93 protein-coding genes and 1 tRNA gene (2 of these 94 cut by a window edge) are annotated in these 115,343 nt (G+C 41.9%); 42 read left to right on the top strand and 52 right to left on the bottom strand.

Going from position 1 to position 115,343, the window contains the following annotated elements; translation table 11 throughout:
- From PP181_RS11190 to PP181_RS11150, 9 genes are all read right to left on the bottom strand, one after another.
- Nucleotides 1-1,116: the 5' portion of a YifB family Mg chelatase-like AAA ATPase gene (locus PP181_RS11190; RefSeq protein WP_272637164.1), read on the bottom strand. 420 nt of this gene lie to the left of the window's left edge; the window shows 1,116 of its 1,536 coding nt (coding positions 1-1,116); it begins with the start codon at nucleotides 1,114-1,116; the stop codon falls past the left edge of the window.
- A gap of 48 nt (nucleotides 1,117-1,164) precedes the next feature.
- Entirely contained in the window at nucleotides 1,165-2,952 is a 1,788-nt protein-coding gene (locus PP181_RS11185) for a hypothetical protein (protein ID WP_272637163.1), read from the bottom strand.
- A gap of 11 nt (nucleotides 2,953-2,963) precedes the next feature.
- Nucleotides 2,964-4,280: a DUF4249 domain-containing protein gene (locus tag PP181_RS11180; RefSeq protein WP_272637162.1), complete on the bottom strand. Its 1,317-nt coding sequence runs from the start codon at nucleotides 4,278-4,280 to the stop codon at nucleotides 2,964-2,966.
- Between the two features lie 3 nt (nucleotides 4,281-4,283).
- Nucleotides 4,284-7,085: a TonB-dependent receptor gene (locus PP181_RS11175; protein ID WP_272637161.1), complete on the bottom strand. Its 2,802-nt coding sequence runs from the start codon at nucleotides 7,083-7,085 to the stop codon at nucleotides 4,284-4,286.
- Nucleotides 7,086-7,317: 232 nt separating this feature from the next.
- Entirely contained in the window at nucleotides 7,318-9,711 is a 2,394-nt protein-coding gene (locus PP181_RS11170) for a penicillin acylase family protein (protein WP_272637160.1), read from the bottom strand.
- Nucleotides 9,712-9,780: 69 nt separating this feature from the next.
- Complete coding sequence (locus PP181_RS11165; RefSeq protein WP_272637159.1) at nucleotides 9,781-11,766, bottom strand: protein-disulfide reductase DsbD family protein; 1,986 nt, start codon at nucleotides 11,764-11,766, stop codon at nucleotides 9,781-9,783.
- Complete coding sequence (gene tilS / locus PP181_RS11160) at nucleotides 11,763-13,067, bottom strand: tRNA lysidine(34) synthetase TilS (RefSeq protein WP_272637158.1); 1,305 nt, start codon at nucleotides 13,065-13,067, stop codon at nucleotides 11,763-11,765. Before tilS ends, PP181_RS11165 begins: the two co-directional genes overlap by 4 nt.
- A 36-nt stretch (nucleotides 13,068-13,103) precedes the next feature.
- Nucleotides 13,104-14,402, bottom strand: coding sequence for an anthranilate synthase component I family protein (locus PP181_RS11155; RefSeq protein ID WP_272637157.1), 1,299 nt, complete (start codon nucleotides 14,400-14,402; stop codon nucleotides 13,104-13,106).
- Between the two features lie 4 nt (nucleotides 14,403-14,406).
- On the bottom strand, nucleotides 14,407-14,943 hold the full coding sequence (locus PP181_RS11150) for an NADPH-dependent FMN reductase (RefSeq protein WP_272637156.1): 537 nt from the start codon (nucleotides 14,941-14,943) through the stop codon (nucleotides 14,407-14,409).
- Between the two features lie 128 nt (nucleotides 14,944-15,071).
- Between PP181_RS11150 and PP181_RS11145 the strand changes: the two genes are divergently transcribed.
- Nucleotides 15,072-16,256, top strand: coding sequence for a heparan-alpha-glucosaminide N-acetyltransferase domain-containing protein (locus PP181_RS11145; RefSeq protein WP_272637155.1), 1,185 nt, complete (start codon nucleotides 15,072-15,074; stop codon nucleotides 16,254-16,256).
- Nucleotides 16,257-16,434: 178 nt separating this feature from the next.
- Here the strand turns inward: PP181_RS11145 and lpdA are convergent, their stop codons facing one another.
- Both lpdA and PP181_RS11135 read right to left on the bottom strand, forming a co-directional pair.
- Entirely contained in the window at nucleotides 16,435-17,841 is a 1,407-nt protein-coding gene (gene lpdA, locus PP181_RS11140; RefSeq protein WP_272637154.1) for a dihydrolipoyl dehydrogenase, read from the bottom strand.
- Nucleotides 17,842-17,973: 132 nt separating this feature from the next.
- Nucleotides 17,974-18,432, bottom strand: a complete 459-nt coding sequence (locus tag PP181_RS11135) for an Lrp/AsnC family transcriptional regulator (RefSeq protein ID WP_272637153.1) — start codon at nucleotides 18,430-18,432, stop codon at nucleotides 17,974-17,976.
- Nucleotides 18,433-18,585: 153 nt separating this feature from the next.
- Between PP181_RS11135 and PP181_RS11130 the strand changes: the two genes are divergently transcribed.
- The 8 genes from PP181_RS11130 to ribB all read left to right on the top strand — a co-directional run bounded on the left by PP181_RS11130 (nucleotide 18,586) and on the right by ribB (nucleotide 28,100).
- Nucleotides 18,586-19,809, top strand: a complete 1,224-nt coding sequence (locus tag PP181_RS11130; protein WP_272637213.1) for an aminotransferase class I/II-fold pyridoxal phosphate-dependent enzyme — start codon at nucleotides 18,586-18,588, stop codon at nucleotides 19,807-19,809.
- 69 nt (nucleotides 19,810-19,878) lie between these two features.
- Nucleotides 19,879-21,369 (top strand): Na+/H+ antiporter NhaC, encoded by a 1,491-nt coding sequence (gene nhaC, locus PP181_RS11125; RefSeq protein ID WP_272637152.1) that lies wholly within the window; start codon nucleotides 19,879-19,881, stop codon nucleotides 21,367-21,369.
- A 96-nt stretch (nucleotides 21,370-21,465) separates the two neighbouring features.
- Nucleotides 21,466-21,972, top strand: coding sequence for a thiol peroxidase (gene tpx / locus PP181_RS11120; RefSeq protein ID WP_272637151.1), 507 nt, complete (start codon nucleotides 21,466-21,468; stop codon nucleotides 21,970-21,972).
- Nucleotides 21,973-21,982: 10 nt separating this feature from the next.
- On the top strand, nucleotides 21,983-22,348 hold the full coding sequence (locus PP181_RS11115) for a diacylglycerol kinase family protein (RefSeq protein WP_138258409.1): 366 nt from the start codon (nucleotides 21,983-21,985) through the stop codon (nucleotides 22,346-22,348).
- A gap of 61 nt (nucleotides 22,349-22,409) precedes the next feature.
- On the top strand, nucleotides 22,410-24,782 hold the full coding sequence (locus PP181_RS11110; RefSeq protein ID WP_272637150.1) for an FtsK/SpoIIIE family DNA translocase: 2,373 nt from the start codon (nucleotides 22,410-22,412) through the stop codon (nucleotides 24,780-24,782).
- 27 nt (nucleotides 24,783-24,809) lie between these two features.
- Nucleotides 24,810-25,454: a LolA family protein gene (locus PP181_RS11105; RefSeq protein ID WP_272637149.1), complete on the top strand. Its 645-nt coding sequence runs from the start codon at nucleotides 24,810-24,812 to the stop codon at nucleotides 25,452-25,454.
- A 74-nt stretch (nucleotides 25,455-25,528) separates the two neighbouring features.
- Complete coding sequence (locus PP181_RS11100; protein WP_419776380.1) at nucleotides 25,529-26,968, top strand: LptF/LptG family permease; 1,440 nt, start codon at nucleotides 25,529-25,531, stop codon at nucleotides 26,966-26,968.
- Nucleotides 26,958-28,100, top strand: a complete 1,143-nt coding sequence (ribB, locus tag PP181_RS11095; RefSeq protein ID WP_272637148.1) for a 3,4-dihydroxy-2-butanone-4-phosphate synthase — start codon at nucleotides 26,958-26,960, stop codon at nucleotides 28,098-28,100. Before PP181_RS11100 ends, ribB begins: the two co-directional genes overlap by 11 nt.
- A 310-nt stretch (nucleotides 28,101-28,410) precedes the next feature.
- Here ribB and PP181_RS11090 read toward each other — a convergent pair whose 3' ends face one another.
- Both PP181_RS11090 and PP181_RS11085 read right to left on the bottom strand, forming a co-directional pair.
- Nucleotides 28,411-29,607, bottom strand: coding sequence for a DegT/DnrJ/EryC1/StrS family aminotransferase (locus PP181_RS11090; RefSeq protein ID WP_272637147.1), 1,197 nt, complete (start codon nucleotides 29,605-29,607; stop codon nucleotides 28,411-28,413).
- Between the two features lie 26 nt (nucleotides 29,608-29,633).
- Nucleotides 29,634-29,984: a pyruvate kinase gene (locus PP181_RS11085; RefSeq protein WP_272637146.1), complete on the bottom strand. Its 351-nt coding sequence runs from the start codon at nucleotides 29,982-29,984 to the stop codon at nucleotides 29,634-29,636.
- A gap of 172 nt (nucleotides 29,985-30,156) precedes the next feature.
- Here PP181_RS11085 and PP181_RS11080 point away from each other — a divergent pair, with 172 nt between their 5' ends.
- The 7 genes from PP181_RS11080 to PP181_RS11050 all read left to right on the top strand — a co-directional run bounded on the left by PP181_RS11080 (nucleotide 30,157) and on the right by PP181_RS11050 (nucleotide 39,141).
- A complete protein-coding gene (locus PP181_RS11080) occupies nucleotides 30,157-30,555 on the top strand; it encodes a hypothetical protein (protein ID WP_272637145.1) in 399 nt (132 codons plus the stop codon).
- Between the two features lie 71 nt (nucleotides 30,556-30,626).
- Complete coding sequence (locus PP181_RS11075) at nucleotides 30,627-34,964, top strand: CusA/CzcA family heavy metal efflux RND transporter (RefSeq protein WP_272637144.1); 4,338 nt, start codon at nucleotides 30,627-30,629, stop codon at nucleotides 34,962-34,964.
- A gap of 10 nt (nucleotides 34,965-34,974) precedes the next feature.
- Nucleotides 34,975-36,111: an efflux RND transporter periplasmic adaptor subunit gene (locus PP181_RS11070; protein WP_272637143.1), complete on the top strand. Its 1,137-nt coding sequence runs from the start codon at nucleotides 34,975-34,977 to the stop codon at nucleotides 36,109-36,111.
- 63 nt (nucleotides 36,112-36,174) lie between these two features.
- On the top strand, nucleotides 36,175-36,618 hold the full coding sequence (locus PP181_RS11065) for a thioredoxin family protein (protein ID WP_272637142.1): 444 nt from the start codon (nucleotides 36,175-36,177) through the stop codon (nucleotides 36,616-36,618).
- 1 nt (nucleotide 36,619) lies between these two features.
- Nucleotides 36,620-37,600, top strand: a complete 981-nt coding sequence (locus tag PP181_RS11060) for an FAD:protein FMN transferase (RefSeq protein WP_154919841.1) — start codon at nucleotides 36,620-36,622, stop codon at nucleotides 37,598-37,600.
- Nucleotides 37,597-37,809 (top strand): DUF4266 domain-containing protein, encoded by a 213-nt coding sequence (locus tag PP181_RS11055; RefSeq protein WP_272637141.1) that lies wholly within the window; start codon nucleotides 37,597-37,599, stop codon nucleotides 37,807-37,809. Before PP181_RS11060 ends, PP181_RS11055 begins: the two co-directional genes overlap by 4 nt.
- Nucleotides 37,810-37,830: 21 nt before the next feature.
- Nucleotides 37,831-39,141, top strand: coding sequence for a DUF3570 domain-containing protein (locus PP181_RS11050; protein WP_272637140.1), 1,311 nt, complete (start codon nucleotides 37,831-37,833; stop codon nucleotides 39,139-39,141).
- Between the two features lie 18 nt (nucleotides 39,142-39,159).
- Here the strand turns inward: PP181_RS11050 and PP181_RS11045 are convergent, their stop codons facing one another.
- The 8 genes from PP181_RS11045 to PP181_RS11010 all read right to left on the bottom strand — a co-directional run bounded on the left by PP181_RS11045 (nucleotide 39,160) and on the right by PP181_RS11010 (nucleotide 52,327).
- On the bottom strand, nucleotides 39,160-40,470 hold the full coding sequence (locus PP181_RS11045) for a TolC family protein (RefSeq protein WP_272637139.1): 1,311 nt from the start codon (nucleotides 40,468-40,470) through the stop codon (nucleotides 39,160-39,162).
- Between the two features lies 1 nt (nucleotide 40,471).
- Nucleotides 40,472-43,552: an efflux RND transporter permease subunit gene (locus tag PP181_RS11040; RefSeq protein ID WP_272637138.1), complete on the bottom strand. Its 3,081-nt coding sequence runs from the start codon at nucleotides 43,550-43,552 to the stop codon at nucleotides 40,472-40,474.
- Nucleotides 43,552-44,631, bottom strand: a complete 1,080-nt coding sequence (locus tag PP181_RS11035) for an efflux RND transporter periplasmic adaptor subunit (protein ID WP_272637137.1) — start codon at nucleotides 44,629-44,631, stop codon at nucleotides 43,552-43,554. Before PP181_RS11035 ends, PP181_RS11040 begins: the two co-directional genes overlap by 1 nt.
- Nucleotides 44,632-45,354: 723 nt before the next feature.
- Nucleotides 45,355-45,513, bottom strand: a complete 159-nt coding sequence (locus PP181_RS11030) for a RidA family protein (protein ID WP_272637136.1) — start codon at nucleotides 45,511-45,513, stop codon at nucleotides 45,355-45,357.
- 318 nt (nucleotides 45,514-45,831) lie between these two features.
- Nucleotides 45,832-46,326: a RidA family protein gene (locus tag PP181_RS11025; protein WP_272637135.1), complete on the bottom strand. Its 495-nt coding sequence runs from the start codon at nucleotides 46,324-46,326 to the stop codon at nucleotides 45,832-45,834.
- 118 nt (nucleotides 46,327-46,444) lie between these two features.
- Complete coding sequence (locus PP181_RS11020; RefSeq protein ID WP_272637134.1) at nucleotides 46,445-49,375, bottom strand: DEAD/DEAH box helicase family protein; 2,931 nt, start codon at nucleotides 49,373-49,375, stop codon at nucleotides 46,445-46,447.
- Between the two features lie 7 nt (nucleotides 49,376-49,382).
- Nucleotides 49,383-52,130: a site-specific DNA-methyltransferase gene (locus PP181_RS11015; protein WP_272637133.1), complete on the bottom strand. Its 2,748-nt coding sequence runs from the start codon at nucleotides 52,128-52,130 to the stop codon at nucleotides 49,383-49,385.
- 59 nt (nucleotides 52,131-52,189) lie between these two features.
- Nucleotides 52,190-52,327, bottom strand: coding sequence for a helix-turn-helix domain-containing protein (locus PP181_RS11010; protein ID WP_272637132.1), 138 nt, complete (start codon nucleotides 52,325-52,327; stop codon nucleotides 52,190-52,192).
- A 173-nt stretch (nucleotides 52,328-52,500) separates the two neighbouring features.
- On the opposite strand from PP181_RS11010, the gene PP181_RS11005 reads away from it, so the two are divergent.
- Together PP181_RS11005 and PP181_RS11000 are read left to right on the top strand one after the other, a co-directional pair.
- A tRNA-Ser gene (locus tag PP181_RS11005) sits at nucleotides 52,501-52,585 on the top strand.
- 251 nt (nucleotides 52,586-52,836) lie between these two features.
- Entirely contained in the window at nucleotides 52,837-54,066 is a 1,230-nt protein-coding gene (locus tag PP181_RS11000) for a site-specific integrase (protein ID WP_272637131.1), read from the top strand.
- 272 nt (nucleotides 54,067-54,338) lie between these two features.
- Here PP181_RS11000 and PP181_RS10995 read toward each other — a convergent pair whose 3' ends face one another.
- The 14 genes from PP181_RS10995 to PP181_RS10930 all read right to left on the bottom strand — a co-directional run bounded on the left by PP181_RS10995 (nucleotide 54,339) and on the right by PP181_RS10930 (nucleotide 69,288).
- On the bottom strand, nucleotides 54,339-54,911 hold the full coding sequence (locus PP181_RS10995) for a hypothetical protein (protein ID WP_272637130.1): 573 nt from the start codon (nucleotides 54,909-54,911) through the stop codon (nucleotides 54,339-54,341).
- 262 nt (nucleotides 54,912-55,173) lie between these two features.
- Complete coding sequence (locus PP181_RS10990; protein ID WP_419776381.1) at nucleotides 55,174-56,013, bottom strand: HAEPLYID family protein; 840 nt, start codon at nucleotides 56,011-56,013, stop codon at nucleotides 55,174-55,176.
- A 185-nt stretch (nucleotides 56,014-56,198) separates the two neighbouring features.
- Nucleotides 56,199-56,702 carry a hypothetical protein gene (locus tag PP181_RS10985; RefSeq protein ID WP_272637129.1) on the bottom strand — a complete coding sequence of 168 codons (504 nt, stop codon included), beginning with the start codon at nucleotides 56,700-56,702 and terminating at the stop codon, nucleotides 56,199-56,201.
- Between the two features lie 83 nt (nucleotides 56,703-56,785).
- Nucleotides 56,786-58,171, bottom strand: coding sequence for a sensor histidine kinase (locus tag PP181_RS10980; RefSeq protein ID WP_272637128.1), 1,386 nt, complete (start codon nucleotides 58,169-58,171; stop codon nucleotides 56,786-56,788).
- A 14-nt stretch (nucleotides 58,172-58,185) separates the two neighbouring features.
- Nucleotides 58,186-58,869 (bottom strand): response regulator transcription factor, encoded by a 684-nt coding sequence (locus PP181_RS10975; protein ID WP_272637127.1) that lies wholly within the window; start codon nucleotides 58,867-58,869, stop codon nucleotides 58,186-58,188.
- Between the two features lie 269 nt (nucleotides 58,870-59,138).
- Entirely contained in the window at nucleotides 59,139-59,594 is a 456-nt protein-coding gene (locus PP181_RS10970) for a DUF6730 family protein (RefSeq protein WP_272637126.1), read from the bottom strand.
- Between the two features lie 10 nt (nucleotides 59,595-59,604).
- Nucleotides 59,605-60,465: a relaxase/mobilization nuclease domain-containing protein gene (locus PP181_RS10965; protein ID WP_272637125.1), complete on the bottom strand. Its 861-nt coding sequence runs from the start codon at nucleotides 60,463-60,465 to the stop codon at nucleotides 59,605-59,607.
- Nucleotides 60,466-60,470: 5 nt separating this feature from the next.
- Complete coding sequence (gene mbpA / locus PP181_RS10960) at nucleotides 60,471-60,767, bottom strand: mobilization protein MbpA (protein WP_272637124.1); 297 nt, start codon at nucleotides 60,765-60,767, stop codon at nucleotides 60,471-60,473.
- Between the two features lie 45 nt (nucleotides 60,768-60,812).
- Nucleotides 60,813-61,715, bottom strand: coding sequence for a toprim domain-containing protein (locus PP181_RS10955; RefSeq protein ID WP_272637123.1), 903 nt, complete (start codon nucleotides 61,713-61,715; stop codon nucleotides 60,813-60,815).
- Nucleotides 61,716-61,920: 205 nt separating this feature from the next.
- A complete protein-coding gene (locus PP181_RS10950; protein ID WP_272637122.1) occupies nucleotides 61,921-63,126 on the bottom strand; it encodes a primase-helicase family protein in 1,206 nt (401 codons plus the stop codon).
- 71 nt (nucleotides 63,127-63,197) lie between these two features.
- On the bottom strand, nucleotides 63,198-63,467 hold the full coding sequence (locus PP181_RS10945; RefSeq protein ID WP_272637121.1) for a helix-turn-helix domain-containing protein: 270 nt from the start codon (nucleotides 63,465-63,467) through the stop codon (nucleotides 63,198-63,200).
- Nucleotides 63,468-64,013: 546 nt separating this feature from the next.
- A complete protein-coding gene (locus tag PP181_RS10940) occupies nucleotides 64,014-66,281 on the bottom strand; it encodes a T9SS type A sorting domain-containing protein (protein WP_272637120.1) in 2,268 nt (755 codons plus the stop codon).
- 139 nt (nucleotides 66,282-66,420) lie between these two features.
- Nucleotides 66,421-66,861, bottom strand: a complete 441-nt coding sequence (locus PP181_RS10935) for a hypothetical protein (RefSeq protein ID WP_272637119.1) — start codon at nucleotides 66,859-66,861, stop codon at nucleotides 66,421-66,423.
- A 1,440-nt stretch (nucleotides 66,862-68,301) separates the two neighbouring features.
- Nucleotides 68,302-69,288 carry an Ig-like domain-containing protein gene (locus PP181_RS10930; RefSeq protein ID WP_272637118.1) on the bottom strand — a complete coding sequence of 329 codons (987 nt, stop codon included), beginning with the start codon at nucleotides 69,286-69,288 and terminating at the stop codon, nucleotides 68,302-68,304.
- Nucleotides 69,289-69,713: 425 nt separating this feature from the next.
- Here PP181_RS10930 and PP181_RS10925 point away from each other — a divergent pair, with 425 nt between their 5' ends.
- From PP181_RS10925 to PP181_RS10905, 5 genes are all read left to right on the top strand, one after another.
- Nucleotides 69,714-70,721, top strand: coding sequence for a glycosyltransferase family 2 protein (locus PP181_RS10925; protein WP_272637117.1), 1,008 nt, complete (start codon nucleotides 69,714-69,716; stop codon nucleotides 70,719-70,721).
- A 90-nt stretch (nucleotides 70,722-70,811) separates the two neighbouring features.
- Entirely contained in the window at nucleotides 70,812-72,731 is a 1,920-nt protein-coding gene (locus PP181_RS10920; protein WP_272637116.1) for a BatA domain-containing protein, read from the top strand.
- A 7-nt stretch (nucleotides 72,732-72,738) separates the two neighbouring features.
- The gene (locus tag PP181_RS10915; protein ID WP_272637115.1) at nucleotides 72,739-73,998 is read left to right on the top strand and encodes a dihydroorotase; all 1,260 of its coding nucleotides are present in this window, start codon (nucleotides 72,739-72,741) and stop codon (nucleotides 73,996-73,998) included.
- A gap of 1 nt (nucleotide 73,999) precedes the next feature.
- Nucleotides 74,000-74,326 (top strand): hypothetical protein, encoded by a 327-nt coding sequence (locus tag PP181_RS10910; RefSeq protein WP_138258385.1) that lies wholly within the window; start codon nucleotides 74,000-74,002, stop codon nucleotides 74,324-74,326.
- Nucleotides 74,327-74,329: 3 nt separating this feature from the next.
- On the top strand, nucleotides 74,330-74,989 hold the full coding sequence (locus PP181_RS10905) for an alpha/beta hydrolase (RefSeq protein ID WP_272637114.1): 660 nt from the start codon (nucleotides 74,330-74,332) through the stop codon (nucleotides 74,987-74,989).
- Here the strand turns inward: PP181_RS10905 and PP181_RS10900 are convergent.
- The gene (locus tag PP181_RS10900) at nucleotides 74,986-75,480 is read right to left on the bottom strand and encodes a hydrolase (protein WP_154919872.1); all 495 of its coding nucleotides are present in this window, start codon (nucleotides 75,478-75,480) and stop codon (nucleotides 74,986-74,988) included. The two genes, PP181_RS10905 and PP181_RS10900, sit on opposite strands and share 4 nt — an antisense overlap.
- A 3-nt stretch (nucleotides 75,481-75,483) precedes the next feature.
- Nucleotides 75,484-76,260, bottom strand: a complete 777-nt coding sequence (locus PP181_RS10895) for an MBL fold metallo-hydrolase (RefSeq protein ID WP_272637113.1) — start codon at nucleotides 76,258-76,260, stop codon at nucleotides 75,484-75,486.
- A 165-nt stretch (nucleotides 76,261-76,425) separates the two neighbouring features.
- Here PP181_RS10895 and PP181_RS10890 point away from each other — a divergent pair, with 165 nt between their 5' ends.
- Entirely contained in the window at nucleotides 76,426-77,904 is a 1,479-nt protein-coding gene (locus PP181_RS10890; protein WP_138258381.1) for a TonB-dependent receptor, read from the top strand.
- A 20-nt stretch (nucleotides 77,905-77,924) separates the two neighbouring features.
- Here the strand turns inward: PP181_RS10890 and bcp are convergent, their stop codons facing one another.
- Nucleotides 77,925-78,377, bottom strand: a complete 453-nt coding sequence (gene bcp, locus PP181_RS10885) for a thioredoxin-dependent thiol peroxidase (protein WP_272637112.1) — start codon at nucleotides 78,375-78,377, stop codon at nucleotides 77,925-77,927.
- A 52-nt stretch (nucleotides 78,378-78,429) separates the two neighbouring features.
- Here bcp and PP181_RS10880 point away from each other — a divergent pair, with 52 nt between their 5' ends.
- On the top strand, nucleotides 78,430-79,092 hold the full coding sequence (locus PP181_RS10880) for an endonuclease III domain-containing protein (RefSeq protein WP_272637111.1): 663 nt from the start codon (nucleotides 78,430-78,432) through the stop codon (nucleotides 79,090-79,092).
- Nucleotides 79,093-79,319: 227 nt separating this feature from the next.
- Here PP181_RS10880 and PP181_RS10875 read toward each other — a convergent pair whose 3' ends face one another.
- The 3 genes from PP181_RS10875 to PP181_RS10865 form a co-directional block, all read right to left on the bottom strand.
- On the bottom strand, nucleotides 79,320-79,901 hold the full coding sequence (locus tag PP181_RS10875) for an RNA polymerase sigma factor (RefSeq protein ID WP_154920308.1): 582 nt from the start codon (nucleotides 79,899-79,901) through the stop codon (nucleotides 79,320-79,322).
- Between the two features lie 327 nt (nucleotides 79,902-80,228).
- On the bottom strand, nucleotides 80,229-80,372 hold the full coding sequence (locus PP181_RS10870) for a hypothetical protein (protein ID WP_162850214.1): 144 nt from the start codon (nucleotides 80,370-80,372) through the stop codon (nucleotides 80,229-80,231).
- A gap of 73 nt (nucleotides 80,373-80,445) precedes the next feature.
- Nucleotides 80,446-81,027 (bottom strand): RNA polymerase sigma factor, encoded by a 582-nt coding sequence (locus tag PP181_RS10865; protein ID WP_154919880.1) that lies wholly within the window; start codon nucleotides 81,025-81,027, stop codon nucleotides 80,446-80,448.
- A 243-nt stretch (nucleotides 81,028-81,270) separates the two neighbouring features.
- Between PP181_RS10865 and uvrA the strand changes: the two genes are divergently transcribed.
- The 3 genes from uvrA to PP181_RS10850 all read left to right on the top strand — a co-directional run bounded on the left by uvrA (nucleotide 81,271) and on the right by PP181_RS10850 (nucleotide 86,638).
- Entirely contained in the window at nucleotides 81,271-84,048 is a 2,778-nt protein-coding gene (uvrA, locus tag PP181_RS10860; protein WP_272637110.1) for an excinuclease ABC subunit UvrA, read from the top strand.
- A gap of 149 nt (nucleotides 84,049-84,197) precedes the next feature.
- Nucleotides 84,198-85,397: a hypothetical protein gene (locus PP181_RS10855; RefSeq protein ID WP_272637109.1), complete on the top strand. Its 1,200-nt coding sequence runs from the start codon at nucleotides 84,198-84,200 to the stop codon at nucleotides 85,395-85,397.
- Between the two features lie 146 nt (nucleotides 85,398-85,543).
- The gene (locus PP181_RS10850; protein WP_330072479.1) at nucleotides 85,544-86,638 is read left to right on the top strand and encodes an AI-2E family transporter; all 1,095 of its coding nucleotides are present in this window, start codon (nucleotides 85,544-85,546) and stop codon (nucleotides 86,636-86,638) included.
- Nucleotide 86,639: 1 nt separating this feature from the next.
- Here PP181_RS10850 and PP181_RS10845 read toward each other — a convergent pair whose 3' ends face one another.
- From PP181_RS10845 to PP181_RS10830, 4 genes are read right to left on the bottom strand one after another with little or no spacing between them, the layout of a single operon-like run.
- A complete protein-coding gene (locus PP181_RS10845; RefSeq protein ID WP_272637108.1) occupies nucleotides 86,640-88,097 on the bottom strand; it encodes an oligosaccharide flippase family protein in 1,458 nt (485 codons plus the stop codon).
- Between the two features lies 1 nt (nucleotide 88,098).
- Nucleotides 88,099-89,370, bottom strand: a complete 1,272-nt coding sequence (locus PP181_RS10840; RefSeq protein ID WP_272637107.1) for a glycosyltransferase family 4 protein — start codon at nucleotides 89,368-89,370, stop codon at nucleotides 88,099-88,101.
- Nucleotides 89,367-91,805 (bottom strand): YfhO family protein, encoded by a 2,439-nt coding sequence (locus PP181_RS10835; protein ID WP_272637106.1) that lies wholly within the window; start codon nucleotides 91,803-91,805, stop codon nucleotides 89,367-89,369. The genes PP181_RS10840 and PP181_RS10835 overlap by 4 nt, the downstream gene beginning before the upstream one ends.
- Before the next feature lie 28 nt (nucleotides 91,806-91,833).
- Nucleotides 91,834-92,097, bottom strand: a complete 264-nt coding sequence (locus PP181_RS10830) for a DUF4834 family protein (protein ID WP_272637105.1) — start codon at nucleotides 92,095-92,097, stop codon at nucleotides 91,834-91,836.
- Between the two features lie 86 nt (nucleotides 92,098-92,183).
- Between PP181_RS10830 and PP181_RS10825 the strand changes: the two genes are divergently transcribed.
- Complete coding sequence (locus PP181_RS10825) at nucleotides 92,184-93,269, top strand: transporter (RefSeq protein ID WP_272637104.1); 1,086 nt, start codon at nucleotides 92,184-92,186, stop codon at nucleotides 93,267-93,269.
- Between the two features lie 87 nt (nucleotides 93,270-93,356).
- A complete protein-coding gene (locus tag PP181_RS10820) occupies nucleotides 93,357-94,475 on the top strand; it encodes a GTP cyclohydrolase (protein ID WP_272637103.1) in 1,119 nt (372 codons plus the stop codon).
- A gap of 55 nt (nucleotides 94,476-94,530) precedes the next feature.
- Here the strand turns inward: PP181_RS10820 and PP181_RS10815 are convergent, their stop codons facing one another.
- The 3 genes from PP181_RS10815 to PP181_RS10805 form a co-directional block, all read right to left on the bottom strand.
- Complete coding sequence (locus PP181_RS10815) at nucleotides 94,531-95,790, bottom strand: aminotransferase class I/II-fold pyridoxal phosphate-dependent enzyme (protein ID WP_138258368.1); 1,260 nt, start codon at nucleotides 95,788-95,790, stop codon at nucleotides 94,531-94,533.
- Between the two features lie 213 nt (nucleotides 95,791-96,003).
- Nucleotides 96,004-97,044 (bottom strand): PLP-dependent cysteine synthase family protein, encoded by a 1,041-nt coding sequence (locus PP181_RS10810; protein WP_138258367.1) that lies wholly within the window; start codon nucleotides 97,042-97,044, stop codon nucleotides 96,004-96,006.
- Nucleotides 97,045-97,116: 72 nt separating this feature from the next.
- The gene (locus PP181_RS10805; RefSeq protein WP_272637102.1) at nucleotides 97,117-99,177 is read right to left on the bottom strand and encodes a S9 family peptidase; all 2,061 of its coding nucleotides are present in this window, start codon (nucleotides 99,175-99,177) and stop codon (nucleotides 97,117-97,119) included.
- Between the two features lie 145 nt (nucleotides 99,178-99,322).
- Between PP181_RS10805 and PP181_RS10800 the strand changes: the two genes are divergently transcribed.
- Both PP181_RS10800 and PP181_RS10795 read left to right on the top strand, forming a co-directional pair.
- Nucleotides 99,323-99,649 carry a YbaB/EbfC family nucleoid-associated protein gene (locus PP181_RS10800; protein WP_154919900.1) on the top strand — a complete coding sequence of 109 codons (327 nt, stop codon included), beginning with the start codon at nucleotides 99,323-99,325 and terminating at the stop codon, nucleotides 99,647-99,649.
- Nucleotides 99,650-99,797: 148 nt separating this feature from the next.
- Nucleotides 99,798-100,100, top strand: a complete 303-nt coding sequence (locus tag PP181_RS10795) for a YegP family protein (protein WP_272637101.1) — start codon at nucleotides 99,798-99,800, stop codon at nucleotides 100,098-100,100.
- Between the two features lie 20 nt (nucleotides 100,101-100,120).
- On the opposite strand, the gene PP181_RS10790 is transcribed toward PP181_RS10795, so the two are convergent.
- Together PP181_RS10790 and PP181_RS10785 are read right to left on the bottom strand one after the other, a co-directional pair.
- Nucleotides 100,121-101,143 carry a threonine aldolase family protein gene (locus tag PP181_RS10790; protein WP_154919905.1) on the bottom strand — a complete coding sequence of 341 codons (1,023 nt, stop codon included), beginning with the start codon at nucleotides 101,141-101,143 and terminating at the stop codon, nucleotides 100,121-100,123.
- A gap of 19 nt (nucleotides 101,144-101,162) precedes the next feature.
- The gene (locus tag PP181_RS10785; RefSeq protein WP_272637100.1) at nucleotides 101,163-103,562 is read right to left on the bottom strand and encodes a zinc-dependent metalloprotease; all 2,400 of its coding nucleotides are present in this window, start codon (nucleotides 103,560-103,562) and stop codon (nucleotides 101,163-101,165) included.
- Nucleotides 103,563-103,849: 287 nt separating this feature from the next.
- On the opposite strand from PP181_RS10785, the gene PP181_RS10780 reads away from it, so the two are divergent.
- From PP181_RS10780 to PP181_RS10750, 7 genes are all read left to right on the top strand, one after another.
- Nucleotides 103,850-105,313 carry a circularly permuted type 2 ATP-grasp protein gene (locus tag PP181_RS10780; RefSeq protein ID WP_154919911.1) on the top strand — a complete coding sequence of 488 codons (1,464 nt, stop codon included), beginning with the start codon at nucleotides 103,850-103,852 and terminating at the stop codon, nucleotides 105,311-105,313.
- Between the two features lie 7 nt (nucleotides 105,314-105,320).
- Nucleotides 105,321-106,268 (top strand): alpha-E domain-containing protein, encoded by a 948-nt coding sequence (locus PP181_RS10775; RefSeq protein WP_138258360.1) that lies wholly within the window; start codon nucleotides 105,321-105,323, stop codon nucleotides 106,266-106,268.
- A 31-nt stretch (nucleotides 106,269-106,299) separates the two neighbouring features.
- Nucleotides 106,300-107,166, top strand: coding sequence for a transglutaminase-like domain-containing protein (locus PP181_RS10770; RefSeq protein ID WP_272637099.1), 867 nt, complete (start codon nucleotides 106,300-106,302; stop codon nucleotides 107,164-107,166).
- Between the two features lie 65 nt (nucleotides 107,167-107,231).
- Nucleotides 107,232-108,330, top strand: a protein-coding gene (gene prfB, locus PP181_RS10765) for a peptide chain release factor 2 (RefSeq protein WP_272637209.1) whose coding sequence is annotated in 2 segments (ribosomal slippage) — nucleotides 107,232-107,294 and nucleotides 107,296-108,330 — 1,098 coding nt in all. Because the reading frame shifts where the segments join, the coding sequence is not laid out codon by codon here.
- A gap of 18 nt (nucleotides 108,331-108,348) precedes the next feature.
- Nucleotides 108,349-108,693 carry an arsenate reductase (glutaredoxin) gene (gene arsC, locus PP181_RS10760; RefSeq protein ID WP_272637098.1) on the top strand — a complete coding sequence of 115 codons (345 nt, stop codon included), beginning with the start codon at nucleotides 108,349-108,351 and terminating at the stop codon, nucleotides 108,691-108,693.
- An 82-nt stretch (nucleotides 108,694-108,775) separates the two neighbouring features.
- Nucleotides 108,776-109,288 (top strand): hypothetical protein, encoded by a 513-nt coding sequence (locus PP181_RS10755; protein ID WP_272637097.1) that lies wholly within the window; start codon nucleotides 108,776-108,778, stop codon nucleotides 109,286-109,288.
- A gap of 4 nt (nucleotides 109,289-109,292) precedes the next feature.
- Entirely contained in the window at nucleotides 109,293-111,779 is a 2,487-nt protein-coding gene (locus tag PP181_RS10750; protein ID WP_272637096.1) for a TonB-dependent receptor domain-containing protein, read from the top strand.
- A 61-nt stretch (nucleotides 111,780-111,840) separates the two neighbouring features.
- Here the strand turns inward: PP181_RS10750 and PP181_RS10745 are convergent, their stop codons facing one another.
- Entirely contained in the window at nucleotides 111,841-112,014 is a 174-nt protein-coding gene (locus PP181_RS10745; RefSeq protein ID WP_162850213.1) for a hypothetical protein, read from the bottom strand.
- A gap of 137 nt (nucleotides 112,015-112,151) precedes the next feature.
- Here PP181_RS10745 and fumC point away from each other — a divergent pair, with 137 nt between their 5' ends.
- Nucleotides 112,152-113,549 (top strand): class II fumarate hydratase, encoded by a 1,398-nt coding sequence (gene fumC, locus PP181_RS10740; RefSeq protein ID WP_154919924.1) that lies wholly within the window; start codon nucleotides 112,152-112,154, stop codon nucleotides 113,547-113,549.
- 74 nt (nucleotides 113,550-113,623) lie between these two features.
- On the opposite strand, the gene PP181_RS10735 is transcribed toward fumC, so the two are convergent.
- Nucleotides 113,624-114,511 carry a hypothetical protein gene (locus tag PP181_RS10735; protein WP_138258354.1) on the bottom strand — a complete coding sequence of 296 codons (888 nt, stop codon included), beginning with the start codon at nucleotides 114,509-114,511 and terminating at the stop codon, nucleotides 113,624-113,626.
- Nucleotides 114,512-114,680: 169 nt separating this feature from the next.
- Between PP181_RS10735 and PP181_RS10730 the strand changes: the two genes are divergently transcribed.
- Together PP181_RS10730 and PP181_RS10725 are read left to right on the top strand one after the other, a co-directional pair.
- Entirely contained in the window at nucleotides 114,681-115,139 is a 459-nt protein-coding gene (locus PP181_RS10730; protein WP_154919926.1) for a GNAT family N-acetyltransferase, read from the top strand.
- Between the two features lie 13 nt (nucleotides 115,140-115,152).
- Nucleotides 115,153-115,343 carry the beginning of an MBL fold metallo-hydrolase gene (locus tag PP181_RS10725; protein WP_154919929.1) on the top strand. The gene runs 628 nt beyond the window's last position, so 191 of the gene's 819 nt are visible here — the first part of the coding sequence; its start codon is at nucleotides 115,153-115,155; its stop codon lies off the right edge, out of view.

The raw sequence follows: 115,343 nt of genomic DNA, 5'->3' as shown, positions 1-115,343 counted from the left end.
GCGTTGCATTTCTGCAGGGGAAGAAGTAACGGGTGTATCGGGGTCATTGAAATACCCACCCGGACTCGGGTTCATACTGGCTACCAGCATAAAACTACTGGGATAGGTCACCGTGAATTTCGCCCTTGAAATGGTAACTTCGCGATCCTCCAACGGCTGACGCATCACCTCTAACACTCCGCGTTTGAATTCCGGCAGTTCGTCCAAAAACAATACGCCATTATGTGAGAGTGAAATCTCTCCGGGTTGAGGATAGGCCCCACCCCCTACCAAAGCGACATCTGAAATCGTATGATGTGGACTCCTGAACGGTCGTTGACTCATAAGACCCATATTCTTGATTTTGCCCACTACACTATGAATCTTGGTCGTTTCCAAGGCTTCGTGCAGGGTCATGGGCGGCAAAATGGAGGGCAAACGTTTGGCGAGCATGGTCTTTCCCGCACCCGGTGGTCCAATTAAGATAATATTATGCCCACCGGCAGCGGCGATTTCCATACAGCGCTTGATACTTTCCTGACCCTTGACATCGGAAAAATCGAATTCCGGAAAATCCAGACTCTTGTAAAACTCCTCCCGCGTATCGATGATGGTCTGCTCCAAAGGCGTGCCCTGATCAAAAAAGTCGATGACCTGTTTGATGTTCTCAACGCCAAAAACTTTTAGATTTCCCACAATAGCGGCCTCCTTGGCATTTTCGGCAGGAAGGATAAATCCCTCAAAACCCTCTTCCTGAGCTTTTATGGCTATGGGCAAGGCTCCTTTAATGGGCTGCAAACTGCCATCCAAGGAAAGCTCTCCCATAATGATATATTTCTCAATGGCTTCGGATTGTATTTGACCCGATGCGGCCAAAATCCCCAAGGCCAACGTAAGGTCATAGGCCGAGCCTTCTTTACGCAAGTCGGCCGGTGCCATATTGATTGTAATCTTCTTTCCAGGGATTTTGTATCCGTTGTTCTGTAGGGCGGCAGCAATCCGGTAGTTGCTTTCCTTTATGGCATTATCGGGCAAACCTACTAGATGGTAGCCTATCCCTTTATCGATATTTACCTCAACGGTAATCGTAGTGGCCTCCACACCAAAAACGGCACTGCCATAAACTTTGGTTAGCATTTAGTTTTCGTTTGGGCTAAAAATAAAAGATTTTGCCGAATATATCCCTTATTGGCTGGTTTTCATAACAGTTACCTCTTTGACTACCGTTATTGGTTTGCCATAGGTAGTAAATCCATTCAATATTACTTCAAAAATACCCTCGACATCCGACGTAAAAAACTCAAAATTATAGATGCTAGCCTCCACTTTTACATGTGGTTCCCATAAAAGCAGTCCTCTATAATCCGGAATTCGCGAGAAATCGGTGGCCTCATTATCATAATCCTGTTTGAAATAATTTTTCTTGGCAACGGGAAGTTTCAGAGGAATCGCCACGGAATTTTCATAGGAATGCTCCTCAAGATAATCCCCTTCAAAAGTTTCTATGGACATCATGCCCTGATATTGCTTTCCTCCCAACAGGAACTGATCACGAACAAGGCTTATCTTTTCGATTTTACGGGCATCAAAACCTTTGATCATTTCATGATTCGGTATAAAAACACCGTCAATAAGTACTATGGCAGGAAAACTATTTAACTCTTCGTTATAGGTTTCAAAATCCTGAGATATCTTGATATAATCGGAATCTTTGCCTCCCGATCTGTACCCGGCAAACTTGACGATTTCGACCAACGTTTCCCCAAAGGTTGGGAATCTGGTGAACTCATCCAAAAATACCACTTCCGGGAGTCCACCATCAAAAGGGTCGATGGGGTCACTCGCTATAATGGAATCCGGTTTTACGGTAAAGAACTGGTTCTCCAATTGATTTAATACACTTCTCTCCTTGATATACGGCGCATAGGAATCTGACAACGTAAACTTGGAAAAAGTAATATTTGAAAGATCCAAATTGGCTACCTCACCCTTTTTTATGGAATACATCCTATTTTCCTCCTCAATTTGTGCCAAGGCCTGGGTATTCTTGTATTCCTTATTCAAATATGTATAAAAATTACCTTGTGCATCCGTTTGGGCAAATTTCAAAATAAACTCTTTTCCGGGAATAGAAATAATTACGGGAATATCCTTAACCGGCAGTTTTGTTTCATTATCCTGAACGGAACCAAAAAAAAGCTCTCCCCGTTGTTCTGGCAAAAAAATGGAATCACCTACTCGCTGTTTAATTTGTTTATCTGCATTGAAGAAATCCTTGGCAAATAGGGTGGCGTTTAAATAATGTTTAACGGGTATCTCCTCCTTCTTTTTGACTTTTAAGGTATAAATTCCAAAACCAGAAGGGCCTTTGTAGTTGTTTACCGATAAACGAACTTTTTCCCTGGTACCATAGATTTCCTTTTCTAGCCGGACCGACACTGTAGCGGAATCCATTTGTCCAGATGGAAAATTTTCAGTTCTTAAATTGGCTGTACTAGTTTCCTCGCTTGAACCAGTCATAATAGCGGACTGATCGGTCAAGTAAGGGTTGATAATGATGATATCATCCGTATATATCTGATCAAAACCACCATTTCGCATCCATTGTGTATAAGCCAGTAACTTGTACCTGCCAGACGGTATATCGGTCCTCACAAAAAAATCACCTTGAGCAAGTCCTTTATCCAAATTTAGTTTGTGTTCGAATATCTTTTCTTTTTCCTCATTAACCAATACTACATAACCTACCCGACTGATGTTCGATGGATTGTTGTTTTGGGCATTGAAGCAATAAAAGGCATAAAACAAATACTCCCCTGAGAATACCAAGGGGCCAGTATGGTCCACATAAGCCTTTTCTTGAGGAAGCTGTTGCAGACTTAAAAGCTCACTACCGTCCTTAATAACGTACTGCCCCGAGACGCCAAAGCAGCAGCAAACCAAAATCAATGTTAAAAAGGGTATTTTTCGCATCTTTGTTTTTTTTAGTCGACCCAAAAATCAGGTTTTACATTGCTTCCCAAAACCGTACAATCACCACAGATCCTAGGAACATAAATGTATTCACTGGGACATGGACCTATATCTTCCGTATTAGGACCTGCATAACTGATAAGCCCCAAATTAACTTGTTCTATAATCGATTGTGGACATGGGTTGGGGCCCTGCATTCCCGTAAAACAATAGGAAACATGGGATTCATTGGTGGATTGCTCCAAACAATTAAAAACATAGGGAGGCAGATCCCTGTCCGGGAAAAAGTCCATATAATCAAAAAAGATTCTTTCCTTGGATACGGAAACCACATCGAAAAAACCGATGACCCTATCCCTGTCTCCATTGGCCGAAGTGATGTTCCCCTCGATAAAACCGGGCTGTACCTGGGAAAAAACATTTCCGGACTGACTGAAGTTCCTCAGTTTCTCATAAAACCCGAAGGACTCGCTACCCGTGACCATCTGGGTCACCTCGATACTGTATCGGTGCGAGATCATAAAATCGTCCTGATCTAGGAACCGGATCATGTACCTGTTAAAACCGGTACTATTCACTGTATTGTTTTCAGCAAGTATGATACTATTGGAAACCTGGTTCCCATAGCAGACCTGCTGTTCTGTCTCACGCGGCACTATTTCAAGTTCATAGGTGGGTACGGGCAGTGCGCAGGGGTCATAATTGGAAAGTTTAAAATCGCTTTCGTCCCAAAAAGGAGCAACGATTTTATAGGTCTCATTATAACTGAACCGTAGATTGTTGACAGATCCCGAACCCTGGCCGTTGTCAATAAAAATCCCGATTCCCTCCTCACCATCATCGTTGGTCATCCGCTCCGCATATAACTGGTCGACGTCCAAGAAACCTTCAATGACCATAGGTTCAGAGGTATACGTTTTCCCATCGGCAGTCAAAATTTTCAAGGTATAGCTCTGGCCCTCTACTGCTGCAAAAGGTTCTACAGATTCATATATGCCCGGACTTATTTCATCGAAATTGTATGCGGTGCCTATAGCGTTCTCTACCGATACGCGGGCGTTCCGCTCATATTTCACTAAATCCCTATCAATATCCCTCTCTGGGGTAAAAGGATTAAAAGTAGAATCTATCTGGGTATCCAATATGGTGTCCATCCTACTTAGGTTAACCCGATGATTCTTAAACTCATTCGTAATCGTCGCTTCGACCACCAAAATGTCCAGTACCCCTGCATTGTTTTCAAGGCCCAGGTCCACTTCTTCCGTGCAGCATACCGCCAAAAGGCCTATAAAAAAACAATAAAGATAGATTCGTTTGCTCTTAATCATTGGTTAAAACTTAAAATTATAGGTAATAGATGGTATGGGGATAGCAAATATGGAACTTTGTAAGGCCTTTACCTCACCATTTTCCGTCACAAAGAATACCGAATAGGGATTGTTCCTTCCCAAGACATTATATACCGATATGGTTACAAAACTATGGGCGAGTTTGTTTTTCTTGTGGTTCCCTTCGATATTCAACCCTAAATCCAACCTATAAAAGTCAGGAATACGGAATTCGTTTCTGTCACTAAAGGCCACAAAATCGGCATTGTTAAAACGAAAGGTGCCAATGGGATAAGTAACCGGCCGTCCTGTTTGGTATACAAAGTTGGCCGATAGGCTATACCTTCTGGTGATACGATAATTGGTGATAACACTTACATCATGAGGCCTATCAAAATTGGACGGGAAAAATTCGCCGTTATTGATACGTTCCTCGCTGAATTCACTATCAAAACGATACAGGGATCTGGAATAGGTATAACTAAGCCACCCATTGAGATCACCCCGATTCTTCTTTGCCAAAAATTCCACTCCGTACGCTTTGCCTTCCCCTTGCAGTACTTCGGTCTCCACGTTCTCGTTCAGAAACAGGTCGGCCCCCGTCTTAAAGTCCAGCACATTGTCCATTCCCTTGTAATATCCCTCCAAGCTCAATTCATATTCATTTTCCTTAAAGTTCTTGTAGAGTCCCAATGAGGCTTGATACCCTGTTTGGGGAGCAATATTCAAATCAGAAAGCTTCCAAGTATCTATGGGGGACACAGTGGTATTGTTAGAAAGCGTATGTAGGAACTGATACGAATTATTAAAGCTGGCCTTTATGGAAAAATCAGGTGTAAAAAGATACCTTGCCGAAACCCGGGCCTCAGGTCCACCGTAGGTTTTTATTATTTTCGCCCCATCATAGGTTAGGGTCTCCTGTACGGTGGATTCATTTTTAGGGAGTCCTTCTTGATAGCGCTGCTGGGTTCCCGGACCCAAAGCGGCAAAAAAGGCATACCTCACCCCTAAATCCAATAAAAACTTTTCACTTAATTTGAATTCATCCCCCAAAAACAGCGCCCCTTCCAAAGCTTGTTCCTTATCAATTCTTATTGTGCTAATATTTGATTCATTCCCGTCCGGGCGAATACTTCCAGGGTTGACCGAATAATATTTGGCAGAAATTCCATAATCCAGCGTATTCCTTTCATTCAGTATGGTCCTAAACTTATATTTGAACTCGGTTTCATTAATACTATAATCCAAGTTGAAATCGGTATTCGCCTGTCCGTCAAAATCAATCCCAAAACCATAATTACTATTGCCCAGCACTATGGCCGTTGTGGTCCTCTCGCCCATTTTTCTGTCCCATCTCAAAGAAAACAACCTGTTATCATAATTGTAAAGTGAGTCCGAAGTAATACTAAAGGCGTCCCGACTATAATATGCCGTTGCCTTTACCTCGTTATTGTCATTGATTTTATGGTGATATTTTACGATTCCATCAAAAAAACTGGCATTGCTATTATTCAAGGAAGGCTCGTCCAGAGAGCGCAAAATCCAATCTGCATAGGCACCACGCCCTCCAACCACAAGGGAGGATTTTTCCTTGACTATGGGAATTTCAAGGGCCAAATTTCCGGTAACGGGACCTATGGAACCTTCTCCTGCCAGCTTCTCGACATTGCCGTTTTTGGTCCGAATGTCAAAAACCGAGGATAATCGACCACCATATTCTACGGGCATTGCACCTTTGTAAATGTTGACTCCTTTTGTAGTGAATGGATTCAATGCTTGAAAAATTCCGAAAAAATGTTGTGGATTGTAGATGACCGCATCGTCCAAAAGTACCAGGTTTTGGTCCGTTTTACCGCCGCGGACGTTTAACCCCGTTGCTCCCTCTCCCGCGGAAGAAATCCCAGGGAGCGCCTTTGCCACCTGTAAAATATCGCGTTCCCCTAATACCAAGGGAATATTTTTGGAAGCCTCGGAATCTATTTGCTCACTTCCGGTATCGGCATCTTCAACGTTCCTTGCCGCGTCTGCCTGCACTACTACTTCATCCAATTGTTGTACTCCCTCCTCCAGAAACAAATCCAAATTACCATCATTGTACATAATGACTTCACGTTCCGTAGAAGCTATACCCATGGCCCTAACGACCAAAACATTATATCCTGAGGACAATTGGATTGAAAAATTACCATCCCCATCCGTTATGACAAAACCATCTCCATTCTTAACACGGATGGTCAAATCAGGAACAGCTTCACCACTTACAGCGTTTATAGCTTTTCCAGATAAAGTGTACTCCGGCCGCAGGTTATTGGGGTCCGACTTTCCTATCCGCACAACGGGATATCTTTTGGCGGTTGGCCGTACCTCTTCATTATAGAAAGTGGGAGGCGGAATATTCGACCTTTGCCCAACTGAACTGTCCGCTTCTTCTTTTGTTCGATCCTTAAAAAATCTATCGGGCAATTCATCATAAATAATGGCATTTTTGATGATGAATATCCGTTTTTCATCTTCCTTAATAAAGTAATTATAACTACTGGAAGTTAAGACCTCGTTTAGAACCTCATCCAATTCCCTTGAAGTAACATTGAGGGTTACCGTTTCTTGATCCATTCCTTCTTCCAAAAAATAAAACTTATAATCCGTCTTGGATTCCAAATCCAAAAAGACATCCTTGAGCGATGTGTTTGTATAATTTCCAGAAACCAAAGATGTTTCCTGCCCTAAGGCACAAAAACAAAATCCCATTAAAAGAAAGGAAAAATAAAGCGAGGATGGCAATCTATAGTACGGAAGTAAGGTCATTTGATGGGATTGGTTTTCTTAAAAATAAGGGAAATTTATTTGTAATACCGCCAACACCTGAAGTTCCGAACGGAAAATCACATAATAGTAATTTAATACCCTCAAAAATTTACTTTTAAGAGTTGGACAACACCCAAATCCAAAATTTCGTATTTTTAAAAATGTAAATCGCTATACATCTCTTAAAGCTAGTTAGGCGTCCTAAAAACTTTATGCCGAATAACTTCACACATTAATTTGGAGAGAAAATTAGTACCGACTTTTTAGTAGATCGAATCTCCTCCTCATTCATCATCATTTTTCTAAATTCCCCATTGACATACATCTCCGCTTGGTCCTTATAGTGTTCACTAAATGGATTGCCGGACTGACCTGTTGGCAGGATACTGATGCTATTTTCAACATCGGAGAAATCGACGATCCGTCTTGTGGAAGGGCCGGAACTAACTTTGTACAATCCTGTGCTATTATAAGGAAAGGCCAAATTATTGATAACCTCACGTGTTCCTTCAATAGGAAAGGGTCCCACATTGAAAAATGACCGTAATGCATCTACCTGACCAATGGGATGGCCATGTTCCAAGGTATGCACCTTGTTCCATGTCCATTGGGCAATATCGGGCCCAAAGTCGGATTCTAAAGAGCCAATGGCCTCCACTAATGATTTTTTGATTATTTCACTTCTTTGTTCCAAGATTTCAGGAGTTGAAACATCGTCCCACCAAACGGACGTATCACTCTTGATGATAGGCGCTATGGTTCGCTTCAAAACGTGCGTAGCTAACAATTGTTCAAATTGTTCCGCGCCCAATTCATCCTCAAAAATATTTTCCAGAACCTGATATACCCAACGTGTGTATATCGTTCCGCCTTCGTTGTCCAGGGAGTATATTCCATCCCAGGCTTTTAGCGCATCCAAAACCTTGGTTTCCTTGTCAGATACCTCCTTAATGTTTATGGCACCCATCAGGTCTTGCGCAATTTCCAAATGTACCGGCGAGTTTACATCCAAAATCATACTGGAAACATCGTTACTGTCCCAATCGCTTTTAGGGTCCAACAATTGAACGATACGCTTGGCCCTATTTTCGGGCAAATAATAGCCGGGATATAACATCCCTGAAATGGAATCTGGCTGATTGTTTGCGGAGTACACATAATTCCTTGGCGGGTTCACCGCTTGCGGATTTTTTTCAAAATCCAAGAATTCCCTTGTATCGCTAGGTTTATTGCTCGCGTCAAAAACCAGTTTTGTATTTACATTATCCGGAACCTGCCAAAGTTTTGCGGTGGCGAACCAGCCAATATTGCCTTCTGCATCGCCATACATGATATTGAGTCCGGGCGCATGGATTTTTGGCAAGGCCGATGTAAACTCGCCAAGATTCGTGGCATGGCTAATTTCGTAAAAGGCATCCACCACTGTATTTTCTTCTTGGGTGTATACCCAATACATGGAAATGGGGCGTTCGCCTTGGATTTGATCGGCAATCCCATTTAGGATGGGTCCGTGTACCGATTTCTTAAAAGTGAATTTGATATCCGACGAATCCTTCACCTTGATCGTTTTTGTTACCGATTCATACTCCGCCCAAGTACCGTTTAGGCGATACTGATCGGCATTTTCGGGATTGTTTTCCTCAAAGTAAAAATCCACATCGTCGTTTTCGAACATGGTCATCCCATAGGCGATATCCCGATTGTGCCCCAAGACCGGAAACGGAATGCCCGCAATATGGTAGCCGTATTTTGAATAGGTAGGTGTTTCCAGATGGGCTTCGTACCAAACCGATGGTTGTGCAAAGCCAATATGCGGATCATTCGCAAAAATAACCTTCCCGTTTTTGGTCCTTGCAGGCGCCAAGACCCAACTGTTACTGCCCTCGAACAGCGGTAGGTTTACTTTTCCAAGTGCTTCGGTTACTAAAGCTGTTACGGAATTTCCAACGGAATCCACTGGGTTGTTTTTATAGTTCTTGATCCATACTGTGCTGGTATCGGAATGTATTGCCAAATCCTTTAAATATTCGGGGCCTAGTTTGTCCTTTATATTGCTCAGCAGTGGATCGGTTTTATGCCCCATGGCAAAACTGAAGGCCATATACCCCATGATATTGTACACATCGGTAATCGTAAACTCGGTCTGATCGATGCCTGTCAGATAAAACTCTATAGGGGTTGGGCCTTCGGCAATGAACTGATTGAGTCCGTCCAAATAGGCTTGCATTATGGTAGCTGCATCACCGTTCATATCCAATTTGGAAACGGCCTTTTCCGATGCCTCATCGATTCCCAAAGAAAGAAAGAACTTATCCGTACCTATCAAATCCTTGCCAAAAACTTGGGAGAGCCCACCGCTTCCAATCCTGCGAAGCAGCTCCATTTGCCATAGTCGGTCCTGCGCATGCACATAGCCCAAAGCCCTAAAGGCATCCTCTTCGGTCTCCCCATAGATATGAGGCACACCATATTCGTCAAAATAAACCTGTACCTCGTTATGTAGTTTTGGAAGTTTTTTTTCTCCAGAATAATCAGGTTTGTGCAATTGTACAAATACGTAACCTGAAATAACAATCAGGAGGATGAGGGTCAACAACACGTACCCTACTTTTTTGAATATCTTCATGGATGTTCCTAAAATTACACCCGTAATTTAAGGTTAAATTTTTGAAGCCAAAAGACGGTATCCTATTTCTTACGGATTGCTGGAAAATCCCTTTCCTTCATAATTTCGTAGCCCTTCCTGCAACCAGGTTCTGTAGGTATCCGCATCGGTGTTCTGGATGGCCGTATTCAACACCTCCAAGTCCGGCGAGAGCAGCACATAGTAAGGTTGCGATACCGCATTGAAGTTCACATCCTGAAAAGTACCCCACTTTTGGGCAATGTTACCGATGCGCTTGGTTCGGCCCGAGTCATATTGAAACGTAAACTGCTCGGCCTCCGGAAGTTCCTTTCTATCGTCTACATATAGTGAAATAAGAACGTAATCATTTTTCAAAATCTGATAGACATCCGGTTCGCTCCAAACATTTTCTTCCATTTTCCGACAATTGACACAGGCCCATCCGGTAAAATCCAACAAAATAGGTTTTTCCTGTTCCTTGGCGTAGGCCAATCCCGTTTCAAAGTCCTTAAAGCAGTCAATGCCCAGGGGACAATCGGATTCCTGCTCAAAAACACTGTAAAATTCCGGTGGAGGGAAACCGCTTAACAATTTCAGATTTGAAATCCCCGTAAACCCTAAAATCAAGTACAAACTAAATGCGGCACTCACCACACCAACGGCCTTTCTGCCTATGGAAAGTTTTCCTTTGGGACCGTCATGCGGAAATCTAAAAACACCAAAGAGGTATAAGGTTGTCAATATTCCTATGAGAATCCAAATTCCGATAAAAACTTCTCTTTTTAGGATTCCCCAATGTCCTACCAAATCAGCATTGGAAAGGAATTTTAGGGCCAAGGCAATCTCCAAAAATCCCAAAACCACTTTTACCGTGGTCATCCATCCGCCAGATTTTGGCAAGGAGTTTAGCCAAGCTGGAAACAAAGCAAAGAGCGCAAACGGAAAGGCCAACGCCACGCCAAAACCGGTCATCCCGGCAGATAAATTGGTGGCCACATCACCTTCGGCCAAGGTCGTACCTCCCAAGAGTCCGCCCAAAATGGGTCCCGTACAGGAAAACGAAACAATGGCCAAGGTTACCGCCATAAAAAAGATGCCCAAAGCCCCTCCAATCTTTGAGGATGCCGCATCCATTTTATTGGCCCAGGAACTAGGTAGGGTCAATTCATAGTAGCCGAAAAAAGAAAAGGCAAAGAGGATGAAAATGGCAAAAAACGCCAAGTTCAGCCAAACGTTGGTTGCTATGGTATTCAATATTTGCGAATCGACCGAATCAAATAAATGAAACGGAAGACTCAACAGGAAATAGATCAATACGATGAAAAAGCCATAGAGCAAGGCATTGGCTATCCCTTTTGATTTTTTCTCCGAATGTTTGGTGAAAAAGGAAACCGTTAAGGGAATCATGGGAAATACGCACGGGGTCAAAAGGGCGATAAGCCCTCCCAAAAATCCGAGGGCAAAAATTACCCATAAATTGGAACCCGAACCAATATTCTCCTGACCCTGACTCAACAAGGCCTTGTTCTTTAAATCCAATTTTAGGTTAGCCGTCAACATCTTGCTTTTTTCATCCAGTGCAAGGGTTTCCGTCACGGCCTTGGAACCGTCCAAGGAAAACACAAAATCAATATCGGCAGGGATACAGACTTCCTTACAGACCTGATAAAATAGGTTGACCTTTACTAGTTTGATTTCCTGATTCAACAGTTTTATCCGCTGGGTAAAGATGGCCTCTTCCTTAAAAAAGGTTTCCTCTACCTCAAAAATATCGCTGAATTCCTTCACGGTGGCACTCTCCTTTGTATCGCCCACCAAAGCGTAGTCCTTATCTACTTCAAAGAATTTGAATTCACTGGGCAAGGCACCTCCTTCGTCCGTGAACTGGGAATACACATGCCATCCCTCGTGAATGTCGCCTTTGATAATCAGCTCAAATTCCGTATCCGAAATCTTATTGACCTCATGGCTCCAAATGACCGGATTTTCATCGCTCTGGGAACGGCCCACAAATGATGATAGTAGAATGAAAATTCCGAAAATTAGTTGCTTCATAATAATGCTATGCTTAGTATCTCTTTTGTTGTTTCCGTTACTTTAAATCGGTCATCCACCCGCCTACCTATTACCCAAACGATTGCATCACCTGAGCAAAGCAACCATTGTTCCTGTTTGGAAAAAAGGTCCAATTTTTCATCCTTAAAGTACTTGGACAATTTCTTTTTGCCCTTCATCCCCAAGGGATAAAAATAGTCGCCTTTCTCCCATTTCCTTACGGTCAACGGATATTTTAACGTGTTTTTATCCAAATAAATTATACGGGCAGTAGTATCCTTTTTTTCCGATACCTCTTTACCTTCCAAGCCAATGGGGTAATCGATTCTAAAGTCGCCCTCTTCAATTTCAAAAACTTCCTTTTCCTGTGCCGTTTTTTTGGCCAAAATCAAGTGATCCCGATTCTTCAGCAATACATATTCAGCAGAATAGACGGATTTACCGCTCATGGCGTCCAAAAGTTCCACTATGTTCTGCCATTCCGTAAAACCAAATTCCTTGAACAGTCCAAATAAATAACCCTTGAGTGGCCGGAGTTTTTTTAATTCCGATACGGAAATCTTCAAATACTGGTTTTCCCTTTGGAAAAGCCGTTCCCTAACCCTCTCCAGTTCATTTTCCGAAATTTCCTGGGTTTCCTTGAGAAAGCCCAAGGTACGTTCAAAATTTTCCATAAAGGCAGGATGCAGTTCCTTTAATTTCGGGACAATTTCCAGTCGGATTTTATTGCGCAGATACTTGGTATCGGCATTGCTTTCGTCCTCCCGCCATTGTAGACCCCTTTCTTTGGCATAGGCCAAAATCGTATCCCGGGTATATTTCAAAAGCGGTCGCCTAATTTGGCCAGTTGCTTCGGGAATGCCGGTCAAACCGTCGATTCCGGTTCCGCGGGACAAATTTATGAGAAAGGTTTCCAGATTGTCATCGGCATGATGCGCCGTAACCAAATAATCGATTCCAGGTTCTTCCATCAATCCCTTGAACCACTGGTACCGCAGCTCCCTGGCCGCCATTTGCACCGACACCCTATGACTATGTACATAACCCATCGTATCAAAATGGGTCACAAGTACCGGTCTTCCCAATCGATTGCCCAATTCCTTTACAAATTTCTCGTCGCCATTGCTAGCCGCTCCGCGCAACCTAAAATTACAATGTGCCAAAATGAAATCCATCTCGCTTTCCTTACATAGGTAAGACAGCAAAACACTATCCAACCCCCCACTGCATGCCAATAAAAATTTATTTTTTGTCAGTTCCGGGAAGTTATCCAAGATGTGCGATTGAAAATCCTTGAGCATGGCACAAAGTTAACCAATTAAGAAATTCACATAATCTTAAACCTCTTCCAAAACCTGTCGCATCGCCTTGGCCTTCAACAGACATTCCAAATACTCCTTTTCCGGGTTGGACATTGCCGTAATGGCGCTCCCAACGGCATAGGAAAGATACTTTTTGGAACTGTTGTATAGGATGCTGCGTATGACCACGTTGAAGTCAAAATCGCCCTTCGGCGTAAAATATCCTACCGCCCCACTGTATACGCCCCTTTTGAACGATTCCAAGGCCTCGATAATCTGCATGGCCGACACTTTGGGGGCCCCGGTCATACTGCCCATTGGGAAACAGTTTTTTATAATATCCACAGGGTTTTCATCTTTTTTCACCTCACAGCATACCGTTGAAATCATTTGATGTACCTGGGCAAAGGAATACACTTTGCAGAGTTCCTCCACCTGTACGCTTCCCTTTAGGGCAGTTTTGGACAAGTCGTTACGCACCAAATCCACAATCATCACATTTTCTGAACGCTCCTTTTGGTCCTTTTCCAAATGTCGTTTCAGTTCTGCATCCTTTTTTGGGTCTAGTGAACGGGCCGCCGTTCCTTTTATGGGCTGTGAAACTATTTTTGTACCGACTTTCCTTAAAAATCGTTCCGGACTGGCACATAGCAAATAGTTGCCGAAGAGCTTCATGAAGGTCGCGAAGGGCGGTCTTGAAATGGCGTTCAAGCGTTCATAGACGGGCAAAGGAGTCATATCAAAGCCTTCACAATAAAATTCCTGACAAAAATTTACCTCATAAATATCGCCTTGATGGATGTGGTCCAATATTAGGGAAACCTTATTGAAATATTCATCCTTGAAAATCCGCATTTTTATGGAGGGCTGCCCATGTTGAAAGCCGATGTTTTCTTCGAAATCATTTTGCGAAATCGACTCAAAGTCGGACTGCATCTCATCGGCGACCATATCCAAGTACAGAAATTCAACCTGGGAACCCTGGATTTGAATAATTTTCTTTGGCTGAAAGAAATAGAGCTCCGGAAATTCCAGTCCGTCAAAATTTTGGGAATCGAGGGCTTCAACATCGTTCTTTAAATCGTAGGAGAGATAGCCAAAAATCCAGTCGTTCACTTGCGACTGATAGGCCTTTAAATCCTCAAAGGCGTTGTGGTAATCCGTAGAAATTGCCGTGAGGCCATCCACGGCAAGCAGCGCTTCAAAAGAGGTATAGGAGTTTTGATGACCGTTGGAGTCCAACCATACAATTTCATCGAAACGCTGCGCCCAACGAAGCACCGAGCGTTTGAAAGCACCGATGTCATCAACGGTATGCAGGAGTCGTTGCCGCAACAGCCTAGTCTATTACCTTTAGAAAATCCTTCAACAAATTTTGGTGCGCCTGGGCCAAGTCGGCATCCACAATACCCTTATAGGCATCAAAATTCTCCTTGAACTGGGGCAGGGAAAAGGTGCCCACAATATGGGCCCCAAACCTTTTCAAGAGGGCGGAACTTACTTCCAAAGCTCCGATACCTCCACGCTTTCCGGGCGAGGTAGCCATTAAAAGCACCTTCTTATCCCGAATAAAATCACGGTCCAACCGGGATAACCAATCCAACAAATTTTTGAAATAAGCAGAAGGGTAGCTATTATGTTCATTTACCGAAATAATCACACCCTTGGAAAACTGGATATCCCGCTTGAATTCATTGAGGGCATTTGAATATCCGTGTTCCTTCTCATAGTCCATACTATACATGGGAAACGGACAATTGCTCATGTTCATGAGTCGGACTTCCTCAGTTCCTATCAAGGAGCACGTATATTTTACGAGTTCAAAATTTATGGAAGCCGAAGAATTACTTCCGGCAAAGGCGAGGATAAAGGACATAAGCGGTCAATTTTTAAAAGGACTAAATTAGCCAAAAGCCACTTAGTTAACAGTATTTTATCTAATTTCGCGCTAGAAAACATCCAACCACCCTGTAAATTAAGTATATAGGGTAGTTAAAATTTGGAATGGACAAACGTACTACAAGACTATTCTTTATCGATGCCATACGGGCATGGGCCATCCTAATGATGCTACAAGGGCATTTTATTGATGGACTCCTCGACCCGCTTTATAGGGATTCCTCAAATACCGTTTTCAACGTTTGGAAATATTTTAGAGGGATTACGGCGCCTGTTTTCTTTACCGTATCCGGTTTTATATTTACCTATCTATTGATCAGGGTTCCGGAACGTGGTTGGCAGAACCCCAGGGTAAAAAAAGGTATCAAGAGAGGCTTACAGTTACTATTTATTGGTTATCTCTTACGCCTAAATCTTTGGGGACTCTTTAAAGGGGAAATTTACAGCTCCTTCTATCTGGTGGATGTATTGCACTGCATCGGGTTTTCAATCTTAGGAATCATTACGTATTACGTGTTGACAGCCAAATCCAAATATTGGCTGTTTTCCTTCCTTCTTTTGTCCACTACACTGCTGCTGTTCATTTTTGAACCGATATACAAAACACTGGAATATAATGGTTTACCCACTTGGATAGCGAACTACCTGACCAAAACCAACGGTTCCGTTTTTACCATAATACCTTGGTTTGGCTACACTACCATGGGTGCGTTCCTTTCGCTTGTCTTTACAAGATTTAAGGAACACCAAAATTTATATACGGTTGCCATACCAACATTTGCACTGATAGGGTTTACACTGATGTGGTATTCTTCGGACTTCTTTGCACTTTTAAATGAAATTACCGGATTACAAATTTTTGCCGATGTCGTATCCAATAACTATCTGTTCATTAGGCTGGGAGACGTATTCGTTGTATTCTCCATTTTTATGCTGTTTAGAAAGTTCCTGACCAACAAAACCGGACTGCGGTTGGGTCAGAGTACCCTTTCCATTTATGTAATCCACTTCATTATCCTATACGGAAGTTTTACGGGACTTGGTCTCTACCGATTTTTCCATCATTCTTTGAATCCTTGGATGGCCATCATTGGTGCCATCACCTTTATGGTCGTCTGTTCGTATCTGGCACTTGGCTATGAGAATAAAAAGGTCTGGATCAAGGAGCAGCTACATCAGATTGTCCTACTTATTAAAGTGCAGGCGGAGCGATTACTAATTATAGGGTTTAATCTACTTAGAACCCTGCTTTTTAGATTGGTTCAGTTTTTAGGGCTACAGAGGAGTTAGGAGTTAGGAGTTAGGAGTTAGGAAAAATAAACATCCTATTTAAAAGTACATAAGGTTTTTTTGGTAACAATTAATTAATTTTTGGCGAATCCATTTGAAACCAAACCTTTTGTCGGTATCAATGAAAACTGCCGTTTCAAGTATTTTGAAACGGCAGTTTTTTAAACCATACTTCGGATTAAATATGCAACGCACGGTCCTCCGTGGCGGCAAGCGCGGCCTCTTTTACCGCTTCCGCATAGGTTGGATGCGCATGGCTCATTCTGGAAATGTCCTCGGCGGACGCCCTAAATTCCATGGCAGTAACGGCCTCCGTAATCAAATCGGCACAACGGGCCCCAATCATGTGGACACCCAACACTTCATCGGTTTTCTTATCGGCCAATATCTTTACGAATCCGTCAATGTCCATACTTGCTCGCGCACGGCCTAAAGCCCTCATAGGAAATTGACCCACTTTATAGTCCACTCCAGCCTCCTTTAGTTCCTCTTCCGTTTTACCAACGGCGGCGACTTCTGGCCAAGTGTACACTACGCCCGGAATCAGGTTATAATCGATATGCGGCTTCTGACCTGCCAACTGTTCGGCTACCAAAGTACCCTCTTCTTCTGCTTTGTGGGCAAGCATCGCTCCTTTGACCACGTCGCCGATGGCATAAATATTGTCCACATTGGTTTTAAGATGTCCATCGACCTCTACTCGGCCCCTATCATCCATTTTCACACCGGCCGCTTCAAGATTGAGTCCTTCGGTGTAGGGTTTCCTTCCTACGGATACCAAACAATAATCCCCTTCAAAAACGACTTCAGTGCCTTTTTTGTCATCGGCTTTTACCGTTACCTTCTTACCCTTTCGCTCGACCGATTTTACCTTGTGCGACAACGCGAACTTGATTTTTTGCTTCTTCAGTACTTTCATCAATTCCTTTGAAAGCGCCCCATCCATGCCGGGTATGATTCGGTCCATATATTCCACCACGGTAACCTCTGCACCCAAACGGCTATACACCTGGCCCAATTCCAGACCTATCACCCCGCCTCCAATAACAATCATATGTTTTGGAATTTCGGTAAGTTTTAAGGCTTCGGTAGAGGTAATGATGCGTTCCTTATCGATGTTTATGAATGGTAACGAAGCAGGTTTGGAACCTGTGGCGATGATGATGTTCTTGGCCTCGATGGTCTCCGTTTTTCCATCATTCTTCTTGATATTGACATGGGTGGCATCCTTGAAACTTCCCACCCCCTCGTAGACATCGATTTTATTTTTGTCCATCAAAAACTGGATGCCTTTAGTAGTTTGATCTACGACCCCCTGCTTTCTGGCGATCATCTGCTTCAGGTTTACCTTTACCTCCCCTGGAATCTCGATACCATGCTCCTCAAAATGGTTGATGGCATCCGCATAATGGTGCGATGAATCCAAAAGGGCTTTGGATGGAATGCATCCCACATTCAAGCAGGTTCCCCCCAAAGTGGGATATTTTTCAATAATTGCGGTTTTCATTCCTAATTGGGCACATCTAATGGCACTCACATATCCTCCAGGACCCGAGCCGATAATGGCTACATCGTATTGATTCATAAATTTTAATTTTTACACGCTATTCGAGATTTAGTGCATTCCGACACTAATGTCGATATTCAGTTAAAGTTCAAAAAACCCATAGTATTCAACTATGCATTTAGTGTGGTAAAATTACTGCTTTTTTGAATTTTACAGCGGTATAACGGTAGAATGCTTCACTTCTTTTATGGTAAAGGAACTTTGGGTGCTGCCAATATGCGGTATGGCCGTTAACTTGGAAACCATAAAATTCCGGTAATCCTCCATATCCCTTACATGGATTTTTAGGATATAATCAAAATCACCGCTTAGGTGATGACATTCCACTACTTCATTGAGCTTGCCTATTTCACGTTCAAAATGACGGATATTGTCCCGCGTATGCTGTACCAACTTCACATGGCAAAAGGCCGTAAAACCTTTATCCACGGTAAACCTGTCGATCAGCGCCACATAGGATGTAATGACCTTGGCGCGTTCTAACCTCTTGATTCTTTCGTACACCGCAGTGGTAGAAAGTCCAAGGGTATCCGCATACTCCTTTGTCGTCTTTTTACAATCGGTCTGCAATAGGCCCAATAATTTTTCATCGATTTCATCAAACTTCATAACCGAATTTTATTCTAAAAATTAACATTCCAAAGCTTCCTCTTAAATTAATTTTCCAAGAATCGGAATATTATAGATTATTTTTCTACAAATATACATTTTGATTGACAATTCATCTAAATAAATATATTTTTGATGACAAATGTTACAATTATGGGCCATAAAGAAGCAAACGATTTACAGGATCTACAGTATTTTGGTGAGTTTGGTGGGGTGAATCCTTCCATTTCAGATTCATCGACCTACACGTTTCTATCCGCCAAAACAATGTTCGATACCTTTGAAGGGAACACGGAAGGATGTTATCTCTACAGTAGGCACTCCTCCCCTTCCAACCTCTATTTAGGGGAAGCCTTGGCGGCTTTGGAGGGAACGGAAACGGCCAACGTTACCGCGAGCGGAATGGGAGCGATTACCGCCGTCATCCTGCAATTATGCGATGCCGGAGACCATATCATTAGCAGCAGAACTATTTATGGAGGTACATATGCCTTTATGAAGAACTTCTTAAAAAAGTTCAATATTGAAATAACATTCTTGGATATTACCAATTTGGATGCGGTTTCGAGCTCCATAAAGACGAGGACCAAAATGATTTATTGCGAGAGTGTGAGCAACCCCTTGTTGGAGGTCGCGGATATTTCCGCATTGGCAAAAATTGCGAAGGAAAACGGAATTCCGTTGGTAGTGGACAATACGTTCTCCCCCCTATCCATCACTCCGGCCAAATTGGGTGCCGACATCGTAATCCATAGCCTTACCAAGTTCATCAATGGCACCAGCGATTGTGTGGCTGGAGCGGTCTGCGGCACCAAGGAATTTTGTTTAAGCCTCAAGGACGTAAACAATGGTGCGGGAATGCTTTTGGGAAGTACGTTGGATAGCCTACGGGGCGCTTCAATACTCAAAAACATGCGAACCTTGCATATCAGAATAAAAAAGCACAGCGAAAATGCGCAGTTCTTGGCCGAAAAATTTGAACGAGATGGTCTACGGGTCGTCTATCCCGGACTGTCCTCACACCCCGGCCATTTGATCATGGAAGATCAAATGAATCCACAGTATGGATATGGCGGACTCCTAACGATCGACGTGGGTTCCCTGGAAAATGCAAATTCCCTGATGGAGATGATGCAGGAACGGAAATTGGGCTACCTGGCGGTAAGCCTGGGCTTTTACAAAACGCTTTTTAGTGCCCCAGGTACTTCCACTTCCTCCGAAATTCCCTTGGATGAACAAAAAGCCATGGGTTTGGGTGATGGACTTATCCGCTTTTCCATTGGTTTGGACAGTGATATCCACCGAACCTACGATTTGATGAAGCAATGCATGGTAGACCTAAACATACTTGAAGCCGATACGATGAAGCTAGAGTAAAAGAATATCGGGTTGCACATCTTTCCTTTAAATCGTAATATTACGGGATAACCAAACGGAAAATTGTTGATGGCGGATCAGAAAACCAACAAACATAGAGAGAACGAGCATATTGTTGATAATAAGGAACTGAGCATTTTAGAAGCAACAATACCCGTAGTTGCGCTGGTTATTATGCTGGCATACAATGTATATGTGTTTGGGGATGACGCGTTAAGTGGTTCAAATCAATTTATCCTTCTCTTAGGCGGGGCTGTAGCAGCTATCGTAGGTATCTATAAGAAAGTTCCCTACAAACAGATGTTGGCCGAGGTCGCCGAAAACATCAAATCCACTTCCGGTGCCTTGCTAATATTATTGATGGTGGGAGCATTGGCCGGAACATGGCTCGTTAGCGGTATTATTCCGGCCATGATTTATTACGGACTCCAAATTTTAAATCCCACTATTTTTTTAGCAGCCTGTGTCATCATTTGTGCCGTTATTTCGATAGCTACGGGTAGTAGTTGGACCACGGCCGCGACTGTGGGCATCGCATTGATTGGAATTGGCGAGACCCTGGGAATTTCATTGGGTATGACGGCAGGAGCTATCCTTTCAGGTGCTTATTTTGGTGATAAATTGTCCCCACTTAGTGACACTACGAATCTTGCGCCAGCTATGGCCGGTGGTGAGTTGTTCACCCACATAAAGTATATGTTATGGACCACCGTGCCTACCATAACAGTTACGCTTATCGTGTTTATAATTATTGGTTTCAACCTTGAAACCAGTGGTGAGGCGGATGTTGATGCCATTCTTTCTTCCATAGATGCTTCATTCAATATAAACGGATGGCTTTTTATAGTACCGATAGTCGTTGTGGCATTGATCGTGAAGAAAACCCCGCCTTTGGCCGCTCTCCTCATAGGAACTTTATTAGGAGCGCTTTTCGCCCTTATATTTCAGCCCGAAGTTGTGGCAGGTATTACAGGTGCCAAGGAATTGAATTTTCAATCTGGATACGAGGGTATTTTAAAAGCAATTACGGTAAGTACCGATGTTCCAACGGACAATGCGTCTTTGAGTGACCTATTCTCTGCCAAGGGAATGGCAGGCATGTTGGGAACCATTTGGCTTATTGTTTGTGCCATGGTTTTTGGGGGAATTATGGATGGAATTGGGGCACTCTCAAGAATTACAAAAGCTTTGTTAGGTTTGGCCAAGTCAACCTTTGGGCTGTTTTTTAGCACAGGAATCAGCTGTATCGTTTTAAATGGTACGGCCTCCGATCAATATCTGGCCATAGTTGTTCCGGGCAAAATGTTCTCCCAAGCTTTCAAGGATAGAGGTTTGGCCCCCGAAAACCTAAGTAGAACCTTAGAGGATACTGGTACGGTAACTTCCGTGTTAATTCCGTACAATACATGTGGAGCGTACCATAGCGGCGTCTTGGGCGTAGGCGTGGCCGAGTATTTTGTATATGCCATTTTTAATTGGCTCAGCCCTATTATGACCTTCATCTTTGCGGCCTTTAATATTAAAATCAAAAAGTTGGTCCAAACAGTAAGCAGCAACTAAAATTTAAAAGTAAAAATTTATCCTTTTTTTAAAGGATTTAGCTTTTAGGTATGGGCTTATATTTTTAATTTCACGTTCCAAATAAAATGAAACACTATGGCAACCGTAACACTCAAAGGAGGTGAAATCCATACCTTGGGAACCCTTCCTTCAACTGGCAGCAAAGCCCCTGATTTTCAACTCACAAAGAACGACCTTTCTTCCGTTAAGCTTTCGGATTACCAAGGTTCCAAATTGGTTCTGAACATTTTTCCAAGTGTGGATACGGGAACTTGTGCCCAGTCCGTCAGACAGTTCAACGAGGAGGCTGCGGAACTTGATAACACCATAGTTTTATGCATTTCCAAAGATTTACCATTTGCTCAGGCACGTTTTTGCGGAGCGGAAGGTATTGAGAACGTTGAAATGCTTTCCGATTTTAGGGACGGTAATTTTGGCAAAGCCTATAATCTGGAATTCACGGACGGTCCCTTGGCCTCACTTCATTCCAGGGCAGTGGTCGTATTGGACGAAAATGGAACGGTTTTGTATACGGAGCAAGTTCCGGAAATTGTGGACGAACCCAACTATAAAGCTGCACTTGAAGCTTTGATGGATTCCTAAATACGGCAAAATGCCCAAAGAATCCTTTCTGGTAAATAGAATAAAAAGCGTTGGCTTCGCCCTTCGCGGTGCCCTTTTGTTGATACGAACGGAGGCCAGTATAAAGATTCAGATTTTTATAACGCTGGTCATGACCGCGGCCGGATTCTATTTTGAAATATCCAATACGGAATGGATCTTACAAATTTTTGCCATCGCCCTGGTCTTGGGAATTGAGGGAATGAACACGGCCGTTGAAAAGATTTCGGATTACGTACAACCGGAGTTCGATACCAAAATAGGTCTTATTAAGGACATATCGGCAGGAGCGGTCATGTTGGTGTCCATAGCTGCAAGCATTGTTGGCTGCATCATTTATTTTCCCAAAATTTTTTAAAAATAATAGCTAAAAGGCTTCGGGGGTAAATTTGTACTTTTGCCACCAGAATACGTTTTACATGGCAAAAAAGGCATCCAAATCCAAGCCAAAGGCAACAGCTACCAAAAAGAGGAATCCTTTTAAGATATCCAAACAGAACAAGATTATTTTGGGTAGCCTTCTGATTCTTTTTAGTATAGCGCTTTTCTTTTCATTTGTATCGTTCTACTTTTCTTGGGAGCATGACCAAAGTTTATTGTCGGAATTCAAGAACAGAAACGAGGAAGCCAAGAACCTGCTCAACAAATTTGGGGCAAGCATCAGTCATTTCTTTGTATACAAGGGTTTTGGAATTGCCACTTTAATACTTCCTGTCTTATTATGTCTAACGGGAATCTATATGTTTCTGGGGTTGGATAAAAAAGGTTTGGCAAAAAAGTGGATTTGGGGACTTTTGTTTCTCATTTGGTTTTCCATAGCATTCGGTTTCTTTGCCGTTGAAAGTCCGTTGTTGGGAGGTCTCGTAGGATATGAAATGAACGACTTCCTTCAGGATTACACAGGCAAAATTGGCGTATTGCTATTGCTGATATTTGGTCTGATATTCATTTTGGTCCGACTTTTCAACGTTACACCGGAAGGTGTTGCGGAATATTTTAAATCAAAAAGAAAGGAACTCTCTGCCGACTTTAAGTCTGCCAGACCTGCCGAGGATAATGATATTGAGGATGATATACCTCTAGGCATTGATGACGAGGAGCAAGTTTTGGTAGACACCTATACCCATAAGGAAGAAATACCGCACCTGAACAAGGAAGAAGACGACTTTAAGGTTACAGTTCCCAAAGAGGATGAGGAAGAACTGGCCATGGAAGTGGAGCAAATTGTGGAAGAACCGGAGGAGATTGACGTACTGGCCAGTAAATTGGTGGATGATTTTGGTGAGTTCGACCCCACCTTGGAACTGGGCAATTACAAATTCCCTACCATCGATTTATTGGATGCCCATGGGGTTTCCGGCGGAATTACCATCAATCAGGAAGAGCTCGAGGAGAACAAGGACAAAATTGTTGAAACCCTCAAAAATTATAAAATCGGTATTGCGCAGATCAAAGCGACCATTGGACCTACGGTAACCCTTTATGAAATTGTTCCGGACGCCGGTATCCGTATTTCAAAAATCAAAAACCTGGAGGACGATATTGCCTTGTCCTTGGCCGCCTTGGGCATTAGGATCATCGCCCCAATTCCGGGCAAGGGAACCATTGGTATAGAAGTGCCCAATAAAAACGCAACGGTCGTTTCCATGCGCTCCGTAATTGCTTCGAGCAAATTCCAAAAAGCGGAAATGGAACTTCCGATCGCCTTCGGAAAAACCATCAGCAACGAAACTTTTGTAGTGGACCTGGCAAAAATGCCACACTTGTTGATGGCGGGTGCTACGGGTCAGGGTAAATCGGTGGGGCTTAACGCCGTTTTGACCTCGCTTCTGTACAAAAAACATCCGGCCGAAGTCAAGTTCATTTTGGTAGACCCCAAGAAAGTGGAGCTTACCTTATACAATAAAATCGAACGGCACTTCTTGGCGAAACTGCCTGACTCCGAAGAAGCCATCATCACGGACAATACCAAGGTAATCAACACCTTGAACTCCCTGTGTATTGAAATGGACAACCGTTACGAACTTTTGAAATTGGCCATGGTACGGAACCTTAAGGAATACAATACCAAGTTCAAGGCCCGAAAGTTGAACCCGAACGACGGTCATAAATATTTGCCCTATATCGTTTTGGTCATCGACGAGTTTGCGGACCTGATCATGACGGCCGGAAAGGAAGTGGAAACGCCCATAGCAAGGTTGGCGCAATTGGCTAGGGCGATAGGCATCCATCTCATCGTTGCCACCCAAAGACCGTCGGTGAACGTAATCACGGGTATCATCAAAGCGAACTTCCCCGCCAGGATAGCTTTTAGGGTTACTTCCAAAATAGATTCAAGAACGATTTTGGACGCCCAGGGCGCGGACCAATTGATCGGCCGTGGGGACATGCTGTATACACAAGGTAACGATGTTACCCGTATTCAATGTGCCTTTGTGGACACCCCTGAAGTGGCCAAAATCACCGAATATATAGGTTCCCAAAGAGCCTATCCGGAAGCCCATGAGTTGCCGGAATATGTGGGTGAAGATTCTGGCACGAGTGTTGATTATGATATTGAGGATAGGGATAAAATGTTCAGGGAAGCGGCAGAGGTTATTGTCATTGCCCAGCAAGGTTCCGCATCGCTCATACAACGAAAGTTGAAGCTTGGCTATAACCGTGCGGGTAGGATCATCGATCAATTGGAAGCTGCAGGCATTGTCGGGCCTTTTGAAGGGAGCAAGGCAAGGCAAGTGCTCATTCCCGATATGGCATCCCTACAACAATTATTGGATAACGAAAGCCTATAAATGGCACAAAACTTAAAACTACATAACATGCAAAAAATAATATTGGTATTCGCGTTTGTTCTTTCCGCTTCTTTGTTGAGCGCACAAACCCCTGAAAAGGCCAAGGCACTGCTGGACGAAGTATACAACAAGGTAAAAAGCTATGATAATATTTTTGTGGACTTTAAGTTCGACTTAAAGAATGCCGAGGCAGGTATAAACCAGGAAACACGTGGCGATGTCACCTTGGCAGGCGACAAATATGTATTCAACTACCTGGGCTCAAAACAGCTCTACGATGGAAAAAAGGTCTATACCATTGTTCCTGAAAACGAGGAGGTGACCATTGAAGACCAATCCAACGAAGAGGATGCCATGACACCGTCAAAAATGTTGACTTTCTACAAGCAAGGCCATAACTATGAGTGGGACATCCTACAAAATGTTCAGGGAAGAAAGATACAGTATGTGAAATTGACCCCCATAGACTCCAATACGGAAATAAAATCCCGCTTATTGGGAATCGATATGGGCACGAAACATATCTATAGGCTCATAGAAACGGGAAAGAACGGTACCAAGACCACGATTACTGTTAATTCTTTTAAAACAAATCAGCCATTATCGGCGACCTTGTTTAATTTTGACGAAGCCAAATACAAGGATGACGGCTATTACATCTTAAGAAATTAACACCATTGAGAATACTAGACCGTTATATATTATCCAGGTTTACCTTTAATTTTGTCAGTTCGTTTGTAATATTGATGTTCATCTTCATATTCCAGACGATTTGGCTTTTTATAGATGATTTGGCCGGTAAGGGCTTGGATATCATTATTATAGGTAAATTTCTTTTCTATTTGATGCCGGATCTCACGGAGAAAGTACTACCCCTCACGGTGCTGCTCTCCTCCATTCTGACCTTTGGTGCCTTTGCCGAGAATTATGAGTTCGCGGCCATGAAAGCATCGGGTATCTCCTTACAAAGGGCCATGTTAAGCTTGATTGTATTTGTAACGATACTAGGAGGCGTCACTTTCTTTTTCGCTAATTCCGTCATTCCATTATCACAGCGTAAAATCTACAATCTTAGAAAAAACATTGCCAAGGTTAAACCTGCGGCTGTAGTTGCCGAAGGTGTTTTTAGTGACTTCGAGGGCATGAACATCAAGGTGGACGAAAAATATGGCGACAATGATCGATATCTTAGAAATGTCATCATCCACCAGAAAAATGACAGAAGCCAAAACAATGTGGTCATAAAATCGAAACAAGGGGAACTGGTCAGTAGCGAGGATTCAGATATAGTGCAGTTAATACTTACGGACGGACATTATTACGACGATATAGATTCCAAAAAAAACAAACTTAAGTATCCGCATGCCAAAGCCGATTTCGACACCTACATCATGAACATAGAAATTCCTGAGCTAAATAATGCAGATCTAGAGGAAGAGCGGGATATCAGTACGGACAAGATGAAGAATATTTCAAGGTTGCGAAAAGATATTGATTCCTTGAAGGATGATAACTATAGGATCGTAAGGGCATTCTCCAAAAGCATCGGGAACAGGATGGGGATGTTCCAACCCTTAGACCCAAGTGATACGGCAAAAATAAAGTCGTCCCTACAGAAAACCCAGGACTCCATCAGGCAAATAAAACTGGCTAAACTTAAGAACAATCCGGCACGACAGGATTCCATAAAAGAGGACATCTTCCACATTTTTCCATTTTACCTTCAAATGCAGGTAGTGAATTCGGCAAAAAACGCCACCACCAATGTCCTTAATTCTGTCAAAGGAAAAAAGGAGGAAATGCAAAAACGGTATAAAATATACAACATGCATATACTTTCCATGCATAACAAATATGCATTGGCATTCTCCTGTATTATCCTGTTTTTTGTGGGCGCTCCCTTGGGTGCCATCATTCGGAAAGGCGGACTGGGCCTGCCCATGGTAATTGCAATTGTGCTATTTTTGGTCTATTATTTTATTGGTGTGTTTGCCGGTAATTATGCAAAGGAAGGAAACATCCACCCCATGTTGGGCGCCTGGCTTTCCACCCTCATCATGTTGCCATTGAGTATTATCCTTACCAAAAGGGCCACCGAGGATAAAGGTTTAATGAGCTTTGGTGTAATATCGGATTTTTTCAAGAACCTATTTAAGAAGCAAAAAAATGGAGGTCATGACGTCTAATCTTGCGGATAAAATTCAATTGAATACCATTGAGGAAGCCATAGAGGATATCCGCAATGGCAAGGTAATCATTGTTGTGGACGATGAAAACCGTGAGAACGAAGGAGATTTTCTGGCGGCTGCGGAATTGGCAACCCCAGAAACCATCAATTTTATGGCCACCCATGGAAGAGGGCTCATTTGTGCCCCTTTAACCGAAGGAAGATGTGAATATCTGGGCCTGCACCGTATGGTCAATAACAATACAGATCCATTGGAGACCGCATTTACCGTTTCCATTGACCTACGAGGACAAGGTGTGACCACTGGTATCTCCGCGTCCGATAGGGCCAAGACCGTTTGCGCCCTAACGGATGATACCATAAAGCCACACGATTTTGCAAGACCCGGACATATTTTTCCCCTAGTGGCTAAGGAAGGCGGCGTGCTTAGGAGAACAGGACACACGGAGGCCGCGATAGATTTTGCCCGACTCGCCGGATTGAAACCCGCCGGTGTCATCGTTGAAATCATGAACGAGGACGGCAGTATGGCCAGACTCCCCCAATTGATGGAAGTAGCCAAAAGGTTCGATTTAAAAATCGTATCCATAGAGGATTTGGTGGCGTACCGAATGGAACATGATAGCCTGATCCATAAAGAACTCGATTTTCCCATTACCACAAGGTTTGGGGAGTATCGATTGCGGGCCTACAAACAAACCACCAATAACCACATTCACCTAGCATTGACCAAAGGCTCCTGGGGCCTCGGGGACAAGGTGCTCACACGGATCAACTCCACGTTGGTGAACAATGACATTTTGGGAACGCTAACCAACAATGCGGATTCCCAATTGGAGAACATGTTCAAGGCCATCAATCAGGAAGGCAAGGGAGCTATTGTTTTTATCAATCAGGATTTGGAATCCATGAACCTTCTAGGGAGGCTTTCCGAGTTAAAAGAGCTTCAAAAACAAGGGATTCACAAGGCTCCCAAAATAGAAATGGATGCCAAGGATTTTGGCATAGGGGCACAAATTCTGCACGATCTGGACATATCCAAATTGCGGTTGCTCACCAACAGCCAACAGACCAAGAGAGTGGGTATTGTGGGCTACGGATTGGAAATCATGGAATATGTTTCGTACTGATTAAAATTTAGACATAAGACCGCTTCGCTTTTAGATACGAGAGATAAGACGTATTTTTCAATACTATAATAATCGGTATGTTGATGTTTGCGAGATGATTAAAAATCAAATATCGTTGTTAAAATAGCCAAGAACATTTTCTTACTTACTTCACCTTTCTAATCAGCAATAGATTTAACTACATTTCATAGTTTACTTCGGACACTAAAGGATTTAAATCATTTTGACACGTTGTGCATTTTAACAATTTTACACAAGAAGTCAGTTAGAGCCATTGGTCAAGGTGACAGATTCAAAATGAACAACGGGTTCACTTTAGTATATTTTTTAAGATTTGAGCCATATCGTTCGCGCGCTTTTTGACTTCGGCCTCAGTCCAACTCAGTTTTATGAGACAGGAGATTGTTCTGCCGATCCAATGGTCGGATTCGGAGAAATCTGATTTGGAATAATCCGGAAGGTTGTTTTTGACTTCATCCGGCAGTTTTCCCAAGGAAGTCAGGTTCGTTAGGTGTTCCCATTTTCGATAATAATGCCAGTTATTGTCATACCAATAAAAACAGGCATCCACGCCCCCATCACCCAGTGCGGTATGTGCTTTTTTGGCCAGGTCCTCCGTCGGAAGGAAAAAATTTAAAAAGGAATAATTCTGAACCCCACCGGATGGAATCCTTCTAAAACCAATTCCTTCAATCCCCTTTAATGCGTCGTACAAAACCCTGTAATGTTTCTCCTGAATTTCCAAGAATTCATCTAGGCGTTGGATTTGCGCGCACCCCACGGCGGCATTTAGTTCGGAAATTCTATAATTATACCCTAAAAAAGGATGGGATTCCGCTCCCCGGTTGTTCCCCACATGGTCGTGACCGTGATCGGAATAATGGTCGGCATTTCTATGATATTCGGCATTATTGGTGATCAAGGCCCCTCCTTCCCCGCAGGTTATCGTTTTTACATAATCAAAGGAAAAACAGCCCAAATCCCCATAGCTTCCCAAAGGTTTGCCCTCATAACTGCCCCCAATGGCCTGACAGGCATCTTCTAAAAGAATAAGATTATGCTTTTCACAAAGGGCCTTTAATGGCTTTAAATCGGCCATGGAACCGCACATATGCACCGGCATGATTACCTTCGTTTTGGGTGTGATGGCTTTTTCTACTGCGGATGGTTTCAGGGTTAGCGTATCGTCCACATCTACCAAAACAGGGACGGCGCCTAAAGCTAAAACCGACTCAAAACTGGCCACAAAGGTAAAGGTGGGCAGGATCACCTCGTCCCCCGCTCCCACGCCCGCACTGGCCAAGGCCACCGTCAAGGCCGCCGTGCCACTGCTCACTACCTGCGCATGCGCAACCTGCATTCTCGCACATAAGGCCGCTTCCAGTTCCTTGGCCTTCCAATGTCCCTTGCGGGGGCCATCAAATCCGTAGCGCATCAAGACGCCCGTATCCAGGACCTCGTTGACGCTTTGCTTTTCCTTTTCCCCAAATAATTCGAAACCTGGCATATGCTTATTTTAAAATGAGAAGATACTTATTTTTGCTTGGATGTAAAATGCCGATAGATTTCCAGCTTTTCCTCTTGGGTAAACTCCTTTGCAGAAAACCAATCATGGGCGGCAATTTTTTCGTTCTCAATTTGCGCCTTTCGGATAGCCTCCAAAGAAACCAGGTGCCAATGTGCACCCTTTTTTCTGGAAACGGAATAGCCAATATCCTCCGTAATGTAGGAAGTCTTGGGCTGGTTCACTAATCGAACGCCATTCTTCAACACTGCCAAGGTCTTGGTCAGGGAAACTACCTCAGAGAAGGAATACCTAACAAAGTCCGTAAAACCATTTTGCCGTGTATTATAAACCTTATCGCCTACTTTTAACTTTTCCATTCGTTTAAAAGTTTGCAAAAATAAAAGTTGATCGCTTTTCCACCGAACGGTTATAAACGGAACTTATCAACAGAAAGCCCCATTTACATCGCTCAGGCTTTTGAATTTAGACTGATTCCATTTAAGGGGTTGATGTTCATATTCTTACAGCCTTTCATTAACTTTACAATCTGTGAACAAATTAGCTTCCATATTACTTTCGGCCATAATCCTATTACAAACGATTGGCCTTCATACAGACGATTTGGTGCAAATCGATGAATTCATCGAACATGCCAAATTTCACAGCGAACAGTATGGCGATAACGTACTGGTCTTTATATCCAAACACTACGGGGAATTGAAAGCTGAACACGAACAAGAGCACCAAGAGGAAAAGGAGGACCATGAACAGCTCCCCTTTCAGCATCATTCCCATTTGAGTTCCATCATTGTCTATACCCAAAATCCCGTGAATGCGGAATTGGAAACCCCAATCATCACGGAGTATAAGGACTCCAATTTTTATTATCAGGCACCCTCTTCATCATCGCATACAAAAGGACTGCTACAGCCACCACGGCATTCATAAAGTAATCAGTTTACACTTTAATTCCGAATGGTACTATTCGGACAATTTTAATGTTGATTATTTTATGACACATGCTTTCACAAATTATTAATTTCAGTATCAAGAACAAGTTCATTGTTCTGCTATTTACCTGTTTTATTATAGGTTTTGGGATGTACTCCCTCACTAAAATACCCATTGGTGCGGTTCCCGATGTAACGAATAACCAAGTACAGGTAATCACTACATCAAGAAACCTTTCCACACAGGATATAGAACAGTTCATCACCTATCCGGTAGAGTTGGAAATGGCAAATTTACCGGGTGTGAAGGAAATCCGGTCGGTTTCCAAATTTGGACTTTCCGTGGTCACCATCGTTTTTGAGGACGAAATGGGTACCTATTTACCCCGACAGTTGATCGCCGAAAAAATAAAATCGGCCTCCGAAAAAATCCCATCCAACTTTGGCACACCCGAAATGGGACCCATCACCACGGGCTTAGGAGAAATCTACCAATATATCCTGGACGTAAAACCGGAATATAAAGATCAATATACGGCCGAGGACCTAAGGACCATCCAGGATTGGATCGTAAAAAGACAGCTCTCCGGAATTCCCGGTGTGGTAGAGGTCAACACCTGGGGTGGCTTTTTAAAGCAGTATGAAGTTGCCATAAACACCGAAAAACTCAATGCGATGGACATCACCGCCCAAGAGGTATTCCAAGCGGTGGAGACCAACAATAGTGTTGCAGGTGGCGGGTATATAGAAAAAGTAAACCAAGCCTTTTTCATCAGAGGGGAAGGTTTAGTGAACTCCCTTGAGGATATCGAAAATATCGTTGTAAAAAATGAGGGTGGCGTTCCTGTATATATAAAGGACGTGGCCAAAGTGGGTTTTGGAAACGCAACCCGATTTGGCGCCATTACGGGCAACGGTGAAGGTGAAAAGGTACTGGGCCAAGTGATGATGCTAAAAGACGCGAATTCCAAAAAGGTAATCGAGGCCGTGAAGGAACGGGTGGCCAATATCGCAAAATCCTTACCGGAGGGTGTGTATATCAATGCCTTTTTGGACCGCAGCGAGCTTATTGCCAAAACGACTTTTACCGTGACTGAAAATCTCATCCTGGGCTGTATGATCGTTATTTTTGTGGTGGTTCTGTTGCTAGGAAATTTTAGGTCGGGATTGGTAGTGGCATCGGTTATCCCGCTCTGTTTGTTGTTCGCGCTTTCGCTGATGTACATTTTTGGCGTGGACGCCAATTTGATGAGTTTGGGTGCCATCGATTTTGGAATTATCATAGATGGTGCCGTCATCATTGTGGAATTCATCGCGTTCAATGTCACCAAAAAAAGAGCGGAGCTTTCCAGTATGACAAGGTCAGAGCAACAAGCGCTCAGGGACAGCATCACCTACACAGGGGCCAACAAAATGATGAATTCCGCCATTTTTGGCCAGTTGATCATCCTGATCGTTTTTATCCCCATACTTTCATTGAGCGGTGTGGAAGGCAAAATGTTCAAGCCCATGGCCCTCACCTTCAGTTTCGCGTTGATAGGCGCCATGATCTTCTGTTTCACCTACGTCCCCGTAGTATCCTCCTTGTTCTTAAAACCCTCCAAAGCAACCGATAAAAATATCTCCGTTCGGTTGATGCATTGGTTAACCAAAAAATACGACCCCATTATCGATTGGGCCTTACGCAGTAAAAAAATAGTTTTAGGCTTTGCCGCGGTGCTTTTGGCGATTGCCATTTCCTTGTATATGTCCATGGGAGGGGAATTCGTCCCCACCTTGGATGAAGGGGATTTTGTTATCCAACCCGTGTTAAAGACCGGTACCTCACTCAGTAATACGGTAGAAATCACCACGGAAATTGAAAGCATCCTTTTGGAACAATTCCCGGAAGTGAAGCAGGTGGTCACCAGAATTGGTGCTGCGGAAGTACCTACCGATCCCATGTCCATGGAGGAGAGCGACGTCATTATCGTGTTGAATCCGAAGGACGAATGGACATCGGCGGAATCCAAGGATGAGCTCGCCGATAAGTTCAAGGAAGCCCTGTCCGTCATTCCGGGTATGGAGGTGGAATTTACCCAACCTATTGAAATGCGTTTTAATGAACTGATAACGGGGGTTCGTGCCGATATTGCCATTAAAATATTCGGTGAAAACCTGGACATCCTTGCCAAAAAAGGAAAGGAAATTGGCGACCTGATACAAAACGTACCCGGTGCCGCCGATATTTCCGTGGAAAAAATTGCGGGCCTACCCGAAATGAACGTGAACTACAATCGGTCCAAGATTGCCCGATACGGTCTCAACATCCAAGAGCTGAACGACATGATTTCCATGGGCTTTGCCGGAAAAACGGCCGGGAGCGTTTTTGAAGGGGAAAAGAAGTTCGATTTGGTCATTCGATTGGACAGTGAAAAGCGCCGTGACATCGACAACCTCAAAAATCTCTATGTGGACCTTCCCGCTGGAGGTAAGATTCCGTTGAGCGAACTGGCGGAAATCAGCTACCAAAAAGGTGCGGCCAAGATTTCCAGGGACGATACGCGCCGGCGCATCGTTGTGGGTATCAACGTACGTAATAGGGACTTGCAGTCCGTAGTGGACGATGTTAGAAAGCTTATCGATGATAACATCAACCTTCCAGTGGGTTATTCGATAACCTACGGAGGTCAATTCGAAAACCTGCAAAGTGCGAAATCAAGATTGATGATCGCCGTACCCATTGCCTTGATACTTATTTTCATACTGCTGTACTTCGCCTTTAAATCGGTCAAGGAAGCCTTAATGATCTATTCCGCCATCCCACTGGCGGCCGTGGGCGGTGTGCTATTGTTATGGATACGCGGATTGCCCTTTAGTATTTCGGCCGGGGTAGGTTTTATCGCCCTCTTTGGTATTGCGGTACTGAACGGTATCGTACTGATAGAACATTTTAAGGAATTGAAGGCCTCGGGGAAATTTGATAGCCTGAACGATTTGATCAAGGAAGGGGCCAAGGACAGGCTCAGGGCGGTGCTCTTGACCGCATCGGCAGCCGCTTTGGGCTTTTTACCCATGGCCATTTCTACCAATGCAGGGGCCGAAGTACAGCGCCCCTTGGCTACCGTAGTTATTGGCGGTCTGATAACGGCCACTATATTGACCCTAGTAGTATTGCCTGTTTTGTATTCCTATCTAAGCAGTCATATAGAGAAAAAAAGTATGGGCCTTTCAAAACAGACCAATCTTGTTATAGGTCTTATGGTCCTTTTTGGGTCATTCCAAGCGAAAGCCCAACAACCGACCAAGAATTTGGAGGCACTGATACCCATGGCGATTGAAAACAATGCGGGTCTAAAGGCATATCAATTGGGTATGGAAGCATCGGATGCTTTTGTGAACAGCGCCTTCGATTTTGATAAAACGGATGTGTATTACGCCTATGACGAAAACAATTTGGCCCTGAACAATTTGCCCATAAGGGTTTTTGGGGTGGCACAGACGTTCGACTTTCCAACGGTCTATTTTTCACGAAGAAGGGTGAACAAGGAGCTGTACAATCTGGCCAAAAGCAATTTTGACATCCAATCCAAAAATTTGGAAAGAGCGGTCGTAGCCGGATATTATGAATATCAGGTTGCCCGTGAAATGGCCGATGTCTTTAAAATTTTGGACAGTCTCTACGGTAATTTTTCCAAAATGGCCACTAGACGTTTTGAACTGGGTGAAACTAATTATTTGGAGAAGATAACGGCCACCTCAAAACAGCGGCAAATACAATTGAAATATACCGAAGCGCAGCAAAACGTGGAAATTGCCCATAAGAATTTGATGATGGTCATTCAGGCAAAGGACAGTCTTTCCATTGCCAATGAGACCCTACTAAAGGTTCCTTTAAAGGACGTTGTGTTGAACGCAAGTCCGGAAATCGCCTATTATCAGCATCAAATCGGGTTAAGAAAGGCCGAGAAGAACCTGGAAAGCCAACAGTTATTACCCAATATTGGCGTGGAGTACTTTCAAGGTACCAATGATGGGATTTCCGGGAATTTGCACGGCTATCAACTGGGCCTAAAGATTCCGTTGTTTTTTGGGGGTAAGGCCTCCAAGATAGAATCGGCAAAAATAGCGGAGCAGAGTGCAGAGGCGGCATATAGAAATTATGAAATAGAACTTGGCACCAAATTGGCTACGCTACAAAATCAGCTTCAAGTACTTTCAAATTCCTTGGACTATTATGAAACCGAGGGCGGCCAACTGTCCGATGAAATTTTAAAAATGGCAAATAGCAGTTTCCAAAATGGCGAAATCGATTTTTATCAGTACATACAGAGTTTGGAAAGCGCCTACGACGTTAAACTGGAATACCTAACCAAGTTAAAAGAATACAATGCGACCGTTGTTGCCATCAATTACCTAACCTTATAATTAATACACCATGAAATCATATATATATTACTTTCTAACACTGGTACTTTTAGCGGGCGTTACAGGATGTGGCGAAAAAAGCAGTACCAACGAAACTTCGGTAGAAACTGAAATATCCTCTTTTATAGAGGTAACCCAGGCACAATATGACCAACTGGGCATGGAAATGGGAAGCATAATAGAAAAATCATTTCCGGTTAGGGTAAGCGTAAACGGAATGATAGACGTACCGCCAGAAAATAGGGCGATGGTAAACGCCACCATGGGCGGCTATATTAAAACCACGCCATTTTTAATCGGGGACAAGGTAAGCAAAGGGCAAACCTTGGTGACCTTGGAGAATCCTGAATTTGTGAGCCTTCAACAGCAATATCTGGAAGTGAACGAACAACTTTCGTTTTTGAAGGCCGAGTATGAACGGCATACCATCATGTCCGAAGAAAACATCACCTCACAAAAGAATTTTTTGAAATCGGAGAGCGATTATAAATCGGCTTTGGCACGGCATAGTGGCTTACAAAAGCAATTGCAGATGCTGAACATTTCACCGGAACAGGTCAAAAACGGTACAATCGTTTCCACGGTGTCGATTAAAGCGCCCATTTCCGGCAGTATTACCAAAGTCAACGTAACTAAGGGAAGCTATGTTTCGCCAGCCACGGCCATTATGGAAATCATCAATAATGACCATGTTCATTTGGAACTATCGGTATTTGAGAAGGACATCATGAAGGTAAAGAAAGGACAAAAAATTACCTTTAGGATTCCAGAAGCATCGGGAGACACCTTCCATGCCAAAGTCTATCTGGTGGGCACCTCCATTGATGCGAATAGGACCATAAAGGTACATGGGCATTTGGAGGACGAAGGCAAGGAAAAGTTCCTAACGGGCATGTTCGTGGAAGCAAACATCATAACGGACGATATCCAGGAAAAAGCCTTGCCCAGTAATGCCATCGTAACCATAGATAACATTCCCAACGTTTTGATTTTTGAAAAAAAGGAAGGGGACGTATATTATTTTTCGCAAAAAGAAGTTTCTGTAGATGAAGAACTGGATGGTTTCTCCGTGATTAAAGAAGCCAACAGTTTTGCACCCAACACCCAATTTTTGACAAAAGGCACGTATAACCTGATTGGGGAATAAGGTAACCTATTCTAACCGAAAGCTTTTGGTACAGGAATTGACAAAGGGTAACATAAAAAAGATATGAACTTAAAAATAAAACTGCTTACCATTTTATTCGTTGCAGGACTGACAAGCCTTTTTGGCCAGGAATGGCAAACCGATTTCAACACGGCGCAACAAATCGCCCAAGAGAAACACAGACCGATTATCTTGGTGTTCCAGGGTTCGGATTGGTGCGCGCCCTGTATTAAACTGGACCGCGAGGTCTGGAGTACGGATGAATTCCAAAAATACGCCAAGGACCATTACGTAATGCTCCAAGCGGACTTTCCCCGAAAAAAACAGAACGCCTTACCCGAAGATCGGGCCAGGGCCAATGCCCAGCTTGCAGAACAGTATAATAAGAACGGCATCTTTCCTTTTGTGGTCGTCATGGACGCACAAGGAAAGGTAAAAGGTGAGACCAGTTATAAAAAAATGAACCCAAAGGATTATATACAACTTTTGGATTCCTTTACGGAATAATTTGAAAAAGATACTCTTTATTTGCGTCCTACTGACCTCGTGGTTGGCCCTATCGCAGCAAAACTTTCAGCGGACCCTGAAAATGATGGGCAGCCGATTCGACATTACCGTAGTTGCCACCGACTCCGTTACTGCCAGTGGATATATTGATTTGGCCGTCGCTGAAATCAGCCGGATCGAAAAATTGATTTCCTCTTGGGACCCCAATTCCCAAACCTCGGAAATTAATAGGAATGCGGGCATCAGGCCCGTTACCGTAGATGCTGAACTTTTTGAACTCATTCAAAGGGCTATTGGGTTATCCAAATTGACGGACGGCGCTTTTGACATCAGCTATGCCTCCATGGACCGAATCTGGAAATTCGATGGCAGCATGAAAGTCATGCCCAGCGAAGCAGATATTGCGGCGTCCGTATCGAAAGTCGGGTTTCAAAACATTGTATTGGATCCAGACGAAAGTACCGTTTTCCTAAAATTGGAGGGGATGAAAATTGGGTTCGGGGCCATAGGCAAAGGCTATGCGGCGGACAAGGCCAAGCAATTGTTAATGGATCAGGGAGTGGAAGCTGGCATCATAAACGCATCCGGCGATATGAACACGTGGGGAAAACAGGCCAACGACGAAAATTGGAAGGTGGCGATTACCAACCCTATGGACAAAAACAAGGTTTTTGCCCTGCTACCGATAATCGATGGTGCCGTGGTCACCTCTGGGGACTATGAACGCTACGTAAACTTTAACGGAAAACGCTATGCCCACATCATTGACCCGCGAACGGGCTATCCGGCCACGGGAATCATCAGTGTGACCGTTTTTGCCCCTAAAGCGGAACTGGCGGATGCGCTTGCGACATCGGTCTTTGTCATGGGAACGGAAATTGGATTGGACAGGATCAATCAGTTGCCCAAGGTGGAATGCATCATCATAGATGACAAGGGAAACATTTCAAAATCGGACCATATCAAAATAGACAAATTATGATAAAAAAATTGCTGATGCTAGGACTCATGGGCGTTTGCCTATGTAGCTGCGTCGTAGTCAAGGAATACGAAAAAGTAAATATCAACGATCCGGATATGATTCTGGCCGATCAACCTTGTGACCGAAATGTGACCACCATGCACTCTTACAGGGAAGCGGCGGCAGGAGCCAACGGTGGAAAAACAGGTGGCGGTTGCGGCTGTAACTAAGGAATCCTAGAACTGTTCACTATGACCCATTTAAAAAATTTAGTACTTGTCTTTTTGTTGGGCATTGGGTGCTGGGCATCCGCCCAGGATACGGGCAATGTCCAAACCTATAAAAAAAGGGTATTGGAAACCACGGAGGTCGATTTCCTTTCCAGCTACTATGCCCAAACGGGTGACAATGCCGCCGTTAGTGGTGGGATAGGCACCGAAGAACTTACAGACGCCACGGGTACTTTTGTGGTATCCATTCCCTTGAACGACGACGATGTGCTCACCATAGATGCGGGGGTATCCGCCTATACGTCGGCATCCTCCAGTAACATCGACCCCTTTGATGGCGTACGCCGGGCGGATCCTTTCGTGGCCAGTTCCGGGGCTTCCAGCGGGGACGTTTGGGTGAATTTGACGGGATCTTACTCCCACAGTTCGGATGACCGCAACAACATCGTTTCCGGGAAACTTTCGGTTTCATCGGAGTATGATTATTTCTCGATCGGTTTCGGCGGAAGTTATTCCAGGCTCTTCAACGAAAAAAATACGGAACTGAGCCTCAATGCCACCGTTTATCTGGATTCTTGGAACACCATTTACCCTTTTGAATTAAGGCCCTTTGGGAACAATGGCATTGGGTTTTTTAGACCGACGGAAATTACCGGCAATGTAAACTATAGCCCAAATTTTACCGAATTCGAGAAAACGAACCGGAATTCCTATACCTTTGGATTGGGCTTTTCACAGATATTGCATAAAAACCTTCAGGGCTCGCTCGCCCTGGATCTTGTACAACAACAAGGACTGCTTTCCACCCCTTTTCAGCGCGTCTATTTTAGCGATGTGGCGGATTCCTTTATCGAGGGTTTTCAATTGGCGGATGACGTGGAGCGCCTACCCGATAGCCGATTCAAGATTGCCATGGGCGGAAGGCTGAATTGGTTCCTGAACCAATCGATTACCGTACGTACCTTCTACCGCTATTATTTGGACGATTGGGGCATCAATTCCCATACGGCCAGTGTGGAGGTACCCGTTAAAATTTCGGATACATTCACGCTGTACCCCTCCTATCGCTATTACCAACAAACCGCGGCGGACTACTTTGGGGGCTACGAAACACATCTATCCACGCAGGAGTTCTATACATCCGATTTTGATTTGTCTCAATACGTAGCCAACCAATTTGGTTTTGGGGTTTCCTATACGGATATTTTTACCCAACTGCATATTTGGGAATTCGGCTTTAAGGGCTTTGACCTGAAATTTTACAAATACGACCGCGATACCACCTTTGGCTCCTACATCGTTACCGGAGGTTTTACCTTTGTGATGGACTGATGTGCGGTACGTAGTTTTCTAGATCGTTAAATTTCCCGCCAGTTGCTTGAGGATGATTTCGGAGAGTTTTGCCTGGAATTTGGCATTGCTGAATCGTACCTTGGCATTGATATAATTTAGTTGGGCCGTCCTGAACTCAATGGGAGGGATAATCCCGATGCGGTACTTTTCTACCGTAATATCCAAATTCTCCTTGGCAATGGCCTCATTGTTCCCCTCAAGATCGATCAAGCTCATGTTGGTCAGGTAGGTCTGATAGGTAGTTCCCAGGGTAGTCAATAAGTCCTGCTTTTGCTGGGCGATGGCCACTTCCGAGTTTTCTATCTGCAATTTCCCTATTTTCTCGTCCCTGTTTTGGGTAAAGCCGTCAAATAGATTTAAGGTGGCTCCAAAGCCATAGCTGAAACCCTTGGAATTGGAAGATACGATAAAGCCCAAACTTGATTCCGACTCGCTAATGATATAACCCGTGGAAGCGGTTATGGTGGGCAACCTGGCGGCCTTTATCTGTTTCAATTCCAGTTCAGAAATCCGCTTGCTTATCTGCGAGGCTATCAATTGCGGGTTTTCGCTCAAGACCTTGGTCTGTAGTTCCGGTAACAGCAGGGATTCGTCCACAAAAATTTCCGGGGCCACGGTAAAATCGGTTTCCAGGTCCCGCGCCAATTGTCGGTTTAGTTGGATTTTGGTATTCACGTACAATTCCTTTTGACGCTGCATCAGGGTTTCGTCCGTATTCAAATCTACCTGGGCGTTCAATACTTCCAATTTAGAGGCCTTCCCAATAGTAAACCTGTTTTGGGCCAATTCCACCCGTTGTTTTGAAATCAAAATGGTACTGTCCAACGCGGAAAGTTGCTGTTGTTGCTGCACCAAATCGTAATAGGTAATCATTACCTCACCTACGGTTGTCAATATGACCTGTTTCAGTTCCGCATCCCCCAAGTTCCTATTTTCCTTCAATTGCTCATAATTGGCGAACATTCGAAGGCCATCAAAAAGTGTCCAATCCAAGGCTACCCCGTAATTCAAGCTGTTGTTTACGGCGTTGTCCAGTTCCTGCACGGTACCGTCCAAACGTACTTGCGATAGGTTGATGGTCCTATTATTGTCCGTTATACTGGCTTGCACGGCCGGAAGCATTCCGGCATACCCCGGACTCACCCCGTACTCATCGATCTTTAGGTCGTTTTTGGCCGTTCGTATCTGAAAGTTGTTTTCCAGGGCCAACTTCACGGTCTCATCGATGGTTAGCACTTCATCCTGTGCGGCGATACTAAAAATGTTCAGTAAAATAAAAATTGAACGTAAAGGGATTCGGTATGGCATTTTAATAGGTTTCTAATACTTTGAACTCGGGCCGTTCCACTCGGTCCTTGGACCATAAATAATATAGGGCCGGAATTACGAACAACGTGAGTACCAATGAAAATAGGGTTCCTCCAATGATGACCACTCCCATGCCTATCCTACTTGTGGAGGCCGCACCCAGCGACAAGGCAATGGGCAAGGCGCCCAAGGCGATGGTCAAACTTGTCATCAGGATAGGACGCAAACGGGATTCCGAGGCCTTAAAAATGGCCTCACCTTTGGACATGCCCTGTTCCCTGAGCTGGTTGGCGAATTCTACGATCAAGATTCCGTTTTTGGTCACCAGACCGATCAACATGATGGTCCCGATCTGGCTGAATATGTTCCAAGACTGACCGAACAACCATAAGGAAAACATGGCCCCGGCAACGGCCATGGGCACCGTCAATATGATGATAAAGGGATCGATGAAGCTTTCAAACTGCGCTGCCAAAATTAGGAAGATCAATAGCAGGGCCAATCCAAAGGCAAAAAGTGTATTGGAACTACTTTCCACAAAATCCCTGGATTCCCCTCCCAGATCGGTAGTGAAGGTTTCGTCCAATACTTTATCCTTGATCGCTTCCATGGCCTCGATACCATCGTTGATGGTCTTACCCGGAGCCAAATTTGCGGAAACGGTGGCGGACATGTATCGGTTGTTATGGAATAATTGAGGCGGACTGCTATGCTCCACCGTTTGTACCAAATTGTCCAGCTGAATCAACAAACCGGCATCGTTCCGTACGAAAATGGAGGTCAGATCCACGGGTGCGTCCCTGTCCTTTTTATCGAACTGACCAATGACCTGGTACTGCTTTCCGTTCATTAAAAAATACCCAAAACGCTGTCCGCTGAGGGAAAGCTGTAAGGTCTGTGCCACGTCCCGCACGGAAACCCCCAAGCTTTCCGCTTTTTCACGATCGATGTTCACAAAGATTTCCGGTTTGTCGAACTTTAGGTTTACATCCACAAAGGAGAAGGTTTCATCCTGTTCCGCCAGGGCCATAAACTCTGGAATTTTTTCCTCCAATTTTTCAAAATTCTGTGCCTGGATGATGAATTGGATGGGCGGTCCTCCCCTTCTATTCACAGAAATGGTGGGCCTTTCGGATACATTGGACTTACCGCCCACATAGGCCTTGGCCCATCTTCCCAAATCATTGGCTATTTCATGTTGGGAACGCTCCCGTTCACTGGGATCCACAAGCGCCACGTTGGCCCTTCCGCTGTTGACCGAGGACGATCCAAAACCAGGCGATGTCAATATCAAGCTCACCTTCTTTTCGGGGATGGAGTCATTGATCAATTCGGTGATGTCCGTCATCAATCGGTCCATATATTCATACGAGGAACCTTCCGGGGCGGTAACGTTCAGGCGTACAAAGCTTCGGTCATCATAGGGAGCTGTTTCCTTGGGCAAAAGGGTATAAAAAAGTGCTATAAGTCCCAAACATCCAATGAGAATGGGGAAACTGAGCCACTTCCGCTTCATGAAACCCCGAAGGCTATCGGCATAGGAATCGTTCATTTTTACAAAATACTTCTCCGTAAAATGATAGAATTTGGATTGTTTCTGCTTCCCTGGTTTGATCAAATAGGCATTCAACATCGGTGTCAAGGAAAGGGAAACAAAGGCGGAAATCAAAACGGCCGCACCCAATACCACCCCGAATTCCCGGAACAATCTGCCTACGAAGCCTTCCAAAAAAATCACCGGCAGGAAAACCGCCGCTAGGGTAATGGAAATGGAAATAACGGCGAAGAAGATCTCTTTGGAGCCTTTTATGGCCGCTTCAATAGGGCTCATCCCCTCCTCTACTTTTTTATAGATATTTTCCGTGACCACAATACCATCGTCCACCACCAGACCGGTAGCCAATACGATGGCCAATAGCGTTAGCACGTTTATGGAAAACCCAAACATCCACATGATGAAAAACGTGGCAATGAGGGAAACGGGAATATCGATCAGGGGGCGTAGGGCCATGGACCAGTTTCTAAAGAACAGATAGATGACCAGGATGACCAGGACGATAGAAATCAGCAAAGTTTCTCCAACTTCGGTTACGGCCTTTTTAACAAAAACCGTGTCGTCAATCACTACGTTGAGCTTAAATCCCTCCGGTAATTCCTTTTTAAGCTTTTCGTATTCCTCATAGAAGGCTTCGGCGATTTCCAGATAGTTGGTGCCGGGTTGGGGAACGATGGCCGTGGCCACCATGGGCTGACCGGAATCGCTCATTTTGGTCTCCATGTTCTCAGCTTCCAAGGTGGCACGACCGATATCGCTCAACCGTACCAATTTTTCACCTTCGGCCCTGATAATGATATTGTTGAACTGCTCTTCCGTCTGCAGGTTTCCAATGGTCTTTACGGCGAGTTCCGTATTCTCGCCTGTTAGTTTACCGGATGGGAGTTCCACGTTCTGTGCCAAGAGGGCACTGCGCACATCGGCCACCGTAAGTCCGTAGGAAGCCAATTTTATCGGGTCGATCCAAAGGCGCATGGCATACCTGCGCTGGCCCCAGATCTGTACGCTGCTCACCCCGGGAATTGTCTCTATCCTTGGCGTGATGACGTTTTCGGCATAATCGGACAATTCCAAAATGTTCTTATTGTCGCTCTGCACGGTCATGGAAAGGATTCGCTCCGCGTCCGCATCGGATTTGGAAACCACCGGAGGCGCATCCAAGTCTTCCGGCAAATTACGTATGGCCTGCGAAACCTTATCGCGTACATCATTGGCGGCCTCCTCCAAATTTTTGTCCAAGTTGAACTCAATATTGATGGAGCTGGAACCCTGCACACTGGAAGAGGTAATATTGCGAATGCCATCGATGGAGTTTATCGCCTTTTCAAGGGGTTCCGTGATCTGTGACTCGATGATATCCGCATTGGCACCTGAATAACTTGTGCGTACGGACACCTGCGCAGGGTCTATGGACGGAAATTCCCGGATACCCAAATACGTGTATCCAATGACCCCGAATAAGACCAAGGTAATGTTCATTACGATGGTAAGTACCGGCCGTTTTATACTAAGTGTGGACAGGTTCATTACTCGGCCGGATTTTGGTTGGGTTCCTCTATCTCAACGTTGACCGAAGCCCCGTTCTTTAAGGCCATGACCCCGTAGGTCAATACGGTATCGCCAACGTTCAGTCCAGTAAGCACACGTACTTCGGAGCCTGTACGGGAACCGATTTCCACATCGATTTCCTTGGCCTTTCCGTTCTCCGATACAAAAATTTTCTTCCCGTTCTGTACGGGTATCAGGGCTTCCGACGGAACCAAAAGCGCGTCATCGACGGTCTGTAGGGGCAGCACCACATTGGCGTAGGCTCCCGGGTACAACGTGCCGTCCAAATTATCCGCAACGGCCCGCATGCGCAGGGTCCTAGTGGCAATCTCCACCTCCGGTTCTATGGCGTAAATGGTGGCCGAATAGTCCCTGGAAGCATCCGAAGTCTTAAAGGTAAGGTTGGAACCTTTTCGTATCTGGGAGGCATATTTTTCCGGAATGGAAAAGGTAATCTTCAACTGGTTCGTATTTACAAGCTTGGCGACCGTTGTGGCGGGAGTGACATAGGTCCCTACCGATATGGAGCGCAATCCAATGGTGCCCGAAAAAGGTGCCCGAACGACCGTTTTGGACAACTGGGCGGAAATAAGGGAGGCCTCCGCGCTGGCCGACTGGAAATCGGCACTGGCGATGTCATATTCTTCCTGACTGATCGCTTGCTTGTCCAGCAACAACTGGGCCCTACGTTCATTTTCGGCGGCCAATTTTTGGGCCGTTTTGGCTTTGGAAAGTTGGGCCTGAAGCTCCACATCGTCCACTTTAAAAAGTACCTGGCCCTCTGAAACCTTGCTGCCTTCCTGGAAGTTGATGCTCTTTACGATACCGGAAACCTCGCTCCGTATCTCAATTTGCTCATTCGCCTCCAAAGTACCGGAAAGCGAAATATTGTCATCGAATTTTCTGGGCTTTAGCACCACCCCCTTTACGGTCGTCTTGGTAGTTTCATTGGCCGGTTTGCCCGATTTCCCGATAGCCGCATTGGCATTGATACGGTATACGATCATGCCTCCCAAACCCACGGCGAGCAGCACGTAAATGATATATTTGAACTTCATGTTAAAAAGGTGGTCGTTTGATTTTGTTGGTAACTCAAATCTAATTGTAATACGCTTTTGATGGAAAAACTTATGTTTTATTTAACACCTGTTATCAAGTACGATCGAGGAATAGTTAACTAAATATGCTCGAATTTGGGGATTTACTAAAAATAAAAGAGTGCTAGCGAATTGGTACAGGTTGTGTTAGCGGGAAAAAGGACGGATAGCAAATCTTAGCAGTCTGAATTACTTTTCAACGCGAAAGCTTTAATGCGGTAATAGAGCACGAGCATGATGCTCGCGCCAGCGAGGGTCATTTCGACAGAGTCCTTAGCCTGTCGCCCAAGACAGGCAAGGCGACGAGAAATCTATTTTGAAATTGGATTTCCCGCATGCATGCTATATGGTTACCAATGACATAAATCTTAACATAATAATTGCCGGATATTTAGATTGCATCAATACTCATGGCTTTCCCTTCATTTTTTTCTTGATAAAAAAACGAAGCAATAAAATCAAGTTGAAAATAGGCAATTGCTGCGCACCATTCACTATCGGGTTTACATGCGTTGTGCTAGCGTACCGCACTTCCAACCCTTCTTTCATTATTGCTGATTTTCAACGGACAATACCAACTCTAATTTATAAGCATAGTACCACCATTGAAATCTACACACTCCGTTCAAAAAAATGTCATTCACATTTCAAAGAAAATTTTTTCCAATGGTTCAAAATGACTTTTTATTTTTTTTGCACGACCGCTATCGCATCAATCTCCACCTTCCATTCCGGCAGGCCCAAGGCTTGTACCCCCACCAAGGTGCTGGCGGGCTTGTCCTTGTCCCCTAAAAGTTGTTTGCGAAGGGTTCTAAACGTTTTGATTATTGTCCTTTTTTGCATCGCCCAAAAAAGAACGAAAAAACGCTAGGCTGATTTTCCGCTTCTTGAAATTTACGGATTTTCCACGGCCGCAGCATCCAGACCGCTTGTACGTTGTCCAGTGCTCTTTGGATGCCTTCCTAGCACTATAGTGAAAACTCCTTAATTTCTATCGAAACGCAAAATAGGCCAGTTGCTATGCGCTAAAGTTAATTGTGCTGTTTTCTTCTCCGAAGAATAGAGGGGCAAAAGGGCTCCTCCCCTTAACCAAGGGGAGGTGGATTGTGCACCGCACAAGACGGAGGGGATTTTAACCCCACCCTAGTCAAAGAGGGTAGATTACTCTCTTCCTTCCACGACCGCTATCGCCTCAATCTCCACCTTCCATTCCGGCATACCCAAGGCCTCTACCCCAACCAAGGTGCTGGCGGGCATATCCTTATCGCCTAAAAGCTGTTTGCGAAGGGTTCTAAAGCTATCGAGATAGGCGGGTTGGTAATCCACGATATAGGTGTTGTATTTGACCACATCCTTAAAGCTGGCGCCAGAATGTTCCAAGGTTTTTAGGAGCCCCTCCAAGGCCTCCTTAAACTGGCTTTCAAAATTGGGACCCGTACCCACTTGCCCTGAGATATGGATGGTTTTTATACCGTTCGCTTCTACCACCACCGCTTGGGAATACCCCGGACCCGGGTCGATATAGGTTTTGGTGCCTTGGGTTTTGGCCCCGATAGTTACAGGGGTATGCGGTTGGGATTTGTCCGTTTCAACTGTTTTGGGTTGGCAGGAGAACAAAAGCACCACGAGGGCAATAAAAGGGAGTGTATATTTCATTTGGATTCGTTTTTAGTTCGTTCTTTGGAATCATTTCCGCTTGTTTTAGTACAATATTAGCGGTCAAGATTTTTGTGAAAATATCTAAATATGATTCAAGCGGTAGTGAGGGTTGGCATTATTCAAATATTTTTTTAAAGTCCTTTGTGAAATAGCCTTTTACAGATTCGTTCACACCAATCGGTTCATTGTAAAAGAACAAGTCAATCATTACTTCCTTGTCGTCATATTTTACTGAATGTCCGTTAAATATATTCTCATATCCTTTCGCTTTGTCTTCGGCATTTCCTGTTCCAACTCGGTTTCCTTTCGGGTCAATGAACTTGATAATTAAGTTGTCCGAACCTTTCTCTTTTAGCCAAAATACAAAGTCAGGGAAGAATTTTCTGTACTCCTGTGTAGTACTGTCATAGTAAGGAATTGAAACATCATCTGTGGTTTCATCTAATTTAGAAAAATACCACCATTCATACTTTTCAAGCTTGTCACGATTTTCATTCAGTTTTCTTAGAAATTCTACTTCAGACTCTACCCAAATAATATGCTTGAAAAGTTGTCTATGTGTTTCAGAAGTCAACAAAATAGGATTGTAATAATGTTCAGCTAAAAAATCTGTATTGATTTCAAGCTTTAGTCCGTTGTAGGTATAATCTTTAGGTTGACCTTGACTCGTAAACAATCCTAATTGCTCCTGAAAAGTCGTTAAATCAATTTCTTTGTTTTGGTAAGCAACACCCGCTTCTTCAACAGAATTGTATAGTGGTTTTTTCTTGTTGATGGATTCAATTATTATTTGCTCCAACTTTTCAAGTTCTTTATCAGGCAGATTAGCAATTTCAATCTTTTCAAAGTGGTTTATTTCCGTTAATACTGGTTGGAAAGCCTTTAATTTCTTCGGTTTTTGGTGGAAGTGGTGGTTGAGCAAAAGCAAATTGTCCATAGGTTTTCTTCCTGAGTGCTCTACTTCAAATTTGAAGTTTTCTTCATCACGTATTTTGTCAAGGGCAGAAATTAATGTCTTCGAAACATTCGTAGGTGATTGCATCAAAACGAGTTTATCATTGATGCCCGACTCGGCACCTACAAAACCAATTAACTCATCATATTCTGTTTGATTTATTGAATAAGCAGGAATCTCTGCTACGACTTCTTCGTACTTTGGAATGATAAGTTCTTTTGGAATTTTTATTTTTTCAATGTGTTTGACAATCTTCCAATCGTCAGCATCTTTTTCCCGACTTAGATTTTCAGTAATGTTTTTTATTACTTCCTTTTTGGTGGCAAACAGAAACAGACTTTCAACGGATAAACACTTTTGTAAAACTTTTTCTTTTGCTTTGACTTCAATATACTTTTCAAGCTGTGCGGTTTCTTCTGGATTGACAATATAAGATAGACGTTTTCTGATTCCTGGTATTGGTTGAATCCTAACGCCACGACCGATTGCTTGTAAAACAAATTTTTGTGCTCCTTCGTCAACACCAATGTTTATGAAGTTCACCACATTCGGACGGTTACTATCCCAACCTTCAGTGAAAATTCTTGAACCCAATAAAATATTGATACTGCTTTCCTGATTATTAATTGTTCGGAAGTAAGACTTTGTTAAAGGTGTTTCTGTATATTCATAGTTTTCTAATATGTTCTCACTCCATTTTGTAGCATCTGAAGCTACTAACAAACAAAAGTGTTGCCCTGCATCTGCTGTTTTTAAGCGGAACGCTACTTCTCGACTATTATTGGCAATTCTTGTGTATTCTATTTTACCAAAAGCTGAAGCATTGAATACTTGTTTAAGAATATCTTCTTTGGTAATGTCTTGAATGATTTGAACAAATGAAGAAGGAATCTCTGCAGTATTGAATTGATACTCTTTGTGAAGCAGTAAGTCACTAACTAAAACTTCTTTTGCTTTGTCCAAATCGTATTTGCCTGATGCTACGATTGCCAATTGCTTGAAGAATAGTTTTAATTCAGCATCAATAGTATTTACTTCATTGGCAATTGTTATGAGCAAAGGATTGTGAAACAACTCAGGATGTTTGGTTTTGATAAACTCCGCTTCTTTCTTAATTGCGGTTAAAACCAAAAGCGATTTTACTACCATTTGAGTTTTGTCAGCTTCTGAAAACTCGTCTTGTTTTTTCTTATTCCAATTTTTGTATTCCTGACCGCTTACCGTAATGTGCTTGCCATATCCTGTTTCAATAAATTTTTTCAGGTTGAAATTGTAGGCAGTGGTTACAATATCAATTGTGTCTGTAAAGGTGGCTGAAAAACTAAACATAAAACCCTTGCTTGCAAGAATTGAATAATACGCTTGCCTGATACTATCTTCTTTATCTCCCTTGTGAGCTTCATCTAATAGCACATACCACTCACCATTGTTATAATAGGTTTTATAGTCCAACTGATTTTCTTTGTTATTGTCAGTAATTAAATCACTTTTACTGTAAAAGACGGTAATAGCATCCGAATCATAAAGTGAGGTTTGTAAATGTTTTTGCTTCTCAAACTCTCGTAAATCTTTTAGATTGATTTTAACCGAACTGTTTTTGTTGAAAATCTCAATGTGCGATTTTATCTGACTGAGAATTTCTGGTTTTGGGGCGAGTATTAAAATGTCATTTTTTGGAATAAAATCATTTGTTGCTAACTGATGTAGAAACTCAATGAGCTTTATCAACACCAATGTTTTCCCTGAACCTGTTGCCATCCATAATGAGGCACGGTTTAGAAATTCAGTGTATGGAATTTCATTGTCTTCAACTGAAAAATACTGCCCTAATAAACCAAAATGTGTGCTTTCATTTGAATAGCTTATTTGTTTTTTCCAATCATCATTGGTTTGCGATTGATAGTGATTAGTTAGATGTTCTTTTTGCTCATAGAAGTAATAAAGCGTATTTAAAGCATTTTTTAATGCAGCTTGCTGATATTCATGCAATTTCCAATCAATGCCAAAAGTCTCCTTGTCTAAGTTTTTATAAAACTCTGGCAGCGTTGACGGGTTATCCTTAACTAACTTTTCTAATACGATTTTGGCCATTGTTCATTTATTTACTGTTCCACCAAATCAATGGCTTAATCCAAGGATATTTCTCAAAAGTCATATCTGCATACACCACTTCACTACCATCATCAAACACTACTTTTTCTTCAAATAGCTGTTTGATGTGCTTACCTGAGATATTGGAAAGCGTTTCTGGAAAGTCAACATCTGAATAGAGCTTTTCAAACACTACTTTGGCATTTTTCTTTTCGTAGTCAATTTCAATGGCTTCTAACAGTTTCTGGTCTTGTAAAAAACTGTATTGCTCTACTTGGTTTTCATCTTTACCTTGCCATTGATATTGAGCTTTAGAAAGTACTTCTTCGTATTGTTCGAGTTCGTAGTATTTGAAGAAACCACCTTCAAAGGAATAATCAATGTCACTTTTATCGCCCACCAAGGTTCTTTTTAGTCTTGGTATTATAATTTCATAAAAATGACTACCTATTTCAGTACCAATCCATTTTCTTCCAAGTTTCTGTGCTACTGATGCTGTTGTTCCCGAACCTAGAAAAATATCCATGACAACTTCATCTTTTTCCGAAGACGCAGTAATAATTCGTTCTAAAAGCTTTTCAGGTTTTTGGGTATTAAAGTTCCCATTACCACCTTTCATTCTTCCTGCATCTTGCCAAATGTCTTGAACTACCTGCCCTGCTTCTTGTCTTTCGTCCAAAAATAGAACTCTGCATCTTTGCTGTCCTTTTGGATACTTTGGTAGAAAGAGCTTTCCATCTTTCAGCATTTGCTCCATTTCGGATTCAGTTCCCATCCACTGTATACCCGATTTTAGTTTTGCACCACGCCATTCAAATCGTCTTTCTGGATTATTCCCTTTCTGTGTCGCTCTTTCAAGTTTTAGTTGTCTTGCACCATCTGGTAAAGGGAGCTTTAAGGGCTTAACGGATTTGTCTTTCAGCATCATCCATGAGTATTCCTTTATGGCTGCGTCTGAGAGACCTGTAGTTATTTCTGACCAATAATATTTGGCATTAGGTTTTCTGTAATAGTAAATATTGTCATGGATATTCCCATATTTATCCTTCGCATCATTATGGGGATCAGCCCTTTGCCAAATGATTTCGTTTTTGTAATTATTTTCTCCAAGAACTCTATTTAATAAAACACGCCCAAGAAAATTGGCATTATAATCTAGATGTAGATAAAAGCTACTTTTATCATTAAGGACTTCATCTAGAAGTACTATACGGTTTTCCATTAAGGTGAGCCAAGTAGAATCCTGATACTTATCCTTGTAGTCAAAATCTTCTCCTGTATTAAAAGGTGGGTCGATGTAAACAAGAGATATATCATTCTGGAATTTTGAAAGAACACTATTCAGTCCTTGCCAATTATCCCCTTTGATTAGCGTACCGTTCAACGAATCATGTAGATTTTCAAAAACAGTTAGAATTTGAAATTTGAGTTCAGGAAAGAATTTCGTGTCAATTGGTAAGAATTGATATTTGGTGTTAAGTTTTCCCTTTTGGATAATCTGATTTTCAAAATCTTTTTCATTGGCAAATGCAAATTCGCTCCATTCTTTTTTTGTTGTTTCTCCTTTATCGTCTTGCCATTCCTTATTAAGGCTTTGCCATTCTTCAACTTGCTTCTCCCAACCTGGGCTTTTCATCAACTTCTCTATTAGGTCGGTATGTTCACTTAATCTATCAAGGGTTAAAACATAGTTGCAATTGCGTACAAACTTTGGTTTTTCCCAAATGGCTTTTAGCTCGTCTTCGAAACGAGCAATGTATTCTATAACCTTGTGCGTAATTTTTTTGATGTTTTGCATCCGTTTCACGGTTGCAGCATCAAAATCGGTGTCTAAATCATTGAACAGCCAATTGTAAACGTAAATGTCAAACTGCTCTTTTAAAAACCCTTCAGCATCCTTGTGTATAAAGTAGTCAATTTCATTTTGTCGTTTGTAAATGCTAAAGATTTTCTTCAAATCTTCTTCATACAAAATGATACCGTTTTTGTGCAAATACTGTAGCATTAACGATAAATCGCTTATGCTGTATTCCACTTTAACCGATTCTAATGCATCATCTAAGTTTTCAATGAATAAGCACTTTCGTTGGTCACCTTTTTTGTCAAAGATTGTTCGGTCTATATTTGTGTTCTCAAAAACAATATTGGCGTGTAGTGCTGTTCCATATTCTTCTAAGCACTTGTCAATGATGTCGTTGTTTTTATCTAGTTCTAAATAGGTTTTAAGTCGGTCGTATTTGTTGTTCTCTTTATATCGGATTTTAAAAACCACTTCACCTTTTGTGGCTTTTACCATGAAGAACTGGATGGATTTTTTCTCGTTACCCTTAGCGTGTTTTATTTCAGAAGCGTCAAATTTTATGTTGATACCGTTTACTTCAGTTTGCAAGTCTTCATAGTTGGCTTCAGACTTTACGTAATAGAGCTTTTGAGTTTTCCAAAATAGAGCAACATCATCACGGTCTGAATAAACCTTTTCGTAAAGGTTTTTGTGGATTTGAGAGTTTGCAAAAAACACTGTTCCCGTTTCGTTAAGATAACAGTCAAAGAAATTGTAGAGCTTTTCAAATAATTCTTCTCGGTATTTGGCTTCAATCTGCTTGTCAATTTCTGCTTTGATGTAGGGTTCAATCTCAGCAAAATACTGTGCTTTCAAATCCATCAGGTTTACATATCCGGATTTGCCTTTTATCGGATGCCCTATGAAAGTGTCTTTCAAGGCAGAAAAAAATCGTTGTTCGTAAATGTTACTCATTTAATGTCTTTTTGCTCTATTAATAAATCTTTGACTTCAACGTCAAGTATTTTGGCTATTTAATAAAGTACTTCAAGCCTTGGTTGCTTTCGGTTTTGAACATAACCATTCACCATGTTATAACTCTTACCGAGTTGTTCAGCAAACCATTTTTGTTTAATCCCTTCCTCTTCAACTACTTCTTTTATTCGGTTCAACAATCCCCAAAACTTAAAAATCTAAAATACAATCATATCTCAACATATAAGATATAAAACCAAAATCATTCCCATTTTTATAGGTAGATACACTAGGGGATTTCAACTTTCAGGAATTAAACCTCGAAAGTTTGTAAAAGATGAAAAAAGCGTTTTATATTTGCAGCCGCTAAGGAGGAATGGCAGAGTGGTCGAATGCGGCAGTCTTGAAAACTGTTGAGGGTCACACCTCCGGGGGTTCGAATCCCTCTTCCTCCGCTGAGAGACATCATCTCAAAACAAGAAACCCTGTAAATTATTGATTTACAGGGTTTTTATTTTTTTTGATATCAAATGATATCATTTATTTTCATCCTAATAGGTGCCCAATTCGGTGTCACCTACAATCTCACCATAAAGGGACACCTAATATTATTTAATATATTGTTATTCAGGTATTTACAGGGATTATATTTTAATTTTTTTTTACTAATTTCAAGGAAAATAATGTTAAAATAGGTGTCCCTTTTATGTTATCTCTCTTATTCTACATCAAAAAGCACAAAACCGACAAAGTTGGCCGGGCAATGATATACATCAGAATCACAGTAAATGGAAAGCGTTCGGAATTCAGCACAGGTCGCAAAATTTATCCCAACACTTGGGATGCCACCAATGGAAAGGTATTGGGGTTCTCTCAAGAAGTGCGTCAATTGAATTCGCAATTAATGAAAATACGCACCGATCTATTTCGACATGCGGACAAATTGAAAGACAAGGGCCAACCATTGACCGCTGTTTCCCTCAAGAACTCTTACCTAGGTGTTGATAAACCCTCAAAAATGTTATTGGAAATCTTTCAAGAGCACAATGACAGGGTTGAAAAATTAGTTGGAAAAGATTTTGCTCCTGGTACGGCAGAACGTTACAAAACCGCAAAAAGCCATTTGGCCGAATACTTACAGAACGAGCTTCGAAGGAAAGATATTCCCGTAGTAGATGTGGATCATTCCTTTATTTCAGGTTTCGAATATTATCTAAAGACAAAAAGAAAGTGCAGCCATAACACGGCAATCAAATATGTTGTGAACTTTAAAAAGATCATTAGGATCGCTTATGCCAATGGTTGGATCAAAACAGACCCCTTTGCCAATTGGAAAGCCCGATTAAAAACTGTAGAACGGGAATTCCTTACCGATGAAGAGCTTCAACGACTAATGGATCATCCTTTTACAAATGAGAGGTTGGAGCATGTAAGGGATTGTTTTGTTTTCTGTTGCTTTACCGGATTGGCCTATGCAGATGTAAAAAAACTGACACATGACGATTTTGTGATAGGGATAGACGGAGATCTTTGGATAAATACCAAACGTACCAAGACAAAAACCAAAAGTAACATTCCTGTTCTTCCCACTGCATTGATGATTCTTGAAAAATATGAACATAGTCCCTTACTTGTAGATAAAAAGGTGCTACCAGTATTGACCAACCAAAAAATGAATGCCTATTTAAAGGAAATAGCGGACCTTAGCGGTATCAACAAACACCTGACTACTCATTTGGCCAGACACACTTTTGCAACAACGGTAACTCTTTCTAATGGTGTATCCATTGAATCAGTAAGTAAAATGTTGGGGCATAAATCACTTCGAACCACACAACATTACGCGAAAATATTGAACCGAAAAGTCAGTGAGGATATGCAACTGTTAAAAAAGAAGTTGAGTTTCCAAGAAAAAGTCAAGTCAAAGAATGCTTAATCCCATTGTATTAAACTATTATCCATAACTTGTTCTGTGAATTCAACTTAAATTTATGGCAATTGGGCAACACTCAGTTTATCCAAAAATTTGAAAGGTTGCTATTCATTTTTACCTTAAGTTTAGTGCCATATACATATACTTTGGTAGTAAGTCCGATCATAGAATGAAAGCATTTGGATATGAATTCTTATCTAAATTTGTAACCTAGAAATAAAACACAGAAAAATGCATTAGTATTTCCACCTTGGCAAATAACCCCTTAGCTGCACTTATTCTTCGTTTGGTTTCCATATTATGATCAATTGAATTATTGAGCCAAGTATCAGCACAAATACCAACTCAACGTTCAAAAGTAGCTTACCCGCCCCGGAGTAATGTGAGGACGGAACAAGTGATGTTGATTCATCATAAACGGTCTCCACCAACCCCTCTATCTTTACCAAAATCTGGTCCAACAGGGTTTTTAATTCACTTTTATTCAAAAGAATTTCATCATTCCTCAAAGCAGAAGCTTCCAATTTTGATAAAGTGTTGTAATGACCCCTTATTTCGTTGATTTCCCTAGATGCCAAATGAGATAATTTAATCGCTTCAATATTCAACAGCAACTTCTCTATTTCTCCATTGGTGTATGTACTTGAAGAAGTGCGTGAAGAATCAAGAGAGCGTTTTTTTAAGCTAAAATTGCGGTAAAGTTCATTCAGGTTGTATTGCGCCAGATACTTTTGTTCACTATCATACAGGATTTTTGAAAAATACCCGTGGTCGAGCCGATTTGTAAATAGCACCAAGACAAACACATAAAGTATCGAAATAATTAGCTTTAAATTAAATTTGCTCATTTTTCGCATGGCTTCATGTTCTTTAAATTGGTTTATGTTTTCATATAAAGACACTTATCGTTTCCTTGATTCCCTCTATCATTAGCAAATTCTCGGACTAATTTCAATATATCCGTCATCTGGAGAATCGCAATACACAAAATTCAGTGTTTACATATGGAAGTTTTATTGATTATAGTTTTGAAACAATTGATTTCCACTTTAAAATTCACACCATTCACAAACCCCAAAAGAGAAGATGAGCCGAGCTCCGGTACATTAATCATTTTCTATGTCCTGGCTCATAAATGAGCCTCAAAAATGTGCTGAATCTTTCATTATCTCTGCTGATTGGCACGCCTGCAACTATCCCTATCAAAAGATTGTCCATGATCCCAAGCCTCATTTGTGGTCTAATTGTCATATCAAAATAATCTGTTCCAACATTTTTGTTCAATTCAATGCCAATGAAATTTCTTGTTCCACTAATCATATAGTGAAAATTGGAATTGATCTGCCAATTTGTTTCGACCAAACCATTTGAGAAATGGTGAAGGAATTGTGGGCCTGTATATAGTAATGAATGGAAGTTTGAGCCCCAGCGCTTAGCTACAATGTAAAAGGGGTTGTAAACGTTGCCTGTGAAGAGCTGTTCTGTTCCATAATTTACAAACTCGGTCATCTCCAATTCATGAATATATCCAATTGCCATACTCGTATTGAATTTTTCAGATACGAAAAAAGAATACTGTCCCGCGATTTTCAGGCTATTGAGTTTACTGGACGGGGCATTTCCATTCATCCCTGAAGGATAAATGGAAAACGGCAGTTCCACTTCCAGGCCCAATCTGTCCATAGGTGCCCACTCATATTCAACCAGGGCTTCGTATTCGTCGTACATATTTCTATCGGTGATTCCAAATCCAACGTTCCATTCCTTCTCACCCTTTCTAGCTCCCAAATCTCGGATTAAGTCAATATAAAGTGGCTCTGCATGCAATATTTTTGCGGGTTTCTTCCTCTCTATTTCATTAATGTAAATGCTATCCTGTTCTTTTTTTTCTGGTTCCTGTGCTTTCACACCTATATTTGTTATCATTAATAGAACAATCGTAAATCTCATATTTCTTTATTTATGGTAACTAAATCGATAATGTTGTCATTGGTCTCAACAATTGAAAAGTCTATCAATGGGGAGTAAAAATCTTCTTCCCCACAAGAAGAAGCATAATTGGCGCCAAATTTTGCTTTTCACTGACATAGGTTAGTTTTTCAACCAACAAAATGGACTCGATTTTGGAATTACAATCAAGAACGAAAGACCTTTTGAATTAGACTGAAAAGTCCGGGTTTTAGTCCCTGGTAATCTTCCGAATGTTTTACATTCTCAATTTGGACCCTATTTATGATTGGAACTTTTTTGACTATCAAATTCGTAGGGTCAAACGTATCATCGTGCGAAAAATCCAAGAAACCATTTTGTGGAAGTACCGCGGTTTGAATTTGATGATGAACTCTAAAATTTTCGAACGCTAACGAATTTACACCTGTGAATAATTCCACATAAATTGAGCTGATGTTCTTAAAATACTTCCTAACCAGTTCGTCCTTCGTATGCGCAAATTGCTCATCTTCATGTTTTTTGATGATTTTTGCTGGAGAGAACCAATAAAGATCAGAGTTCCAAACCGGTAACCGATACGGATAGACCAATATAACGTCTATTATATCGTCCGGATACATTTTGAAGGCTTCCTCAGCTATTTTTAATGACTGGGCACTAAGGTCGGTTGGAATCAGTATTCGTGTCATACTACTTTTTTTGATTATGACCACAAGAATAGATTGAGAACATTAAAGCGATTTAAAAAAGAGATTAAAATCAGATTAAAATCTCAACGGGCTATTTCGTAACCCATAAAAATGTTGGGCAATTCAACACTGACGGTAGTACCTTTTCCCAACTTGGAATCTATGCTCAGAACCCCTCCATGGAGTCGAACTATTTTATCGGAAAGCGAAAGACCGAAACCAAAACCCTTAAAAGTCCTTGCATTGGAGCCCCTGTAGAAAGGTTCAAATACGCTGTTAAGATCTTTTTCCGGTATTCCAATACCCTGATCTTCTATTTTGACCGTTATGACTCTTTCTTCTACGTGGACACTGATATCAACCTGATTACCGCTCGAATACTTAAGTGCATTGTCAACAATGTTCATCAACGCAATAACGATAAGACTCTGGTTACCTTTGAGGATAAGATCATCCGCGTTTTTGGGCAGGTCTTGGAAACAATAGTTTAAGCGTCTGGAATTCACATTATCAAGATTGGATTTTAAATCGATTAAAATCTCATCAATCCTGATCATATCAATTTTGAGACCTTTTGAGTCTTGGTCCGTGTAGGCCAACCTCAAGAGGGAATTAAGGAGACTGTTGAGTCGGTTTGCCTCCGTTTCTATCGCTTCCAAGGCCGAAATATATCCCTCATTGTTTCTTGAATTGGCAAGGGCTGTCTCTGCCTGCCCTATGATAGCTGTCAATGGGTTTTTAAGCTCATGTGATGCATTTTGAACAAAATTGTTCTTCATTTCAAAAGAAGTTTCCAGTCTATCCAACATATTGTTGAAAGTCTGTGTCAAATCGGACAACTCTCCTTTTCCACGAACACGTTCCAGTCTTAAATTTAAGTTTTCCGCCCTTATCGTGTTTACTTTCCTTATAATTTTAGAAATGGGGCTTAGAGCCTGCTGTGCAAAATATTGGCCCAAAATGGAAATAAAGACCATACTTATCAAAAACGCTACGACAAGAATATTTCTTAAGTTTTCGAGTTTCCCCAAGCCATACAGGTCCTTAGCGGACAACAAAACCAAAAAATCTCCTTGATTGTCATTATAAAGTAAACCTGTAAAGTAAAAGTCCCCCTTCTTCGTTTCTGCATACTTCTCCTCAAAGACTTTTCGCAAAAACTGACTTGGAAAATTGGCTTTAAGCTCTTTTGGAGGAATACCGCTTTCGGTATTTACAGGATAGATGACTTCTTTTTCTCCAGGAAGTGTCTGCAAATGCCTAAGTCTGATTGCTTCGTAGATTTCAATCGTGACCTCATCTTTTTCAAGGTATACTTGGGCGGCGATGGTGGCTCTTTGGCTAAGCCTTAAGTAGAACTCGTTCTCTGTATATTCCTTGGCAAAGAAGTAAATAGATAGAAATATCAGGATTTGCAATAATCCTGTAAGCAGGATAAAAATTATGGTTATTCTTGTTTTAAGTGGCATTAGCGTTTCCGATGTTATTCCCTGATGACATAACCCATACCTATGACGGTATGGATTAACTTATTATCAAAATCCTTATCGATTTTGTTCCGTAAATAGTTGATATATACATCAACAACATTGGTTGCCATATTAAAATTGATGTCCCAGACATTTTCCAAGATGTCAATACGGCTCGATACTATATTCTTGTTCTTCATCAAGAACTCAAGAAGACGAAACTCTGTGGTGGTAAGTTTGATTTCAGAACCAGCCCTCTTAACTAACTTAGCATTTGAGTCCAATTCCAAATCTTGGATAATTAATTTATGGCCAATTTTCATACCCACTTTATTCCTTCTAGTCAATGCCCGAATACGTGCCAATAATTCTGTAAACTTAAAAGGCTTGACCAGATAGTCATCCGCACCGGAATCCAACCCTTGCACAATGTTTTCGGTTGTACCCAAGGCTGTTAACATAAGGATAGGTGGTGCACTCTCACCCCTTTTTTTTATCTCTCTCGCTATTTCCCTTCCATCCATTCCTGGAAGGATAATATCAAGTATCACAAGATCAACTGTATTTTGGTTCAAAAGTTCAAATGCCGTATGCCCGTCATACGCCAATAAGGTTCCGTAACCGGCATCTTGAAGCCCTTGCTTGATAAAGATTGCAACATTGTGCTCATCCTCTATCACTAAAATATTTTTTGGCATACCTTATGCTGAGTTATCCCTGAAAATCAGATAATATAAAAACCAATTTTTAGGGCTGACAGTAAATTTGGGGTATTTATTTCACTTAATTGATTCGTTAAAATTAGAGAATTTGGATTGATTAAGGATTTCTTTAGCTGAAAATATCTTAACCCTATCATTATTTAGCTTGTCCCAAGTCTTACCATGAACTTCGCACATGGATCCTGTCCTATTTTTGCAGCGTTCGGGAAGATAAGCGCATAGCAAAAATAGGATAGGGCGCTGTCCTACTTTTTGCCTTTTCCCTCCAGCCATTTTTGATAGAGTTCCTTTGCCTCTGGGCTTTCTTTAAAGAATGTCCCATAGTGTTCAATGGCATCATCGTGACCTTTTATATATGCTGCCTCTTCTTTCTTGGCTATCCTTGACACCTGATAGATTGAAAATCCAAGGACCAACAGGACCATAATTAACAATCCCCAAGTTAGTTTTATTGCCCAACTGGGCAAGAGAACGGACCGTTCTACTTTATGAAGAATCCTTTCCATCAGTCTTTGTTGTTCCTCAATGTTGTTTTTTTGGTTGTTGCCATACTCCTTTAGAAGCGCATTTAACTCGCTGGTATCTGGCCTTAATGGAAGGTTTTTCAAATTTTCATGTGCCTTTTCCAATCGGCCGATACTCTTTTCAAATCCGTTGATCTCCTCAGTCAACAGTTCCGCTATTTCATCCAGTTTTGCCATTTCGTTGTGTTTATATTCCTATTCCTGTGTCCCTGACCACCTTGATGGCCAATTTGATGGTTTTCTTTATGATGGTCTGGGTCAGACTTGTCGGGACATTCACTGTCCTGCCCAAAAGCTGCATGCTCCTGTCCTTGGCAATCCGCTGTGCCATGTTCCTTTCAAAGTTCATTTGACGGGCGATCCTGCCCATGGACATCGAACGGTGCACTTCGCTTCCCTTGAGGTTGTTTCCCTTATATTCGAATCTAAACCCCTGCAGTTGGTTTTGCTTGTTGATGCTGGGAATGACCTTTACATTGTTCCGCTCCATCGACTTGATGTACTGATCAAAATCCCTTGGACGTTCCTTGGCCATGACCTTTTCATGGATTTTTTGTATTTCAGAGCGGACATGTTGCATCCGGTACAGTTTTTCCTGCTGTACCTCCTTCACCGTGGTCAGGTCCATTTGTTTGGCCACCCGCTCGGCCACTTGTTGGCTCCGCTTTCCGATGAAGCTGTCGTTATAGGCCTTGCCCTGAAAGTTTATCCTGTTGGCATACAAGTGGACGTGCACATGTTCCTTGTCCCTGTGGACAAAGGCAACCGCTTGGTGCTGCTTGAGGTTCATTTCCTTGATAAACCGCTCGGTCATTTCCTTGAGCTGTTCCCTTTCGAGTTTCCTGCCGTCCTCGATGCTGGGACTGAGCACAAAGCTCAGCGTGTTCTTCCGGCACAGTTCGTTCTGTTCTTGGATGACCTTGAACTCCTCGGTGATCTCCCTTGGGGTCTCCCCGGCCAGATATTGGCTGTGGACTATCTCCGATCCTTTCTCCTGGTTCATCCCATAGCTCATTGAGGCCGCAGTGTGCGATATGGATTTTCCCATGCCTATCATTTCTTGAAATTTAAAAGGTGTTGTCGTATCTCTTCGGCCAGCTGCGCCGTTTCCTCGGCCAACCTGGGGTTCCGCTTGCGGAACATGTTCGTGATCAATTTGAAGTTCCGTTGGTATTTGACCAAAAGTTTATAGGCCTCTATCTGTTCGTCCGTCATCCGTTCCACGATACGGTCATCAAAAGCTGCCCGTCTGCAGTACTCACTGACGGAAAGACCGCTCTTTCGGGCCTTGACCTTCAGCAGTTTCTTCTCGTAGACCGAGCACCGGAACTGGACAAACTCTTTCTTCATTTTTACTAAATCTTTTGCGACCTTCGGGAGCAAAGGCAAGATTTGTCATGACAATGACACATCTTGAATTCGTTGCCAAACTTCATCCTTCGCGCTTTTTACCTTCCATTCGTTTATATCCTTGAATCCTTCATAGAGGAAGGAAATATCCCTACTGTTCGGGCACTTTTCAATTAAAAGTTCCGTCATCCCATGTCCCGTTTTGTCCCTATCAAGAAACAGCCCTACGTTTTCATAATCCTCTATTTCAGAAATCATCCGCTTTACAAAGGCCGTAGTGTTCAATACCAAAAGGTCATGGGTATTAAGAAGCTCTGGTCTAAGTTCCAAAAGGGTGAGCATATCGAACATACCTTCCGTAATCGCCAATTTTTTAGAATCGTTCTTGATCAATGAAACATCCTTTGGCGATGTGGAGCCTTTCCAATAGCTGTTCCGTAGTTCCCAGCCTCCCGACCTGTTCTGTAGTCCGATGCCAAAGTATGTCCGTTCTCCTATCTTATAATGGACCTCCTTGCAAAGTTTTCTTGCGGTCTTGGTCGAGATCTTTCTGGAGCTCAGATAGTTTTGCAGGGCCAAGTGTTCGATTTCCTTTACCTCGATGATTTCAATAGGATTGGCCCTATGTTCCTTCTTGGTTGGATTCGGCCGCCGGTGAAAAGAAAAATGGCCCATGTTCCCGGACAGTCGTTCCATTGCCTCTTTTACGGAACAGTTCTCCATTTTCATGACCAGGTCTATGGTACTGCCCCCCTCGAAGGTCCCGAAATCTATCCAATAGTTTTTCTTCAATGATACCTTGAAAGAGGCTTGGGTCTCTGTCCGGAACGGGCTTAGGAACCAAGCTTCCTTTTCCGTTTTCCGGACTGGAAAGTGCCCCAACTTGGCCAGCGTGGAAACGATGTCAATGTTGCGGGCTTTTTCGCAGTCCATTCTTTTTTCTCTCATGGTTCAGTTTTTAATCGATTTTTGATGATTTGATGACAAACCTCTGGGAGACCCTATAAATACTGGTGGTTTCCCCGTCATCATTTTGTCATCGTTTCATCGTTTTTGTTTTTTTCTTCATTGTCCCTGTCATCATTTTTTATTTTGATGACAGAATGATGACAAAGTGATGACAGCCTGAACCCTTATGAACACTGGGCTTATATCAATCTGTCATCAAATCATCAAAATTTTGGACCAAAAAATTCTTTTTTATGGTAAAGTACCTTCCCTTGGCGTCCTCGGTGTTTATCTCGCCGTTGTTCCAAATGGTGATTTTTTGGTACTTGTTTGAATTGGACTGGTTGTCCAGTTTCCAATCCTTTTTCAGCAACCGCCTCAATTGGGTCAGGTCGGTCTTGACCCGTGTGCGGTTGAGTATGTGCAGGGCATCGATGGGACAAAGGTCCACCGAGTCCATCTCGAACTTTTCCATGGCGCTCAGCAATAGACTGGCCAGTTCCTTCTCCACCCTATTTCGGTTATTGTTCACCAGCTTCTTAAGGGCAGGAGTATAAACCTGTTTAGCTGTGAACCACATTCGGGTTCTTTGTTTTGTGCTGTATTCCCTTTTTGAAAGGAAATGCAAAAAAGCGGGCACTTCCTGGGCTAACTGGTCCAAGAAATCGGTATCTTCTTTTTTAAGGGATGGGATTTTCCTCACCCAGAACCGGGTCTCATGGGCATCGATTTTGATAAAACTGTCCTCGTTGTTACTACACAGAATAAATTTTCCAAAGAATTCCACTTCACGTTTGTCCTTGCCCTTGGCCTCCAGCTTGTTCCGGTTGGTGGTGCTTAAGTACTTGATGCGCTCGGTGAGTTCCTCTTTATTGAACAGTACCTCGTCCACGCATATCAGCAACTTGTTGGCCCAGTCCGCATTGAACTGGCTTGCAAAACTGTCATTGGTCAGGTATGTCAGGTTGTTGCCAAAGATTTCCTTGAGCCATTTAAGAAAAGTGCTTTTCCCTGTGTTCCTTTCGGTGGACACCAGACAGAGGATGGGCAGTACCTGCACTGGTCTTTGGTACAGAAGCTTCAAATAGTCCAGCCCAAGCTCCAGTTGGTTACCGAAGATATGCCCCAAAAAGGCCCGTGTTCTTTTGATGCTTCCCTCTTTGGGTTCATGTGCCAAAGGGGAATAGGTATTGTAAAAACCATGGTGCTCCTTTTTAAAATCCACATGGCACGGAATGCAGGCGAAACCGTCATATTTGGGAACCCTACCCAGATAGTCCTTGCCATGGTCCTGTTTTATGATATGCTCGTTCCACGGGACCAGCTGCTCGTTGAAATGTCCGGAAATGGTCGGAATACTGACCAACTTGTAAAAAGTGGTCCCGACCCTTATGTATGGTACTGTTTCCATATTGGTGCTTTTTGAAATATTGTGATTCTAGCCACTTTTGGTGAATCATCAGATTTTAATGATGAATCCGACTAGGGCATCGTGTCCCCAATCGTTTTGCTTTCCGGCAATGGCTTACGTTCGTTTTGGAGCAGCCAACGCACCAAATTTTTCCTTTCGAAGAAAATCAGTTTCCCATTGGGCTTGGAGTGCGGGATATGCCCCGCAGCGGTAAGCTTGTACAGATAGCTTCTTGATATACCGGTGTAGTCACAGGCCTCATCAAAGGTCAGCACTTCCTTATTGGCTATCAAAAGCCGTTCCAAACGGTCGAGCCGTTCAAGTATCAAAAAATTGTCCATTTTGTTTCTTTTATAGATTAAAAATGAACAAAAGCGCTTTTGTTTTCTTTTGAAGAATTCTTTGGATAAAGATAAAAAGAAGGCGGAACGAAAGTATGATGGAATAGATAGTTTTATTCACAAATATTTGATATACAGTTTTTTACATCAAATCAGTTCAGATTAAATAGCATTGATGAACCCTTAGATTTTATTTGGTTTTATTTGATGCCAAATGGAATTGTTCTTAATATGGGCAAATAGGTGGTTTAATAGTAGAAAACGGAGTTATCAACAATTAAAACTAGCAGAGTTTGAAAACTGGTGCTGTAGGAGAGGCGAATTTTTGTGTTCGTTTATTTCAAGTTTAATATCTCTAGCATAAAGCCAAACATTCTTTGGGAAAAACCACTCTAAAAATCGTTCGTTTTACGGAACACATTGCCCAATTACAAAACCAAAATGTCAGATTTATTTTAATTATGACCTAGGACTTTCTCAAGAATATCGAAGCAGAGTCCACCAGTTCAGTTTTATATAGTGAAAATAAATCCAGAATTTTGAAAATTATTTCTCGACGGCAACAATTTTTGTCATATTTCCATCTTGCGATGTAACTTTCAAGCTGTAGATACCAGTTTGATAAGTTGATAAATCTATTTGATTTAAACTTTTATTTTGAGAATTGAACAGTAATCTCCCACTTACGTCAAATAGTGATATTTCATAGACCTTTTTTCTAAATTCAGGATCCATTAATAACGATAATTGATTTTTTGTTGGGTTAGGATAAACCAAAAACTTTTCTTCTTCTAATTTCTTATCAAGATTGGTATTATTTATACCACCTATACTCGCCAACAATGGAATGCCTCCACCACCTCCTGAGCCTACTACTGTAACATTCTTTGTTTTAGCTCCACTGGTACCACAGGGATTAACACCAAAGAATTGTACAAGTCCATCATTTGGACCAACTTGACATCGCATAGAGCTAAAAGTTCCACCTGAAACTATATTCCATTTTGCTGGATCTGTCACAACCGGAAGACCTTCTGTGTATGGGAACGGAAGCCACCAATCAAATGATTTGGCACCTGGAACAACACCATGATAAGTGTAACGTACCAATGCACCATAATTTACCGTAGATGGACCGGAAATGTTACTAATAGGGGTTTCAGGTTTGCCAACATATATTTCTCTAATCCTGACAATAGCATTGTTGGATGCATTCCTTGCAGTGATTACAGCATATCCCTTTACAAACGCATTTTTCGCTTTCAAGGTTATTGTAGAACCAGATGTTCCAACAGAAGTCAAAAGGGAAGTGGGGTATTGCCAGTTGATTGAAGAAGGAGGGTTCGTTAGAGTATAGACCTCATTTGGGGAAGCACACGCACAGTCGTCCCCTACTATATCACTAAAAATGTCCTGACCATTAAGATATGTTTCTCCAGTATTGAAGGGATCTAACCAATCCCTTAACCTACGCGTTGGAGATGACCCATTCCATGATACATCAAATCTCCCATATTCTCCTGGGTCTAATTCTGGTACTTGGCAATCCAAAAAACCACCACCATGTAATTGACCAATTATACGGCCGTTGTTCATAAAAAGGGGAGAGCCAGAAGAACCTCCTTCGGTCACGGAATGTCCATTTAATGTTTGTAGCCAATTTACTCGCCAATGCGTATTCGCACCGAAAACTGAACCTGGTCCAGGCACAACATTATGTGTGGATATTTTTTTAACATCTCCAGCAGGATGATGGATTCCTACTCCTCCTTGCATTGGAGTTGTCGTTCGATCCCAGCCATTAAAAAACACATTGTATCCTGCATCTTTTGGAGATTCTGTTAATAGAAACAGAGCGAAATCGGAATCGGCCCGATTGGCCTTCAAACTTGCCCCAGTTGTTGAATATATAGTCGGCTCTGGCCCTCCATTATTACATCCGGCCCTTTCATAATTCCAATAGAACATGTACTGAGAGGCATTTGTATTACCTTGAGCATCCAGATTATCCTCTGTCAAACAATGATCTGCGGATAAAAAGAAGGGTTTGGCGTCACGACTTGTATTGTTAACAAGAGAACCTGAGCACCATCTTGTACCGCCATTTATTAACAATAAAGCTACCCCTCTTTTCTCATCTTGCCATCCGTTTCCTTCTGAGCAATTGATATCAACTTGACATGAGCCTGATTGTCCATATCCTCCAGATTCGGGATCATCTTCTGACTGGTATTTTAAAAGGTCAATGTATTTATACCCATGTATGACGCCGCTAATATTAATGATCGGTTGTTGTTCGACGCTTTCCGGATGATAATATTCCAATATTATTTCATCACCATAAACTAATCCAGTAGCAAATTGCCCTGGTTTTTCATATGAACCCTTATTATTTCTTTCTGTAAATGCACCAATAATGTGGGTTCTCTTTTTGTTATAAATATGTAGCATTCCGCCCCGTGGAATATGGAACTGACTATAAAGGAGGTTTATTGATTTGGCGTTGGGACTTTTAATACTTAAAAGCCATAACTTGTCCCCATTAGGCAAATCCATCCAAACACCAGAATTTACAGTATTAAATTCTGTTTCCCTTCGTAAGCCGAACCTTGGGGGCTTACCATTTCGTCTATCTTCTTCGTCTTCTAAAAGAGCCGTGGAAATACTTTTCGTAGGCGAAACAAATTTAGTTCTTTGTGTAATGGCCGATTCTTGAATATCGTAATAGGCTGAATAAGGTTCAATATCAGTTTGGATTTGGCCGATTACTAGTAATGGAATTAGAATGACTGAAAGTAGTATAGTTTTTTTCATTACATATTTTAAGGAGATTCATATACCAGATTAATAGCCTGTATTTGCCATATGTGCTAATCAATATCTATCGGCAACATCCTTTATAGGAAACTATTTTTAACAAGATGAAATAGTCAAAAACTCCTGCCATACATATTCATTTCACAGCTTTAAAGCGCATTAAATTTGACTCATCATATTCTATATTCAATATGTTGTTTTCTATGTTATATTCCATAAAAAACAATTCTTGGTCTGAATCGTAAGTGGATGCTATTGTTTGAAAAAAGAGTATTCCCCATTCGCTTTCTGCAATTTCAGTTCCATTTAATGAAAGAAGAGATAGTGTACTTAACTCGGTTGTATAATCTCCAAAAAAAGTATTTCTACCTGTTGTACCTTGAAAGTCATCTTCTTGAAAAGTGATTCTAATCGAATCCGATCCACTTGGGGAGGTTCTCATTTCCCCTGTACTTTGATTGTAATAGGCCATAAGTTCCCATGAACCCAAAAGAGTCTCATTTATAACTTCGTCATTCTCACTGCATCCAAAGCTCAGTAAGCTTAAAAAAACAACGTAAAAATACTTTTCAAACATTTTTCCATTTTTATTTAAATGTAATGTTTTTATTACAATAAATTTGTTAATTATGATACTTTTGTTTAAAGTTTATACTGTAAAATGCAATACTGCGAAAACTATTGGTAAAACAGAGATAGATTTTTTTCTCTTGAAAATAATGATTAAGAAGTATAAATTTCGTTTGAATAAATAGAAATTAAATTGGTATCAACAATCGGCCATTTTTGGAGTTGCTTTTACCCAAACATGAAGCTATCTTTAGGAGTGTCCTATTCTTAGTCTTTTTTAATATTCTCCTTAACAAACCTTTTAAGGGAACTAAATTTCCAAAATATTGAATGAAAGTTGAGGTATCTAAGTATGTGATATTTTTACAAAAAGTACTCTACAACTAGTGAGGAACTATTAAACCCTAGCAATTTAAATCAAATAATACAGAGCTTAATTTAAAACCTCTTTTGCTTGCAAATTGCGTGCAAATGAAAAAAGCTCCAAAAGTTAAAAACTCTTGAAGCCTTACTGTTAGCTTGGAGAATACCGGATTCGAACCGGCGACCTCTTGCCTGCCATGCAAATTAGATTTCTTAGATAGAAATGTCACTAAATAACCGATTGATAGGTCTTAATATCATAGTTAAATTGGTCGTCTATTTAAAATCTTGACTTCTTTATATGGCATAGACCAATTTAAAAATTCTGTTGTTTTAAGGCTATTTAATATATTTTACATCTAATTGTACCCATTTGGTAATCAAAAAGCGCAAAACTGTTAAAATATTGTTAAAAAGGTGTCCCTTTCGGTGTCAGTATAAATTACCCACCCTTTACAACCCCTAAAAACAGTGGTTTTTTCAATTTAAAGAAGACCCTCTTCCTCCGCAAAAGAAACCCGCAACGAGAGTTGCGGGTTTTGTACTTTAAGAAGTGTCAAAAGCGTGCTTTCGTAAGCGGATTAAAATACAAAACCAACAAACGTAGTTTGTGGAGGGTTTTATGCTTGCCCGGGATTACCCATTTGGAATGCACGAAGTGAATCCCTTATTACCAAAAGTCCAATTTCATTAACGATTGAAAATACAAAACCAACAAACGCAGTTTGTGGAGGGTTTTACGCTTGGCAGGGATTACCATTTGGGATGCACGAAGTGAATCCCTTATTACCAAAAGTCCAATTTCATAAACGATTGAACATACAAAACCAACAAACGCAATTTGTGGAGGGTTTTTGTGTGTACGTAGTCGTGCCTATTCCGGGAAATACCATAAACTGGAAGCCTTACCACCTGCTTCAATTCAAATAAATAATCCAATAGTAGAAATATTCAAAAAATCCGATGGCATCCATTTCTTCTACAACTTTTGCCACCCAGTCCACAATGCGTAATGTATTAAATTCCTTAGGTCATAGGTGCCATTTGGACAGAATAAGGGAAGGTCAAAAACAACAAAGGCTCGTCAATTGCGCTTTACCCTATACGTAATTCTTCTATTCGTCACGATATTGGCGACAACATTTAAATATACCGTTGAGGTATCGCACAGGTAGCTATTGTCCACAAATTCCATACTGCACAATGAGGGCCTTGAAGATCCACTACCATCCATGAACCTACCCAAAATAATGTTTGTAGCCAACCCCGTATTTAGGGGAGAAAAGGCGGGTGCCAATGCAAAAACGCTGGTTGCACCATTTGCCGTATAGGTAACGTTTCCGGAGAGTTCGTCATAATGTATGGTATATGGCACATTACCGGAAACAAAACTTCCTAAATTCACAGTAAAGGAATCCGGCAAACCGGTTGATCCATTGATGACGTCTACCCGTAGCCCCATATTATTGCCCGAAATGTGGTATACCCTAAAATTTCCGGCAGTTATTATATCTGCAGTACTCTCTTGATCTTCGTATTCAAAGGAAACCGTAAAACTGGTAAAATCAAAAATACCTCCCGTGTTAGGTATATTGATGTCAAAACCTGCAGAACCACCGGCACCTGATGGAAAATAGGTTCCGCAGCCCGTCTGACCTGCGGCAGGATTTACGGAAGTTGCATTTGGTCCAATGGTAGCCAGGGCCAAATTGGGATCGTCAAAATCAAATCTGGATACTACCTCCGTTGGAGTACCCTCATCACATACCCTATAGGTAAAACTATCAGTACCAACGAACCCTGTATTGGGAGTGTACAAAAAACTACCATCAGTATCCAAGGTAAGGCTTCCTGAACTTGGTCCGCTAACAGGAGCTGTCCTAGATCGAAGGTTGGTGCCAAAATTGGCATCCGTGTCATTCGCCAAAACACCCTGCAGGTCATCTATCGCCAATGGGATTTGGTAACCCACATTGTAAAAATCGTCATTGCCAACTGGCGGTAGATTCTGTGCAACCGCCAATATGGAGGACAATAACAGTAAAACAACCAAAAAACTGCGAACACTCATTTTTTCTAATAATAAACCAATTTTAAGAATAATGAAGACAAGGGCAATTTTATGTTGTGAATGTCCAAAATGATGAGGTAAACCCCTCTAAAGGCGAAAGCCTATGGAAAGACCTTTGACCAAAAGTAGGTATTACGTTAATAGTTAAAATCAATAATCGTTCTTTGACCTTCAAGAATGAGAGCCAACGATTATATTATTTGGTCATTGAAAGGGACCTCAAACTTCTATTTTTTATGCTATTTTCCAGGATATGTTTTAGTTGGATTTTTCAAAATCAGATCCTTTATTCATGCCCCAAAATAGGGAAAAGGAGGACCGTAAGGCATTGTAGATGGCAACAATGGCTCCGGTCTACAAAGCCATAGAAGTTACCGTCCCATTAAATGCTGCTTATAAAGTGCTTATTTTAGTACTTTTCCGGAATGAAGGCAAACTTGGTAAGCATCCTTATTCCCTTTAAAAACACGGCGCCCTATCTCCGGGAATGCCTGGATTCCATTTTGGCCCAATCCTACCCATCTTGGGAAGTCATCGCCGTGAACGACCACTCAACGGATGAAAGTCTCCAAATCGTACAGGAAAATGCCAAACAGGATGCACGCATCAAGGTTTTTGAAAATTCCGGTGCCGGTGTGATCCATGCCTTGCAGACGGCTTATGCCAAAAGCAGCGGAACCTTCATCACCCGGATGGATTCCGACGATATCATGACCCCAGACCGACTACAGATTATGACAAATTCGTTGCTGGAACATGGCCCGGGACATGTTGCCGTGGGGCAGGTAACATATTTCTCGCACCGAGGCATCAGCGATGGCTACGACCGCTATGAAAAATGGCTCAACCGACTCACGGCAAAGGGCAGCAATTTTAGCGAAATCTATAAGGAATGTGTCATTCCCTCCCCCTGCTGGATGGTGCATAGAACCGATTTTGATGCCTGTGACGGTTTTAACCCACACAGATATCCGGAGGATTATGACCTTACCTTTCGGTTCTATGAAGCCGGACTCAACATCATTCCCTGCGATAAAACCTTGCTGTATTGGAGGGACTATGACCACCGCACTTCCCGAACAAGCGAACACTACGCCCAGAACTACTTTTTGGACATCAAGCTCCATTATTTTTTAAAGTTGGATTATGACCCCAAGCGGACACTCGTTGTCTGGGGCGCGGGTTTTAAGGGGAAAAAGATTGCCAAATCCCTGATCGAACAGCATATCGAATTCACATGGATCTGTGACAACCCAAAGAAAATCGGGAAGAAAATTTATGGCAAGACCCTACTTCCGTTTCAAGAACTGGATAAAATCGGTGCTTCACAAAGCATCGTGACCGTAGCCAATGAAATGGCCCAAGAGGAAATAAGAGGGTATTTTAAGAAACTGGGTTTGAAGCACATGACGGACTATTTCTTTTTCTGCTGATTTTTCGGTTACGTTAATCACCGGAAGAATAAAAAAACCACGGCTACTCCTACGAACAAAATCCCTATCTTTGACCAATCACGTTAAGGAATGCAGTTTAAATATCCAGAACTTCTTTGGGCCCTTTTGCTTCTAGCCATTCCAATCATTATTCATCTTTTTCAGCTCCGCAGATTCAAAAAAACGCCGTTTACCAATGTAAAACTGCTCAAAAAGGTGGTTTCTGAATCCAGAAGGAGCAGTGTACTCAAAAAGTGGCTCATCCTCTTGGCCCGACTGGGAATCTTTGCCAGTTTGATCCTTGCGTTCGCCCAGCCCTTCAGTGCCAATGAAAATGCACTAAAACCCCAGCAAACGGTCATCTACCTGGACAATTCCTTTAGCATGGAGGCGAAATTGGACAACGGTACCCTCCTACAGAACATGGTGCAGGAAATCATACAGAACGTTCCAAAAAACAGCTCGTTTTCCCTGTTGACCAATGATCGGGTGTTCGAGGACGTGGAAATTGCGGACATACAAAATGAGCTCATCGACCTGGCACCCAGCACCAATCAACTGTCCTTGGACCAGGTGCTGTTGCGCAGCGCTACCCTCTTCCAAAACGACCCGGACATTATTAAAAGGACCGTTTTTATTTCCGATTTTCAAGAACGCTTGGGACCTCTACCCGATACGGAGGAAAACCCCGACATCTATTTTATAAAACAGGTGCCCCAGGATTTGGTGAACGTGTCCATTGATTCGGTCTATATTTCGGAATCGGACAATGCTGTGGTGGAATTGACCGCTGTGTTATCCTCCAATGAAACCCTGGAAAGCCACCCAGTCTCCCTTTATAATGGGGACAATCTAATTGCGAAAACAGCTGCGCCCTTTGCGAACGGCCGAAATGCATCGGTCACTTTTTCAGTACCCGCCAATGCGCCCATCGCCGGTAGGATCGTTATTTCGGACACCGGACTTTCATACGACAACGAATTTTATTTCAATTTGGACAGTCCGAAGAAAATCAGGGTGCTGGCCATTTCGGAAAACGACCCCGAATTCCTCAGAAGAATTTACGGCCCGGATGAATTTGATTTCACAACTACGCCCTTGGGCCAAGTGAATTACAGTGCCATTGAAGACTATAATTTATTGGTATTGAATGAATTGGAGCAGATACCTGCCGGATTGCAAAGTACGTTACGTACCTTTGTTGCGAACGGGGGCAGCTTTGTGGTGATTCCCGCACAGAGCATTGATATAGCCTCCTATAACGGTCTTTCCGCATCCTATCTCAATACGAGCTACGGCCCGCTGCTACCCCAGAAGGCCTCCATTTCCGGTATTGCGTTCGAGCATCCCATTTATAAAAATGTGTTCAACAAACGCGTGACGAATTTTCAATATCCGGAGGTAGAAAGTTTCTACAGTTTTAGTTCCGAAGGTCCTAAAGTCCTTACGTTCCAGAACGGGAACGCATTTTTGATAGGGAACGAAAACGCCTTTTTCTTTGCATCGGCCTTGAACCAGGAAAATTCGAATTTTAAGAATTCGCCCCTCATAGTTCCCACTTTTTATAACATCGCCCGCAATAGTCTAAAATTGCCCCAACTGTACCAGACCCTGGGGACCCAAGCGACCCTGGAAATACCCGTCTCCCTTTCCAAGGACCGTATTTTGAAGGTTGCAAAGGACGATTATGAGTTTATTCCCCAACAAATTTCCCTGCCCAAAAAAGTGCAATTGACCTTTGATGAAAACCCCAAAACGGACGGAATCTTTCAAATTAGCAACGGTAATGAGGCCCTTGGCCAAATAAGTTTCAACTACGACCGCAAGGAAAGTGAGCTCAGATATTTGGATATCGATACCATTGAAAATGACCGGGTCTTTGACTCCATTATCAGTTTTTTTGAGGATGTCCAAAAATCCAACAGCGTCAACGAATTTTGGAAATGGTTTGCTATTTTAGCACTGGTTTTTGTACTAACGGAATCCGCACTTCAGAGGTTCTTAAAATAAGGCTTAGATGAACATACTTCTAAAATCGGTAAAGATTGTAAATGGGGCGACCAAGGAAATTCACCTGAAGAAGAGAGATATTTTAATCAAGAACGGCCTCATAGAAAAGATTGCCACCGCTATCGATGCACCGGCAAAAACCAAAATCTTAGATATTCCTAATCTACATGTTTCCTTGGGATGGATGGATACCGGGATTAGCTTTGGCGAACCGGGCTATGAGGAAAGGGAAACCATTAAAAATGGGCTACATACGGCCGCCAAGAGCGGATTTACGGACATCGTTCTAAATCCCAACAGTTTTCCGCTGCCGGATAGTAGTTCTGATATCGTCTTTCTAAAAAACGCGGGCAAGGGGCATTTGACCAAGCTGCACCCCTTGGGAAACCTCACCGTTGGTGGCAAAGGGGAAGCCTTGGCAGAACTATACGATATGAAGAACGCAGGAGCCGTAGGCTTTTATGATTTCAAGCATGCCGTTGCCAACCCAAACCTTTTGAAAATAGCCTTGCAGTATGCACAAAATTTTGACGGTATGGTGATGAGCTTTCCGCTGGACATCCATATTGCCGGAAAGGGCATCGTTAACGAAGGGATCATAAGTACCAAACTGGGATTAAAGGGTATACCTGCCATGGCCGAAGAACTTCAGGTTTCCAGGGACCTGTTCATCCTGGAATATACCGGAGGTAAATTGCACATCCCTACCATAAGCACCGCAGATTCCGTAAAATTGGTGGCAGCGGCCAAGAAAAAAGGGCTGCAGGTTACCTGTAGCGTGGCCGTTCACAACCTGTTCCATACGGACGACACGTTGGAAGAATTTGATGCGAATTACAAGATCTTGCCGCCGTTACGAACTTCCAAGGACTCCAAGGAACTCCTAAAAGCGGTCAAAAATGGCACCATCGATTTTGTGACCTGTGACCATACCCCCTTGAACATAGAACTAAAAAAGGTAGAATTTGACAATGCCGATTACGGTACGATAGGACTTGAAAGTAGTTTTGGGGCCTTGAACCAACTCTTTTCAATCGAGGAAACCATTGACATCCTAACCCGGGGCAGGGAAGCTTTCGGAATCGAAAATCCGGAACTAAAAGAAGGTGCCAAAGCCAACCTGACGCTTTTTGACCCAACGAAGGAATATACCTTTACTGAATCCAATATTGAAAGCAGTTCAAAGAACAGTCTTTTTCTGGGCCATACCCTGAAGGGAAAAGTGCTGGGAACCATTGCCAACAACCAAGTCCAATTAAACGAGTAGTATGGCAGCAAATGCAGTAGCCGGAAAAAACACGGCCATCATTTCCTATTTGACCCTCATTGGGGCCCTTATCGCCATTACCATGAACGTGGAGCCCAAACATGAATTTGCCAGGTTCCATATACGGCAGGCTTTTGGGATACACCTGTTGTTCCATGCCTTTGCGCTTTTTTCCAGTGTTTGGTACAATCAGTACGGCCTTTACGGACTTTATATTTGTTATCTGGCCCTTTGGTTTTATGGGTTTTTGGGTGCCCTGAACAACAAAAAGCAACTTGTCCCCATCATTGGAACCTATTTTCAAAAATGGTTCACCTTTATTCAATAGCACATGACGACGGCCCCCTTATCCTTGGAACACATCATAAAACCTTCCTCCATAAAGCAGGGAAAATCCCCCGTACTGTTTATGTTGCACGGTTACGGCAGCAATGAAGAAGACCTTTATTCCTTTGCGGACGAATTGCCCAACGAGTATTGCATCATTTCAGTGAGGGCACCCTATACCCTGCAACCTTTTGGCTATGCTTGGTACGCCATTCATTTTGACAACGAACAGGGAAAATGGAGCGACGATGCGCAGGCGATTGAATCCAGGGACAAAATCTGCACGTTTATCGACGAGGCCTGTACTGCCTATCATTTGGATGAAGGAGATGTAACCCTTTTGGGATTTAGTCAAGGTACCATCCTAAGCTATGCCGTTGCCCTCTCCTACCCCGAAAAAATCAAAAGAGTGGTCGCCCTAAGCGGCTATATCAACGAGCGGATTCTAAAAGAAGGATACACCAAAAATAATTTCGATTCCTTAAAAATCTATGCCTCTCACGGACAGGTGGACCAAGTGATCCCGATTGAATGGGCGCAAAAGGCTCCGCTACTTCTAAAAAAATTGGGTGTTTCCCATGTATTTGAGGAGTTTCCTGTGGGACACGGGGTGGCACCGCAAAATTTCTATGCCTTTAAAAAGTGGCTGGAAGCAAACCGCTAGTTGCTTCGGGTGTATAATAAATGGTCTATCAAGGTAAAATCGACACCCAGATCGTCCTTTAGCTCGTAGCGAATCAAGATTTCGCCCCAGTACATTCCATCCGAAAAATCGGCCAAAATCCATTTGTGGTTCAGCACCTTGATCTTGTTGATCTTAAAATCGTTTTGCATGCCCTCATAAGGTACCAGCGGATTATCCCCCTTGGATTCATTGGTTTCCAGTAATTTATCGGAAATATAACGCGTAGGATTTTCCAATTCCAAATGGTCATAATAGGCCAGGGCATCGTCATTGTTCTCCAAGGAAAAATATTGCATTTCCAAAGCACGCAATTCACTTTGTTGCAGGGAATCCTTAAGGTTTTCAACCTTGCCCTCCAAGCTTTGTATCCTGGCCGTATTCACTTCGGACATTTTGCTACCTCTAACCGCGAGATATAGACAGATCAGGGCGGAAAAAATAAACAGGTATAAATATATATTCTTCTTCATGGGTTATATCGAAATGGTGAGATTATCATAGGCCAAATGTACATTTTTAGGAAGACTCTTTTCAACTTCGGCATGAAAACCCAACAAATGGCTTATGTGGGTAAAATAGGTGCGCTGTGGTTTCACCTTTTTAACGAAGTCCAGTGCTTCTTCCAAATTAAAATGGGAATGGTGCGGCTCTATGCGCAAGGCGTTGACCACCAATACCTTGGTGCCCACTATCTTTTCAAGTTCTTCCTCGGCAACCGATTTTACATCGGTCAAATAGGTAAAACCACCTATGCGATAGCCAAAAACCTTTAGCCTGTTGTGCATTACCTGAATGGGAGTTACCCGTCTGTCCCCTATCTCAAAATCGGCATCCTTTTCCACCAAATTGATCGCTACGGAAGGTGCCCCCGGATACCTGTCCTTATCTTGAAAAATATAATCAAAGCGTCTTTTTAAGGACTTCACCACCCGTTTATGGGCGAATATGGGAATATCCCCTTGCCTAAAGAAATAAGGCCGAATATCATCTATGCCCGCCGTGTGGTCTGAATGCTCGTGGGTAAACAGGATCCCGTCCAGTTTTTTAACCTTATTGACCAACATTTGTTGTCTAAAATCCGGTCCGCAATCAATCACATAGTTATAGCCTCCCCAAGAAAGCAAGACGGACACCCGAAGTCTTTTGTCCCTGGAATCCTCGCTCAAACACACCGGGTGTTCACTGCCAATGACGGGCACACCTTGGGAAGTTCCCGTTCCTAGAAAAGTAACTTTTAGGTCTTCATCCATATTCACCAAATGTAATCCTTATTTAAGAAATAGCGGCCCAAATAGGAATAAGCTTACGGCAAAGCGATAGGCCCCTACGTAATTTAATGGGAAGCCGCATTTTTTTGATTGGTTTCGCCGTTAGGTTGCCCTTTCTTCATAACTTTGTTGAAACAATTTATAGGAATGGCCTCAGTTTTAAAGAGAGAAAGTGTTTTCGAGAATATACCCTCGATCAAAGCCAAAACTTTAAGAATAAACTTAAATCCCGATATCTACGGCACGTTTGCCGAGATTGGGGCCGGACAGGAAACAGCGCGCCATTTCTTTAGGTCTGGCGGGGCCTCTGGTACCATTGCCAAGGCCATGAGTGCCTATGACAAGGATTTTAGCGATGCCATTTATGGCGTGGAGGAAGACGGCCGCTATGTTACCCAGGCCAGGCTGAAAACCATGATCAAATATGAGATGCAGTTGATGGAGGAACGAATCAGCCGGGAAAAACACCCTAACAGGGTTTTCTTTTCCTATGCCAATACCGTTGCCACCATAGATTTCTCAAAACGTTATAAGGGACATGGTTGGGTAGGTATCCGATATCAATTGGACCCCAAACAGAAAGAATACGACGAAATAGTCCTGCACGTTCGATTTAAGCAAAACGAGGCCAGGCTGCAGCAAGAGACCTTAGGTATCTTGGGAGTTAACTTGATCTATGGTGCTTTTTACAAGTACCACAAGCCCAAGAAAATGTTGAAATATCTTTATGATCATATAGACAAGGACACCTTGGAAATTGACATGATCAATTTTTCAGGGCCCAATTTCAAGGATGTGGACAACCGATTGATGAGCCTTCAACTGATCAGAAACGATATGACCGACGCGGTAATGTTCGGTCCGGACGGAAACAACCTTTTGCCTGCCGCAGTACTTTACAAAAAGAATATTTTAGCCCTTAGAGGTAGTTTTAGACCGGTTACCAAAGTGAATATGGACATGTTCCATAAGTCCTATGACATTTTTGTTAGAGATCCACAGGTTGATCAAGAAAACAGTATTGTAATCTTTGAAATCACGTTGTCCAACCTAAAAGCATCCGGAGAAATTGACGAGGAAGATTTTATGGACCGTGCGGAACTACTATGCTCCCTTGGGCATTTCGTTATGATTTCCAAGTTTCAGGAATACTACAGACTGGTAGAGTATTTCAACAATTACACCAAGAATAGGATCGGACTAACCATGGGAGTCAACAATCTTGTCGATATTTTTGATGAAAAGTACTATCGCCACTTGAGCGGTGGTATTTTGGAGGCCTTCGGAAAATTATTCTTTAAAGATTTACAGGTGTATCTGTATCCAATGAAAAACCCGGATACCGGCCAGGTCATGACCAGCAACAATGTAAAGGTGCATCCAAGGATGAAGGAGCTTTACAAATTCTTCAAGTATAACGGTAAGGTCATGGACATTATAGACTATGAACCGGATATCATGGATATTTTCTCTAGGGACGTACTGAGAAAAATCATGAACGGTGAAGACGGATGGGAAAAAATGCTGCCAGAAGGTATTGCAGAAATCATCAAGGAGAAAAACCTATTCAACAAAAAAGAACTTTCGAAACCGGAAGAAATTGAAAAGGAAATAGAAAAAAAATAACCCCCTATACGGGGGTTTTTTTAGTCCAATAACTGGGCGGCGTGGTCTTTGGTCTTTACCTTGTCGATAACCTTGGTCACTTTACCTTCCTCATTGATTACAAACGTCTTTCTGTGAATACCGTCATATTCCCGTCCCATAAATTTTTTTGGACCCCACACCCCAAATATATTCAGGACCGTGTGGTCCTCATCGGCCAAGAGCGGAAATGGAAAATCATACTTGTTCTTAAAGTTAGATTGTTGTTTCTGGGAGTCGGCACTAACACCAAGCAACTCATAACCAGCATTTTGAAGAGCTTTATAATTATCCCTTAAGTTACATGCTTCGGCAGTACAGCCCGGGGTATTTGCCTTGGGATAGAAAAAAACAATCAATTTCTTTCCGCTATAATCGGATAAATTAATAGTATTGCCGTCTTGATCTTTGGCTGAAAATTGAGGGACCTTATCCCCTTCCTTTAGTGTTTTCATAGTCAATTATCTTATATTTTGTTCAATATTATTTTTATAAAATTAAACAAAAATGACGAAGGCAGAAAAGGTATCTTTCGCTATTTCAAAATTACAGGAACTATATCCCACCATTCCCGTTCCTCTGGAACATAAGGATCCGTACACCCTTTTGATCGCGGTCCTCATGTCCGCCCAAAGTACCGATGTTAGGGTCAATCAAATTACCCCCCTACTCTTTGAAAAAGCGGACAATCCTTTTGACATGGTAAAACTGAGCGTGGAGGAAATTAGGGAAATCATTAAACCCGTTGGGCTGTCACCCATGAAATCCAAAGGAATACATGGACTGTCAAAAATCTTGATTGAAAAATACAACGGGGAGGTTCCTAAGGAAATCGAATTATTGGAAGAACTTCCGGCCGTAGGTCACAAAACCGCCAGTGTGGTGGTTTCACAGGCATTTGGTAGACCAGCATTTCCAGTAGATACGCACATCCATAGGTTGATGTACCGATGGGGCTTTTCAAACGGAAAAAATGTCGTGCAAACTGAAAAGGACGCCAAAAGGTTGTTTCCCAAGCCATTATGGAACGACCTACATCTACAGATCATTTGGTACGGCAGGGATTACTCGCCAGCTAGAGGTTGGGATCTTGAGAAGGATATCATCACCAAAACGATTGGAAGGAAATCCGTAATCGATGAATACTTACATAAAAAAAAGACCCGCTAAGCGGGTCAGTATTCTAGTTTAAATAAGTTTCGAACTCCAAGTCCTTGTATTTTACATCGTACAAAGCTTTTGAAAAACTCAACAAAAAGTTGATCGTTTTTGGGCAAACTTTTTTAAACTCAGTTCTTTCCTGATAATTAGAGTAAATTTTTTCCATATTTCCATTGTTGTTACATTAATTTAACGCAACTAAAATGGAAATATTGTTCAGCTATTCTTGAGTAGGATTAATTCGTTAGAACGATATTGTGTTTTTCGATTATTTTTCTAAGGTTGATCAGGGCATATCGCATTCTCCCCAGTGCCGTATTGATACTAACTCCAGTGTTTTCGGAAATTTCCTTGAAGCTCATATCCTTGTAGATACGCATAATCAAAACTTCTTTTTGATCATCCGGTAATTCTTCGATCAGTTCCCTTAAATCCGTATCAATTTGATCTTTGATCAACTGCTTTTCGGCATTCAATTTGTCATCACCTATTACAGAAAAGATATTGAAATCCTCATTCCCCTCAAACATTGGCATCCTTTTATTTTTCCTAAAGTGGTCTATAATAAGGTTATGCGCAATTCTCATTACCCAAGGTAGGAACTTGCCCTCTTCACTGTAGTTTCCTTTTTTAAGGGTTTTGATAACCTTGATAAAGGTATCCTGGAAAATATCCTCAGTTATATCCCTATCCAATACTTTGGAATAAATAAAGCTTGTAATACGTTGATTATGTCTGTGGATAAGGATTTCCAATGCTTTCTCATCGCCGCTGATATAATCTCTTACTAGTTCTGAATCTTCAATCTGTAATTCCATATTAGTTACTTTCATTAGGTGACAGGGTGGGGATCCTGATTTGGTTATTAATTAATTGTAATTAGTCGTTCAATTCTGATATAAAACTAGATAAATCACACCCTGTAGGAAAAAGTATGTTGTAAAACCGCCTTTTTCTGATGTGAAAACATGGAAACTTATTTTCTATACAATAAATACACATTTTAATAGTTACTTACGCCATTTAAAAAAGGCTATGTAAATACCTGGATGTGGTAAACCTCCGCTAGTAGTACCTTAATCGATAAAACACAAAACCCCGGGAAATGCTTTCCCGGGGTTCCTGTAGTATAGTAGAAAATATAACTAGTTCAAATTACTTTCAAATTGTATGCCTTTGGCTTCCGTTATATTGAGTGATTTTGAATAATCCAGTAGAAACTTGATCGTTTCAGGTTTCGCGGATACTTTTTTAGAAGTGTTTTCTGTAGTCTGGTAAATTTTTTCCATATTCTTCCGTTTTGGTTACATCTAAAAAACGCCAACGGAACCAATATAGTAGATCCACTCGACCTGTTACCAATTAATTCGTTAAAACTATACTATTGGCTTCTACAAGCTTCCTAAGGTTGATCAACGCGTAACGCATCCTGCCCAGAGCCGTGTTGATACTTACACCCGTATTTTCAGAAATTTCCTTAAAACTCATATCCTTAAATAGACGCATATGCAAAACTTGTTGTTGGTCCTCGGGAAGTTCCTTTATCATTCTTAACAGATCCGTATCAATCTGCTCCTTGATCAATTGCTTTTCGGCATTTAATTTTTCGTCACCCATCAACGAAAAAATGTTGAACGAATCCGTTCCATCGCACATGGGCATTCTATTGCTTTTTCTAAAATGGTCTATAATTAGATTGTGGGCAATACGCATTACCCAAGGCAAAAATTTACCTTCTTCATTATAAGCACCTCGCTTGAGTGTGCGTATGACTTTCATAAAGGTATCCTGAAAAATATCTTCGGTGAGTTCCCGGTCCCCTACTTTGGAATAGATGAAACCTGTCAAACGTGCGTTGTGACGGTTGATTAGAACCTCAATGGCCCTTTCATTACCGTTCATGTAATCCTTAACCAAATGGGAATCTTCAAGTTCCTGTATCATAAGCCTTACTTTTGTGGGTTAAATCGGGGGTCCGAAAGCCCATGGGGCAAGCGGATTTTTACATCATTTTTAACTTCAAAAGTAATTTTAGGCTATAGGCACTTGTTTTTAATTGAAGTTCAAATATATAAAAAAATAAATACTCCAAAAAAAATGTGAAAAACTACTCGATGAAATGAGATTTGTGGCATTTGGATTTTTAGCTAAACTCCATAGTGTATCTTTGCAATTTTATTGAATGCTATGACTACACTATCCCAGGTTGACCCTAAAAAAAACATAATTATAAAGGGTGCTAAATTGCACAATCTTAAGAATGTCGATGTTGTAATTCCCAGGAACAAATTGGTAGTTATAACAGGCTTATCGGGTTCCGGTAAGTCGAGCTTGGCCTTTGATACGCTTTTTGCCGAGGGGCAACGAAGGTATGTAGAAAGCCTTTCCTCCTACGCTAGGCAATTCCTTGGGAAATTGGACAAACCCAAAGTCGATTATATAAAAGGCATTGCCCCGGCCATAGCCATTGAGCAAAAGGTAAATTCAACGAATCCACGATCGACCGTTGGCACTACAACCGAAATTTACGATTACATAAAGCTGCTCTACGCCCGAATTGGGGAAACCTTTTCGCCCATATCAGGTAATGAGGTAAAGAAGAATACCGTATCCGATGTTATTGAATATGTTAAGAACTTTGAAACCGATACAAAATTATTGCTCTTGGCCCCCATAAAAATTAGGGAGGACCGGAATTCTGTAAAATCGCTCCAGTTATTTTCCAAGCAAGGATATGCCCGTATAAAATACCAAGGCAAGATAATTCGAATAGATCAGGCACCTGCCGATATTGGAAAGGAATTTGACCTAGTGGTAGATCGAATCATAACCAAGGACGATGAAGATTTTTATAACCGATTGGCAAATGCCGTGGACAACGCTTTTTTTGAAGGGAAAGGGCAGTGTATCATTGAAGAGATGGAAAATTCGAAGCAACGCCTATTCAGCAATAAGTTTGAACTGGACGGCATGACATTTCTAGAACCGAACGTACATCTTTTCAGTTTCAACAATCCCTATGGGGCCTGTCCTAAATGTGAAGGGTATGGCGATGTTATCGGTATCGATGAAGACCTCGTAATACCCAATACGGCACTTTCCATTTATGAAAATGCCGTTTTTCCATGGCGGGGCGAAAGCATGGGCTGGTACCGCGACCAGTTGGTGAACAGTGCCTATAAATTCGATTTTCCCATTCACAAACCCTGGTTTGAACTATCGGAAGAACAACAAAAATTGGTCTGGGACGGGAACAAGCATTTCATCGGCCTTCATAAATTCTTTGAAACACTGGAGGAAAAAAGTTATAAAATCCAGAACAGGGTGATGCTTTCCCGGTACCGCGGCAAGACAAAATGCAATGTTTGCAATGGAAAAAGGCTAAGGCCGGAGACGGAATATGTAAAAATTGGCGGCAAGTCCATTTCGGATTTGGTGGGACTGCCCATTGAGCGATTGATACCATTTTTTAGCGATTTGGAACTTTCTCAACATGATGCCAAAATAGCCGACAGGCTTTTAAAGGAAATCAATACTCGTTTGGGGTTCTTGGACAAAGTAGGACTTAATTACCTAACCCTGAATAGAAAGTCCAATACCTTATCCGGTGGGGAGAGCCAGCGGATAAATCTGGCCACTTCCTTGGGGAGTAGCCTGGTAGGTTCCATGTACATTTTGGATGAACCCAGTATTGGGCTTCACCCCAAGGATACGGAAAACCTGATCGAAGTATTGCTGTCCCTAAGGAATTTGGGCAATACGGTCATCGTTGTGGAACATGACGAGGACATCATGAAAGCTGCGGACGAGGTAATCGATATTGGCCCGGAAGCCGGTACCCATGGCGGTAACATCGTAGCCCAAGGCACCATGGAGGATATCCTAAATTCCACCTCCCTAACTGCCAGTTATTTGAACGGTACCAAAGAAATAAAGGTCCCCATCGAAAGAAGGACTTCCAAAAACCATATAGAAATTATTGGGTGCAGAGCCAATAACCTTAAAAACATCAACGTGACCTTTCCCTTGGATATGCTTACCGTGGTTACGGGGGTATCGGGCAGTGGAAAGAGCACCTTGGTAAAAAAACTGTTGTATCCCATCATTCTCAAAGAAACGGGAGGTTATGGTGAAAAGGCCGGCCAGTTCAGTTCCGTAAAGGGTAAATATAAGCACATAAAACATGTGGAGTTCGTGGACCAGAACCCCATAGGACGCTCCTCCCGATCCAATCCGGTTACCTATATAAAGGCCTATGATGAAATACGGAACCTCTATGCGGGCCAAAAACTGAGCAAAATCAGAAATTATCAAGCGAAACATTTTTCCTTTAATGTGGATGGTGGCCGATGCGAAAAGTGCAAGGGAGAAGGTGAAATCACTGTAGAGATGCAGTTCATGGCCGATGTTCATCTGGAATGCGATACCTGCAACGGAAAACGGTTTAAAAAGGACGTATTGGAGGTCACCTTCAACGATAGGAATATTGATGATGTTCTCAATATGACCATTGACGATGCCATCTCTTTTTTTGAAATTGGGTTACAAAATAAGATTGTTGCCAAACTTAAACCTTTACAGGATGTGGGCTTGGGCTATGTAACCTTAGGGCAATCCTCCTCTACCCTATCCGGTGGTGAGGCACAACGTATCAAATTGGCTAGCTTTTTGGTAAAAGGTGCTACAAAGGACAAGGCACTTTTTATATTTGACGAACCAACGACCGGACTCCATTTTCACGACATCCAAAAACTTTTGAAATCCTTCAACGCCTTGATAAAGAAAGGACACTCAATTGTCGTAATTGAGCATAACATTGACCTTATCAAATGTGCCGATTATATAATCGACCTAGGTCCCGGTGGCGGCGAAAACGGGGGATATCTTTTGGCAGAGGGCACCCCTGAGGAAGTGGCAAAAAACTCCAAATCTTTTACGGCGAAATATCTTCAGGTAAAGCTATAATCCCTTTAGAATAGAAATTTAAGGGAGTTAATTACTTTTTAATATTCTGTTTATCAATACTTTACATGGATTGATAAATTTTTGGCACGCTGTTTGTTTTATATCAGGCGAGTGCAAATAGTTGCACTTAGAATTTAAAACCTTATATCATGAAAAATTTTGTACTCCTTTTTGCAGCGGTAATTTTGGGCACTACAGGTGTCTTGGCCAAAAGTACAGTAGAAGATAAGGTTGCAACGCGCAATGCTTATAGGTACAACAACTCATTTATTTTTGTTGAAAATGGCATTACGTTTTCAGTATATCCAGATGGGGAGTTCGATTTCTACATTGAGGATTATGTTAATGGAAGAAGAAATGGAATAACCTTCAACTCAGGATATGATTATAGCCCTTACGCACAGTATGATGATTACGGTGCGGTGATTCAAGTGGAAAACGTTCCTATTTATTACGACTTTTATGGTAGGGTTACCCAAATAGGCGACGTGGATATTAGATATAGAAACAATAGGGTACGCAGCGTTGGTGGGATGTTCGTTTTCTATGATAACAGGGGATTTTACGATTACCATACCGGATTCATAAACATCTATAACAGACATTATGTATACCGACCATTCCATGGATTTTTCGTAAGACCGGCCATAGGATTCGCCTTGGTTTTCAACAGACCTTACAGAAGGTTCTACACGCCAATTAGATACACCTATTACAGACCTTACAGATTCAACACCCGTAGGGCTTATGTAGAGATCGGTAGGGAGCACAGGTACAATCAAGTAAGGCGCGAGCGGGCCAGTATTTATAGAAATGACAATAGAGTGGCGGTTAGGGAGAACTCCTACAGAGGTAATAAGGGCGTGACCTATAGAAACAATAACAGCGTCCGTTCCAATACCAATACGGCTAGAAGAAGTGATGATTTTAAATCTGGTAGAAGTGTAGCTTCAAGAAACAACGGACGAAATTATGACAATACCGTTAGAAGGTCGTCTACCGTGAACAGAAGCAGTGCCACAACGGTAAACCGTGGTAGTAACAATACGGTCAGAGGTAACGAAAAAAGAAAAGTAGTATCCACTAGGGAAGTAACCAGAACCCCAAGAAGTACTACGGTTAAAAGAAGTACCACTACCTATAATGCACCTGTCAAAAGAAGTACGGTGAACCGTGGTAGCGATCGTGGAACCGTAACCCAGAGAACCGTTAAAAGGACCGTTTCCAAAACTCCTTCTAACGATAGGAGCACGGTAAGCAGATCTACAAGGTCGGTGAAAAAAGCTCCGTCCCGAGGTACTACCAGAAGTAGCAATTCAAGATCTGCTTCTCGAAGGAATTATGAATAATTAAAAATAGTTTTTAGGTTGGTTAGTTGTTTAGCCCTGTAGCAAATTCGTTTGCTGCAGGGCTTTTTTTGCTGATAGGAATTTCTTTGACATATTTTAATCCAATTTAATTTGATACAAATTGCAATTAGACTACATATTTCACCATGTGCATCAATCTATTTGATCAAAACCTGGTAGCTTCCCAAAAACCTAATTTCATAAGTAGATTGAAAAAAATACATCCAAAGTTGATCCGGCAATTATTACTGCTAATATTGATCCTTTTTTTTGGCTGGCTCATATTCGACTCCATGTTACCCTATATTTCGGGGGTTTTGGGAGCACTTACGTTGTATGTCATCCTAAGAAAATGGATGAAAAGACTCCAAAAGACCCGATTGGGAAAAAGGTGGTCCGCAATTATACTGATTACTATGGCCACCATTGGCATCTGCATCCCATTATCCGGTGCCATTTATATGCTAGGATTTAAAATTGGTAACTTGGCCGATAAATCGGAACAAGTTATCAGTGCTTTTAAGGAACAAGTCTTCGTATTGGAAAAGCATTTAGGTTATGATATTTCAAATGCCATTGACCCGCAACAGGCATCGGGATGGGTTACTGACAACTTTTCGGGCTTTGCAAGTGGTACCCTTAACATAGTTGTTTCCATTGGGGTGCTTTTGATCATCTTATATTACATGCTCATAGGTCCAAAGGAAATGAGGGATTCCTTAATGGAATATATTCCGTTGAGCAATAAAACATTGGTTACCCTGGGAAATGAAATAGACAAGGTGGTCCGTTCCAACGCAATAGCAATACCTTTGGTAGCAATTGCACAAGGAATTATCGCTCTTATAGGCTTTTTTATTTTCGACATTGATAATCCGTGGTTTTGGTTCGTAATCGTCACCATAGGATCCATGATACCTTTTATTGGGACCTTTGTCGGGATTTTTCCGGTATTCGTTTTGAGTCTAGCCAGTGGAAACGACTTTCAGGCGTGGGGAATTTTTATTTACGGAATGGTCGTGGTAGGTTCTACTGACAACCTTATTCGGCTTTTGTTACTTCAAAAATTGGATAGTATCCATCCATTGATAACCCTTATTGGTGTACTTCTGGGGATACCCCTTTTTGGATTTGTAGGTCTAATTTTTGGTCCCTTAATTGTAAACCTATTTTTAGTTTTGCTTAAAGTTTATAAAGAGCAGTACGGTTTACGAAAATCGGAAGAATCACGTCAAATATAAATTATTTTCTACCCAAATATCTATGCAAAACGGCATGGATATCTTCTGAAATTCGGAATTTATAAAGTATCAATAAATAAACCACCGAAATTAAAATACTTTTGACCCCTATATTTAAGATGGGGTGAAATGAAAACGGTATCGCGGAAAAAACAAGCGCCAACCCTAGTACCAACAAAAAGACTTTTAAAGTTTCCTTTGTGAAAGGCTGAAGACCAAACTTGGTTTTCACGTAGTACAACTTCAATGAGTTGTAAATAAAAAACGCCGAAAAACTGGCAATGGCAGCTCCCTGCAGCCCAAATTTTGGTATCAACCAAAGATTGAAACCTATCGCCAAAATGGCCAATAAAACACCAAAAAACAACACAGATGTATAGTATTTGGAATTGAACAATATAGAGTTATTGTTGCCCAACAAGGAATCATAGACTTTTACCAAACCTATCCAAAACACAATGATATATCCCTCACTATAATCCGATGGCAAAAGTTTGTACAGATCCTGTAAATTCAGCAGTATTAAAATCAGCAGCAAGGATGAAACTATGAATAAGGTCAGGGAGCTTTTCCGATACAATCCTCCAAGCGACTTCATATCATTGGCGTTGATATATTCGGCCGTCATGGGGTAGGTTATTTGATGCATCGCCCTACTGGGTACGGCAATTACGGTAGCCATAAAGCCTGCAACGGCATAAAAGGCCACGTTTTCAATGGGCAAATAATTGTTGAGCATGACCTTGTCCACCTCCATAAGTACAATGGCCGTAGACCCTCCCAAGATAATCAAGGCACTGTATCGAAGGATTTCCCGCCAATTGGAAGGTAGTACAGCGGCCAATTTTGGAAACCGAAGTCGGTACGCATACAACTTCATGATAGCCACTCTCAAAATGTAAAACCCCACCAAGGCATTGATGAATTGAGGCACATTCAGAACCTGTAACCAAAGGAGAACCAGTAAAATGCTCTGCCCTATCCTACAAAAAATCTCTTTCATGAAATTTCCAAAAACCGACTTCATCCGGATTCTGGCCCATGCGTAGAAAACCTCAAAATAGGCCATGGAAATTCCGATCAGGAATATTTGCCAAACATAGTCCCGCACAACCGGGTTTTCATTTGATAGCATATTGCCAATGGCCTCATTGGCAAAAAAACTGATCACACCTATAGGAACGATACATAATAACGGCAGAAAGAGCATCATGCCCAAAAATTGGTCCTGCTCCTTTTCCGAATTAAAACTACTATAAAACTTTACAAGGCTATTGGGCACTCCAAGGGCCAGAATAGGCATAAGAACCCCGGATACGGACAAAATCAATTGAACCAGACCATAATGTTCCGGCTGCATAAAAATGGTATATAGAAATAGCGTATTTACCGCACCAATGGCAAATCCAAGGTAGGTAACCATGGTATTGCTCAAGGATTGTTTTAGTACGATGCCCATGCTAAATATAATCTGCCAATTGCCTCGTTAGTTCACGCCTGCTGTAGCGCTCTATATTCGTAGCCGATGATTTTAATGAATTATTCTGAAACTGCTGAAACCAGTTTAAAAGTACCTTCTTAAGCTCCGACTCCTGGGTGTAGTTAAAAACCTTACCCGATGCCGTTTCGGTTATCATTTCCGCTACTTCCCAATTTACAGGTCCAATTCCCAAAATAGGTCGGCCTGAACTTACATATTCAAAGAATTTTCCAGGAATGATTCCTTTTGTTTCCTCGGAATCGATTTCCACCAATAATAATACTTGTGATTTCAGCTGATATAAAACCGCCTCCTCATGGGGTACATATCCAATGATGTTAACAAATTCATGTAATCCGAATTCGTTCAGGGAATCCAAGGTGTCCTGACCTACAACACCTACAAAATTAAGTTGTAGGGACTCTTTAAATCCTATATTTTCCCGTACCAATTCACCCAAAACCTTCCAAAGATTACGTGGGTTTCTTTTGGTAAGCATGGATCCAATATGGGCAATGGCGAACTTGTCAACCAGTGTCACGGGCTTTCTTTCCCCCATGTCAAAACCATTGGTGATTAATTTGATGGGTTTTGGGGTAAGGCCCTGGAATTCTTGCTTCGTGGTCTTGCTCGTGACCACGATTTTATCGGCAGTATTCAAGACCTTTCGCTCAAGTTCCTTATGCTTTTTTTGTCCCGATGTCGTTAGCTTCAGTTTTTTGTGATATCCAATAGTGGTCCAAGGATCCCTAAAGTCGGCTATCCATTGCAGCCCCAATTGCTCCTTTAATTTAAGTCCGATAAGATGTACACTGTGTGGTGGTCCCGTGGTAATGATGGTTTCAATGCCTTCTTTCTTCAAAATAGGCTCTAAGAATTTAACGGACGGATTTACCCAAAATTTCCGGGCATCGGGAATAAAAAGATTTCCCCGTATCCAAAGCATGACCCGTTCCAATACGGACTGATTCTTCTCGGAAATGACACCGGAACTTATTCGTTTGGTCTTCCTACCGGATATCAATTTTGAAAGTCCGTAGGGTTCAAAAATTGTATTTTCAATGATTTTGATATCCTTTGGAACCTCATCAAGCAAAGAGGCATCCTTTAAAGGATAATGTGGATTTTTGGGAATGTAAACCACCGGCTCCACACCAAAATCCCGAAAATAGGTTACAAACTTTAACCATCGTTGTACTCCGGGGCCGCCTGCCGGGGGCCAGTAATACGTGATGACCAAAACGCGTTTCATTGGGAAGTTTCTCCTTTTTTGGTTCTCCAAAAAGAATATCCAATGCCACCCAAAAGCACCAAACCAAGGAGAATGGTACTTGCCAAGGCAATCGTGCTACCTTGTTCTACGACTTCCGGCTCAAACTTAAATTCAATGGTATGTTTTCCCTCGGGTACACGCATGGACCTTAACACATAGTTTACCTTAAAATGGTCGGTGCGTTGTCCATCCAAATAGGCGTTCCAACCTTGTGGGTAGTGCATTTCACTAAAAACCGCGACTCCCGCATTAGGATTGTAGGAACTGTAGGTCAGATGATTGGGCTCATAATCCGTCAATTGAATAGTGGCGGTGGAATCCACTTGAAAATCAAGACGATTGATATTGTTTACTTTTTCGGAATTATAGACTGCGACGTTCTTTGTGTCCAGACTATCCAAAGCGAGTATCTCCTCGTTGGCAGATTCTACGGGCTTCAGCTTTCTAACAAACCAAGCATTTCCATTGGCATCTGGATTTTGAATGGGAAATATGTTGCCTTCCTGATCTTGCCGAATCACATATTTAACGTTCAACATATTGAATACGGAAAGATTCCCCTTGTAGATATGGAATTCATACAAGTCCTGTATACCGGCAGGTTTGGCCGCATGGTATCCCGTAATGCTTTGATGGAAATAGGCTGTTTTTGCCGAATCAAAACCATCGGTCTGATCAAAAACCCTATATACCCCATCGTCTTCCATAATCAGCTTATCCGCTTCCGAAGCCTGAAACGGCTCCAGCATCCTCCGTTTGGCCACAAAATTATCGGCGTTCACATACCTAAGGTTCACCCCTACCAAATCAAATACCACAAGCATTCCGATACCCAATACGACCCAATTCTCCTTGAGTTTCCCTTTGAGGTAAAACCAGACCAAGCCAGCGGTTATCAACACGTAAATCAATGACCGAATAAGGTCGTTCGTGTACACGGCCTTACGGTCCAGTCGCAACATTTCAGGAAGTTCCTCTAAACCGGTCATGCGCAACCGTTCGTCCGAAGGCCCCGTAAAATCGAACATTCCCTTGACAAGGAACAACAAGACTCCTAGAGTCAAAACTACCGCTCCGGCATATTTTAAGGAATTCAACTTATCCGAGGGAGGGACTTTAGGTGAAAATATCTTTTTCAAGGCCAAGATGGCCAAGAGGGGCGCACATAATTCCAATACGACCTGGATGGAGGAAACCGCCCTAAACTTATCGTACAGCGGAAAATAATCGATCATGAAGTTTGTGAGTCCGCTGAAATTCTTTCCCCAGGAAAGCATCAACGACATCAACACCCCGAACAACAACCACCACTTATGTTTTCCCTTGACCAAGAACAATCCCAAAATAAACAGGAAAAATATAATGGCCCCAATGTAGGCAGGACCGGATGTCCCGGGTTGTTCTCCCCAATAAAGAGGTAGTCCGCTAACAAAATCCAAGGCACTGGACCTGGGCAGTCCTTTGTCTATCAAATAGTTGAAGGATTTTGAGTCCTCACCTAGGTTTTCCTGACTTGCCCCACCAAATAGCCGGGGAACGAACAAGTTTAAGGATTCCGTAATTCCATAACTCCATTGCGTGATGTACTCCTTGCTCAATCCATCCGTGCTCGCCTTTGGGGAACCATCAGGATTAATGGTCAGTTCACTTTTGCCCCTGGTACTCCAATCTGCATATTCCTTCGTGGCCAGAAGGCTTGTGGCATTTGCGGCAATACCCAATGCGACAGCCGCTACCAAAATTCCAACCGAGATAACATAGTGTTTTAATTCCTTTCGTTTGATGGCATCGACCAAATACGCTATCCCCAAAACCAGTACCAGCAACATGAAATAATAGGTCATTTGGTAGTGGTTGGCCACAATTTCGAGTGCCATTCCCAAGGCCGCCACTAAAAATCCGGATAGGTATTTCTTTCTGAAAACCAACACGATGCCCGCCAAAAGAATGGGCAAATATCCCAATGCATGGGCCTTTGCATTGTGCCCCGCTCCAATGATGATGATCAAATAGCTCGAAAAGCCAAAGGCCAAAGCCCCTACAATGGCCAGTTTATAATCTACCTTCAAACAACAGAGAAGAATATAAAATCCGATAAAATAAAGAAATAGATAATCCGCGGGCCTTGGTAAAAATCGGATGGCCCGATCCAATTCCTTGACGTAATTGTGGGGATAGTTTGCCCCCAACTGATACGTGGGCATGCCCCCAAAAGCACTGTTGGTCCAGTAAGGCTCTGTTTCCGTTCTTTTCCTGAAATCGTTTTGTTCTTTGGCCATGCCCGTGTACTGGGCAATGTCATTCTGAAAAATTACCTTTCCCTGAAGTACTGGATGAAAGTAGGCCAGTGCGGCGACGATAAAGAATACGGTGACAAAAAAATGGGTAATAAAGAATTTTAGACCTTTCTTCATGTTCCAATGGTTGGTTAGACAAAGATAACTAGTCTATTTCTTCAAAATCGATATATTCCCCAACTTTTTCGGAATTGCTCTTTTTCTTGGCCGACTTTTTATTGATGATAACATCACCCACTTGCTCCTCTTGCTGATTGGATTCTGGCTGGAATCCTTCAAAAGTCTTCCTAAAATGTGACTCGGTCTTTTTGGCCGCGTAATTCAATATTTTCGGCGCGAACATCCTTGCCAAAATTTTCAGCAGGTAGTACACCAAGAGAATTACCAATATAGTTTTTAAAAATGCCATTTATTTGGATTGCTACATATCAAAAATACAATTATCACGTTGTATAACTAGATTCAAAGTATTAAAATAATTATAAAGTCGTTTCCATGGGCAAGCCCTTTAGTAGCAGAAGAATCCTATTACAACTACTGGTTTTATTGATTGCACCTATGTCCGTCCTGGCCCAATATACGGATGTTATAAATTCCAACAGGCCTGGACTTTCCGTAAGTGCTTATGCTGTGGGAAGAAATGTTGTGCAGCTGGAAATGGGTCTATTTTATGAACAGAGCGACCATACACTGTTGAACACGCAATCCGATTCTTGGGGATCAAACTTCTCCTTGCGATACGGATTGTTGTTTGAGCGATTGGAACTAAATTATGAAGGTACTTTTCAAGATCAGGACATTATATACGAATTCTTCGACCTTAAGGCCAAGAGAAGGGATTTTTCCAGGAACAGATTGGGACTTAAGTATTTAATCTACGACCCGTATAAAAATCCGGAGCGAAACAAACCCAATCTTTACAGTTGGCGCGCCAACCATAAGTTCCAGTTTAAAAATTTGTTGCCCGCCGTCTCCCTATATGCGGGAGCCAATTTTGTTTTGGGCGACAATCCCTACTATCCGGGAGAACCCACCGTTTCGCCTAGGGTAATGATCGCAACACAGAGTAGAATGACGCCAAGAATGGTAATGATCACCAATACGGCATATGACAGAATTGGAACGGATGACCCGGAATTGAGTTATATAATTTCCTTCTCACATGCCTTTAGAAACCCCAAATGGAGTACCTTTTTGGAACATCAGGGGATACAAAGCGATCGCTATTCAGATTTGTTGCTTAGAGGAGGGGTTGCCTATTTGTTCAATGAGCAACTTCAAGTGGATATGGGACTAGGGGCAAGTTTTAAAAACACACCGTCCCGTGTTTTTGTGAATATAGGGGGGTCCTATAGGTTTGACTTCCACAAAGATAAATTGGTCCCCATCGAAGACCAAAAGTCCAATGAAAATGGGGGTGCCATCAAGAAAAACTCCATGAAAAAGGAGAAACGAAAAGATAGAAAATCCCGGGGAAGCGGTGCGGAAGACGTGGATTTGGGACCGTCCAAAAAGCAATTGAGAAAACTCAAAAAGGCCCAGAAAAAAGGAAATAGGGACGACAGCGAAATTGACTTCTAAGTTTCGATACCCTTAGTACTTTTAACCTTTGCTTAATTTTTAGGTATTGATTAATATTCCTAATATTGATGCTTCTAAGAAGCATCGATGATCACATTAAAAGAGGTTGCAAATACCAAGGAGCTAAAGAAGTTCGTAACCTTTCCTTTTTCGCTCTACAAGGGTTCCAAATATTGGGTTCCCCCTATTATAAAGGACGAACTTGACTCTTTTAACAAGGATATAAACCCCGTGTTCAAAGATGCGGATGCCCGATTTTTTCTAGCCTATAAAAATCATTCCATTGTTGGTAGAGTCGCCGCTATCATCAACCGATTGGAAATTGAGCAGCAACAGATCAAGAAAATGCGATTTGGTTGGTTCGATTTTATAGACGATCCCAATGTCTCCAAACTACTTTTGGAAAAAGTTGCGGAAATAGGAAGGGAAAACCAACTTGAATTTATGGAGGGACCGGTAGGTTTTTCCAATCTGGATAAAGTAGGAGTACTTGTGGAAGGTTTTGACCATATTGGCTCTATGGTCACTTGGTATAACCATCCCTATTATGAAAAGCATTACGCCAATTTTGGATTTGTAAAGGAGAAGGAGTACATGGAGAACAAATTCCCCGTTAGTAATGCAGATCCTGCACTCTTTACCAAACTTAATGACATTGTTAAAAAGAGGTATGGCCTAAAAGAAATGAACTTTACAAGCACCAAGGAGGTTATGCCCTATGTGGACGAGATGTTCGACCTTTTTAACGAAACCTACGCAAAGCTTTCTTCCTTTGTTCCCATTACCGAAATACAAAAGGCCTATTTCAAAAAAAAATATATCAGTTTTATCAATCCGGAGTACATCAAATTTATTCTGGACAAAAATGACAAGGTAATTTCCTTTGCCATCGTAATGCCCTCTTATTCCAAGGCTTTGCAAAAAGCCAATGGCACATTGTTACCTTTTGGGATTTTTCATCTATTATCGGCAAAAAGGAACAGTAAGGATGCTATCTTTTATTTGATAGGCATCCACCCTGAATACCAGAACAAAGGTGTAACCGCCATCATATTCAATGAATATTACAAGGTATTCAAGAAGAAGGGGATAAAAATGTGTTATAGGACTCCGGAACTGGAAGAAAACATTGCCATAAAGCAAATGTGGAAGCACTTTAGCCCAGAGGTTTACAAAAGAAGAAGAACCTATAGAAAAAGCCTATAAAAAAGCCCAAACTTAATGTTTGGGCTTTATTTATTACTTATTGAAAAATCGAACGCTACTCTCCCATAGCCGCTGCAACCGCTGCGGATAATCTTTTATAGGTTCCGTTTTTCAATCGGTCCCTAATAGCGGAAAAAGCATCCAAAGTTTCGCTAATATCCTCCATGGTATGGGTTGCCGTTGGTATCAAACGCAACAAAATCAACCCTTTAGGAATCACTGGATATACTACAATAGAACAGAAAATACCGTAATTTTCCCTCAAATCCTTTACCAATGCCATCGCCTCTGGAATACTACCGTTCAAATATACAGGGGTGACACAGCTAGTAGTGGTCCCAATATCAAAACCTCGCTCCTTTAAACCGTTTTGAAGGGCGTTAACGTTTTCCCACAACTTCGCCTTAAGCTCCGGCATGGTACGTAACATGTCCAAACGTTTTAAAGCTCCTTTCACATAAACCATGGGAAGGGATTTTGCGAACATTTGGGAACGCAAATTATATTTTAGGTAATCGATTATTTCTTGATCGGCCGCAACAAAAGCCCCAATACCAGCCATGGATTTGGCAAATGTGGCCAGATACACATCTATTTGATCCTGAACACCTTGCTCCTCACCTGCACCTGCTCCGGTTTTGCCCAACGTTCCAAAACCATGGGCATCGTCTACCAATAACCTAAAGTTGAACTTCTTTTTTAACGCGACAATTTCCTTAAGAATCCCTTGTTCGCCCCGCATCCCAAAAACACCTTCGGAGATAACCAAAATACCTCCTCCTGTTTGGTCCGCCATTTTGGTGGCTCGCTCAAGGTTCTTTTCCAGACTCTCGGCATTGTTATGGGTAAACGTAAACCTTTTACCCATATGCAATCGAACACCATCGATAATACAGGCGTGGCAATCCACGTCATACACAATAATATCATCCTTTGTAACCAATGCATCGATAACCGACATAAACCCTTGGTAACCAAAATTAAGCAAGTAGGAAGCCTCTTTTTGGGAAAATTCTGCCAATTCCCGTTCCAATTGCTCGTGGTAGTCCGTATGACCACTCATCATACGTGCGCCCATTGGGTACGCCGCTCCGTGCTCCGTTGCTGCTTCACCATCTACCTTTTTTATTTCGGGTAGATTTGCAAGACCCAAATAATCGTTTATACTCCAGGTAATTACATCCTTTCCTTGGAACTTCATCCTATTGGAAATTGGACCTTCCAATTTAGGAAATACAAAATATCCCTCTGCTTGTGAAGCCCACTTACCTAACGGGCCCTTATTTTCTATGATTCTTTCAAATAAATCTCTCATCACCTAGTTTTGGTTCTGCCTGCAAAAGTAAAAATTTTTGGACAGCATTCACAAATAATTTATTGGCACCGCCAAAGGGTTTACTATACCTAGGTTAGTCACGAAATTAAAAGTTCGTCTTCGAAGAATGCCTCGTGGGCTTTCCCTAAGGTAGTTATGAATAAAAAAAAGCGGGCAAAAAGCCCGCTTTTGGTAGTATTCTTAAACCTCAGCTTACTTAATGAACTGGATTTCCTGTTTCGCTTCCACTGGATTGGCCTCCAAAAAGCCTTGGTCTTCCATCCACTGGTCACTGTAAATTTTACTCATATACCGTGAACCGTGATCTGGGAAGATAACAACGACTTTGCTGTTCGCATCAAAGGTGTTCAATTCATCCAGTTGTTTCACGGCCTGCATAACGGCTCCGCTAGTATACCCTACAAAAATGCCTTCCGTTCTGGAAATTTCCCTTGCGGTATGTGCACTTTCCGCATCGGTGACCTTTATAAATTCATCGATAATCTCAAAATCCGTGGCAGTTGGAATCAAATTTTTACCCAATCCTTCAATCCTGTACGGATAGATTTCATTGGTATCCAAAGTTCCCGTCTCGTGATATTTCTTTAAAACGGAACCATAGGCGTCTACTCCAATGATTTTGATATTCGGGTTTTGTTCCTTTAAATATCGGGCCGTACCGGAAATAGTACCACCCGTCCCACTGCAGGCCACCAAGTGCGTAATCTGTCCGGCTGTTTGTTCCCAAATTTCAGGACCTGTTGATCGATAGTGGGCCTCCATATTCAATTCATTAAAATACTGATTGATATATATGGAGTTCTTGGTTTCGTCATGCAAACGTTTCGCTACTTGGTAGTAGGACCTTGGATCATCCGCACTCACATGGGCAGGACAAACATACACTTCCGCACCCATGGAACGTAGCATATCGATTTTATCGGCAGAAGACTTAGAACTGACCGCCAGAATACACTTGTACCCCTTGATAATACTTACCATGGCAATACTAAAACCAGTATTCCCAGAAGTTGTCTCAATAATGGTACTGCCTTCCTTCAAGAGGCCTTTCCTTTCGGCCTCTTCTATTATGTGGATTGCGATGCGGTCTTTGGAGGAGTGACCTGGATTGAATGCCTCAACTTTGGCATAAAAGTCACCTGTAAGATTCTCGGTAATCCTGTTAAGTTTCACCAAGGGTGTTTTCCCAATTAATTCTAAGATATTGTTGTTAGCCTTTATCTTATTTTCCATAGGGGGGTACGATTTTTGTTTTTAGCAAATCAAAGATTTGTTAAAATTTGCTACAAATCTACTATTTTTTTTCTACAGTACTATTTTTCCTTCCAAATCCAACAGAAATGCATATTCCTTTGCGGCTTCCCTAAGTGCCTCAAACCTGCCGGAAGCCCCTGCATGACCCGTTTCCATATTGATATCAAAAAATAAAAAGGTATCATTTTTTTTCAATTCCCTTAATTTGGCGACCCACTTGGCAGGTTCAAAATATTGCACTTGGGAATCATGCAATCCCGTGGAGACATACAAATTGGGGTAACCCTGGGCCTTTACATTGTCATACGGAGAATAGGATTTCATATAGTTGTAGAATTCCAAATCGTTTGGATTGCCCCATTCGTCATACTCCCCGGTAGTCAGTGGAATTGAATCATCAAGCATTGTGGTGACCACATCAACAAAGGGTACTGAAGCAATTACTCCATTGTAAAGCTCAGGGGCCATATTGATGACAGCGCCCATCAAAAGACCACCTGCGGAACCACCCATGGCATACAGATGATCGGGACCTGTCAATTGCTGTTCAATCAGGTATTTCGAACAATCGATAAAATCCGTAAAGGTATTCATCTTCTTTAAAAGCTTTCCATCCTCATACCACTTCCTCCCCAAATACTCACCACCCCTTACATGGGCAATGGCATAGACAAAACCTCGGTCCAATAAACTGAGGCGTACCGTTGAAAAATAGGGGTCTATGGTGTACCCATATGAGCCATAGGCATATTGTAAAAGCGGGGTATTCTTGGTTAAAACCGTATCCTTATGGTATACCAAGGAAATAGGAATTTTTATCCCGTCCCTTGCCGTGGCCCAAAGACGTTCTTCAATATAATTGTCCTTATCAAAATTTCCCCCAAGTACCTCCTGTTCCTTCATGACGGTCTCCTCTTTGGTGGCCATATTGAAATCGATTACAGAACTTGGAGTTCTCAATGAATTATAGCTATATCTTAAAATTTGGGTGTCGAAATCCCGATTGTTGCCCACGTGGGCTGTATAAGTCTCACTTGAAAAAGGCAGGTAATAGGCATCCGAACCGTCCCAACGGACTATCCGAATCTGGTTGAGTCCGTTTTCCCTTTCGGAAAGAACATAGTAATCCTTGAAAATATCAACATCTTCCAATAGCACATCCTCCCTGTGCGGAATGAACTCTTGCCAATTCCTGGATTCCGTGCTATCCTCTCCCACCTTCATTAACTTAAAATTGGTAGCACCGTCCTTATTTGTCAGGATATAGAAAGAGTCCTCAAAATGAAAAATTGAATACTCCACCCCTCTTTCCCTAGGGGAAAATACCTTAAAACCTTCCTCCGGTCTTTCCAAGGAGAGCATCTGAAACTCCGAGGTCAAGGTACTATGGGAACCTATTACAATATACTTTTTAGATTTTGTCTTGTACACAAAGGTGCTAAAAGTATCATCCTTCTCATGAAACACCAACTCATCCTTTGCTACGGGGGTTCCCAGAACGTGTTTGTATATTTTATCCGATCTTAGGGTAACCGGTTCCTTCTTGGTATAGTAAAAGGTTTTGTTATCGTTGGACCAAACACCGCCACCTGTGGTATTCTCTATTTTATCTGGATATATTTCACCTGTCTCGAGGTTCTTTACCTGAAGTGCATATTCCCTTCTTGAAACGGTATCCACACCAAAAATGGCCAAAGTATTATTGGGGCTGACCGCGATTCCGCCCAAACTAAAATATTCGAAACCTTCTGCCATCTCGTTCCCATTGAACATGATTTCTTCTTCGGAATCCAAGGTTTCCTTGAAACGGGAATAAATGGGATATTCACCCCCTACTTCATATCTGGTCTTGTACCAATATCCATCTAGCTTGTAGGGTACGGAGGCATCATCTTCCTTGATCCTGGTCTTCATTTCCTTAAAAAGTGCCTCTTGGAAAGCTTTGGTATGCGCCGTCATGGCATTGTAAAAGTCGTTTTCACTTTGCAAATAGGCCAAAACCTCAGGGTCTTCCCTCTCGTTAAGCCAGTAGTAATTATCGATTCTAACATCGTTATGGGCAACTAATTCCTTAGGTCGTTTTTTGGCTACCGGTGCATTGCGCTGTGTCATTCTGTTCTCTTTTCAATTTGAAGATGGTCGCAAAAATAGAACTTATTATTTGGAGCGTTTCTGTATGTTAGGCCGATTTTGGATCCGCAACGAATATGAACATTTTAGTACCTTTGAAATATAAACGAAAACAAAAAAATCAGCTATGTTCGGAGATTTGATGGGTATGATGGGCAAACTAAAGGAAACCCAAAAAAAAGTGGAAGAGACCAAAAAGCGGATGGACACGGTCCTTATCGATGAAAAATCTTCCGATGGGTCCGTTTCCGTAACTATCACCGCCAATAAGGAAATAAAAAAAATCGAAATTTCAGAAGAACTTTTGTCCGACAAGGAGCAGTTGGAGGATTTTCTAATCTTAACCCTGAACAAGGCCATTAAAAGGGCGACGAGCATAAACGAAACCGAATTGGCGGCTGTTGCCAAGGAAGGAATGCCCAATATTCCAGGAATGGATTCTTTGTTCAAGTAAACTACTGTTTGGCAGGCCTACATGGCACTCCCAAGAAATAGAGTTGTGATATCTAGACAAGACTTATCGTTGAACCTTATGGCGATGGCTTGAAAGTTTTCCAGTCCCTATTCTTTGAAATTACCTATCTTTAAAAGAAAGAATTGGTATGATCGAGGTTAAAAACAAGGATGATGAATTTTACCAGTTTGTGGTAAAATCTGCCACTGGAAAAGTGCTTTTGGAAAGTGTGGAATTCAAGGATTCCAAATCCTTGGAGCACACGCTTAACGAACTAAAGAATGTCAACCTTCCAACCAAAAGGTTTGAACGCAAAACGAATTTCGAGGGTAAATTTCTTTTCAATCTAAAAAACGATCAAGGAACCGTAATTGGTAGTAGTGGTTTTTACAACTCCGAAGCCGGTATGGAAAACGGCATCAAAAATCTACGAAACATCCTGGAACCGTAAAAGGGCCAATTTTAGATAACCTAGAAACGCCGTAAGGTTTCCAAAAAATAGTCGTGCATTTCATTGGTATAATCCATGTGCGTTACCATACGCAACTTTCCCTGCCCCATGCTTATGATATGGATATCCTTTTCCTGCAATTTGGAGTTGAAGTGGGCACTGGACATAAAATCCTCCTCAATTTCAAAAATGATGATGTTGGTTTCTATGGGTTCCACTTTCTTTATAAAGGACAGCTTCGTTAGTTCCTCACCAATTTCTGCCGCCTTTTGATGATCCTCTGAGAGTCGGTCAATATGATGGTCCAAAGCATAGATTCCCGCGGCGGCCAAAAATCCCGACTGGCGCATGCCCCCACCCAATATTTTTCGTATCCTTAAGGCATGGTAAATATGTTCCTTACTTCCCAGAAGTACGGAACCCACCGGACATCCCAAGCCTTTGCTCAAACACACACTGATGGTTTCAAAGAGGCCACCATACTGTTCTGGCGATTCATGTTGAGCCACCAAGGCGTTCCATAATCGGGCGCCATCCAAATGATAATGCAAACCGTGCTTTTCGCATACCGCCTTTATCTTCTTCAATTCCTCAATATCCCAACAGGCACCACCCCCTTTGTTCGTCGTGTTTTCAATACATACTAAGGAAGTCAACGGACTGTGATAAAAATCCGGCGGATTTATGGCCGATTCTACCTGTGCTGCGGTAACCATGCCCCGGTGTCCATCCAAGAGCCGACAAGAAACGCCGCTGTTAAAACTCACCCCTCCCCCTTCATAATTAAAAACATGGGCATATTTATCACAGATCAATTGCTCCCCGGGTTGGGTATGCAATTTTATGGCGGTCTGATTGGTCATGGTACCGCTCGGGAAGAAAAGGGCGGCCTCCATCCCGAACATTTTAGCCAATTTCTCCTCCAAAGCATTAACTGAAGGGTCATTTTTGAACACATCGTCCCCAACTTGGGCAGACATCATGGCATCCAGCATACCAGCGGTAGGTTTGGTGACCGTATCACTTATCAAATTTATTGTCATTACAGGAAGCTACTTTGAATTAATGAAAACAATCCATGCCAATGGGCGAACCATCCGGAATCTTTGGCGCAGCGACAACTTTAAATTCATCTGGGTGTTCGTAAAAATCAGTAATCCTACGGCTAATTTCCCCTTTGATAGCCGCATTTTCCATATTCATGGTATTCAATTTTTTGAGCTGCATGTTGGCAATCGCATTTACCTGTGGATGGACGGCATCACTCGCTGCCAAGTTCATCAGATGAAATAGCACCCTAAAATTGATATTTTGCTGAACCTCATTGCTATAGGGATTTTTCAGGTTCCTTCCAAAGGTATTGGAAACCACTTCGGCCAATACCTCTTCCAATCCAAGATTGTTTGGGTCCAACGCCTTTTGTTGGATCAATCTGGAAGCCCTTTCCGGATGCAGCAATAGTCCAAGGGTCATATCGGCGGCCGTTTCTGGAGCGGAAAGTGCGTCAAAGGTGACGCCCGTCTTGCCGTTAAAGGATTCCCGGGTACTTCCAAAACCAATGGCCCTGGGAGGGAACAAACTCAATTTCTCCTTTGGGATTGCAATTTCATCGGCATCCAAGGTCCTTAAAATTGTCTCTAAGGTTTGTTCCTGAGTTCGCTTATCTACAGGGGCAACGGTCAATTGGCCATCCCCCTTTACGGTATAGTTATAATCCAAACCGCCTATAATCTTTGTTGCCGCTTCTGTTTGATACCGATGGAAAAAATATAAGGGTGCAAACACATCTTCCAAAACGGAATTGGCCTCATTGGTGCGGATATTGTCTATAGAGAAGTTTGCAATAGCGGTCTCCCTGATCTTCAACATATCCAACAATTCATCGCTGATGGACTTTCCGTTGTCCCAAAGGTGAGCAAATACATGGGCCCCGCCTTGCGGACGCGCATCTTGATCGGATATGTACCGTAGACCATCCGAAGTTGCTTTTTCCAAAATTTCGTTCAACGCTTCCCGCTCGTTGGTACCTTTGGGAAAATCGCTGTAGGCATAGGCCACGATTACCTTGTCCCATTCCCCGATGCCCGTATCATACGCATTGGAAAAATCGATTTCACCATTTTTGACCGAAAACTGGGGATGTGGATAATCCATCACTGAAGCCCTTCCATTGGTGCTGGCGGCAAAGTTGTGCGAAAAGCCCAAAGTATGCCCTATTTCGTGTGCCGATAACTGACGGATTCTCGCCAAGGCCAAATCCAACATAGGCAGGTAATTATCGTCCCTTTCCTCAAAAGGCTTGTTCATCAAAGCCTGTGCTATCAAAAAATCCTGACGGATCCGTAAACTTCCCAAACTAACATGTCCTTTAATTATTTCACCGGTTCTGGGATCCGCTACGCTGGAACCATAGCTCCATCCCCTAGTAGATCTGTGCACCCATTGAATGACATTATAGCGAACATCCAAGGGATCCGCATCGTCCGGCAACATTTTTACCTGAAAAGCATCCTTATACCCAATGGCCTCAAATGCTTGGTTCCACCACCTGCCACCTTCCAAAAGGGCACTACGAACAGGTTCCGGGGTTCCGTTATCCAAATAATAGATTATAGGTTCTACCGCTTCACTGACCTCGGCATCGGGGTTTTTCTTTTCCAACCGATGCCTAGGGATAAACCTTTTTATCAAGGACTCCTCAACGGGAGTCGCATAATCGTAATAGGAAAAGGGATAGGCCCCTGACCTGGGGTCGAACTCGCGCTTTTCAAAATTGTCATCGGGGAGTTCCACAAATGAATGATGCTGGGCCACGGTAATCAATCCGGGGTTGGGCACCACACTTCTCACATAGCTTCCTTTGGGACTTCCCTTAAAGGTTAGGGTAATATCAAATTCAATATTTTTTGGAAAGGCCTTGGTGCGGTCCATCGCCATGGCACTTTTTTCCTTGTCCAGCGTATAACTTCCCTGATCGGTGCTTTGGAGTCTTTCCGTAACACCATGGGTATCCTGCACTAAAAACCCCGATATATCTATAATATATTTCCCATCTTTTTCCTCTTCAATGGGAAAACCATATAAAATGGATTTTGCAAAGGCCTGCTCCACGGATTTCTTTTCAAGGGCATTGTCCGTCAAGGCCCTAAACTTTAAATTAGGCTGTACCAAAAGGAGCTTGTTTCCGGCCTTCCTAAAAAAGACTACTTGTTCATTTCCCAATTGCCCCCTGTCCAAGCCAATATCATTGCTTCCGATGCCACTGCTTAAGGAAGAAACATATAGAAACTCCTTTTCCAATTGGGGTACCTCTAGATAAATTTTGTCGGTTTTGGAATCGTAATAGAAATCGAAAAGGCCTTCAAACTTTTGGAAATCCTTCTTTTTCTCTGAAAACTGACCAAAAACCGGTGATAGGGATAGTATGGCCAAAAACAGCCATAACGGGGATGCATTTTTCATTTATTAATGGGTATTGATTCTTAAAAATTACTGTTTACATCCAATAAGTCGCAAATGAATACGTGAAAAAAGCATCTTGGATGTTTGGTTTCAAAATTTAGTTAGGAGTTAAAAATAGATAATTTACGGCTAAATTCTTAACCGATGGTGTCCTAATTGGAGAAACACGTTTTTAAACAAAAAAGTCGCAGGATTTTTATAGAAAAGTAAATTTAAGCACCCTATTTATGTTGAAATACTAAGCGTTTTTTCTATAAAATTTTTTACCTTTTATGAAAACAAATTGTATGTCTAACGTTGAGAACCAAATTTTTTCCTCCTATCAGAGAAACCCTGATTTATATGACGAAATTTACGATAGCAAAGGAAACATAAAGGATATCTATCAAAAGCTTTTTGATATTTATGGCGGGCATTCCATCCAGGATTATATCAACCTTAACTCCAAGGCCAAAGCATCTTTTTTCAATCAGGGAATAACCTTTCAGGTATATGGTGAGGACAATGTTCAGGAAAAGATTTTTCCCTTCGACCTATTCCCAAGAATTATCGACCCGGAGGAGTGGGACATCATTGAAAGGGGATCAATTCAAAGAGCCAAGGCATTGAACCTTTTTCTGTGGGACATTTACCACGATAAAAATATATTAAAGGATAAGGTCGTTCCCTTGGAACTCATTACGTCTTCGGCCAATTACTTGGATCAAATGAACGGGCTCAATCCACCCGGTGGCATTTACAATCATATATCGGGAACCGATATCATTAAACACAAAGATGGCCAGTATTATGTTTTGGAGGACAATATTAGATGTCCGTCCGGAGTGAGCTACGTAATCTGCAACCGCACGGCCCTGAAACGGGCCCTCTTTGGGGTTTTTAACCATTACCAGACCTATACGGTTACGGACTACGCAGAAAACCTTTTGGAGCAATTGGAATCCGTAAAACCAAAAGGTGTAGATATCCCAAATTGCGTTGTAATTACCCCGGGCATGTATAATTCCGCTTTTTATGAACATTCCTACTTGGCAAAGACCATGGGGGTCGAACTTGTAGAAGGACGTGACCTGTTCGTGGAAAACGATTTTGTGTACATGAAAACCATCAAGGGACCTGAAAAAGTGGATGTCATCTACAGGCGAATTGACGATGCTTTTTTGGATCCATTGGAGTTTAGGCCGGATTCCGCTTTGGGCGTACCGGGCCTATTCGCCGCTTACAAAAAAGGGAACGTAACACTTGCAAACGCACCTGGCACGGGAGTCGCCGATGATAAAGCGGTTTATACCTATATGCCGGACATCATTAAATATTACCTGAAAGAGGAACCCATCCTAAACAATGTGCATACCTATCATTGTAGCAGACCGGACGAGTTGCAATATGTATTGGAAAATATAAAGGACCTGGTCGTAAAACCTGTGGACGAAGCAGGTGGTTATGGTATCTCCATAGGCAACAGGCTTACCCAACAGGAAATTGAGGAAGTACGAAAACAGGTAAAGGAAAATCCAAGAAAATATGTCGCCCAGCCCATCATGTCACTTTCCGTACATCCCACCTATATCGATGATTCCGAATCTTTTGAACAGCGTCATGTAGATCTAAGAACGTTTACCATTCTAGGCAAGGACAAGGAGTTCGTTTTAAAAGGGGGATTGACCCGTGTGGCGTTGAAAAAAGGAAATTTAATCGTGAACTCATCCCAAGGCGGCGGGTCAAAAGACACTTGGGTCTTAAAAAAATAAATACTACATGTTAGCAAGAGTAGCCAATAATCTTTTCTGGATGGGACGATACATTGAACGTTCCGAGCACATTGCGCGTTATATGAACGTCAATTATTTTTCGTCCCTGGACGCACCTAACCAAATTTCCCAGGACAGACAGTTTGTTCTTAGGTCGATGTTGTTTATGGTTGGGGAACCTGATAAGGATTCCAATGGAACACTGGTGGAGGAAGAGGTATTGTTCAAAATTGGCGTGGACCCCAGTTTTGTATCGTCCATTTTGAACAATGTAAAATATGCCAGGGAAAATGCCAACAGTGCACGGGACCTTATTTCTACGGAACTCTATGAATCCATCAACAAATTCTACCATTTTGTCCTAAATTATCCCAAAGAGGTTTTCGTAAGAAGCGGGCTCCATGATTTCACGACCAATGTGACGGAAATGAGTGCCATACTTAGGGGTAAAATTAGGGGTACGCTATTGCACGATTCCGTTTACGCTATCATCATGATGGGCGTAAATATTGAAAGAGCGACACAGATTACCCGTATGATCAATTCCAAATATAACGACGCATTATTGTCCCAGAGCGATTTTGAGGATGGTTTTCGGAAAAGTTTTGAATGGACCACACTACTGAAATGTGCGGAGTCCTATGACATGATGCGCAGGTACTATAAAAAACCGCCTACTAGCATATCCACCTTGGAATTCCTCATTTTGAACCCCAATTGCCCAAGATCCGTCATGAATGCTTTGAACCAGTTTTACGAGCATGTGAAAATTCTAAACCCAGAAAGAAAATACAATAAGGAATCCACAGCGTTTCTGATTGGCCGCGTTCGATCCGAATATGAATTCAAATACATAGAGGAAATTGAAAAGGATATAAAATCCTTTATAGAAAGTATTCTCAAAAGTCTGGAGGAAATCAGCAATAAGGTAGACGAAGAGTTTTTCAACTATTAATGTCTACAAATAAGCTATTTTTACATCCAAGATGTGGAAAGAGCATACCATTCTGTACGAATCCATTACTACTTTTGAAAATGAGAAGGCCGAAGGGTATTGGCAATTCCTGATAATCCCCTTGGAAAACGAGTTTCAAGAGATACTGGAATTCGATTCTTCAAACTCCACCTACTGTGTAAACCAATTATCAATAAACGGTTTTGGATTTAGAACCATTAAGGTTCATCCAAAAAAGGCGTTCAGCCAATTTTCCTTTAAAGTTACCTTTAGAGTACGTACTTCCCAACTACAGATACCTGAGCCAACGAAGTCCGAGGATATTCTAAACACACTAGAAGAAATCGGCTCGCTCAAATATAAGGTGCACTTTGAGCGTTTTTTACGGGCAACCCCACTTACGGGATTACCGAAGGGCAAAAATGGTTGCTACCAGTTCGACCCAAATAAGGGAATTTTTGAAAACCTTGTAAAGTTGAACCTTTGGATACATTCCAAGTTCCAATTTGCATCGGGAGCACCTGAGGGCACGTCTAGAATGGAGACAATCCTGGATTCAAAATTGGGCAATTCCAAGGACCTGGCACATCTTTTCTGTACCGTGGGCCGAAACAACAATATACCTTGTAGATATATATCGGGCTTTGTGAATCGTGAGAATGGATCCCTTGGCGACGGGCAAATACATGCTTGGGCGGAGGCCTTTGTCCCAGGTTACGGTTGGTTGGGATTTGACCCTACCAACAATAGGATGGTCAATGCCGATCACATCAAAATCTGCCATGGCAAGGATTCCATGGATTGTTTACCGGAGAAGCGCGTAATCCATTCGGCCGAGAACCATAAAACTACGTATTCCGTTGTCGTTAAAAATCAGCAACACCTCATACAGCAATAATCGGAACAAACTATATCAAATTTGGTAAAAAAGAATAGTATTTTTACCGAAAATTATCTCAGATGATAGTAACTACAGACCATTATAAAGGTCTTATTGATCGCCTTGGTGCGTTAAGGAGGTATCTTTGACATCGATGCCAAACTTATTGAAATAGAGAACGAGCAGGAAAAGACCTTGGCACCCGATTTTTGGGACAATCCCCAAGAGGCACAGGCACAAATGAAATACATCCAGTCCAAAAAGAAATGGGTGGATGACTTCAATGCCGCCAAGACATTGGTAACCGATCTGGAAGTGCTTATTGAGTTCCTTCAGGAAGGGGAAGTATCGGAGGAAGAAGTAGAAACTCAATATGAAAAAGCCTTGAATTCCTTGGAAAAAATGGAGTTCAAGAATATGCTTTCCGAAGAGGGTGATGAACTTCCCGCCGTACTGCAGATAACCGCAGGTGCGGGCGGTACCGAGAGTTGCGATTGGGCCTCCATGTTAATGCGGATGTACATGATGTGGGCCGAAAAAAATAGATACAAGGTAAAGGAACTGAACTTTCAGGAAGGTGACGTTGCCGGTATTAAAACGGTCACCTTGGAAATTGATGGTGAATATGCCTTTGGATGGCTAAAAGGTGAGAACGGCGTTCACAGATTGGTACGAATTTCCCCGTTTGACAGTAACGCCAAAAGACACACCTCTTTTGTTTCTGTCTATGTGTATCCTTTGGTGGACGACAGTATAGAGATAGACGTAAATCCGGCCGATATCACGATCACCACGGCAAGATCTAGTGGCGCGGGAGGACAGAACGTGAACAAAGTCGAGACAAAGGTGCAATTGGTGCACCATCCCACAGGCATACAAATTTCATGTTCGGACTCCAGAAGTCAGCATGACAATAGGGCCACCGCAATGAAAATGTTGAAGTCCCAACTTTACGAAATAGAACTGCGGAAAAAGATGGAGGCCCGTCAGGAAATAGAGTCTTCCAAAATGAAAATAGAATGGGGTTCGCAAATACGGAATTACGTAATGCACCCCTATAAATTGGTCAAGGATGTGCGAACTGCTGAAGAAACAGGCAACGTGGATGCGGTCATGGATGGGGAGATAGATGCTTTTTTAAAGGCCTACCTTATGATGATGGGACAAAAAGAGGAAGAATAAACACATTATATTTCAACAATGATTAAAATTTATCACAATCCCAGATGTAGAAAATCCAGGGAGGGTCTGGAAATATTGGAGGATTCTGGCAAGGAGTTTGAAGTAGTTAAATATCTGGAGGATGTTCCCTCAAAGGAGGAACTGCGACAAGTTCTTCAGTGTTTGGGTATCTCGGCGGAGAATTTGGTCCGTAAAAACGAGACAATATGGAAAGAGAACTATAGAAATCGTCTTTTGACCGAAGAAGAAATCCTAGATGCCATGATAGAGAACCCAAAACTCATTGAAAGACCGATAGTTATAAAAAACAACACGGCGGTAATAGGTAGGCCACCAGAAAATATTAAGAACCTGATTTCTTAAGGGTCCTTAAAATCGCGGAAACTATTAACAAATAATTAACCAAAGCGACTTAAACCAAAGTTCAATTTCAAAATCAAACATTATGAATAGTACAAAGAAATGGAATCGCTTAAGCATTATCACATTGACCCTATTTCTATTCGCTGGTGTAGAAACATACGCCCAGTTTGGAAATGGTATGGGAGGATATGGTTATGGTAGGGGTTATGGATATGGAAGAGGACGAAGTGCCATACCACAGGCCCAAGAAACTCCCGAAGAGGTAAAGCCCAAGACGGCCGAAGAATTGGTAGACGGTGAAATGCCCTCCATTACAGAGGCCTTGCAATTGAACGATTTTGAAAGTGCCATTCTAAGTTCAATATTGAAAAAATACGTTCAGGAAAGAATTGAGGCACAAATATTAAAACTTCCACCTGAAAAAATGCGTGAGGTCTATGATAAGATTACGCAGCGGCAGGATGAAGAATTAAAAGCAAGTTTACCTCTAGAAAAATATGAGGCATTTGTAGAACTCCAAAAAAACGGAGTGGACAAAACCATAAAAAAGAACAAAAAAGAAAAAAAGAAACAACGAAAGAAAGACAAAAACTAAACCTATGAGAAAACTTTTCCCTTTACTCCTACTATTATTCACTTTACAAGTTATAAGTCAAAGACCAGAAGGAGGCCCAGGGAACGGTCGATCTCCTGTAACGATTACAGGTACGGTTCTAGATGAAGAAAATAACCAACCTTTGGAATATGCAACTTTGGTACTACAAAGTGTTGATAATCCAGAACGGGTTACGGGCGGAATTACGGATATCAACGGTAAATTTTCCGTAGAAGTAGGTCCTGGAAGATACAATGCACGAATAGAATATATCTCTTATAAATCAAAGGAGTTTCCTAATCAAAATTTTACCAAATCCACGGATTTAGGCACCATTAAACTTGCGCTGGATGTTGCACAACTGAACGAAGTAGAGTTAGTTGGAGAACGCACCACCGTAGAGGTACGCTTGGACAAAAAGGTATATAATGTAGGAAAGGATTTAACGAATAGTGGTGCGACCATAAGTGATGCCTTGGATAACATTCCTTCAGTTACTGTAGACGTAGATGGTGCCATAGCCCTTAGAGGAAATGGAAACGTAAGGATATTGATCAATGGTAGACCTTCCGCCCTTGCGGGCTTTGGTTCCACGGATGCACTTAGACAGCTACCTGCTGATGCTATTGAAAAAGTGGAGGTGATTACGAGCCCATCCGCGAGATATGATGCAGAAGGCACCGCCGGTATTTTAAATATCGTTTTAAAGAAAGAAAAGACCCGTGGATTTAATGGTACCATAAATACAACTGTAGGCTATCCAGATGCGTTTTCCATTACTCCAAACCTTAACCTTCGTACGGACAACTTCAATATTTTTACTACTATAGGCTATAGGTATAACAAAGGTCCCGGAAACGGCTTTTTTGACAACACCTATTTTAATGGTGCCTTTGACCGAATTATCGAGGATAGGGATATCAATAGAAACAATAGCGGATTTAATGCCAATTTAGGAATAGAATACTTTCTAACAGATCAATCTTCATTGACCATTAGTGGCTTTGGAAGGTTGAACGATGGAGAAGATGTTACGGATAATAATACAACACGTTTCATAGGTACAAATATTGATAGCAGAACTTTAAGAAGGGAAATTGAATTAGAGGATGAAAAGAGCTATCAACTTTCACTTAATTACAACAATAATTTTAATGATGAAGGACATAAATTAACGGCTGACTTTCAATATTCCTTTGATGAGGAGATAAAACCCATCATAATTAGTGAAGACCAATTTTTTCCTACGGATTCCATTATTGATGCTCAAAACATAGATCAGATTGAATTACAAAATGAAGTACTGGTACAGGTTGATTATGTACTTCCTATGGGAGATGCACAATTTGAGGCGGGCTATAGAGGTAATTTTGAGGAAAACGACAATGACTTCGCCTTGGAGCAACGTAATCCTAATACTGGTGTTTTTGAACCCAATCCAGGCTTGACAAACCGTTTTATCTTTAATCAAAACGTAAATGCGCTGTATACCCAATATGGGAACAAATACGGGAAATTTTCATTTCTTGCTGGTCTAAGACTGGAAAACACACAGTTAAAAGGTCAAGTAACCGGCGTAGATATTGAAACATTACGGGAAATTTTGGGACCGGAAATTGATTTGGATTTCAACAAGAATTATTTGGGCCTTTTCCCCACTTTGAACCTTATTTATGAACTAGCCGAAAACGAAAATATTTCTTTGGGTTATAATCGACGTATCAATAGACCTAGGGGATTCTTCATAAACCCATTTCCCTCGTTTTCCAGTAGAACAAATATTTTTCAAGGTAATCCTGATTTGGATCCAGCCTTTGCTAATGCCTATGATATAGGATATCTAAAAAGATGGGAAAAAATTACACTTACAACTTCTGTGTATTATCAAAAAGAGACAAATTCCTTTGAAAGAATCCAAGAAGAAACAGGTCAACTTACAACAGATGGTATCGCAATTATACGCTCTTTGCCCATTAATCTTTCAACCAATGAGCGAATAGGTGGAGAAGTTGGCATACTTTACAACCCCTTTAAATGGTGGAGAATCAACGGAAGTTTTAACTTTTTCCAGTTTAATTCCAGCGGTATATTTAATGGTGTGGATTTTGGCGCCAAAAACACGAGCTGGTTTTCTAGATTTAGTTCCAAGGTTACATTACCAGGAAAAATTGATTGGCAAACAAACGCCTTCTATCGGGGCCCCACCAACAATGCCCAAACAGAAAACGAAGGCATTTTTTCCATAAATCTGGCATTTAGTAAGGACATTCTAAAAGACAATGGCACCATAGCCTTTAATGTTAGCGATTTATTAAACTCAAGAAAGCGTATGTCTTTCACACAGACTCCTACGTTTACTTCAGATAGTGAATTTCAATGGCGGGTAAGGCAATTCAATCTTTCCTTTGTATATCGAATTAACCAGCAAAAGCAGCGTGAAAGAAGACAGCAAAGGGACGACTCCGGAGACGATGAAGAATTTGGAAGTTAATGGAGAAACGAATACAAAAAAAAGGGGAAGCAAAATGCTTCCCCTTTTTAATTACTATATTTTAAGCCTGTCTTGCGGCTTTTTTCTTTTCACGTCTTTCCTTCAAAAGCTCACGAATATTTCCAAACAACCAATATGGTACTACAAAAGTCAACAAGAATATCATTAACCAAAAACCTATGGTAAGTATGGTTAAAAAAGCTAGAAATCCTAAATATTGGTCAAATTCAAACATGATACTTCGTTTTATGTTCCAAAGATACTTTGAAAATGATACATTTTCCAAGTCAAACTTAAAAAAATATTTAATAGGCATTGAAGTCCAAAAAATTGGGCAAACCCCTAAATTTGTTATTCAAAATAATTAACATCATGAATTACAGAATAGAAAAAGACACTATGGGCGAAGTACAAGTGCCCAAGGATAAGTATTGGGGGGCACAAACGGAACGTTCCCGTAATAATTTTAAAATTGGACCTTCGGCATCCATGCCATTGGATATAGTTTACGGTTTTGCGTATTTGAAAAAGTCGGCCGCATATGCCAATTGCGAGTTAGGCGTATTGTCCGAAGCAAAAAGAGACCTAATTTCCCAAGTCTGTGATGAAATTTTGGCTGGTAAACATGATGAACAATTTCCATTGGTAATTTGGCAAACAGGTTCTGGCACCCAAAGTAATATGAACGTGAACGAAGTGATTGCCAACAGGGCCCATGAAATTGCGGGAAAGGTCATCGGGGAAGGTGAAAAGACCATTCAACCCAACGATGATGTCAATAAATCCCAATCTTCAAACGATACCTTCCCAACTGGCATGCACATTGCGGCGTATAAAAAAATCGTGGAGGTAACCGTTCCCGGAGTAAAGCGATTAAGGGATACCTTGGATAAAAAAGCAAAGGAATTTAAGGATGTTGTTAAAATTGGTCGGACACATTTGATGGATGCCACTCCCCTAACCCTTGGGCAGGAATTTTCCGGATATGTTTCCCAATTGGACCATGGGCTAAAGGCATTGCACAACACCTTGGACCACTTGAGCGAACTTGCCTTGGGAGGAACCGCCGTTGGTACCGGACTGAACACACCCGAAGGCTATGACGTACTAGTAGCCAAATACATTGCAGATTTTACCAGTTTACCCTTTAAAACCGCAGAAAACAAATTTGAGGCCCTGGCCGCACACGACGCCATTGTTGAGAGCCATGGGGCACTGAAGCAATTGGCGGTTTCGTTGAACAAAATTGCAAACGACATACGAATGATGGCATCGGGACCAAGATCGGGAATAGGGGAAATAATCATTCCGGCGAACGAACCAGGTAGTTCTATTATGCCGGGCAAGGTAAACCCTACACAATGTGAGGCAATGACCATGGTATGTGCCCAAGTAATGGGCAACGATGTTGCCATTGGGGTTGGAGGTACACAAGGACATTATGAATTGAACGTATTCAAGCCAATGATGGCGGCGAATATTTTACAGTCCGCCCAACTATTGGGGGATGCCTGCATAAGTTTTGAGGAACACTGTGCCTCTGGCATTGAGCCGAATCATAGTGTCATCAAGCAACTCTTGAACAACTCCTTGATGTTGGTTACAGCCTTGAACACAAAGATAGGATATTACAAAGCGGCCGAAATAGCGAATACGGCCCACAAAAACGGAACCACCTTAAAAGAGGAAGCCGTGAATCTAGGTTATGTAACCGCCGAAGAATATGATGAATGGGTAAAACCTGAAGATATGGTAGGAAGTCTTAAATAAAAATTGTTGTAGAAAATGAAAAGGGCGGTCTACGAAAGACCGCCCTTTTTATATATGTAATGGATAGTGTTCTATTATTTTAAAGCGAACTTGGAAGTTCCCAATAATTTAAGCTTATCATCATACACATTCACCATATAGTTTCCATCTTGGAAATCACTAGCTGGTTTGTTAATGTAATCACAAACATCCAAAGCCTTGTTTTCGTAATAGAATTCCGTAGCCTTACTGTAAGTAATGGAAGCACCTTCATCGTTTGTCTTGGAGAAACTTTCGCCCATAACATTTCCTTGGGGATCCAATACCTCTAAATAAAATTCCCTATCACCGGCTTGGGCGATAACGTTATCGGCAACCGTGAAACAGATCTTAAATTTATCAGTAGCCCTGGCTCTTTGCGTTGAGACCAATTTACCACTATTACGCTCTTTTACGGCATCTACATTAAATTTTGAAAGATTCAAAGCGGAACCTTTGGCAACGGCATCGGCCAGTTGCGTATTCTGCACAACCAAAGAATCATTGAAAACTGTTTGTTTTTCTAACTCAACATACGTACTGTCACGTTGCATGGCAATCATCGTGTTGGATCGGGTTAAAGAATCCACTTGTTTCAACAACTGCTCTCTTTCGGCCTTAAGTACATCCACTTGTCTTCTATATCTTGACAAAGCGGAAATATCGGCTTTCATTGTTTTTACGGAATCGATATATTTTGCAATATTATCCCTAGCCGTAACCAATTCCTCATTGGTAGCGTTACTTTCTAAAATAGCCTTATCGTATTCGGATTTTAAGCTATTCAAGTCCTCAACCACCAATTCCTTCTCCTTGGTTAGAACGGTTTCAGTCTTTTTCTTATCCTGATAAAGACTAACAGTGTAGATAATAGTACCTAAGAGCACTACACCCAATAAAGCCGCTAGGACTTTCAAACCATTGTTATTTTTTGTTTCGGTCATAATGTAATATTTAATTAATCTTGTTGATTTTCAACTAAAGTGTTTGTTTGTATCACTCTATATACGTACGGATGCGGATTTTAGATTTTTTAATGTTAAATAATTTTAAATCCGTTTTCAAAGACTATGTACTTTTAATACATTTAAAGATACTAGGATTCCAAATATAATGCTGGAAATCATTGCTTTTGAGGCAAAATACAAGGATGTTTTTAGGGACTTAAATCTGGCATGGCTAGAACGATTTTTTTATGTGGAGGATAAAGATCATGAACTTCTCAACGATTGTCAGACACATATCCTGGATAAAGGAGGACTCATATTCATCGGTCTTTGGAACCAAAAACCCGTGAGCTGCTACTCCCTATTAAAAAAGGGGGGAGGAATCTACGAATTGGGAAAAATGGCGGTGGAGGTGAAACACCAAAGTTTAAAAATCGGTCAACAGATGTTGGCGCACGCCATCGCTTTGGGAAAGCGTAATCAATGGGAGCGTATTGAACTATATTCCAGCACCATACTGAAACCTGCGCTTCACATATACAGAAAGTTTGGGTTTAGGGAAGTGATTCTGGAAAACAATTCTCCCTATGCACGATCCGATATAAAAATGGAACTATTACTTTAATTAAAATCATATTATGAAAAAGAGAAATTTACTTACGATACTATTTTTTTCGGCAACCCTTTTGTTTTCTTGTAAGGACAAGAAAGGTAAAGATGTTGATGCTGTACCATCTTACAATTCCAAAGCAAACATTCCACCCCAATCTCCATCCCAAGTATTGGACAATTTAAGGGTTGTCCCTATTGAACACGCCACAACGGTACT

Origin of the sequence: Maribacter sp. PR66, from assembly GCF_028464205.1 — a bacterium.
In the GTDB taxonomy this organism is placed as follows: Bacteria; Bacteroidota; Bacteroidia; order Flavobacteriales; family Flavobacteriaceae; genus Maribacter; species Maribacter flavus.
The sequence above is the reverse complement of the archived record's forward strand: the minus strand, read 5'-3'. Positions and strand labels throughout refer to the sequence as shown.

Coding starts and splice junctions, on each gene's coding strand:
- PP181_RS11185 (WP_272637163.1), bottom strand. CDS start 2,952: ATGCGAAAAATACCCTTTTTAACATTGATTTTGGTTTGCTGCTGCTTT.
- PP181_RS11180 (WP_272637162.1), bottom strand. CDS start 4,280: ATGATTAAGAGCAAACGAATCTATCTTTATTGTTTTTTTATAGGCCTT.
- PP181_RS11175 (WP_272637161.1), bottom strand. CDS start 7,085: ATGACCTTACTTCCGTACTATAGATTGCCATCCTCGCTTTATTTTTCC.
- PP181_RS11170 (WP_272637160.1), bottom strand. CDS start 9,711: ATGAAGATATTCAAAAAAGTAGGGTACGTGTTGTTGACCCTCATCCTC.
- PP181_RS11165 (WP_272637159.1), bottom strand. CDS start 11,766: ATGAAGCAACTAATTTTCGGAATTTTCATTCTACTATCATCATTTGTG.
- tilS (WP_272637158.1), bottom strand. CDS start 13,067: ATGCTCAAGGATTTTCAATCGCACATCTTGGATAACTTCCCGGAACTG.
- PP181_RS11150 (WP_272637156.1), bottom strand. CDS start 14,943: ATGTCCTTTATCCTCGCCTTTGCCGGAAGTAATTCTTCGGCTTCCATA.
- PP181_RS11145 (WP_272637155.1), top strand. CDS start 15,072: ATGGACAAACGTACTACAAGACTATTCTTTATCGATGCCATACGGGCA.
- lpdA (WP_272637154.1), bottom strand. CDS start 17,841: ATGAATCAATACGATGTAGCCATTATCGGCTCGGGTCCTGGAGGATAT.
- PP181_RS11135 (WP_272637153.1), bottom strand. CDS start 18,432: ATGAAGTTTGATGAAATCGATGAAAAATTATTGGGCCTATTGCAGACC.
- PP181_RS11130 (WP_272637213.1), top strand. CDS start 18,586: ATGGGCCATAAAGAAGCAAACGATTTACAGGATCTACAGTATTTTGGT.
- nhaC (WP_272637152.1), top strand. CDS start 19,879: ATGGCGGATCAGAAAACCAACAAACATAGAGAGAACGAGCATATTGTT.
- tpx (WP_272637151.1), top strand. CDS start 21,466: ATGGCAACCGTAACACTCAAAGGAGGTGAAATCCATACCTTGGGAACC.
- PP181_RS11115 (WP_138258409.1), top strand. CDS start 21,983: ATGCCCAAAGAATCCTTTCTGGTAAATAGAATAAAAAGCGTTGGCTTC.
- PP181_RS11110 (WP_272637150.1), top strand. CDS start 22,410: ATGGCAAAAAAGGCATCCAAATCCAAGCCAAAGGCAACAGCTACCAAA.
- PP181_RS11105 (WP_272637149.1), top strand. CDS start 24,810: ATGCAAAAAATAATATTGGTATTCGCGTTTGTTCTTTCCGCTTCTTTG.
- PP181_RS11100 (WP_419776380.1), top strand. CDS start 25,529: ATGTTCATCTTCATATTCCAGACGATTTGGCTTTTTATAGATGATTTG.
- ribB (WP_272637148.1), top strand. CDS start 26,958: ATGACGTCTAATCTTGCGGATAAAATTCAATTGAATACCATTGAGGAA.
- PP181_RS11090 (WP_272637147.1), bottom strand. CDS start 29,607: ATGCCAGGTTTCGAATTATTTGGGGAAAAGGAAAAGCAAAGCGTCAAC.
- PP181_RS11085 (WP_272637146.1), bottom strand. CDS start 29,984: ATGGAAAAGTTAAAAGTAGGCGATAAGGTTTATAATACACGGCAAAAT.
- PP181_RS11075 (WP_272637144.1), top strand. CDS start 30,627: ATGCTTTCACAAATTATTAATTTCAGTATCAAGAACAAGTTCATTGTT.
- PP181_RS11070 (WP_272637143.1), top strand. CDS start 34,975: ATGAAATCATATATATATTACTTTCTAACACTGGTACTTTTAGCGGGC.
- PP181_RS11065 (WP_272637142.1), top strand. CDS start 36,175: ATGAACTTAAAAATAAAACTGCTTACCATTTTATTCGTTGCAGGACTG.
- PP181_RS11055 (WP_272637141.1), top strand. CDS start 37,597: ATGATAAAAAAATTGCTGATGCTAGGACTCATGGGCGTTTGCCTATGT.
- PP181_RS11050 (WP_272637140.1), top strand. CDS start 37,831: ATGACCCATTTAAAAAATTTAGTACTTGTCTTTTTGTTGGGCATTGGG.
- PP181_RS11045 (WP_272637139.1), bottom strand. CDS start 40,470: ATGCCATACCGAATCCCTTTACGTTCAATTTTTATTTTACTGAACATT.
- PP181_RS11040 (WP_272637138.1), bottom strand. CDS start 43,552: ATGAACCTGTCCACACTTAGTATAAAACGGCCGGTACTTACCATCGTA.
- PP181_RS11035 (WP_272637137.1), bottom strand. CDS start 44,631: ATGAAGTTCAAATATATCATTTACGTGCTGCTCGCCGTGGGTTTGGGA.
- PP181_RS11030 (WP_272637136.1), bottom strand. CDS start 45,513: ATGCAAAAAAGGACAATAATCAAAACGTTTAGAACCCTTCGCAAACAA.
- PP181_RS11025 (WP_272637135.1), bottom strand. CDS start 46,326: ATGAAATATACACTCCCTTTTATTGCCCTCGTGGTGCTTTTGTTCTCC.
- PP181_RS11020 (WP_272637134.1), bottom strand. CDS start 49,375: ATGGCCAAAATCGTATTAGAAAAGTTAGTTAAGGATAACCCGTCAACG.
- PP181_RS11015 (WP_272637133.1), bottom strand. CDS start 52,130: ATGAGTAACATTTACGAACAACGATTTTTTTCTGCCTTGAAAGACACT.
- PP181_RS11000 (WP_272637131.1), top strand. CDS start 52,837: ATGTTATCTCTCTTATTCTACATCAAAAAGCACAAAACCGACAAAGTT.
- PP181_RS10995 (WP_272637130.1), bottom strand. CDS start 54,911: ATGAGCAAATTTAATTTAAAGCTAATTATTTCGATACTTTATGTGTTT.
- PP181_RS10990 (WP_419776381.1), bottom strand. CDS start 56,013: ATGAGATTTACGATTGTTCTATTAATGATAACAAATATAGGTGTGAAA.
- PP181_RS10985 (WP_272637129.1), bottom strand. CDS start 56,702: ATGACACGAATACTGATTCCAACCGACCTTAGTGCCCAGTCATTAAAA.
- PP181_RS10980 (WP_272637128.1), bottom strand. CDS start 58,171: ATGCCACTTAAAACAAGAATAACCATAATTTTTATCCTGCTTACAGGA.
- PP181_RS10975 (WP_272637127.1), bottom strand. CDS start 58,869: ATGCCAAAAAATATTTTAGTGATAGAGGATGAGCACAATGTTGCAATC.
- PP181_RS10970 (WP_272637126.1), bottom strand. CDS start 59,594: ATGGCAAAACTGGATGAAATAGCGGAACTGTTGACTGAGGAGATCAAC.
- PP181_RS10965 (WP_272637125.1), bottom strand. CDS start 60,465: ATGGGAAAATCCATATCGCACACTGCGGCCTCAATGAGCTATGGGATG.
- mbpA (WP_272637124.1), bottom strand. CDS start 60,767: ATGAAGAAAGAGTTTGTCCAGTTCCGGTGCTCGGTCTACGAGAAGAAA.
- PP181_RS10955 (WP_272637123.1), bottom strand. CDS start 61,715: ATGAGAGAAAAAAGAATGGACTGCGAAAAAGCCCGCAACATTGACATC.
- PP181_RS10950 (WP_272637122.1), bottom strand. CDS start 63,126: ATGGAAACAGTACCATACATAAGGGTCGGGACCACTTTTTACAAGTTG.
- PP181_RS10945 (WP_272637121.1), bottom strand. CDS start 63,467: ATGGACAATTTTTTGATACTTGAACGGCTCGACCGTTTGGAACGGCTT.
- PP181_RS10940 (WP_272637120.1), bottom strand. CDS start 66,281: ATGAAAAAAACTATACTACTTTCAGTCATTCTAATTCCATTACTAGTA.
- PP181_RS10935 (WP_272637119.1), bottom strand. CDS start 66,861: ATGTTTGAAAAGTATTTTTACGTTGTTTTTTTAAGCTTACTGAGCTTT.
- PP181_RS10930 (WP_272637118.1), bottom strand. CDS start 69,288: ATGAGTGTTCGCAGTTTTTTGGTTGTTTTACTGTTATTGTCCTCCATA.
- PP181_RS10925 (WP_272637117.1), top strand. CDS start 69,714: ATGAAGGCAAACTTGGTAAGCATCCTTATTCCCTTTAAAAACACGGCG.
- PP181_RS10920 (WP_272637116.1), top strand. CDS start 70,812: ATGCAGTTTAAATATCCAGAACTTCTTTGGGCCCTTTTGCTTCTAGCC.
- PP181_RS10915 (WP_272637115.1), top strand. CDS start 72,739: ATGAACATACTTCTAAAATCGGTAAAGATTGTAAATGGGGCGACCAAG.
- PP181_RS10910 (WP_138258385.1), top strand. CDS start 74,000: ATGGCAGCAAATGCAGTAGCCGGAAAAAACACGGCCATCATTTCCTAT.
- PP181_RS10905 (WP_272637114.1), top strand. CDS start 74,330: ATGACGACGGCCCCCTTATCCTTGGAACACATCATAAAACCTTCCTCC.
- PP181_RS10900 (WP_154919872.1), bottom strand. CDS start 75,480: ATGAAGAAGAATATATATTTATACCTGTTTATTTTTTCCGCCCTGATC.
- PP181_RS10895 (WP_272637113.1), bottom strand. CDS start 76,260: ATGGATGAAGACCTAAAAGTTACTTTTCTAGGAACGGGAACTTCCCAA.
- PP181_RS10890 (WP_138258381.1), top strand. CDS start 76,426: ATGGCCTCAGTTTTAAAGAGAGAAAGTGTTTTCGAGAATATACCCTCG.
- bcp (WP_272637112.1), bottom strand. CDS start 78,377: ATGAAAACACTAAAGGAAGGGGATAAGGTCCCTCAATTTTCAGCCAAA.
- PP181_RS10880 (WP_272637111.1), top strand. CDS start 78,430: ATGACGAAGGCAGAAAAGGTATCTTTCGCTATTTCAAAATTACAGGAA.
- PP181_RS10875 (WP_154920308.1), bottom strand. CDS start 79,901: ATGGAATTACAGATTGAAGATTCAGAACTAGTAAGAGATTATATCAGC.
- PP181_RS10870 (WP_162850214.1), bottom strand. CDS start 80,372: ATGGAAAAAATTTACCAGACTACAGAAAACACTTCTAAAAAAGTATCC.
- PP181_RS10865 (WP_154919880.1), bottom strand. CDS start 81,027: ATGATACAGGAACTTGAAGATTCCCATTTGGTTAAGGATTACATGAAC.
- uvrA (WP_272637110.1), top strand. CDS start 81,271: ATGACTACACTATCCCAGGTTGACCCTAAAAAAAACATAATTATAAAG.
- PP181_RS10855 (WP_272637109.1), top strand. CDS start 84,198: ATGAAAAATTTTGTACTCCTTTTTGCAGCGGTAATTTTGGGCACTACA.
- PP181_RS10850 (WP_330072479.1), top strand. CDS start 85,544: ATGTGCATCAATCTATTTGATCAAAACCTGGTAGCTTCCCAAAAACCT.
- PP181_RS10845 (WP_272637108.1), bottom strand. CDS start 88,097: ATGGGCATCGTACTAAAACAATCCTTGAGCAATACCATGGTTACCTAC.
- PP181_RS10840 (WP_272637107.1), bottom strand. CDS start 89,370: ATGAAACGCGTTTTGGTCATCACGTATTACTGGCCCCCGGCAGGCGGC.
- PP181_RS10835 (WP_272637106.1), bottom strand. CDS start 91,805: ATGAAGAAAGGTCTAAAATTCTTTATTACCCATTTTTTTGTCACCGTA.
- PP181_RS10830 (WP_272637105.1), bottom strand. CDS start 92,097: ATGGCATTTTTAAAAACTATATTGGTAATTCTCTTGGTGTACTACCTG.
- PP181_RS10825 (WP_272637104.1), top strand. CDS start 92,184: ATGGGCAAGCCCTTTAGTAGCAGAAGAATCCTATTACAACTACTGGTT.
- PP181_RS10820 (WP_272637103.1), top strand. CDS start 93,357: ATGATCACATTAAAAGAGGTTGCAAATACCAAGGAGCTAAAGAAGTTC.
- PP181_RS10815 (WP_138258368.1), bottom strand. CDS start 95,790: ATGAGAGATTTATTTGAAAGAATCATAGAAAATAAGGGCCCGTTAGGT.
- PP181_RS10810 (WP_138258367.1), bottom strand. CDS start 97,044: ATGGAAAATAAGATAAAGGCTAACAACAATATCTTAGAATTAATTGGG.
- PP181_RS10805 (WP_272637102.1), bottom strand. CDS start 99,177: ATGACACAGCGCAATGCACCGGTAGCCAAAAAACGACCTAAGGAATTA.
- PP181_RS10800 (WP_154919900.1), top strand. CDS start 99,323: ATGTTCGGAGATTTGATGGGTATGATGGGCAAACTAAAGGAAACCCAA.
- PP181_RS10795 (WP_272637101.1), top strand. CDS start 99,798: ATGATCGAGGTTAAAAACAAGGATGATGAATTTTACCAGTTTGTGGTA.
- PP181_RS10790 (WP_154919905.1), bottom strand. CDS start 101,143: ATGACAATAAATTTGATAAGTGATACGGTCACCAAACCTACCGCTGGT.
- PP181_RS10785 (WP_272637100.1), bottom strand. CDS start 103,562: ATGAAAAATGCATCCCCGTTATGGCTGTTTTTGGCCATACTATCCCTA.
- PP181_RS10780 (WP_154919911.1), top strand. CDS start 103,850: ATGTCTAACGTTGAGAACCAAATTTTTTCCTCCTATCAGAGAAACCCT.
- PP181_RS10775 (WP_138258360.1), top strand. CDS start 105,321: ATGTTAGCAAGAGTAGCCAATAATCTTTTCTGGATGGGACGATACATT.
- PP181_RS10770 (WP_272637099.1), top strand. CDS start 106,300: ATGTGGAAAGAGCATACCATTCTGTACGAATCCATTACTACTTTTGAA.
- arsC (WP_272637098.1), top strand. CDS start 108,349: ATGATTAAAATTTATCACAATCCCAGATGTAGAAAATCCAGGGAGGGT.
- PP181_RS10755 (WP_272637097.1), top strand. CDS start 108,776: ATGAATAGTACAAAGAAATGGAATCGCTTAAGCATTATCACATTGACC.
- PP181_RS10750 (WP_272637096.1), top strand. CDS start 109,293: ATGAGAAAACTTTTCCCTTTACTCCTACTATTATTCACTTTACAAGTT.
- PP181_RS10745 (WP_162850213.1), bottom strand. CDS start 112,014: ATGTTTGAATTTGACCAATATTTAGGATTTCTAGCTTTTTTAACCATA.
- fumC (WP_154919924.1), top strand. CDS start 112,152: ATGAATTACAGAATAGAAAAAGACACTATGGGCGAAGTACAAGTGCCC.
- PP181_RS10735 (WP_138258354.1), bottom strand. CDS start 114,511: ATGACCGAAACAAAAAATAACAATGGTTTGAAAGTCCTAGCGGCTTTA.
- PP181_RS10730 (WP_154919926.1), top strand. CDS start 114,681: ATGCTGGAAATCATTGCTTTTGAGGCAAAATACAAGGATGTTTTTAGG.